The organism is Isoptericola haloaureus, assembly GCF_036689775.1.
Classification (GTDB): domain Bacteria; phylum Actinomycetota; class Actinomycetes; order Actinomycetales; family Cellulomonadaceae; genus Isoptericola; species Isoptericola haloaureus.
On the sequence record NZ_JBAGLP010000116.1, the window covers coordinates 283,074 to 397,417 of the forward strand.

At 74.3% G+C, this 114,344-nt stretch carries 104 protein-coding genes (2 of these 104 cut by a window edge); 30 read left to right on the top strand and 74 right to left on the bottom strand.

All coding sequences use genetic code 11. The features are described 5' to 3' along the window. The 7 genes in view from V5O49_RS06770 to V5O49_RS06800 are tightly spaced (at most 34 nt apart) and all read right to left on the bottom strand, a layout consistent with a single transcriptional unit that may run on beyond the window. A protein-coding gene (locus V5O49_RS06770) for an SseB family protein (protein WP_332901562.1) crosses the window boundary here: on the bottom strand, positions 1–481 show its 5' portion. The gene continues 257 nt to the left of window position 1, outside the view; the window shows 481 of its 738 coding nt (coding positions 1–481); it begins with the start codon at positions 479–481; its stop codon lies off the left edge, out of view. After that, positions 478–1,209 (bottom strand): bifunctional 1-(5-phosphoribosyl)-5-((5-phosphoribosylamino)methylideneamino)imidazole-4-carboxamide isomerase/phosphoribosylanthranilate isomerase PriA, encoded by a 732-nt coding sequence (gene priA, locus V5O49_RS06775; RefSeq protein WP_332901563.1) that lies wholly within the window; start codon positions 1,207–1,209, stop codon positions 478–480. The genes V5O49_RS06770 and priA overlap by 4 nt, the downstream gene beginning before the upstream one ends. A 34-nt stretch (positions 1,210–1,243) precedes the next feature. Next, the gene (gene hisH / locus V5O49_RS06780; RefSeq protein ID WP_332901564.1) at positions 1,244–1,978 is read right to left on the bottom strand and encodes an imidazole glycerol phosphate synthase subunit HisH; all 735 of its coding nucleotides are present in this window, start codon (positions 1,976–1,978) and stop codon (positions 1,244–1,246) included. After that, positions 1,978–2,514: a hypothetical protein gene (locus tag V5O49_RS06785; RefSeq protein WP_278237170.1), complete on the bottom strand. Its 537-nt coding sequence runs from the start codon at positions 2,512–2,514 to the stop codon at positions 1,978–1,980. The genes hisH and V5O49_RS06785 overlap by 1 nt, the downstream gene beginning before the upstream one ends. Further along, positions 2,515–3,117 (bottom strand): imidazoleglycerol-phosphate dehydratase HisB, encoded by a 603-nt coding sequence (hisB, locus tag V5O49_RS06790; RefSeq protein WP_332901565.1) that lies wholly within the window; start codon positions 3,115–3,117, stop codon positions 2,515–2,517. Next, entirely contained in the window at positions 3,114–4,247 is a 1,134-nt protein-coding gene (locus V5O49_RS06795; protein WP_332901566.1) for a histidinol-phosphate transaminase, read from the bottom strand. The genes hisB and V5O49_RS06795 overlap by 4 nt, the downstream gene beginning before the upstream one ends. Positions 4,248–4,266: 19 nt before the next feature. Beyond that, positions 4,267–4,713: a QcrA and Rieske domain-containing protein gene (locus V5O49_RS06800; RefSeq protein WP_278237167.1), complete on the bottom strand. Its 447-nt coding sequence runs from the start codon at positions 4,711–4,713 to the stop codon at positions 4,267–4,269. A 140-nt stretch (positions 4,714–4,853) separates the two neighbouring features. Between V5O49_RS06800 and V5O49_RS06805 the strand changes: the two genes are divergently transcribed. Both V5O49_RS06805 and V5O49_RS06810 read left to right on the top strand, forming a co-directional pair. Further along, positions 4,854–5,186, top strand: a complete 333-nt coding sequence (locus V5O49_RS06805) for a hypothetical protein (RefSeq protein WP_332901567.1) — start codon at positions 4,854–4,856, stop codon at positions 5,184–5,186. 292 nt (positions 5,187–5,478) lie between these two features. Next, a complete protein-coding gene (locus V5O49_RS06810; protein WP_332901776.1) occupies positions 5,479–7,713 on the top strand; it encodes a RecQ family ATP-dependent DNA helicase in 2,235 nt (744 codons plus the stop codon). Between the two features lie 13 nt (positions 7,714–7,726). Here V5O49_RS06810 and V5O49_RS06815 read toward each other — a convergent pair whose 3' ends face one another. Continuing rightward, a complete protein-coding gene (locus V5O49_RS06815; protein ID WP_332901568.1) occupies positions 7,727–11,026 on the bottom strand; it encodes a DEAD/DEAH box helicase in 3,300 nt (1,099 codons plus the stop codon). A 142-nt stretch (positions 11,027–11,168) separates the two neighbouring features. Next, a complete protein-coding gene (gene hisD, locus V5O49_RS06820) occupies positions 11,169–12,491 on the bottom strand; it encodes a histidinol dehydrogenase (protein WP_332901569.1) in 1,323 nt (440 codons plus the stop codon). A gap of 58 nt (positions 12,492–12,549) precedes the next feature. Here hisD and V5O49_RS06825 point away from each other — a divergent pair, with 58 nt between their 5' ends. After that, positions 12,550–12,777, top strand: coding sequence for an RNA-binding S4 domain-containing protein (locus V5O49_RS06825; protein ID WP_332901570.1), 228 nt, complete (start codon positions 12,550–12,552; stop codon positions 12,775–12,777). An 86-nt stretch (positions 12,778–12,863) separates the two neighbouring features. Here the strand turns inward: V5O49_RS06825 and V5O49_RS06830 are convergent, their stop codons facing one another. From V5O49_RS06830 to mraZ, 23 genes are all read right to left on the bottom strand, one after another. Beyond that, positions 12,864–13,271 (bottom strand): pyridoxamine 5'-phosphate oxidase family protein, encoded by a 408-nt coding sequence (locus V5O49_RS06830; protein WP_278237162.1) that lies wholly within the window; start codon positions 13,269–13,271, stop codon positions 12,864–12,866. Between the two features lie 9 nt (positions 13,272–13,280). Further along, positions 13,281–13,769 carry an NUDIX domain-containing protein gene (locus V5O49_RS06835; RefSeq protein ID WP_332901571.1) on the bottom strand — a complete coding sequence of 163 codons (489 nt, stop codon included), beginning with the start codon at positions 13,767–13,769 and terminating at the stop codon, positions 13,281–13,283. After that, entirely contained in the window at positions 13,766–17,335 is a 3,570-nt protein-coding gene (dnaE, locus tag V5O49_RS06840) for a DNA polymerase III subunit alpha (RefSeq protein ID WP_332901572.1), read from the bottom strand. Before dnaE ends, V5O49_RS06835 begins: the two co-directional genes overlap by 4 nt. A 64-nt stretch (positions 17,336–17,399) precedes the next feature. After that, positions 17,400–18,332 (bottom strand): RluA family pseudouridine synthase, encoded by a 933-nt coding sequence (locus V5O49_RS06845; RefSeq protein ID WP_332901573.1) that lies wholly within the window; start codon positions 18,330–18,332, stop codon positions 17,400–17,402. Further along, positions 18,332–18,961 carry a signal peptidase II gene (gene lspA / locus V5O49_RS06850; protein WP_332901574.1) on the bottom strand — a complete coding sequence of 210 codons (630 nt, stop codon included), beginning with the start codon at positions 18,959–18,961 and terminating at the stop codon, positions 18,332–18,334. Before lspA ends, V5O49_RS06845 begins: the two co-directional genes overlap by 1 nt. A 19-nt stretch (positions 18,962–18,980) precedes the next feature. Continuing rightward, positions 18,981–19,442 carry a TraR/DksA family transcriptional regulator gene (locus tag V5O49_RS06855; protein WP_332901575.1) on the bottom strand — a complete coding sequence of 154 codons (462 nt, stop codon included), beginning with the start codon at positions 19,440–19,442 and terminating at the stop codon, positions 18,981–18,983. Between the two features lie 129 nt (positions 19,443–19,571). Continuing rightward, positions 19,572–20,219 (bottom strand): DivIVA domain-containing protein, encoded by a 648-nt coding sequence (locus V5O49_RS06860; RefSeq protein ID WP_278237156.1) that lies wholly within the window; start codon positions 20,217–20,219, stop codon positions 19,572–19,574. A gap of 201 nt (positions 20,220–20,420) precedes the next feature. Next, positions 20,421–20,717: a YggT family protein gene (locus tag V5O49_RS06865; RefSeq protein WP_278237155.1), complete on the bottom strand. Its 297-nt coding sequence runs from the start codon at positions 20,715–20,717 to the stop codon at positions 20,421–20,423. A 71-nt stretch (positions 20,718–20,788) separates the two neighbouring features. After that, positions 20,789–21,265, bottom strand: a complete 477-nt coding sequence (locus V5O49_RS06870) for a cell division protein SepF (protein ID WP_332901576.1) — start codon at positions 21,263–21,265, stop codon at positions 20,789–20,791. Positions 21,266–21,346: 81 nt separating this feature from the next. Continuing rightward, positions 21,347–22,153: a peptidoglycan editing factor PgeF gene (gene pgeF / locus V5O49_RS06875; RefSeq protein ID WP_332901577.1), complete on the bottom strand. Its 807-nt coding sequence runs from the start codon at positions 22,151–22,153 to the stop codon at positions 21,347–21,349. Further along, positions 22,150–23,493 carry a cell division protein FtsZ gene (gene ftsZ / locus V5O49_RS06880; RefSeq protein ID WP_278237152.1) on the bottom strand — a complete coding sequence of 448 codons (1,344 nt, stop codon included), beginning with the start codon at positions 23,491–23,493 and terminating at the stop codon, positions 22,150–22,152. The genes pgeF and ftsZ overlap by 4 nt, the downstream gene beginning before the upstream one ends. Before the next feature lie 166 nt (positions 23,494–23,659). Further along, a complete protein-coding gene (locus V5O49_RS06885; protein ID WP_332901578.1) occupies positions 23,660–24,394 on the bottom strand; it encodes a cell division protein FtsQ/DivIB in 735 nt (244 codons plus the stop codon). 257 nt (positions 24,395–24,651) lie between these two features. Beyond that, positions 24,652–26,148 (bottom strand): UDP-N-acetylmuramate--L-alanine ligase, encoded by a 1,497-nt coding sequence (gene murC, locus V5O49_RS06890; protein ID WP_332901579.1) that lies wholly within the window; start codon positions 26,146–26,148, stop codon positions 24,652–24,654. Continuing rightward, on the bottom strand, positions 26,145–27,287 hold the full coding sequence (gene murG / locus V5O49_RS06895; RefSeq protein ID WP_332901580.1) for an undecaprenyldiphospho-muramoylpentapeptide beta-N-acetylglucosaminyltransferase: 1,143 nt from the start codon (positions 27,285–27,287) through the stop codon (positions 26,145–26,147). Before murG ends, murC begins: the two co-directional genes overlap by 4 nt. 11 nt (positions 27,288–27,298) lie before the next feature. Continuing rightward, positions 27,299–28,537: a putative lipid II flippase FtsW gene (gene ftsW / locus V5O49_RS06900; RefSeq protein WP_332901581.1), complete on the bottom strand. Its 1,239-nt coding sequence runs from the start codon at positions 28,535–28,537 to the stop codon at positions 27,299–27,301. A gap of 9 nt (positions 28,538–28,546) precedes the next feature. Then, entirely contained in the window at positions 28,547–29,977 is a 1,431-nt protein-coding gene (gene murD / locus V5O49_RS06905; protein WP_332901582.1) for a UDP-N-acetylmuramoyl-L-alanine--D-glutamate ligase, read from the bottom strand. Continuing rightward, on the bottom strand, positions 29,974–31,056 hold the full coding sequence (mraY, locus tag V5O49_RS06910; protein ID WP_278237146.1) for a phospho-N-acetylmuramoyl-pentapeptide-transferase: 1,083 nt from the start codon (positions 31,054–31,056) through the stop codon (positions 29,974–29,976). The genes murD and mraY overlap by 4 nt, the downstream gene beginning before the upstream one ends. Beyond that, the gene (locus V5O49_RS06915) at positions 31,053–32,462 is read right to left on the bottom strand and encodes a UDP-N-acetylmuramoyl-tripeptide--D-alanyl-D-alanine ligase (RefSeq protein WP_332901583.1); all 1,410 of its coding nucleotides are present in this window, start codon (positions 32,460–32,462) and stop codon (positions 31,053–31,055) included. Before V5O49_RS06915 ends, mraY begins: the two co-directional genes overlap by 4 nt. Continuing rightward, positions 32,459–34,057, bottom strand: a complete 1,599-nt coding sequence (locus tag V5O49_RS06920) for a UDP-N-acetylmuramoyl-L-alanyl-D-glutamate--2,6-diaminopimelate ligase (RefSeq protein ID WP_332901584.1) — start codon at positions 34,055–34,057, stop codon at positions 32,459–32,461. The genes V5O49_RS06915 and V5O49_RS06920 overlap by 4 nt, the downstream gene beginning before the upstream one ends. 28 nt (positions 34,058–34,085) lie before the next feature. Continuing rightward, positions 34,086–35,942: a peptidoglycan D,D-transpeptidase FtsI family protein gene (locus V5O49_RS06925; RefSeq protein WP_332901585.1), complete on the bottom strand. Its 1,857-nt coding sequence runs from the start codon at positions 35,940–35,942 to the stop codon at positions 34,086–34,088. 59 nt (positions 35,943–36,001) lie between these two features. Next, positions 36,002–36,433 (bottom strand): cell division protein FtsL, encoded by a 432-nt coding sequence (ftsL, locus tag V5O49_RS06930; RefSeq protein ID WP_332901586.1) that lies wholly within the window; start codon positions 36,431–36,433, stop codon positions 36,002–36,004. Further along, entirely contained in the window at positions 36,430–37,449 is a 1,020-nt protein-coding gene (rsmH, locus tag V5O49_RS06935) for a 16S rRNA (cytosine(1402)-N(4))-methyltransferase RsmH (RefSeq protein WP_332901777.1), read from the bottom strand. Before rsmH ends, ftsL begins: the two co-directional genes overlap by 4 nt. A 144-nt stretch (positions 37,450–37,593) precedes the next feature. Next, positions 37,594–38,067: a division/cell wall cluster transcriptional repressor MraZ gene (gene mraZ, locus V5O49_RS06940; protein WP_332901587.1), complete on the bottom strand. Its 474-nt coding sequence runs from the start codon at positions 38,065–38,067 to the stop codon at positions 37,594–37,596. Between the two features lie 297 nt (positions 38,068–38,364). Between mraZ and V5O49_RS06945 the strand changes: the two genes are divergently transcribed. From V5O49_RS06945 to V5O49_RS06955, 3 genes are read left to right on the top strand one after another with little or no spacing between them, the layout of a single operon-like run. Next, positions 38,365–39,396 (top strand): AAA family ATPase, encoded by a 1,032-nt coding sequence (locus tag V5O49_RS06945; RefSeq protein WP_405001154.1) that lies wholly within the window; start codon positions 38,365–38,367, stop codon positions 39,394–39,396. Between the two features lie 2 nt (positions 39,397–39,398). Next, positions 39,399–40,724: a DUF58 domain-containing protein gene (locus tag V5O49_RS06950; RefSeq protein ID WP_332901588.1), complete on the top strand. Its 1,326-nt coding sequence runs from the start codon at positions 39,399–39,401 to the stop codon at positions 40,722–40,724. Beyond that, the gene (locus V5O49_RS06955) at positions 40,721–42,985 is read left to right on the top strand and encodes a transglutaminase TgpA family protein (RefSeq protein ID WP_332901589.1); all 2,265 of its coding nucleotides are present in this window, start codon (positions 40,721–40,723) and stop codon (positions 42,983–42,985) included. Before V5O49_RS06950 ends, V5O49_RS06955 begins: the two co-directional genes overlap by 4 nt. 132 nt (positions 42,986–43,117) lie before the next feature. Here V5O49_RS06955 and V5O49_RS06960 read toward each other — a convergent pair whose 3' ends face one another. From V5O49_RS06960 to V5O49_RS06970, 3 genes are read right to left on the bottom strand one after another with little or no spacing between them, the layout of a single operon-like run. Beyond that, entirely contained in the window at positions 43,118–43,531 is a 414-nt protein-coding gene (locus V5O49_RS06960) for a DUF3040 domain-containing protein (RefSeq protein ID WP_278237138.1), read from the bottom strand. A 40-nt stretch (positions 43,532–43,571) separates the two neighbouring features. Beyond that, positions 43,572–44,834, bottom strand: coding sequence for a DNA polymerase IV (locus tag V5O49_RS06965; RefSeq protein WP_332901590.1), 1,263 nt, complete (start codon positions 44,832–44,834; stop codon positions 43,572–43,574). Continuing rightward, positions 44,831–45,268: an SAV_6107 family HEPN domain-containing protein gene (locus V5O49_RS06970; RefSeq protein WP_278237136.1), complete on the bottom strand. Its 438-nt coding sequence runs from the start codon at positions 45,266–45,268 to the stop codon at positions 44,831–44,833. The genes V5O49_RS06965 and V5O49_RS06970 overlap by 4 nt, the downstream gene beginning before the upstream one ends. Before the next feature lie 99 nt (positions 45,269–45,367). On the opposite strand from V5O49_RS06970, the gene V5O49_RS06975 reads away from it, so the two are divergent. Next, a complete protein-coding gene (locus V5O49_RS06975) occupies positions 45,368–46,273 on the top strand; it encodes a spermidine synthase (protein ID WP_332901591.1) in 906 nt (301 codons plus the stop codon). Positions 46,274–46,383: 110 nt separating this feature from the next. On the opposite strand, the gene V5O49_RS06980 is transcribed toward V5O49_RS06975, so the two are convergent. From V5O49_RS06980 to V5O49_RS07000, 5 genes are all read right to left on the bottom strand, one after another. Then, on the bottom strand, positions 46,384–46,587 hold the full coding sequence (locus V5O49_RS06980) for a cold-shock protein (RefSeq protein WP_278237134.1): 204 nt from the start codon (positions 46,585–46,587) through the stop codon (positions 46,384–46,386). Positions 46,588–46,803: 216 nt separating this feature from the next. Continuing rightward, positions 46,804–47,736 carry a PAC2 family protein gene (locus V5O49_RS06985; protein ID WP_332901592.1) on the bottom strand — a complete coding sequence of 311 codons (933 nt, stop codon included), beginning with the start codon at positions 47,734–47,736 and terminating at the stop codon, positions 46,804–46,806. Positions 47,737–47,826: 90 nt separating this feature from the next. Beyond that, positions 47,827–48,270, bottom strand: coding sequence for a response regulator (locus V5O49_RS06990; RefSeq protein WP_332901593.1), 444 nt, complete (start codon positions 48,268–48,270; stop codon positions 47,827–47,829). Positions 48,271–48,280: 10 nt separating this feature from the next. After that, positions 48,281–49,450 (bottom strand): sensor histidine kinase, encoded by a 1,170-nt coding sequence (locus V5O49_RS06995; RefSeq protein WP_332901594.1) that lies wholly within the window; start codon positions 49,448–49,450, stop codon positions 48,281–48,283. Continuing rightward, positions 49,447–50,763, bottom strand: coding sequence for a PP2C family protein-serine/threonine phosphatase (locus V5O49_RS07000; protein WP_332901595.1), 1,317 nt, complete (start codon positions 50,761–50,763; stop codon positions 49,447–49,449). Before V5O49_RS07000 ends, V5O49_RS06995 begins: the two co-directional genes overlap by 4 nt. A 143-nt stretch (positions 50,764–50,906) precedes the next feature. Here V5O49_RS07000 and V5O49_RS07005 point away from each other — a divergent pair, with 143 nt between their 5' ends. Further along, positions 50,907–53,168, top strand: coding sequence for a HelD family protein (locus V5O49_RS07005; RefSeq protein WP_332901596.1), 2,262 nt, complete (start codon positions 50,907–50,909; stop codon positions 53,166–53,168). A 43-nt stretch (positions 53,169–53,211) separates the two neighbouring features. Beyond that, entirely contained in the window at positions 53,212–54,450 is a 1,239-nt protein-coding gene (gene serA / locus V5O49_RS07010; protein WP_332901597.1) for a phosphoglycerate dehydrogenase, read from the top strand. A gap of 7 nt (positions 54,451–54,457) precedes the next feature. Here serA and nrdR read toward each other — a convergent pair whose 3' ends face one another. After that, a complete protein-coding gene (gene nrdR / locus V5O49_RS07015) occupies positions 54,458–54,943 on the bottom strand; it encodes a transcriptional regulator NrdR (RefSeq protein WP_332901598.1) in 486 nt (161 codons plus the stop codon). Positions 54,944–55,036: 93 nt separating this feature from the next. Then, entirely contained in the window at positions 55,037–55,378 is a 342-nt protein-coding gene (locus V5O49_RS07020; protein WP_332901599.1) for a LysM peptidoglycan-binding domain-containing protein, read from the bottom strand. Positions 55,379–55,612: 234 nt separating this feature from the next. Between V5O49_RS07020 and lexA the strand changes: the two genes are divergently transcribed. Continuing rightward, entirely contained in the window at positions 55,613–56,365 is a 753-nt protein-coding gene (gene lexA / locus V5O49_RS07025; protein WP_278237125.1) for a transcriptional repressor LexA, read from the top strand. A gap of 73 nt (positions 56,366–56,438) precedes the next feature. On the opposite strand, the gene V5O49_RS07030 is transcribed toward lexA, so the two are convergent. Genes V5O49_RS07030 through hflX form a run of 3 tightly spaced genes read right to left on the bottom strand, consistent with a single transcriptional unit; the run spans position 56,439 to position 61,028 of the window. Beyond that, positions 56,439–57,398 (bottom strand): L-lactate dehydrogenase, encoded by a 960-nt coding sequence (locus V5O49_RS07030; RefSeq protein WP_278237124.1) that lies wholly within the window; start codon positions 57,396–57,398, stop codon positions 56,439–56,441. Positions 57,399–57,408: 10 nt separating this feature from the next. Next, positions 57,409–59,445: an ATP-dependent DNA helicase gene (locus V5O49_RS07035; RefSeq protein ID WP_332901600.1), complete on the bottom strand. Its 2,037-nt coding sequence runs from the start codon at positions 59,443–59,445 to the stop codon at positions 57,409–57,411. 50 nt (positions 59,446–59,495) lie between these two features. Then, the gene (hflX, locus tag V5O49_RS07040) at positions 59,496–61,028 is read right to left on the bottom strand and encodes a GTPase HflX (RefSeq protein WP_332901601.1); all 1,533 of its coding nucleotides are present in this window, start codon (positions 61,026–61,028) and stop codon (positions 59,496–59,498) included. 82 nt (positions 61,029–61,110) lie between these two features. Between hflX and V5O49_RS07045 the strand changes: the two genes are divergently transcribed. Further along, positions 61,111–61,719, top strand: coding sequence for a class I SAM-dependent methyltransferase (locus tag V5O49_RS07045; protein WP_332901602.1), 609 nt, complete (start codon positions 61,111–61,113; stop codon positions 61,717–61,719). Between the two features lie 141 nt (positions 61,720–61,860). Here V5O49_RS07045 and dapF read toward each other — a convergent pair whose 3' ends face one another. Both dapF and miaA read right to left on the bottom strand, forming a co-directional pair. Continuing rightward, entirely contained in the window at positions 61,861–62,793 is a 933-nt protein-coding gene (gene dapF, locus V5O49_RS07050; RefSeq protein WP_332901603.1) for a diaminopimelate epimerase, read from the bottom strand. Further along, positions 62,790–63,773: a tRNA (adenosine(37)-N6)-dimethylallyltransferase MiaA gene (miaA, locus tag V5O49_RS07055; RefSeq protein WP_332901604.1), complete on the bottom strand. Its 984-nt coding sequence runs from the start codon at positions 63,771–63,773 to the stop codon at positions 62,790–62,792. Before miaA ends, dapF begins: the two co-directional genes overlap by 4 nt. A 50-nt stretch (positions 63,774–63,823) precedes the next feature. On the opposite strand from miaA, the gene V5O49_RS07060 reads away from it, so the two are divergent. Further along, on the top strand, positions 63,824–64,291 hold the full coding sequence (locus V5O49_RS07060) for a hypothetical protein (RefSeq protein ID WP_332901605.1): 468 nt from the start codon (positions 63,824–63,826) through the stop codon (positions 64,289–64,291). Position 64,292: 1 nt separating this feature from the next. Here V5O49_RS07060 and V5O49_RS07065 read toward each other — a convergent pair whose 3' ends face one another. Next, a complete protein-coding gene (locus tag V5O49_RS07065; RefSeq protein WP_332901606.1) occupies positions 64,293–64,889 on the bottom strand; it encodes a hypothetical protein in 597 nt (198 codons plus the stop codon). Positions 64,890–64,924: 35 nt separating this feature from the next. Here V5O49_RS07065 and V5O49_RS07070 point away from each other — a divergent pair, with 35 nt between their 5' ends. Then, on the top strand, positions 64,925–65,491 hold the full coding sequence (locus V5O49_RS07070) for a YbjN domain-containing protein (RefSeq protein ID WP_332901607.1): 567 nt from the start codon (positions 64,925–64,927) through the stop codon (positions 65,489–65,491). Then, positions 65,488–65,997 carry a type III secretion system chaperone family protein gene (locus tag V5O49_RS07075; protein WP_332901608.1) on the top strand — a complete coding sequence of 170 codons (510 nt, stop codon included), beginning with the start codon at positions 65,488–65,490 and terminating at the stop codon, positions 65,995–65,997. The genes V5O49_RS07070 and V5O49_RS07075 overlap by 4 nt, the downstream gene beginning before the upstream one ends. 54 nt (positions 65,998–66,051) lie before the next feature. Here V5O49_RS07075 and miaB read toward each other — a convergent pair whose 3' ends face one another. Continuing rightward, entirely contained in the window at positions 66,052–67,692 is a 1,641-nt protein-coding gene (miaB, locus tag V5O49_RS07080; protein ID WP_405001148.1) for a tRNA (N6-isopentenyl adenosine(37)-C2)-methylthiotransferase MiaB, read from the bottom strand. 147 nt (positions 67,693–67,839) lie between these two features. On the opposite strand from miaB, the gene V5O49_RS07085 reads away from it, so the two are divergent. From V5O49_RS07085 to V5O49_RS07100, 4 genes are all read left to right on the top strand, one after another. Continuing rightward, the gene (locus V5O49_RS07085; protein WP_332901609.1) at positions 67,840–68,640 is read left to right on the top strand and encodes an amino acid ABC transporter ATP-binding protein; all 801 of its coding nucleotides are present in this window, start codon (positions 67,840–67,842) and stop codon (positions 68,638–68,640) included. Positions 68,641–68,677: 37 nt separating this feature from the next. Further along, the gene (locus V5O49_RS07090; protein WP_332901610.1) at positions 68,678–69,568 is read left to right on the top strand and encodes a glutamate ABC transporter substrate-binding protein; all 891 of its coding nucleotides are present in this window, start codon (positions 68,678–68,680) and stop codon (positions 69,566–69,568) included. A gap of 129 nt (positions 69,569–69,697) precedes the next feature. Next, entirely contained in the window at positions 69,698–70,375 is a 678-nt protein-coding gene (locus tag V5O49_RS07095) for an amino acid ABC transporter permease (protein ID WP_278237113.1), read from the top strand. Beyond that, positions 70,372–71,319: an amino acid ABC transporter permease gene (locus V5O49_RS07100; RefSeq protein ID WP_332901611.1), complete on the top strand. Its 948-nt coding sequence runs from the start codon at positions 70,372–70,374 to the stop codon at positions 71,317–71,319. The genes V5O49_RS07095 and V5O49_RS07100 overlap by 4 nt, the downstream gene beginning before the upstream one ends. Position 71,320: 1 nt before the next feature. Here V5O49_RS07100 and V5O49_RS07105 read toward each other — a convergent pair whose 3' ends face one another. The 4 genes from V5O49_RS07105 to V5O49_RS07120 form a co-directional block, all read right to left on the bottom strand. Next, positions 71,321–72,271 (bottom strand): quinone oxidoreductase family protein, encoded by a 951-nt coding sequence (locus tag V5O49_RS07105; protein ID WP_332901612.1) that lies wholly within the window; start codon positions 72,269–72,271, stop codon positions 71,321–71,323. Between the two features lie 52 nt (positions 72,272–72,323). Continuing rightward, positions 72,324–72,821, bottom strand: a complete 498-nt coding sequence (locus V5O49_RS07110; protein ID WP_332901613.1) for a regulatory protein RecX — start codon at positions 72,819–72,821, stop codon at positions 72,324–72,326. A gap of 113 nt (positions 72,822–72,934) precedes the next feature. Beyond that, complete coding sequence (gene recA / locus V5O49_RS07115; RefSeq protein WP_332901614.1) at positions 72,935–74,083, bottom strand: recombinase RecA; 1,149 nt, start codon at positions 74,081–74,083, stop codon at positions 72,935–72,937. 232 nt (positions 74,084–74,315) lie between these two features. Further along, positions 74,316–74,549 carry a DUF3046 domain-containing protein gene (locus V5O49_RS07120; RefSeq protein ID WP_278237109.1) on the bottom strand — a complete coding sequence of 78 codons (234 nt, stop codon included), beginning with the start codon at positions 74,547–74,549 and terminating at the stop codon, positions 74,316–74,318. A 55-nt stretch (positions 74,550–74,604) separates the two neighbouring features. Here V5O49_RS07120 and V5O49_RS07125 point away from each other — a divergent pair, with 55 nt between their 5' ends. Both V5O49_RS07125 and V5O49_RS07130 read left to right on the top strand, forming a co-directional pair. Then, positions 74,605–79,293, top strand: coding sequence for an ATP-dependent helicase (locus V5O49_RS07125; protein ID WP_332901615.1), 4,689 nt, complete (start codon positions 74,605–74,607; stop codon positions 79,291–79,293). Further along, positions 79,293–80,093: a DNA-formamidopyrimidine glycosylase family protein gene (locus tag V5O49_RS07130; protein ID WP_332901616.1), complete on the top strand. Its 801-nt coding sequence runs from the start codon at positions 79,293–79,295 to the stop codon at positions 80,091–80,093. The genes V5O49_RS07125 and V5O49_RS07130 overlap by 1 nt, the downstream gene beginning before the upstream one ends. Here the strand turns inward: V5O49_RS07130 and V5O49_RS07135 are convergent. The 3 genes from V5O49_RS07135 to pgsA all read right to left on the bottom strand — a co-directional run bounded on the left by V5O49_RS07135 (position 80,077) and on the right by pgsA (position 81,718). Continuing rightward, positions 80,077–80,406: a helix-turn-helix domain-containing protein gene (locus V5O49_RS07135; protein WP_278237106.1), complete on the bottom strand. Its 330-nt coding sequence runs from the start codon at positions 80,404–80,406 to the stop codon at positions 80,077–80,079. The genes V5O49_RS07130 and V5O49_RS07135 overlap by 17 nt on opposite strands. Before the next feature lie 197 nt (positions 80,407–80,603). Then, the gene (locus V5O49_RS07140; protein ID WP_332901617.1) at positions 80,604–81,077 is read right to left on the bottom strand and encodes a CinA family protein; all 474 of its coding nucleotides are present in this window, start codon (positions 81,075–81,077) and stop codon (positions 80,604–80,606) included. Then, the gene (gene pgsA / locus V5O49_RS07145) at positions 81,074–81,718 is read right to left on the bottom strand and encodes a CDP-diacylglycerol--glycerol-3-phosphate 3-phosphatidyltransferase (RefSeq protein ID WP_332901618.1); all 645 of its coding nucleotides are present in this window, start codon (positions 81,716–81,718) and stop codon (positions 81,074–81,076) included. The genes V5O49_RS07140 and pgsA overlap by 4 nt, the downstream gene beginning before the upstream one ends. Positions 81,719–81,760: 42 nt before the next feature. On the opposite strand from pgsA, the gene V5O49_RS07150 reads away from it, so the two are divergent. After that, positions 81,761–83,026 carry a CapA family protein gene (locus V5O49_RS07150; protein ID WP_332901619.1) on the top strand — a complete coding sequence of 422 codons (1,266 nt, stop codon included), beginning with the start codon at positions 81,761–81,763 and terminating at the stop codon, positions 83,024–83,026. A gap of 30 nt (positions 83,027–83,056) precedes the next feature. Here V5O49_RS07150 and V5O49_RS07155 read toward each other — a convergent pair whose 3' ends face one another. From V5O49_RS07155 to dapA, 3 genes are all read right to left on the bottom strand, one after another. Then, the gene (locus V5O49_RS07155; protein ID WP_332901780.1) at positions 83,057–85,624 is read right to left on the bottom strand and encodes an FtsK/SpoIIIE family DNA translocase; all 2,568 of its coding nucleotides are present in this window, start codon (positions 85,622–85,624) and stop codon (positions 83,057–83,059) included. Between the two features lie 402 nt (positions 85,625–86,026). Next, entirely contained in the window at positions 86,027–87,712 is a 1,686-nt protein-coding gene (locus V5O49_RS07160) for a ribonuclease J (RefSeq protein ID WP_332901620.1), read from the bottom strand. A 21-nt stretch (positions 87,713–87,733) separates the two neighbouring features. Continuing rightward, entirely contained in the window at positions 87,734–88,657 is a 924-nt protein-coding gene (dapA, locus tag V5O49_RS07165; protein ID WP_332901621.1) for a 4-hydroxy-tetrahydrodipicolinate synthase, read from the bottom strand. A 154-nt stretch (positions 88,658–88,811) separates the two neighbouring features. Between dapA and V5O49_RS07170 the strand changes: the two genes are divergently transcribed. From V5O49_RS07170 to V5O49_RS07185, 4 genes are read left to right on the top strand one after another with little or no spacing between them, the layout of a single operon-like run. Continuing rightward, positions 88,812–90,281: an NAD-dependent succinate-semialdehyde dehydrogenase gene (locus V5O49_RS07170; RefSeq protein ID WP_332901622.1), complete on the top strand. Its 1,470-nt coding sequence runs from the start codon at positions 88,812–88,814 to the stop codon at positions 90,279–90,281. 31 nt (positions 90,282–90,312) lie between these two features. Then, entirely contained in the window at positions 90,313–91,014 is a 702-nt protein-coding gene (locus tag V5O49_RS07175; RefSeq protein ID WP_332901623.1) for an AzlC family ABC transporter permease, read from the top strand. After that, complete coding sequence (locus V5O49_RS07180; protein ID WP_278237098.1) at positions 91,011–91,331, top strand: AzlD domain-containing protein; 321 nt, start codon at positions 91,011–91,013, stop codon at positions 91,329–91,331. Before V5O49_RS07175 ends, V5O49_RS07180 begins: the two co-directional genes overlap by 4 nt. A gap of 21 nt (positions 91,332–91,352) precedes the next feature. After that, positions 91,353–91,859, top strand: a complete 507-nt coding sequence (locus tag V5O49_RS07185; protein ID WP_278237097.1) for a GNAT family N-acetyltransferase — start codon at positions 91,353–91,355, stop codon at positions 91,857–91,859. Positions 91,860–91,862: 3 nt separating this feature from the next. Here V5O49_RS07185 and V5O49_RS07190 read toward each other — a convergent pair whose 3' ends face one another. Further along, entirely contained in the window at positions 91,863–92,879 is a 1,017-nt protein-coding gene (locus V5O49_RS07190) for a DUF308 domain-containing protein (RefSeq protein ID WP_332901624.1), read from the bottom strand. 101 nt (positions 92,880–92,980) lie between these two features. After that, the gene (locus V5O49_RS07195; RefSeq protein ID WP_332901625.1) at positions 92,981–93,637 is read right to left on the bottom strand and encodes a TetR/AcrR family transcriptional regulator; all 657 of its coding nucleotides are present in this window, start codon (positions 93,635–93,637) and stop codon (positions 92,981–92,983) included. 126 nt (positions 93,638–93,763) lie between these two features. On the opposite strand from V5O49_RS07195, the gene V5O49_RS07200 reads away from it, so the two are divergent. The 4 genes from V5O49_RS07200 to V5O49_RS07215 all read left to right on the top strand — a co-directional run bounded on the left by V5O49_RS07200 (position 93,764) and on the right by V5O49_RS07215 (position 98,736). Next, on the top strand, positions 93,764–95,044 hold the full coding sequence (locus tag V5O49_RS07200; protein ID WP_332901626.1) for an MFS transporter: 1,281 nt from the start codon (positions 93,764–93,766) through the stop codon (positions 95,042–95,044). After that, positions 95,041–96,912, top strand: a complete 1,872-nt coding sequence (locus V5O49_RS07205) for a glycoside hydrolase family 3 protein (protein WP_332901627.1) — start codon at positions 95,041–95,043, stop codon at positions 96,910–96,912. Before V5O49_RS07200 ends, V5O49_RS07205 begins: the two co-directional genes overlap by 4 nt. Before the next feature lie 78 nt (positions 96,913–96,990). Continuing rightward, positions 96,991–98,157, top strand: coding sequence for an MFS transporter (locus tag V5O49_RS07210; RefSeq protein WP_332901628.1), 1,167 nt, complete (start codon positions 96,991–96,993; stop codon positions 98,155–98,157). 45 nt (positions 98,158–98,202) lie between these two features. Beyond that, positions 98,203–98,736, top strand: a complete 534-nt coding sequence (locus V5O49_RS07215) for a hypothetical protein (RefSeq protein WP_332901629.1) — start codon at positions 98,203–98,205, stop codon at positions 98,734–98,736. A gap of 4 nt (positions 98,737–98,740) precedes the next feature. Here V5O49_RS07215 and V5O49_RS07220 read toward each other — a convergent pair whose 3' ends face one another. The 12 genes from V5O49_RS07220 to rimP form a co-directional block, all read right to left on the bottom strand. Beyond that, the gene (locus V5O49_RS07220; RefSeq protein ID WP_332901630.1) at positions 98,741–99,223 is read right to left on the bottom strand and encodes a hypothetical protein; all 483 of its coding nucleotides are present in this window, start codon (positions 99,221–99,223) and stop codon (positions 98,741–98,743) included. Then, a complete protein-coding gene (gene dapB, locus V5O49_RS07225; protein ID WP_332901631.1) occupies positions 99,220–99,993 on the bottom strand; it encodes a 4-hydroxy-tetrahydrodipicolinate reductase in 774 nt (257 codons plus the stop codon). The genes V5O49_RS07220 and dapB overlap by 4 nt, the downstream gene beginning before the upstream one ends. Before the next feature lie 2 nt (positions 99,994–99,995). After that, a complete protein-coding gene (locus V5O49_RS07230) occupies positions 99,996–101,336 on the bottom strand; it encodes a M16 family metallopeptidase (protein ID WP_332901632.1) in 1,341 nt (446 codons plus the stop codon). A gap of 8 nt (positions 101,337–101,344) precedes the next feature. Further along, positions 101,345–103,597 (bottom strand): polyribonucleotide nucleotidyltransferase, encoded by a 2,253-nt coding sequence (locus V5O49_RS07235; RefSeq protein WP_278237087.1) that lies wholly within the window; start codon positions 103,595–103,597, stop codon positions 101,345–101,347. 210 nt (positions 103,598–103,807) lie between these two features. Beyond that, positions 103,808–104,077 carry a 30S ribosomal protein S15 gene (rpsO, locus tag V5O49_RS07240; protein ID WP_278237086.1) on the bottom strand — a complete coding sequence of 90 codons (270 nt, stop codon included), beginning with the start codon at positions 104,075–104,077 and terminating at the stop codon, positions 103,808–103,810. 91 nt (positions 104,078–104,168) lie between these two features. Then, a complete protein-coding gene (locus V5O49_RS07245) occupies positions 104,169–105,146 on the bottom strand; it encodes a bifunctional riboflavin kinase/FAD synthetase (RefSeq protein WP_278237085.1) in 978 nt (325 codons plus the stop codon). Between the two features lie 70 nt (positions 105,147–105,216). Continuing rightward, complete coding sequence (gene truB, locus V5O49_RS07250) at positions 105,217–106,176, bottom strand: tRNA pseudouridine(55) synthase TruB (protein WP_332901633.1); 960 nt, start codon at positions 106,174–106,176, stop codon at positions 105,217–105,219. A 37-nt stretch (positions 106,177–106,213) separates the two neighbouring features. Then, a complete protein-coding gene (rbfA, locus tag V5O49_RS07255; protein ID WP_332901634.1) occupies positions 106,214–106,651 on the bottom strand; it encodes a 30S ribosome-binding factor RbfA in 438 nt (145 codons plus the stop codon). Between the two features lie 89 nt (positions 106,652–106,740). Then, positions 106,741–109,581: a translation initiation factor IF-2 gene (infB, locus tag V5O49_RS07260; protein ID WP_332901635.1), complete on the bottom strand. Its 2,841-nt coding sequence runs from the start codon at positions 109,579–109,581 to the stop codon at positions 106,741–106,743. A 185-nt stretch (positions 109,582–109,766) separates the two neighbouring features. Further along, positions 109,767–110,000, bottom strand: coding sequence for a YlxR family protein (locus tag V5O49_RS07265; protein ID WP_278237081.1), 234 nt, complete (start codon positions 109,998–110,000; stop codon positions 109,767–109,769). 128 nt (positions 110,001–110,128) lie between these two features. After that, positions 110,129–111,169, bottom strand: coding sequence for a transcription termination factor NusA (gene nusA, locus V5O49_RS07270; RefSeq protein ID WP_278237080.1), 1,041 nt, complete (start codon positions 111,167–111,169; stop codon positions 110,129–110,131). 1 nt (position 111,170) lies between these two features. Further along, positions 111,171–111,695 carry a ribosome maturation factor RimP gene (gene rimP, locus V5O49_RS07275; RefSeq protein WP_278237079.1) on the bottom strand — a complete coding sequence of 175 codons (525 nt, stop codon included), beginning with the start codon at positions 111,693–111,695 and terminating at the stop codon, positions 111,171–111,173. Positions 111,696–111,851: 156 nt separating this feature from the next. Here rimP and V5O49_RS07280 point away from each other — a divergent pair, with 156 nt between their 5' ends. Further along, positions 111,852–113,087 (top strand): DUF4439 domain-containing protein, encoded by a 1,236-nt coding sequence (locus tag V5O49_RS07280; RefSeq protein WP_332901636.1) that lies wholly within the window; start codon positions 111,852–111,854, stop codon positions 113,085–113,087. Between the two features lie 6 nt (positions 113,088–113,093). Here V5O49_RS07280 and V5O49_RS07285 read toward each other — a convergent pair whose 3' ends face one another. After that, positions 113,094–114,344, bottom strand: partial view of a proline--tRNA ligase gene (locus tag V5O49_RS07285; RefSeq protein ID WP_332901637.1) — the 3' portion only. It continues 576 nt past the right edge of the window; only the last 1,251 of its 1,827 coding nucleotides appear in the window; its start codon lies off the right edge, out of view; the stop codon is at positions 113,094–113,096.

Genomic DNA, 114,344 nt, shown 5'->3' on the forward strand with positions numbered 1-114,344 from the left:
TCGGGACCAGCGCGGGACGCCACTCGACGCCCTGGGCGAGCGCCCAGACCGCCGGTCGCGGGATCTGGACGGTGACCGGACCGGCCGGGTCCAGCACCAGCAGGGACCACTTCTCGTTCACCGCCGACAGCGCCGCGCGCACCGCCTCGGCCGGGACCGGCCGGGCGTCGGGGCGCCAGGCCTGCATCGCCGCCACGGAGGAGAAGACCGGCAGGGCCCGGCGGCCGTCGGGCGACTCGAGCGCCACGACGCCGGCCGAGGCCTCCTTGTCCACCGTGAGCTCCTCGCCGTCGTGCTGCACGGTGGCCTCGGACTCGACCTCCGCGAGCACGGGGACGAGCACGCGGGTCTCGGCCAGCCGGGCCACGACGTCGCGCAGCGGGACCGTGCCGGCACGCCAGCCGTCGAGCCTGCGGACCAGCTCGGCGTCCGCGGAGCCGTCGTCGCCGGAGAACTGGCTCGTGGGCTGGATCGACCTCATGGCCGGCCCGCCACGTCGAGAGCCTGCGGCAGCGTGAAGGCACCGGCGTACAGCGCCTTGCCGACGACGGCACCCTCGACGCCGTCACCTGTCAGGGTGCGCAGCGCGGCGAGGTCGTCGAGGGAGGAGATCCCGCCCGAGGCGACCACCTTGGCCGGGGTGCGCGAGGCGACCTCGCGCAGCAGCTCGACGTTCGGACCGCGCAGCGTGCCGTCCTTGGTGACGTCGGTGACGACGTAGCGCGCGCAGCCGGCCGCGTCGAGGCGCTCGAGGACCTCCCACAGGTCACCGCCCTCGCGGGTCCAGCCCCGTGCGGCCAGCGTCGTGCCGCGCACGTCGAGGCCGACGGCCACGGCGTCACCGTGCTCGGCGATCACCCGCGCGGTCCACTCGGGGTCCTCCAGCGCGGCGGTGCCGATGTTGACCCGACGCGCACCGGTGCCGAGCGCCCGCTCGAGCGAGGCGTCGTCCCGGATGCCGCCGGACAGCTCGACCTGGACGTCGACCTCCCCCACGACGCGGGCCAGCAGGTCGGCGTTCGAGCCCCGCCCGAAGGCGGCGTCGAGGTCGACGAGGTGGATCCACTCGGCTCCGCCGTTCTGCCAGTCGAGCGCGGCGGACAACGGGTCGCCGTACGAGGTCTCGGAGCCGGCCTCGCCCTGGACGAGGCGGACGGCCTGGCCGTCGGCGACGTCGACGGCGGGCAGCAGCACGAGGCGTTCGGTCATGCGGGGGTTCTCCAGTCGTGGTGGGAGAGGGCGGTCAGAGCGAGCGCACCCAGTTCTCGAGCAGGGTCGCGCCGGCGTCGCCGGACTTCTCGGGGTGGAACTGCGTGGCGGACAGGGGTCCGTCCTCGACGGCGGCGACGAACCGCGCCGAGCCGTGGGAGGACCAGGTGACGCGCGGCGGGGTGAAGCGCGGGTCGGCGCCGTCGTCGTGGCCCTGGGTGAAGGACTGCGCCGCGTAGGAGTGGACGAAGTAGAAGCGCTCGTCCTCCACCCCGCGGAACAGGGTCGAGCCCGCGGCGGCCTCCACCCGCGACCACCCCATGTGGGGCACCACCGGGGCGTCCAGACGGTCGACGACGCCGCGCCACTCCCCCAGCCCCTCGGCCCGCACGCCGTGCTCGACCCCGGCGTCGAACATGACCTGCATGCCGACGCAGATGCCCAGCACCGGGCGTCCGCCCGCGAGCCGCCGGTCCACGACCTGGTCGCCGCGCACCTCGCGCAGCCCGGCCATGCACGCGGCGAAGGCGCCGACACCCGGGACGACGAGCCCGTCCGCCTCGCCCGCCGCGTGCCGGTCGGCCGTCAGCTCGACGTCCGCGCCGACGCGCTCCAGCGCGCGCACCGCGGAGCGCACGTTGCCGAACCCGTAGTCGAGCACGACGACGCTCGGGCGGTGGGTGCTGCGGGCGGCGGGGGCCGGGCGGACGTTCAGCTCGGCGGACGCCCCGTCGTCGGGCAGCAGCCCGGAGCTCTCGGAGGACGCCATCACTTCTTCTTCCGGACCTTGCGGGACACGGCGGAGAGCATGCGGACGGCCTTGAGCCGTCCGATGCCGTCGGAGGAGACCACGCCGGGCAGCTCGTCGAGGCTCAGGTGGCCGGTGAGCAGGTCCTCCAGCGCCTCCGGCGCACCGCCGAGCACGAGACCGGGCGGCAGCTCGCCGTCGTCGGCGCCGTCGGCGTACCGGTGGCAGGTCAGCTGCTCGCCGTCGCGCGTCACCAGCACGAGCGGCACGCCCTTGACGACCTGCGAGATGCGGGCCGCCGCCGTGCGCGGCGCGTCGCCGGTGCGGTCGCGCAGGACCGCCAGGGACCCCACGGGGGTGGGCACCGCGTCGACCTCGATCTGCGCCAGCACGCAGGCCGCCGCCAGCGCCTCGGCGTCGGCGACCTGGGTGATGAGCACCGCGATCTCGGGCTCGTCGGAGCCGGTCAGGCCGGACAGGTCGTCCGGGATCTCCAGGTCGTCCGGCAGCTCGGGCTCGGACCGGCCGGGCTGGTCGGGTTCGGGGTAGTCGGGCACCTACAGCGCTCCCTTGGTCGACGGGATGCCCTCGACCCGCGGGTCGAGGGCGACGGCGGCCCGCAGCGCGCGGGCCAGGGCCTTGAACTGGGCCTCGACGACGTGGTGCGGGTCCCGGCCGGCCAGGACGCGCACGTGGAGGCAGATGTCGGCGTGGTGGGCGATCGACTCGAGCACGTGCCGGGTCAGCGAACCCGTGAAGTGACCGCCGATGAGGTGGTACTCCTGCCCCGCCGGCTCGCCGGAGTGCACCAGGTAGGGGCGCCCGGAGACGTCGACCACGGCCTGGGCGAGCGCCTCGTCCAGCGGGACCAGGGCGTCGCCGAACCGGGCGATGCCCTTCTTGTCGCCCAGCGCCTGCTTGAGCGCCTCGCCCAGCACGATCGCGGTGTCCTCGACCGTGTGGTGCGCGTCGATCTCGGTGTCACCGGAGGCCCGCACGGTCAGGTCGATCAGCGAGTGCTTGCCCAGCGCGGTGAGCATGTGGTCGTAGAACGGCACCGTGGTGGAGACGTCGGTGCGCCCGGTCCCGTCGAGGTCCAGCTCGACGACGACGGTGGACTCGCTCGTGGCGCGCTCGATGCGCGCGGTGCGGCCTGTCATCCCTGCTCCTGTTCGGCGATCACGTCGGTCAGCGCGTCCTGGAACGCCTGGGTCTCTGAGCGGGTGCCGACCGAGACGCGCAACCAGCCGTCCGGGCCGGTCTCACGGATCAGCACGCCACGGTCCAGCAGGCCCTGCCAGACGGCGTGCCGGTCGGCGAAGGTCCCGAAGAGCACGAAGTTGGCGTCGCTCTCGGCCACCTGCACCGGACCCGCGGCGCTGCGCTGCCGACGCAACCATGCCACGAGGGCGTCACGCTCCGCACGCAGGTCCGCGACCTGAGCCAGCAGGGCGTCGCGGTGGGCGAGCGCGGCCCGCGCGGTCGCCTGGGTGACGGCCGACAGGTGGTACGGCAGCCGCACCACGCGCAGGGCGTCGACGAGCGCCGTCGACGCCGCGAGGTAGCCGAGCCGCAGGCCCGCCGCGGCGAACGCCTTGGACATCGTGCGGGTCACCGCCAGGTGCGGGTACGCCTCCAGCAGCTCCAGGGCCGACGGTGTGCCCGCGCGCCGGAACTCGGCGTACGCCTCGTCGACCACGACGACGGCGGGGACCCGTGCCGCGGCGTCCAGGACCGCCTCGAGGGTCTCGCGCGGCAGCGCGGTCCCCGTCGGGTTGTTGGGGCTGGCCAGCAGGATCACCGACGGCTGCTCGGCCTCGACCAGCGCGGCCGCGGCGTCCGGGTCGATGGTGAAGTCCTCGGCCCGGCGGCCCGTGACCCAGCGGGTGTGGGTGTCCCGGGCGTACTCCGGGTACATCGAGTAGGTCGGCGCGAAGGACAGCGCCGTGCGCCCGGGGCCGCCGAACGCCTGCAGCAGGTGCAGCATGACCTCGTTCGACCCGTTCGCCGCCCAGATCTGCTCCGGCGCCACGCGCACCCCCGACTCCACGGCCAGGTAGTCGGCGAGGTCCTGGCGCAGCGCGGGGAAGTCGCGGTCCGGGTAGCGGTTGAGCGACCGCGCGGCGTCGGCGACGCCGGCGGCGATGCTCGCCACGACCTGCTCCGAGGGCGGGTACGGGTTCTCGTTGACGTTCAGCAGCACGGGCACCTCGAGCTGCGGGGCGCCGTAGGGCACCTCGTCGGCGAGCTCGGGGCGCAGCGGCAGGACCGGTGCATCGGGGGTGGACACCGCACCAGTCTACGAACTGTCAGGCGACCACCACGTCGCCCCCGGACACCTCGACGGAGATCTCGCCCAGCGGCTCGGGCGCGGGCCCCGACTGCACGGCGGCGTCGGTGAGCGAGAACACCGAGCGGTGACAGGGGCACTCGAGCACGCCGTCGCCCGGCGTGACGGTGCAACCCTGGTGGGTGCACACGGCGCTGAAGACGTGCACCTCCCCCTCCGCCGGTTGCGTGACCAGCACCGGGACCCCCCCGACCTCGGCGCTCACCGCGCCGCCGACCGGCACGTCGGCCAGCGCCACGATCGCCTCCCCCGCACCGGTCGAGGCGACGTCGTCCACGGACTCCGCCGGGTCCGTGCCCTCGCTGCAGGCGACCAGGACACCGCCGACGGCCGCGGTGCCGGCGACGGCGCCCGCGCCGCGCAGCAGCTGGCGGCGCGAGCAGCAGGACGGGGTGGACGAGGTCATGGCGACTCCTGGGGTCGGGGTGACGAACCTCACGGTCCGGTGGCAGCATGACCATCATGGACGCACCCACCGGACCGGGGCCAGCGACGCGCGGCACTCCGAGCGCTCCCGTCGCCTGGGTGTGGCGTTCCCTCGCAGCCGTGAGCGTGGCCGTCTCCGCCGTGGTCCACCTCGTGCTGTGGAGCGACGGCTACCGGGACCTGGAGGTCGTCGGCCCGCTGTTCCTGCTCAACGCCGTCGGGGGCCTCGTGCTCGCCGTGCTGCTCGTCGTCTGGCGGCACTGGCTACCCCTGGTGGGCGGCATCGCGTTCGGCGCGCTCACGCTGCTGGCGTTCGTGGCCTCCGGCACCGTGGGCTTCTTCGACGTGTCCGGTCCGCTGATGTTCGGCCGCAACGAGACGATCGCGGCCGTCGCCGAGGTGCTCGCGGTGGTCGCCTCGACCCTGGCGCTGCTGCGCGAGCCGTCCCGCTGACCGCTGTGGACGGGCGCCTCGCGCTGTCGCCGTCGCCCCCTACGATCGCAGGGTGACCTCCTCCGACGACCCGTACGCCGGCCTCGAGCCGGTCTGGACCGACGCCGACGTGCCGCCGGACGACGACGTCCCGCCGCCCGAGGACGAGCTCGACCCTCCCGCGGACGCGCACCTGGCGCGCCCGGCCGCCGCCCCGGCACCCGCGGCGGCGGCCGCGGCGGCGGCCGCGGCCGGGGCACCGGGAACCGCCGCGGGCGACCGGGCCGAGGCCGCCCGGCGCGCGAAGCTCGCGATGCTGCGGGGCCTGATGGACACCGCCGGCAGCGGCGACGGATCGAGCACGCTGCGCGAGGAGGCCGCCACGGCCCTGCGCGCGCTGGTCGGACGCGACGACGCCGAGCTGCGCGAGGACCAGTGGAGCGCCATCGAGGCGCTCGTCGCCTTCCACCGCCGGGCGCTGGTCGTCCAGCGCACCGGCTGGGGCAAGTCGGCGGTCTACTTCGTCGCCACCCGGCTGCTGCGCGCCCGCGGCGCCGGGCCGACCGTCATCGTCTCGCCGCTGCTGGCGCTCATGCGCGACCAGATCGCCGCCGCCGAGCGGGCAGGCATCCACGCGGTGACGATCAACTCCTCGAACGTGACCGAGTGGGACGCGATCCACGCCCAGATCGCCGCGGGCGAGGTGGACGTGCTGCTGTGCTCCCCCGAGCGGCTCAACAACCCGGCGTTCCGCGACGAGGTGCTGCCGCGCCTGGCTGCGGACGCCGGCCTGGTCGTCGTCGACGAGGCGCACTGCATCTCCGACTGGGGGCACGACTTCCGGCCCGACTACCGGCGCATCCGCACGCTCCTGGCCGACCTGCCGCCGGGCATCCCCGTGCTGGCGACCACCGCGACCGCCAACGAGCGCGTCACGCGCGACGTGGCCGAGCAGATGGCCGCCCACGGCGAGGGGGTCACCGCCGCCGACGGCGCCCTGGCGACCAGCGACGACGTCCTCGTGCTCCGCGGTGGCCTGGACCGGGAGTCGCTGCACCTGGCGGTGCTGGAGCTCGGGGACCAGCCGACCCGCGTGGCCTGGCTCGTCGAGGCGCTGCAGGAGATCGACGGGTCCGGGATCGTGTACTGCCTGACGGTCTCGGCCGCGGAGGAGGTCGCCGCCCAGCTCCGTGCCGCGGGTCTGGCCGTGGCGGCGTACACGGGGCGCACCGACCCGACGCAGCGCGCCCAGCTCGAGGAGGACCTCAAGGCCAACGAGGTCAAGGCGCTGGTGGCGACGTCGGCGCTCGGCATGGGCTTCGACAAGCCGGACCTGGCCTTCGTGGTGCACGTCGGCGCCCCGTCGTCGCCGATCGCCTACTACCAGCAGGTCGGCCGCGCCGGTCGCGGTGTCGACGACGCCGTCGTGGTGCTGCTGCCCGGCCACGAGGACAGGGCCATCTGGGACTGGTTCGGTGCGCAGGCCTTCCCCGCCGAGGCGCAGGTCCGCGCGACGCTGTCCGCCCTGAGCGACGCCGGCGCGGCGATGTCGACCGCAGCGCTGGAGACCCACGTCGACCTCAAGCGGTCACGGCTGGAGACGATGCTCAAGGTGCTCGACGTGGACGGGGCCGTGCGCCGCGTCCAGGGCGGCTGGGTCGCCACCGGCGTCGAGTGGGTCTACGACGCCGGGCGCTACGCCCGCGTGGCCGAGACCCGCCGCACGGAGCAGCAGGCGATGCTCGACTTCATCGCCACGTCGGGCTGCCGCATGCGTTTCCTGCGCGAGCAGCTCGACGACCCGGAGCTGCCGGACGGCTGGACGTGCGGACGCTGCGACGGCTGCGGCGGGGTGACGCTGCCCCCGCCGCCCTCGGCCGACACGGTCGCCGAGGCACGGTCCGAGATGGACCGGCCCGGGGTGGCGGTCGAGCCCCGCAAGATGTGGCCGTCGGGCCTGGCCACGCTGGGGCTGGACCTGAAGGGCAAGATCGGCGACGCCGAACGCGCCGAGCCCGGACGGGCCGTGGCACGCTTCGACGGACTGGGCTGGTCGAACCCGGTTCGCGAGCTGTTCGCCCCCACCACCGCCGACGGCGAGACCCCGGTCCCGCTGCGCGGTGCCGCGGCGCGCGTGCTGGACGACTGGGACGCGCTGCGCGCCGAGGCCGCGGAGGAGGGTGCGGACCGGCCGCTGCTCGTCGAGGGCGTCGTCGCCGTGCGGTCGGTGACCCGACCGCAGCTGACCTACCACCTGGCCCACGGTCTGGCCGCGTACCTCGGCGTGCCGCTCATCGGCGCCGTCGGCCCCGCCCCGGGGGCCGAGGAACCCGGCCGGCACGACGTCAACTCCGCCATGCGCCTGGCGGGGGTGGCCCGCCGCCTCCGGCTCGAGCTGAGCGAGGCGGCCCTGGCGGGCCTGCCGGGGCGCCGCGTGCTCCTCGTCGACGACTGGACCGAGTCCGGGTGGACCCTGACGGTCGCGGCACGGCTGCTGCGCCAGGCGGGCGCGGAGGCGGTGCACCCGTTCGTGCTCGGCGTGCGCTGAGCGGCCGGCCCGCCTACTCCCCCAGCAGACCGCGCACGTCGTCGGCGTCGAGACCGCCGGCGAACCGGCCCGTCGCGTCGTCGACGACGGCGTCGAAGAGTGCCGCCTTGCGGGCCGCCAGGGCCATGACCTTCTCCTCGACGGTGTCGGCGGCGACCAGCCGGGTGACCTGCACCGGTCGCGTCTGGCCGATCCGGTGCGTGCGGTCGATCGCCTGCGCCTCCACCGCCGGGTTCCACCACGGGTCCAGCAGGTAGACGTGGTCGGCCTCGGTGAGGTTGAGCCCGAACCCGCCGGCCTTGAGGCTGATGAGGAACACGGGGGTCGCCCCGTCCGTGAAGCCGGCGATCGCCCCGGCCCGGTCGCGGGTGGCGCCGTCGAGGAACGCCGTCGGCAGCCCGGCCTCCTCGCAGCGCGCCTCGACCCGGCGCAGGAACGAGGGAAACTGGGAGAAGACCAGGGCCCGGTGCCCCTCGGCGGCCATCTCGACGAGCTGGTCGACCACGAGGTCGAGCTTGGCCGAGGTGACCCCGGTGTAGGCGTCGTCGACGAGGGCGGCGTCCAGAGCCAGCCGCCGCAGCGTCGTCAGCGAACGGAAGATCGCCGCCTTGTTGGCCTCGAAGTCGGTGAGCAGGCCGAGGAGGCGCTGCCGCTCGCGCTGCAGGTGGGTGTCGTAGACCTTGCGGTGGTCGGCCGTGAGCGGCACCCGCAGCACCTGCTCGGTCCGCGCCGGCAGCTCCGGGGCGACCTGCTCCTTGGTGCGCCGCAGCATGAGGGTGCGCAGCCGCCGCTGCAGCCGTGACAGCGCCCGGTTCCCGGCGGCGACGACCTGCGGGTCGTCGTCGCGGCTCGCCGCCTCGACCGGACGGACCACCTCGGCCCGGAACCGGTGCGAGGAGGGGTACAGCCCCGGGGCGACGACGGCGAGCATGGCCCACAGCTCGGTGAGGTTGTTCTCCAGCGGGGTGCCCGTGACGGCCAGCTTGAAGGGCGCGCGCAGGCGCCGTGCCGTCTGGTGGGCGCGGGTGCGGGGGTTCTTGGCGAACTGGGCCTCGTCGAGGACGAGACCCGCCCACGGCAGGTCCTGGAAGGCGGCGAAGTCCAGCCGGAACACGGCGTAGGAGACCACGACGACGTCGGCGCCGGCGCAGAGCTCTCCCAGCGGCCGGCCGCGCTTCGCCGTCGTGGTGGGCACCGTGACGACCCGCAGGTCGGGGGTGAACCGGCTCGCCTCGTCGACCCAGTTGCCGACGACGGAGGCGGGAGCGACCACGACGACGGGCCGCAGCGGCGCGTCCTCGGTCGCGGCCCGGGACCGGGCGCCCGCGACGAACGCGAGCACCTCGAGGGTCTTGCCCAGCCCCATGTCGTCGGCGAGGATCCCGCCCAGGCCGTGGCGGTGCAGGAAGGTCAGCCACTCGTACGCCTGGTGCTGGTAGGGACGCAGCTCGGCCCGCAGCCCCGGGGGTGGCGGGACCGGGGCGACGGTCCGCTCCCCGGCCGCGAGGGCGCGCAGGTCGGCCACCGCACGCCGCCACTCCTGCGAGACGTCGACGGTGTCGGCCAGGTCCTCCAGGTCGCCCCAGAGCTCGGCGTCGTACCGGCTGACGCGCAGGGTGCGCGAGCCGTCGTCGAGGGCGGAGGCCTCGTCGATGAGGTTCCGCAGGCGCCGCAGCGAGGTGTGGTTCAGGCGCAGCCACGCGCCGTCGGTGAGCAGCAGCCGCTGCTGGCCGCGGGCCAGGGCCGTGAACAGGCGGGTGAACGGGATCTCCTTGCCCGCGACGGTGACGGAGATGCCCAGGTCCAACCAGTCCGCGTCGCCGGACGGCGCCCCCTCGACGACGACCCGGGGCGGGGCGTCCAGGTGCCGGTAGTCGGGCAGGTCGGGCGCCTCGACGACGACGCCGGCGCCGGCGAGGGCGGGCAGCACCTCGCCGGCGAGGTCGAGGGCCTCCAGACCGGTGAAGGACTGCCCGTCGACGGGGTCGAAGCGCTCGAAGCCGGGCAGCGCCCGCACGGCCGCGACCGCCTTGGAGCGCAGCTCGTCCTCCGCCGCGGGGTCACGGGCCGGGTCGTGGGCGGCTCCCTCCCACGGCACCTCCCGTGCCTCGCCCGGCGACGGCCGGGGGTACCGCCACGACCACCGCAGCAGCGCCCGCTGCGGGGACGCGAACTCGGCGCGCGCCACCGGCACCGGGCGCGCGGGCTCGGGCAGCCGGACGCTGCCGTCCGAGACGACCGGCACGGCACGGCGCAGCCCGGGCAGGTGCTCGGCGAGGAGCTCGTCGACGTCGGCGGCCGGCACGTCGACGGGACCGCCGGCCACGAGCCGCCGCGCGCCGTCGGACAGCCGGCGGGGGCTGGGTCCCAGGCGCAGCACGGTGCCCCCGCGCCGTGCCTCGACCGTGAACAGGCCGGTCGTGCCCACGGTGCCCTGCCGGTCGGGAGCCTCGACGTCCGTGTCGTCCATGCTCACCACGGGATCGAGCCGGACACCGTCCCGGGTCTGCGCGGCCACGAGGCGCACCGACGCCGCCCCGGCGAGCAGCACCTCGTCGTGGCTCCCCTGAGCCACGAACGGGATCTGGAGCGCGGCCGCCTCGGCGAGGAGTGGCCAGAGCCCGCGCCCCGCCGTGGCCAACGGTCGCCAGACCTCGCGGCCCCGGGAGGACCCGTCGCTCGTCGCGGCGCCGAGGTCGGCGAACCAGCGCCGCACCGCCGGGGCGGGGGTGGCACGGACGTCGGCGAACGCGTACAGCCCGCGAGCCAGGGCGTCCCAGCTCGCCTCCGGGGCGGTCCGCCACCCGCCGTGGCGCGCCGGTACGACGGGTCGGACCGAGAGCTCCGGCGGCTCGTCGCCGAAGGCGCCGTCCACCCGGAAGCGCAGGCCGACGGGCAGGACCGTCCCGTCGCCCGTGCCGGACCCCGGATCGGGGGCCGTGACAGCGGCGAGACGGCCGCGCCACCCGGACGGCGCCGGCGGCCCGTCGGGGCCGTCGACGCCGTGCCGACCCACGTGCAGCAGCGCGGCGGCGACGTGCTTGCAGTCCGTACCGACCGGACAGCTGCACGTCGAGGACCCGAAGACGTACCGGCCGTCGACGTCGAGGCCGAAGCGCACCCGGCACCCGTACGGCCGCGCCTCGCTGCCCGCGACACGGGCGGACAGGACGCGCTCGTCCTCGTCCCAGCTCCAGGCGACGACCATGCCGCCCCGCTCGTACCCCTGCGCCCGTCGGAACGTCGCCGTCCCGACGAGGGCACCGATCTCCAGCGGATCGAGGCGGGGCGGGGCGGCGGGCATGGCGTCCATGCTGTCACGCTCCCCCGACAGCAGCGGTCGAGGCAGGCACGCGCTTGGCACACTATTCTTCCGGAGCGTGACGCCTCGCCCGGACCCGGCCCGGCGCCCGGCGCCCGGCCCAGCGCCCGGACGGGCGCCGGGCCGGCAGCGCTCAGAAGCGTCCGCGGACCGCCTCGCCGTGCGCGGGCAGGTCCTCGTCGTCGGCGACCGCGACGATCCGGTCGGCCACCTCCGCGAGGGCCTCGCGGCTGTACTCGACGACCTGGACGGACTTGAGGAAGGCGTGCACGCCCAGCCCGCTGGCGAAGTGCGCCGTGCCGCCCGTGGGCAGCACGTGGTTCGACCCGGCCAGGTAGTCCCCCAGCGACACCGGGGCGTAGGGCCCGACGAAGATCGCGCCGGCGGACCGCACCCGCTCGGCCCGTGCGGCGGCGTCGACCGTCTGGATCTCCAGGTGCTCGGCGCCGTAGGCGTCCACCACCGCGAGCCCCTGCTCGAGGTCGTCGACGAGCACCACGGCGGACTGCGGTCCCGACAGCGCGGTGGTCACCCGCTCGGTGTGCTTCGTGGCCTCGGTGAGGTCGACCAGCTTGGACTCCACCGCCCCGGCCAGCTCCGGCGACGGGGTGACCAGCACCGCGGCGGCCATCGGGTCGTGCTCGGCCTGGCTGATCAGGTCGAGCGCGACGTGACCGGCGTCGGCGGTGTCGTCCGCCAGCACGGCGATCTCCGTCGGCCCGGCCTCGGCGTCGATCCCCACCACGCCGCGCACGAGGCGCTTCGCCGCGGCGACGTAGACGTTGCCCGGACCGGTGACGACGTCCACGGGCTCGCACAGCTGCTCGCCGTCGACCGGGTCGGAGCCCACCGCGCCGTAGGCGAACATCGCGACCGCCTGGGCACCGCCGACGGCGTAGACCTCGTCCACGCCGAGCAGCTCGCAGGCGGCCAGGATCGTCGGGTGCGGCAGACCGCCGGCGTCCCGCTGCGGCGGGGAGGCGACGGCGAGGCCGGGCACGCCCGCCTCCTGGGCGGCGACGACGTTCATGATCACCGACGAGGGGTAGACCGCGAGACCGCCCGGCGCGTACAGGCCGACGCGCTGGACGGGGATCCAGCGCTGGCGCACCTCCGCGCCGTCGGCCAGCACCGTGGTGTGCTCGCGCGGCACCTGGTCGGCGTGCACCGCCCGCACCCGGCGCACGGACTCCTCCAGCCCGGCCCGGATCGCCGGGTCCAGCTCGGCCAGCGCGGTGCGCAGCGCCTCGGCCGGGACCCGCAGATGCTCCGGGCGCACCCCGTCGAAACGCTCGGCCAGGTCGCGCAGCGCGGCAGCACCGCGGGACCGGACGTCGGCGAGGACCGGGGCGACGGCGTCGGTCGCCTGCTCCACCCCGACCTCGGGGCGCGGGAGCACCCCGATCAGGTCACGGCGGGACAGGGAACGACCCCGAAGATCGATGCGTCGAATCACCCCACCAGTCTAGGTCCGACGGGACGCAGCACGTCCGGACGTCCCGGACAATGGGCGCATGGACACCCCGATCGAGGTCCCGATCCGTGACGACGTCATCCGGCTGGGACAGTTCCTCAAGCTGGCCGGCCTGGCCGAGTCGGGCACGCACGCCCGCGACCTGGTCGCGGAAGGCGACGTGAGCGTCGACGGCGAGGTGGAGACGCGCCGCGGCCGGCAGCTCACCCGGGGGACACGGGTCACCGTGGCCGGCCCGGAGGGGGACGAGACCGTCGTCGTGGCCTGACCCGCCCCGCTGTGGGCATGAAATCTGCCGCTCCACCGCGGGGTGGAGCTGCAGATTTCATGCCCACAGCGGATGGGGTGGTCAGGTCAGGACGCCATGTAGGCGGAGGACATGGTCCGGTCGACGTGCAGGTGCAGCACGATCCGGTCCGGGTCGTACTGGACCTGGCGGTACCGCTGGGCGTAGCGGCGGACGGCCTCGGCCACGGCGTCCGGGTCCTCGACGGCTTCCAGCGTGCCCTCCAGCGTCAGCCAGCGGCCGCCGTCGACCTGGCACAGCGCGGCCCGCGGCGGCTCGCCGTCGGGGCCGGGGCGCCGGGCGTTCCGCGCCTTGACCGATCCCCGCCGCGCCGTGATGCGGGCGATGCCGAGGTCGGGATCCCACGTGAAGGCGACCGGCACGACGTGCGGGGTCCCGTTCGCGCGCAGGGTCGTCAGGGTGGCCAGGTGCCGCTCGGTGACGAACACGAGCTGTTCGGGGTTGAGTCGCTTCACCCGCACACCCTACGGGCCGAACCCGAAGGTCATCACGGCCGGCAGGACGCCGTCGTGCAGGCCGCGCAGCACGGGCAGCTCGTGCGGGACGACCGGCTCGGGCAGCGCGACCAGGGGGAACCAGCGCAGGTCCGCCGTCCGGGCCGGCTCACGGACCTGCAGCTCGCCGGTCCAGCGGTCGGCCGCGAAGAAGAAGTCGACGCGCTGCTCGAGCGCGGGGCCGCCGGGGACGCCCCGGTGCTGCGCCGTCAGCGGCACCACGTCCTCCGGCGCCACGGTGACGCCGAGCTCCTCGGCCGCCTCACGCACCGCCGCGGCCACCGCGGACTCCCCCGGCTCGACGTGCCCGGCCGCCCCGGCCGCCCAGTACCCGTCCATGAACCCCGTGCCCTGGCGCAGCTGCAGGAGCACCTGACCCTCCCGGCGCAGCAGCAGGTACGCCGCCGGGACCACCCGGAACCGGTGGTCGGCGGTGCCGTCGTCCCCGGTGCCGGTCACGACAGGCAGCTCGGGCCGAGGAGCGCCTTGAGGTCGCCGAACAGGGCGGGCGACCTCTCGACCCGCAGCCCGTCACCGGCCTGCACCAGGGTCTTCTTGCCCGGCTCGGCGACGGCGACGTGCACGGCCGAGGACCCCGGGTGGGTCGAGAGCACCTCGCGCAGGCGCAGCATCACCGGTTCGACGCACCGGGTGTGCGGCACGGTGACGTGCACCGGGGCGTCCGCCACCGCCGAGGTGTCGGGCAGGGAGACCTCCTGCGCCTGCAGCTGCATCTGGTCGTCCCGGCGCCGGACGCGGCCACGGATCGTGACGACCTGGTCCTCGGCCAGCACCGTGGAGTAGGCCAGGTACGTCTCGCCGAAGAACATCACCTCGACGCCGCCCTCGAGGTCCTCGATCGTCACCGCGGCCCACGGGTTGCCGTTCTTGCTGATCTTGCGCTGCACCGACGTCAGCAGGCCGGCGACGGTGACCGAGGACCCGTCGGCCCGGGTCTCGTCGGCCATGAGCAGCGCGATCGAGGTGTCGGCGGCGCGCGCCAGGACGTGCTCCAGCCCGGACAGCGGGTGGTCCGACACGTACAGGCCGAGCATCTCCCGCTCGAAGGACAACCGCTGCTTCTTGTCCCAGTCGGGCAGGTCCGGCACGTCGACGGCGAACGACACGGCGTCGTCCGCGGCGCCGTCCGCACCGAAGTCGGCGAAGAGGTCGAACTGCCCCTCCGCCTCCTTGCGCTTGACCGAGATCACCGAGTCCACGGCCTGCTCGTGCACGACGAGCAGGGCCCGCCGCGGGTGGCCCAGGGAGTCGAAGGCTCCGGCCTTGATCAGCGACTCGATGGTGCGCTTGTTGCACACCACGGCGGGCACCTTGTCCAGGAAGTCGGTGAACGAGGTGAAGGCCCCGTGCTCCTCGCGGGCCGCGACGATCGCGTCCACCACGTTGGCGCCGACGTTGCGCACAGCCGTCAGGCCGAAGCGGATGTCCTCGCCGACGGCGGTGAACTTGGCCGCGGAGTCGTTGACGTCCGGTGGCAGCACCGTGATGCGCATGCGACGGCACTCGTTGAGGTAGAGCGCCATCTTGTCCTTGTCGTCCCGCACCGACTGCAGGAGACCCGCCATGTACTCGGTCGGGTAGTTCGCCTTGAGGAAGGCGGTCCAGTAGGCGACCAGGCCGTAGCCGGCCGAGTGCGCCTTGTTGAAGGCGTACCCGGCGAAGGGCACCAGCACGTCCCACACCGCCTGGATCGCGGCGTCCGAGTAGCCGCGCTCCTTGCAGCCGGCCTCGAAGTTCACGAACTCCTTGGCGAGCACCTCGGGCTTCTTCTTGCCCATGGCGCGGCGCAGCAGGTCGGCCTGGCCCAGCGAGTACCCGGCGAGCACCTGCGCGGCACGCTGGACCTGCTCCTGGTAGACGATGAGGCCGTAGGTCTCGTCGAGCACCTCGGACAACGGCTCCGCGAGCTCGGGGTGGATCGGCTCGATCTTCTGCATGCCGTTCTTGCGCAGCGCGTAGTTGACGTGCGAGTTCATGCCCATCGGACCGGGTCGGTACAGGGCGATGACGGCGGAGAGGTCGTCGAACTTGTCGGGCCGCATCTGGCGCAGCAGCGAGCGCATGGGCCCGCCGTCGAGCTGGAACACGCCGAGGGTCTCGCCGCGGGCGAGCAGGTCGTAGGACGCCTTGTCGTCCAGCGCCACCGTCTCGATCTGGACGGGGTCCTTGCCGTTGGCCTCGATGATCTCCAGGGCGTCCTCGAGGATCGTGAGGTTGCGCAGCCCGAGGAAGTCCATCTTGATCAGGCCGAGGCCCTCGCAGGTCGGGTAGTCGAACTGCGTGATGACCGCGCCGTCCTGCGGGCGCCGCATGATGGGGATGACGTCGATCAGCGGGTCGCTGGACATGATCACGCCGGCCGCGTGCACGCCCCACTGCCGCTTCAGCCCCTCGATGCCGCGCGCGGTCTCGACGACGCGCTGGGCCTCGGGGTCGGTGTCGTGCAGCTGGCGGAACTCGCCGGCCTCGGAGTACCGGTCGTGGTCCGGGTCGAAGATGCCGGACAGCGGGATGTCCTTGCCCATGACGGGCGGCGGCATCGCCTTGGTGAGCTTCTCCCCCATCGCGAACGGGAACCCGAGCACCCGCGAGGCGTCCTTGAGCGCCTGCTTGGCCTTGATGGACCCGTAGGTGGCGATCATGGCCACGCGGTCGTCGCCGTACTTGTCGGAGACGTAGCGGATGACCTCGGAGCGCCGGCGCTCGTCGAAGTCCACGTCGACGTCGGGCATGCTCACGCGCTCGGGGTTGAGGAAGCGCTCGAAGATCAGGCCGTGCTCGATCGGGTCGAGCTCCGTGATGCCCATGACGTAGGCGACCATCGACCCGGCGGCCGAGCCACGGCCCGGGCCGACGCGGATGCCCCGCTCCTTGGCCCAGTTGATGAAGTCGGCCACCACGAGGAAGTACCCGGGGAAGCCCATCTGGACGATGACCTCGGTCTCGTACTTCGCCTGGGCGCGCACGGCGTCCGGGATCCCCTGCGGGTACCGGGCGTGCATGCCCTTCTCGACCTCCTTGACGAACCAGGAGACCTCGTCCTCCCCGGCGGGCACCGGGAAGTTGGGCATGTAGTTCGCCCCGGTGTCGAAGGAGACCTCGCACCGTTCGGCGATGAGCAGGGTGTTGTCGATCGCCTCGGGCATCTCGGCGAAGAGCCGGCGCATCTCGGCGCCGGACTTGACGTAGAAGTTGTCGCCGCTGAACGCGAACCGGCTGCCGCCCTGGTCGTAGGTGGGCTCGTCCAGGGTCGAGCCCGAGTTGACCGCCAGCAGCACCTCGTGGGCGTGGGAGTCCTCGCGCTTGGTGTAGTGCAGGTCGTTGGTGGCCACCAGCGGGGCACCGATGTGCTGCGCGAGCTCGAGGAGCTGTTTCGAGGTCCGGGACTCGATCTCGATCCCGTGGTCCATCAGCTCCACGAAGTAGTTCTCGTGGCCGAAGATGTCCTGGTACTCGCCGGCGGCCCGGACCGCCTCGTCCCACTGGCCGAGCCGCAGCCGGGTCTGGATCTCCCCCGAGGGGCAGCCCGTGGTGGCCATCAGCCCGTCGGAGTACGTCTCCAGCAGCTCGCGGTCCATGCGGGGCCACTTGCCCATCTGGCCGTCCAGGGAGGCCAGCGAGGACGCCCGGAAGAGGTTGTGCATCCCGGTGTTGTTCCGCGACCACAGGGTCATGTGGGTGTAGGCACCGCCGGCGGAGACGTCGTCGCGCTTCTGGTGCTGCTCGCCCCACTGGACCTTCGTGCGGTCGTGACGGCTGGTGCCCGGCGTGACGTACGCCTCGACGCCGATGATCGGCTTGACGTCGTACTTCCGGGCCGTGCTCCAGAAGTCGAAGGCGCCGAACAGGTAGCCGTGGTCCGTGATCGCGATGGCCTTCTGGCCGAGCCGCGCCACCTCGGAGAAGAGGTCGTCCATCCGCGCGGCGCCGTCGAGCATGGAGTACTCGGTGTGCACGTGCAGATGGACGAAGTCGTCGGTCTTCGGGGTGGCGGCGTCCGGCATGCCCCGAGTCTAGGCGCGGCCCCCGACGTCCCCGTCCTGCCCCGCCGTGACGAGGTTCACCGGCTCACAGGTAGGCGTCGCGCAGCGTCTGCAGGGCGTGCGACAGGTCCTCGGGGTACTCGGACTCCACGACGACGTCCTTCCCCGTGACGGGGTGGGTGAACCCCAGGCGCATCGCGTGCAGCCACTGCCGCTGCAGCCCCGTGCGGGCGGCGAGCGTGGGGTCGGCCCCGTAGGTCAGGTCGCCGACGAGCGGGTGGCGCAGCGCGGCGAAGTGCACCCGGATCTGATGGGTGCGGCCCGTCTCCAGGTGCACCTCGACCAGGGACGCGGCCGGCAGCATCTCGAGCACCTCGTAGTGGGTCACCGAGGGCTTGCCGTCGGCGACCACGGCGAACTTGTAGTCGTGGTGCGGGTGCCGGCCGATCGGCGCGTCGATCGTGCCCGTCGTCGGCTCCGGGTGGCCCTGGGCGAGCGCGTGGTAGACCTTGTCGACCGTGCGCTCCTTGAAGGCGCGCTTGAGACCCGTGTAGGCGGCCTCGGACTTGGCCACCGCCATCAGGCCGGAGGTGCCGACGTCGAGGCGGTGCACGATCCCCTGGCGCTCGGCGGCGCCGGAGGTGGCGATGCGGTAGCCGGCGGCGGCCAGCGCGCCGACCACGGTCGGGCCGGTCCACCCCGGCGACGGGTGCGCAGCCACCCCGACCGGCTTGTCCACGACCACGACGTCGTCGTCGTCGTAGGCGATCGACATGCCCTCCACCGGCTCGGCGACGACCTCCACGGCCTCGGACGGGGCGTCCGGGACGTCCACCTCGAGCAGCGTGTCGGGCACCAGCCGGTCCGACTTGCCCACGGTGCGCCCGTCCGCGCGCACCGCGCCGGACGCGGCGAGCTCGGCCGCCTGGCTGCGGGAGAACCCGAGCATGCGGCCCAGGGCGACGTCCACCCGTTCGCCGGCCAGGCCGTCGGGCACCGGCAGCGTACGCAGCGCCATCAGTCCTCGCCCTCCGTCTCGTCGGAGGTCTGGCGCGTGCCGTCGAGCCCGACACCCCGGAAGGACAGCAGGATGATCAGCCCCGCGGCGACGACGATGGCGATGTCCGCGACGTTGCCGACGAAGAAGTCGGCGTAGGCGATCATGTCGACCACCTCGCCGCGGGCGAAGCCCGGCTGCCGGAAGATCCGGTCGACGAGGTTGCCCAGCGCCCCGCCCAGGAGCAGGCCCAGCGCGACGGCCCAGCCGAGCGACCCGATGCGACGCATCGCGCGCAGGATCACCACGACGACCACCACGACCACGATCGTCAGGACCCACGTGTAGCCGTTCGCCATGAACGACAGCGCGGCGCCCGGGTTGAACACCAGGGTCAGCCCCAGCAGGTCGCCGAGCAGCGCGATCCGTTCGCCCTCGGTCAGCGCGGCCAGCGCCCACCACTTCGTCAGCTGGTCGATGACCAGCACGACGGCGGCGAGGCTCAGCGCACCGACGCCGAGCCGACGGCGGCGGGCGGCCACCGCGGCGTCGTGCGTGGCGACGGCGTCGTCGGCGTCCTGGGGCGCGGAGGACGCGGTCTCGTGGGGAGGGTCGGGGACCGGGTCGGACCCGGCGGGCGTCGTGGACATCGCGCCAGAGTCTACGGCGCTACCGACGCTCCTCGCGTGCCTTCGCCTCGACCGACAGGGTGGCTCGCGGGAAGGCCTGCAGCCGCGCCTTGCCGATCGGCGCCCCGGTGACCTCGCAGGTGGCGTAGGCGCCGTTGCGGATGCGGTCCAGCGCGTGGGTCGTCTGGTCCAGCAGGTCGCGCAGGTTGTTCACGAGCGTGAGTTCCTGCTCGCGCTCCAGCGCGCTGGAACCGTAGTCGGCCTGGTCGTCACCGGCGCCGTCGCCGGAGTTGCGCAGGAGGTCGGACAGCTCGGCGTCGGCAGCGGCCAGCTCGGCGGTGAAGCGTTCCTTGTCCTCCAGGAGCAGCAGCGCGAGCTCGGAGACCTCCTGGAGCGTCCACGGCTCCTCGCCGTCACGCACGGGAAACTCCTTGACGTCACGCGCCAGGTTCGGGAACTCCTCGCGGATCGTCGCCCGCTGGGAGGTGGAGAGCTTGGACATTCGGCGCCCTTCCGTTCTTCGAGGTCACCGCAGAGTAAACGCACGGATCGACCCGCACAACAGCACGCGCCGACTGGGCGTGTCTGCTGGTGCGGGCCGATCCGTGCGCCGTGTGCTCCGGGTGGTGCGTCAGACGTCCTGCGAACGACCCGCCGCGGCGTTCTGACGCTGCGGCGGCAGGGCCGAGCCGCGGGCGTCCAGGTCGCCGAGCAGGTTCTGCAGGAAGCTCTTCAGGCGGGTGCGGTAGTCCCGCTCGAACAGGCGCAGCTCGTCGATCTTGCGCTCGAGCAGCGACCGCTCCTGCTCCAGCTGCGACAGCGTGCGGTGGCTGGTCTCCTCGGCCTCGCGGACGATGCGGGAGCCCTCGGCCTTCGCCTCGGCGATGAGCCGGTCGCCCTCCTCCTGGCCGGAGCGGACGTAGTCGTCGTGCAGCTTCTGGGCGAGCTGCAGCATGCCCGTGGCGGACTCGGGCTCGGCGCCCTGCTTGCCGGCGGCCGCCTCGGCCAGGGCCGGCGCAGGAGCAGGCGCGGCGGCCGGAGCCGGGGCCTCGGGCTTCTCGGCCGACTGCGCCGCGGCCTCGTTGCGGCTGAGCTCCGCGACCCGGCTCTCGGCCGCGGACAGCTTCGACCGCAGGTCGTCGTTCTCCTCCTGCACCGCCGTCAGAGTCCGGACGACCTCGTCCAGGAAGTCGTCGACCTCTTCGACGTCGTAGCCCTCGCGGAACTTCGTCGCCGAGAACTTCTTGTTGAGGATGTCCTCTGCCGTCAGCAGTGCCATCGTGTCACCTCGTTGCCGTAGCGCGATCCATGCACGGACCCGGAGCGTCCGTGGGTGCCCACGGTAGCCCACGGGCGCCGACGCGGCCCTCCGAGGACGCCGAGCACACGACGTCTTCACAGGTGGCGGGGCGGTCGGCACCCGCCCCCGGGTCACCGCTCCTCCCGTGCGGGCGAGGCGCCCGGCGGCGCCCCGGGCGGCTCAGAGGCTCGCGGCCAGACCGTTCGCGACCTGCATGAGGATCGACGTCGCCAGGAACAGGACGAGGAAGGCGAGGTCCAGGCGCACGCTGCCGAGGGTCAGCGGCGGGATGATCCGGCGCAGCGCGCGCAGCGGCGGGTCTGTGACGGTGTACACACCCTCGGCGATCACGAGGACGACGCCCCGCGGACGCCAGTCACGGGCGAAGAACTGCACCCAGTCGAAGACCAGCCGGACGATGAGGCACAGCAGGAACAGCAGCAGGACGAAGCCGACGAGGCTGAAGATCACGCTCACGAGGGCAACCTACCCGACGCACGACGCGCAGCCCGAGGGGCGTGCCCGGGCCGCGCGTCGTGGTGGTGGGTTCAGCTCTGGTTGTAGAAGGCTCCCGCACGGGCCTCGGTCGGCCGCGGGGCGACCTGCTCCTCGCCCGTGATCTCGACGTGCTCGGGCGAGAGCAGGAAGACCTTGTTCGTGACCCGCTCGATGGAGCCCCGCAGGCCGAAGATCAGTCCCGCCGAGAAGTCGACGAGCCGCTTGGCGTCGGAGTCGTCCATGTCCGACAGGTTCATGATGACCGGCGTCCCGCCGCGGAAGGCCTCGCCGATCAGCCGCGCGTCGTTGTACGACCGCGGGTGGATGGTGGTGATGCGACGCAGGTCGCCGCCGACGAGCGCGTCGGCCGGCACCCCGTCACGGTGCAGCGGCGTGACCTCGGCCTGGTAGTCGTCGTCACGCACCGGCTCCAGCTCCTCGTCGTAGTCGTCGAGGTACTCCCCGTCGGGGCGCTGGTCGTCGGCCAGCCCCAGGTACAGCATCGTCTTGCGAAGCGCTCCGCCCATCGCCCTGCTCCGTTTCGTCGGTACGTCAGTGACTTGACGGTATCCAGCACGACGCGCTAGGCGGATCGCGACACGCCGACGTCACGACAGGACGACGACACCCGCCTGGCGTCCCGCGACCTCGCCGGCGGCCGTGGCCCGACGGTGCGAGAACAGGTCCGCGTCGGTCATCGTGCAGCGATCGACCCGTGTGGTGACGACGCCCCGCGCGGCGAGCCGGGCCGTCACCCCGGCCGGCAGGTCCAGCCCGGCGGTGCCGCGCGCCGTGGTCGACCAGCTCTCGGGCACGACGGCGGTGACCTCGTCGCGCAGGTCCTCCGGCACCTCGTAGCACGCCCCGCACACCGCCGGCCCGACGGCGGCGCGCAGCCGGTCCACCTCGGCGCCGCGCGCCAGCAGGCGGTCGACGACCCGGTCCACGACGCCGGCGACGAGTCCCCGGCGTCCGGCGTGGGCGACGCCGACCACCCGGGCCACGGGGTCGGCGAGCAGCACCGGGACGCAGTCCGCGACGAGCACGCCGAGCCCCAGTCCCGGTTCCGCGGTGACCAGGCCGTCCGCGGTACCGGCGCTCATCGGGGGCGCACCGGACCACTCGGCACGCTCGGCCGGTCCGAGATCGAGGACGTCCGCGCCGTGCACCTGCGTGGCGAAGGCCACGGGGGCCCCGACCCACTCGGCCAGGAGGTCGCGGTTGCGCTGGACGCGCGCGCTGTCGTCACCCGTGGTGTCGGCCAGGTCGAGGGACGACCACGGCGCCGGCGAGACGCCGCCGTGCCGCGTGGTGAACCCCGCCACCACACCCTCGCCCAGGTCTGCCCGCAGCAGACCCGCGCCGAAGTCCTCGGGCAACATGGCCTCCTGGGCCCAGGGGACGGGTGAGGTCACTTGAGGAAGTCGGGGACGTCGAGGTCCTCGGCGGGCCGGGACTGGTCGACCATCCGGGGCACGTCCACCGGACGCTCGACCGTCACGCCCTCGCCGTTGCCCTCCTCGACGACACCGAGCTGCGCCGGGCGCGGGCTGCCGCCCACCGGCTCCAGGCTCGCCGGCACGTCGTCCGGGTCCGCCGGGATCGGCCGCGGACGGGCGTGCGCGGGCTCGGCGGCGGGCACCGGGGCGGTCGCCGGGGAGACGCCCTGACCACCGGCCGGCGACGCCGGGCTCGTCGCGGAGGCCGGGGCCGGACGCCCGGCCGCACCGTCGTCGACGGCCGGCCGGCCGGCCGCGGAGCTGCCGGTGACCTGCCCGAGCGCCCGGGAGTCCTCGCGCGGCTTGGGCAGTCCCCCGTCGAAGCCGGCGGCGATGACCGTGACCCGGACCTCGTCGCCGAGCGCGTCGTCGATGACCGTGCCGAAGATGATGTTCGCCTCGGGGTGGGCCGCCTCCTGCACCAGGCGTGCCGCCTCGTGCACCTCGAACAGGCCGAGGTCGCTGCCGCCCTGGATCGACAGCAGCACGCCGTGCGCGCCGTCGATGGAGGCCTCCAGCAGCGGCGAGGAGATCGCGAGCTCGGCGGCCTGGACGGCGCGGTCCTCCCCGCGGGCCGAGCCGATGCCCATGAGGGCGGACCCGGCCCCCTGCATCACGGACTTCACGTCGGCGAAGTCCAGGTTGATCAGGCCGGGGGTGGTGATGAGGTCGGTGATCCCCTGGACCCCGGAGTGCAGCACCTGGTCGGCGGAGTGGAACGCGGCGATCGCCGAGACGTTCCGGTCCGACATCGACAGCAGCCGGTCGTTCGGGATCACGATGAGGGTGTCGACCTCCTCGCGGAGCTGCTCGATCCCCTGCTCGGCCTGCACCGAGCGGCGACGCCCCTCGAAGGTGAACGGCCGGGTGACCACGCCCACGGTCAGCGCACCCAGCGACCGCGCGATGCGGGCCACGACCGGCGCGCCGCCGGTGCCGGTGCCGCCGCCCTCGCCCGCCGTGACGAAGACCATGTCCGCCCCGCGCAGGACGTCCTCGATCTCCTCGGCGTGGTCCTCGGCGGCCTTGCGGCCGACCTCGGGGTCCGCCCCCGCGCCGAGCCCGCGCGTCAGCTCGCGGCCGACGTCCAGCTTGACGTCGGCGTCCGACATCAGCAGGGCCTGCGCGTCGGTGTTGATGGCGATGAACTCGACACCCTTGAGGCCGACCTCGATCATGCGGTTCACGGCGTTCACGCCGCCACCGCCGATGCCGACCACCTTGATCACTGCCAGGTAGTTCTGCGGAGTTGCCACGTCGTTGCCTCTCGGGTCGTTCCGGTCCTGACTGCCACCGACCAAACCTTCAGGTTATAGTTGAAGGTGAGTGTTATGTCAGGTTGCTGCTTGCCACCGACGGTATTTCGCCGACACCCGCGCGGGCCGCACGTGCCTCGGCGTGTCGCGAGCGGTGTGACGGCTCTCAACGGGTCACGGGAAGCTCGGGCGAGGACACGTCGATGACGGCGACGTCGCCGCCGACCTGACGCAGGGTGCGCACGACCTCCACCTTCAGCGGCAGCCGCTCCGCACCGCCCCACCGGACGCTCAGTCCGTCGCGGAGCACGGTCTCGACGTCGTCCTGGGTGCGGGCGCTCACCGTCTCCACGCGGGCGGCCAGACCGGGCGGCAGCGCCGCGACCACGGCCAGCGCCGCCCGCAGCGCGCGGACGGACTCCTGCTCGAGCGGCACCGAGACCACCGGGAGCCCCTCCGGCACCGCGCCCCGACGGCCGAGGCGGACACCCTCGTCGTCGAGCAGCACGAAGTCACCGTCGTCCGGGACCGCGGCGACCGGTTCGCGCGCCACGACGGACACCTGCAGCCCGTGCGGCCACGACCGCTCCAGCGCGACGTCCTTGACACCGCGCAGCCCGCGGATCTCCTCCGCCATGCCCGAGGCGTCCAGCCGCGCCAGCGGCGTGCCGGCGGCCGCGACGGCGATCTCGTGGACCCGCTCGCCGTCGACGACGGACGAGTCGGCCCCCGTCACGGCCACCTCGTCGGCCTCGAGCGCCAAGAGGTCGGACCACCCGACCACCCAGCCGGCTCCCCCGGCGAGCAGGAGCACCAGCACGACCACGAGCACGGTGCGCCACGACCGGTGACGGCGCATCGCCGACCGCTCGGCCCGCCGTTCCGCCATGGTGGTCGACACCCGGGGGTCGGCCGCCGGCGACGGCGCCGGGCGCGGCGCCCGCGCGGGAGCCGACGGCCGGGCGCGCGCCGGGCTCGCGGCGGAGCGGGCGCTGTCGGAGGAGCGGGCGCTGCCGCTCGACCGCGCACCGTCGCCCGCACGAGCACGGGAGCCCGACCGCTGCGGGGCACGGCCCCGCGCCCCCGCCGACGGCGCGGACGTCCCCGCCGGGTCCGGCCGGGACCGCTCGGGCGCGCGGGGACGAGGAGGAGGACGCATCACCCCATGGTCGCGTCCGGCGCGGGCCCCGAGGGGTCCGCCACGCCGTGACGGGCCGCCAGGTCCGCGAGGACGACGGGGCCGAGCTCGGTGACGTCGCCGGCGCCGACGGTCAGGACGACGTCACCGGGACGGGCCAGCTCCGCCACGGCGTGGGCGGCCGCGAGCCGGTCCTCGACCGGGCGGACCCGCCCCCCGGAGACCGTCGCGCCGGCCCGGTCGGTGATGGTCCGCGCCGTCACCTGCGGGTCGACGTCCTCCCGCGCCCGGTACACCCCGGTCACCACGACCTCGTCGGCGAGCGCCAGGGCCGCGGCGAACCGGTCGGCGAAGATCCGCGTGCGCGAGTACAGGTGGGGCTGGAACAGCACGACCACCCGTCCGTCGCCGGCCACCGGGCGGGCCGCGCGCAGCAGCGCCTCGACCTCGGTCGGGTGGTGGTCGTAGCTGTCGAACACCCGCACGCCCGCGACCTCGCCGCGCGGCTCGAAGCGTCGACCCGTCCCCACGAACGTGCCGGCGCCCGCCACGGCGGCCGCCGGCTCCGCCCCGAGCAGCACGGCGGCGACGACCGCGGCGGTGGCGTTCAGGGCGTTGTGCGCCCCCGGCACGTCGAGGTCCAGCACGTGGTCCGTCGCACCCAGGGGCCCGCCGGACACGACCGCGCGGACGGTCCCGGCACCGACGACGACGTCCCGCACGCGGACGTCGGCACCCTCCGCGGTGCCGTAGGTGACCACCCGTCGGCCGCCCTCGCGGTGCGCGGCGGCCAGCCGGGCCGAGCCGGCGTCGTCCGCGCAGGCGACGAGCGCGCCGTCGGGGGTGATCCGCGCGGCGAAGTCCCCGAACGCCTGCTCGAACGCCTCGTGCGAGCCGTAGTGGTCGAGGTGGTCCGCCTCGACGTTGGTCACCACCGCCACCGTCGGGGCGTAGTTGAGGAACGACCCGTCGGACTCGTCGGCCTCGGCCACCAGCACGTCCGCGCTGCCGGCGTGGCCGCCCGGCACGGTCCGCTCCCCCGTGGCGTCCCGCCGTCGGACCGTGCCCCCGATCGCGAACGAGGCGTCCACCCCGACCGCGGCGAGCACGGTGGCCACCATGGCCGAGGTCGTGGTCTTGCCGTGCGCGCCGGCGACCGCCACGGTGCGCCGCCCCTGCATGAGGGCGGCGAGCGCCTGGGAGCGGTGCAGGACCCGCAGGCCCGCCGCGCGCGCGGCGGCCAGCTCGGGGTTGCTCTCCCGCACGGCGGTGGAGACGACGACGGTGTCGACCCGCGGGGTGCCGTCCGGCGCGACGACGTGGTCGGCGTCGTGCCCGACCCACACGGTCACGCCGTCGGCCCGCAGCGCGGACAGCGCGGGACTCTCGACGGCGTCCGACCCCTGGACCGGGGCCCCCTGGGCGGCGAGCAGACGGGCGACGACGGACACCCCGGCTCCGCCGACGCCGACGAGGTGGACGCGCCCGAGCGCCGCGACGGCGGACGGGGCGCTCATCGGGCTGCCCCGGCGGCCGCCTCGACCATGTCGGCGACCCGGGCCGCCGCGTCGCGGACCCCGACCGAGCCGGCGGCCTCGGCCATGGCGGCCAGCCGTGCCCGGTCCTGGAGCAGGGCGGGCACCTCGGCCGCGACCCGCTCCGGGGTGAACGCGGCGTCGTCGATCACGATGCCGCCGCCGGCCCCGACGACGTCGCGGGCGTTCAGCCGCTGCTCGCCGTTGCCGATCGGCAGCGGGACGTACACCGCGGGCAGCCCCAGCGCGGCGAGCTCGCAGACCGTCCCGGCACCGGACCGCGCGACGACGAGATCGCAGGCGGCCAGCGCGTGCTGCATGTCCGACAGGTACTCGCGCACGTGGTAGCGGGACACGTCGTGGTCGCCGGCTAGCGCCGCCACGGCCTCGCGCACCTCGGCGTCCTTGCCCCGGCCGGTCAGGTGCAGCACCTGGATCCCCGCGTCCAGGAGCGCGGCGGCGGCACCCGTCACCGCCCGGTTGACGTTCAGGGCCCCGGAGGACCCCCCGGTGACCAGCAGCGTCGGCAGGTCGGGGTCGAGGCCGAGCGCGGCGGCCCCGCGGGTCCGGGAACCGGCCGGGTCCGCCCGGCGCTCGTCCACCAGGGCGGCGACCGCCGGGCGCAGCGGCAGCCCGACGCAGGTGGCCCCGGCGATCGTCGTGTCGGCGAACGTGGTGCCCACGGCGGCCGCCCAGCGGGAACCGAGCCGGTTCGCCAGACCCGGGCGGGCGTTCTGCTCGTGGATCACCACCGGCACGCCGAGACGCCGCGCCGCCAGGTAGGCCGGGGTGGACACGTAGCCGCCGAAGCCGACCACGGCCCGGGCGTCGATCTCGGTGATGGCGTCCTGCGCCGACCGCACGGCCGCGCGCAGGCGGCCCGGCAGCAGCAGCAGGTCCGGGCTCGGACGGCGCGGCAGCGGGACCCGGGGGATCTCGTGGAGCGGGTAGCCGGCGGCGGGGACGAGGTCGGCCTCCAGGCCGGCCGCGGTGCCCAGCACCCGGAACGACGTCTCGGGATCACGGGCCCGCAGCTCGTCGGCCACGGCGAGCAGCGGGTTGACGTGGCCGGCGGTCCCTCCGCCGGCCAGCACGACAGAGCGCACGGAGGAAGTCTTCACACGCGCAGACCCTACCGGCCCCGGCGGCGCGCACCGCCCAGCACGGTGAGCGAGCGGCGCACGACGCTCGGGCGCGCCGCCAGCGCCTCCGCGGCACCCGGCTCGGAGCGCGCGAAGCTGATGACCATGCCCAGGGCCGCCATGGTCGTCACCAGGGCCGACCCGCCGGCGGACACCAGCGGCAGCGGGACACCGATGACCGGCAGCAGCCCCAGCACGACACCGATGTTGACGAACGCCTGGCCCACGATCCAGCACGCCACGGCGGCAGTGGTGATCTTGACGAACGGGTCCTCGTGCCGCCGCACGATCCGCGCCATGGCGACCCCGAGCACCACGAACAGCGACAGCACGAGCAGGGTGCCGAGGAGACCGAGCTCCTCGCCGATGATGGCGTAGATGAAGTCGTTGTGCGCCTCGGGCAGGTACCGCCACTTCTCGCGGCTGGCCCCGAGCCCGACGCCGAACAGCCCGCCGGTACCCAGGCCGTACATGCCGTGCAGGGACTGGTAGCACAGGCCCTCGGCGTCGGTGCACTCGCCGTAGGTCGCCAGGATGCGTCCCATGCGGTTGGAGTTGCCGAGCACGAAGAGCCCGACGATCGCCGTCACCGCGGCGGCACCGCCCAGCGCGAGCATGCGCCACGGCGCACCGGCGACCCACAGCGCTCCCGCCACGAGCCCGGCGATGACCAGCATCGTGCCCAGGTCGTTCCCGGCGATGACCAGTCCCAGGACGATCAGCGCCCCGGGCACGGCGGGCACGATCGCGTGCGCCCAGGACCCGAGCAGGTGCTGCTTGCGCCCGAGCACGACCCCGAGCCAGACGGCCAGGGCGAGCTTGCTCACCTCGGCCGGCTGCACCGTGACGCCGCCGAGGGAGATCCAGCCGACGTTGCCGCCCTGCGCGCGCGCCAGCGCCGGCACGAGCGTCAGCGACTGCAGGACGACGGCCACGGCGAGGGCCGGCCAGGCCAGCCGCTTGTACCACCGCACCGGCAGCCGGGCCGCGACCAGCAGCACGGGCAGGCCGATGAGGGCGAAGCGTGCCTGCGTCAGCCCGGCGGCGTAGGGGGACTCGCCGGCGGCGATCGAGGTGACGGCCGTGCTGGAGAACACCATGACCAGTCCGATGAGCAGCAGCAGCCCGGTCGCCCCGACGACGAGGTAGTAGCTCGTCACCGCGGAGTTCCACTGCCCCAGCCACGGCCGGTCGGTGCTGCGCGTGCGCGCCGCGGGCGTGACCGCCATCGTGCTCCCCTACGTCAGGTCCTGCACCGCGGAGGCGAACTCCTCCCCCCGCGCGGCGTAGGACGCGAACTGGTCCATGGACGCGCCGGCCGGGGCCAGCAGCACGGTGTCGCCCTCCCGGGCGGCCTGCCGCGCCGCGGACACCGCGCGACGCATCACGCTGCCAGTGTCGCCGGGATCGATCACGCGGACCGGCACCTCGGGCGCGTGTCGGGCCAGTGCGTCGGTGAACGGCTCCGGGTCGGTGCCGATGACGACGGCGGCCCGCAGCCGGTCGGCCCGGCTCGCCACCAGGTCGTCGAAGGTCGCCCCCTTGGCCAGACCGCCGGCGATCCACACGCCGGTGCCGGGAGCGCAGGCGGCCAGCGAGGCGGCCGCGGCGTGGGCGTTGGTCGCCTTGGAGTCGTCGACGTAGGTCACCCCGTCGAGCGTGCGCACGACGGCGGCGCGGTGCGCGTCCGCGGAGAAGCGGCGCAGACCGTCGCGCACGGCCCGGGCCTCGACCCCGTGGGCGCGGGCGAGGGCGGCGGCGGCCAGGGCGTTGGCCACGACGTGCGGGGGCGCACCCTGCGGACCGCCCAGGTGGGCCAGGTCGGCGAGCGTTCCCAGCTCCGCGGCCGTGCGGTGCCGGTCGGGGGCGTCGGCGGCCGTGTGGAAGGCGCGGTCGACCAGCACGTCCTCGACCACGCCGAGCTGGCCGGGGCCGGGCGCGCCGAGGGTGAAGCCGACCGCCCGGGCGCCCTCGGCCACGTCGGCCTCGCGCACGAGACGTTCGGTGCGCGGGTCCGCCACGTTGTACACGCACGCCACCTGCGCGCCGTGGTAGATCCGACCCTTGTCGGCGGCGTACGCCGCGGCCGACCCGTGCCAGTCCAGGTGGTCGTCGGCCACGTTGAGCACCGCGCCCGCCTCGACCGTCATCGTGAGGGTGTGGTGGAGCTGGAAGCTGGACAGCTCCACGGCCAGCACGTCCAGGTCGGGGTCCTGCGCCGCGGTCAGCACCGGGGTGCCGACGTTGCCGACCGTCGCGGTACGCAGCCCGGCGGCGGTCAGGATCGACGCCAGCATCTGCACGGTGGTGGTCTTGCCGTTGGTGCCGGTGACGGCGAGCCACGGAGCCCCGCTGCGCAGCCGCCAGGCCAGCTCGACCTCGCTCCACACGGGGACGCCGGCCTGCTGCGCCGCGGCCAGCAGCGGGGTCGTCGGTGCCCACCCCGGGGAGGCGACGACGAGGTCGGACCGTGCGACCAGGTCGGCGGCCACCGCCGGGTCGGCCGCGTCCGCGCCGGTCACGTCCGCGTCCGCGGCACGGCCGTCCACGGTGGTCACCGTGCCGGCCCGGCCGGCGAGCGCCTCGACGACGGCGCGACCCGTGACACCCAGCCCGGCGACGACGACCCGGGCGCCGGCCAGGTCGACGTCGCGCGCCCGAGGGCTCAACTGACGACCCACTCGGCGTAGAAGATGCCCATGCCGAGGGCGGAGAACAGTCCCGCGATGAGCCAGAACCGGATGACGATGGTGACCTCGCCCCACCCGGACAGCTCGAAGTGGTGGTGCAGCGGGGCCATCTTGAACACCCGCTTGCCGGTCAGCTTGAACGAGCCGATCTGGATGATGTCCGACAGCACGATGATGACGAACAGGCCGCCGATGACGGCCGCGAGGATCTCGGTGCGCGTCAGGATCGACAGCGCCGCGAGCGCGCCGCCGAGGGCGAGGGACCCGGTGTCGCCCATGAAGATCTTGGCGGGGCTGGCGTTCCACCACAGGAAGCCGAAGCAGGCGCCCATGACGGCGGCCGCGACGATCGCGAGGTCCTGCGGGTCGCGCACCTCGTAGCAGCCGGGTCCGGCGGCCGCGAGCCGCTGGCAGGACTGGTTCAGCTGCCAGATGCCCACCAGGATGTACGCGCCGAAGACGATGAGGGACGACCCGGTCGCGAGGCCGTCCAGGCCGTCGGTGAGGTTCACGGCGTTCGACCACGCGGTGATGAGGAAGTTCGCCCAGATCACGAACAGGATCAGCCCGATGGTCGTCCCCGCGAAGGCGAGGTCCAGGTCGGTGTCCCGCAGGAACGAGATCTTCGTCGAGGCGGGCGTGCGGGAGTTCGCGTTGGGGAACTGCAGCGCCAGCACCGCGAACGAGATGCCCACGAAACCCTGGCCGACGATCTTCGCCTTCGCGGTCAGCCCCAGGGACCGCTGCTTGCGGATCTTGGTGAAGTCGTCCAGGAAGCCGACGAGCCCCAGCCCCGTCATGAGGTACAGCGCGAGCAGCGCCGAGGCGCTCGGCGGGCGGCCGGCCCAGATCATCGACGCCGCGACGCCCAGCAGGGTGGCGGCGATGATGACGACCCCGCCCATGGTGGGCGTGCCGCGCTTGGTGAAGTGCGCCGTGGGACCGTCCTGGCGCACGAACTGGCCGTAGTTGCGGTGCACGAGGAACCGGATGAACAGCGGGGTGCCCAGCAGGGCGACCAGGAGGGAGACGCCGGCGGCGGCGAGGACGGCGATCATCCGGCGACCTCCACCAGCTCGTCGGCCAGGCTCCACAGGCCGGAGCCGTGCGAGGCCTTGACCAGGACGACGTCACCGTCGGTGAGGGTCTCGGCCAGCAGCGAGCGCGCCGTCGCCAGATCGGGCACGAACACCGACTCCTCTCCCCAGGACCCCTCCTGCTGGGCTCCCTCGTGGATGTGGTAAGCCCCCTCGCCCACCACGACCAGCAGCTTGACGTTGAGCCGCACGGCCAGGCGGCCGATGGCGTCGTGCTCGGTCCGCGCGACGTCCCCGAGCTCGAGCATCTCCCCCAGCACGGCGACCGACCGCCGCGAGCGACCGGCCATCACGGCCAGGGTACGCAGGGCGGCCCGCATCGAGTCGGGGTTGGCGTTGTACGAGTCGTCGACCACCGTCACGCCGTCCGCCCGCTCGGTGACCGCCATGCGGTGCGGGCTCTGCGGCGTCGCCGCCGACAGCCGCTCGGCCACGACCGCCAGGTCGACGCCGAGCCGCAGGGCCGCCGTCGCGGCCGCGAGCGCGTTGGTGACGTGGTGCGCGCCGACGAGCCGGAGCGCGACGTCGGCGGTCTCGCCGCCGGCGCGGAGCGTGAACCGCGCCCGGCCGCCGTCGACCGTGACGTCCTGGGCGCGCACGTCGGCCGAGGAGATCGTGCCGAAGCCGACCACCTCGGTGCCGGGCTCGGCACGGTCGGCCATCGCCGCGACACGGGTGTCGTCGACGTTGAGGGCCACGACGCCGCCCGGACGCACGCCGGAGACCATCTCGCCCTTGGTGCGCGCGATGGTCTCGACGTCCCCGAAGACCCCGAGGTGGGCCGTGCCGACCGCCAGGACGATGCCGACGTCCGGGGGCGCGATCCGGGTCAGGTCCGCGATGTTGCCGGGCCGGTCGGCGCCCATCTCCAGCACCAGCAGGCGGGTGTCCGCGGTCGCCCGCAGCACCGTCAGGGGCAGCCCGATCTCGTTGTTGAACGAGCCCAGGGGCACCACCACGGCGTCCTCGCCGAGCTCGGGCACGAGCAGCTGGCCCAGGAGGTCCTTCGTGGTCGTCTTGCCCACCGAGCCGGTGACGGCGGCGACGCGGACCTCGGCGGCCTCGCGCAGGCGGGCCAGCACGGCCCGGGCGAGCTCGCCGAGGGCCGTCTGGACGTCGTCGACGACGACGCACGGCACGCCGTCGACGGCGCGGGCGGCCAGCACCAGGGACGCGCCGTCCCGGACCGCGGAGGCGGCGAAGTCGTGCCCGTCGACGTGCTCGCCGGGCAGCGCGACGAACAACGCGCCGGGTGACACCTGCCGGGAGTCGACGACCACGGGACCGGTGACGACGGCGTCGTCCCCGGCGCCGTGCAGCGACCCGGCGGTCGCGGCGGCGACCTCGGCGGCGGTGAGCTCGATCATGCGGTGGGGGTCCTCTCTGCGCGGGCGTGCAGCGCGGCGCGCGCCTCGACGCGGTCGTCCAGCTCGAGGTCCACGCCGCGGACCTCCTGGAAGGTCTCGTGGCCGCGGCCGGCGACGAGCACCGTGTCCGTGCCGGCGGCCTCCAGCACGGCGCGCCGGACGGCCTCGCCGCGCGGGGCGACCTCCGTCACGGTCACGGTGCGGCCGGCGGCCGCCGCGCTCTCGCGGGCCGCCTCGGCGCCGGCGCGCACGGCGGCGCGGACCGCGGCGGCGTCCTCGTCGTGCGGGTCGTCGTCGGTGATGACCACGACGTCGGCACCCGCGACGGCGGCCGCACCCATCGCCGGGCGCTTGCCCGGGTCGCGGTCGCCGGTAGCGCCGAAGACGACGGCCAGGCGCCCGGTCGTCGTCGGGCGCAGCGCCGCGAGGGCCAGCTCGAGGGCGTCGGTGTTGTGCGCGAAGTCGACGACGACGCGGGGATGACCGTCGCCCCCGGGGCCGACGACCTCCATCCGGCCGGGTACCCGCGCGGACAGCCCGTCCCCCGCCTCGAGCGCGGCCACGACGTCCTGCGGGTCGACGCCGGAGGCGAGCACCATCACCACGGCCAGCGCGGCGTTGGCGACGTTGAAGTGTCCCGGCAGGGACGTGGACGTCCGCAGGGAGAGCCCGTCGGTCCGGGTCAGGGTGAAGGCCGAGCCGGTGCCGTGCGGGACCACCTCGGAGACGGTCCAGTCGGCCGCCGGGGAGTCCGGCGCGGGCGCCGTGGTCCGGACGGTCTCGACCGAGACGGTGGCCGCGGCGGCCATGCGCTCGCCCCAGGCGTCGTCGACCACGACGACCCCCCGGCGCGCCCGGGCGGGCGTGAAGAGCTCGGCCTTGGCGGCGAAGTACGTGGGCAGGTCCCCGTGGAAGTCGAGGTGGTCCTGGCTGAGGTTGGTGAAGCCGGCGACGTCGTAGACCACGCCGTCGACGCGGTGCATCGCGATGGCGTGCGAGGAGACCTCCATCGACAGCGAGTCGACGCCGTCCTCGCACATCGCGGCGAGCACCGCCTGCAGGTCGGAGGCCTCGGGGGTGGTCAGCCGGCTGGGCAGCACCCGGTCGCCGGACCGCGTCTCGACCGTGCCGACGAGACCGCCGCGGCGTCCCAGGGAGCGCAGCAGGTGGTCGAGCTGGTAGGTCGTGGTGGTCTTGCCGTTGGTGCCGGTGATGCCGAACGTGGTCAGCCGCTCGGCGGGGGCACCGTGCACCCACGCGGCGACGGGACCGAGCAGGGTGCGCGGGTCGTCGGTCACGAGCACGGGCACCGTCAGGTCGCGCAGCCGGTCGGCGCCCGCCGGGTCGGTCAGCACGGCGTGGGCGCCGCGGGACACGGCGTCGGCGGCGAAGGCCGCGCCGTGGGCGCGCGCGCCGGGCAGTGCCACGAAGAGGTCGCCGGCGGCCACGGCACGGTTGTCGCTGGCGACCGCGGTCACCTCCGCCGCGGCGTCCGGGCCGGGGACGGCGGTGGTCAGGTCGAACCGGGCCACGAGGTCGGCCACGCGTCGCGGGACGAGCACCGCGGGCCGGATGCGATCGGTCGGGGATGTCACGGGGAAGAACCTACCTGGTGCCGGCTCGTCACCAGGTCAGCGGGAACAGGTCGGCCGGCTCGTCGGACGGCGGGACGCCGTCGGCACGCAGCACGTAGCCCATCAGCTCGCTGAAGACCGGAGCGGCCACCACCCCGCCGTAGATCGAGGACCGGGGGCTCTTGAGGAACACCGACACCGTGTAGCGGGGGTCGTCGACGGGTGCCACGCCGATGAACGAGGCCACGTAGGTGGTGCCGCCGCCCTCGAACATCTGCGCGGTGCCGGTCTTGCCCGCCACCCGGTATCCCGGGACCTGGGCCGCCGTCCCCGTGCCGTCCTCGGCGGTGACGGCCTCCATCATGGTCAGCACGTCGTTCGCGGTCTGCGAGGACACCACGCGCGTGCCCTCGTCGCGTTCGGCGGGGACGAGCTCGCCGGTCGCGGTGCGGGTGCCGGCGACCAGGGTGGCCGGCATGCGCACGCCGTCGTTGGCGATGGTCGAGAACACCTGGGTGGCCTGCATGGCGCTGACCGCGACGCCCTGTCCGAACAGCACCGTGTAGGGCGTGCGGTTCTCGATCTCGTCGATGTTCTCGTCGGGCAGGATGCCCGCGCTCTCCCCCGGCAGCCCGAGCGCCGTCCGCTGGCCGAACCCGAACTTGCGCAGGTAGTCGTAGCGCACCGCGAACGGGATCTCCTCGCCCATCATCACGGTGCCGGCGTTGGAGGACTGGGCGAGGATGCCCGCGAGGGTCCAGCGCTCGACGGGGTGCGGGTGGGAGTCGCGGAACGTCTCGCCGTCGACCGTGTAGCGGTCCGGCACCTCGAACTCGTCCGTGGGTTCCCAGTAGCCGCCCTCGAGGGCGGCGGCCATCGAGATGACCTTGCCGGTCGACCCCGGCTCGAAGACGACGTTCACCGCCCGCGAGCCGTCGGCGACGTCGCCGGAGGTCCCGTTCGGGTCGACCTCGCCGGAGTCGGCCATCGACACGACGTCCCCGGTCCGCAGGTCCTGGACGACGGCGATCGCGTAGCTCGCCCCGGTGTCCGCGACCGCCTGGTCGAGCAGCTCCTCCGCCTTCCACTGCACGTCCGAGTCGAGGGTCAGCTGGACGTCCTCGCCGGGCTCGGCGGGGACGGACTCCAGCTCGGACACCGGGATCCGGGCGCCGTCCCGGCCGCGCTCGTAGGTCAGCGTGCCGTCGGTGCCGTCGAGCACGTCGTCGAAGGTGGCCTCGAGACCGCCCACGCCGACCTGCTCGCTGTTGACGTGCCCGAGCAGCGGGCCGGCCACGGTGCCGGCGGGATAGGTGCGCTCCGACGTCAGGTGGGAGAACACCGAGCCGTACAGGCCGAGGGCCGAGACGGCGCGCTGCACCTCCGGCACGACGTCGCGGGCCAGGACCACGTACCTGTCCTCGCCGTTCAGCCGGGCACCGAGGGTGGCCTCGCTCTCGCCCAGGACCGGGGCCAGCAGCTGGGCGATGCCCAGGGCGCCGTCCTGCACGGGGTCGCCGTCCGCGTCGCGGCGGCCGTTGCCGCGGAACCCCTGGATGTTCACCTGGTCGGCCACGATCCGGTAGCGGTCCACGGACGTCGCCAGCACGCGCCCCTCGGCGTCGAGGATGTCGCCGCGGTGGGCCTGGGTGACCTGGGTGGCGAGCCGGGCCTGCTGGGCCGTGGACGCCAGCGCGGGTCCCTGGACGACCTGGACGTCCACCAGCCGGCCCACGAACACCGTCACCACGAGGGCCGCCAGGGCGATCAGCCAGCGCTGCCGACGCTCGGGGTCGCCGGCCAGGCGTCCCGGCGCCCGGGGCGTCCGCCCGCGGCCGGCCGTCGCCGCACCGCGCGACGCGCCCGCCGCACCGGCCCGGGCTCCCCCGGGTCGTCTGGTCTGCACAGCACGATCCTGCGCCCCCGACGGCCGTCCGCCGCGGCGGCGCACCGGGCGTGTCGGGCTCACGGCTGCTCCGCGGGCTCCGTGGGTCCCGGCACGACGGCCCGGTCGGCGGCGGACAGCATGGTCATCTCCTCGGCGGGCACCATGCCGAGCCGCTCGGCCTGCTGCGGCAGCGAGGCCTCGGCGGCCCGCAGCTCGGACCGCACCTCCTGGACGTCCTGCGCGACCAGGCCCGCCTCGCGCTGCAGCCGGGACATCTCGTAGGACCCGCGCGCCATCGTGGTGTTGAGCAGCAGCGCCGCCAGCAGGGCCGCGACCAGCACCAGGGCGCACAGCAGCATGAAGGGGACCCCGGAGGTGGCCTGCAACGGCGCCCGGACGGCGTCGAAGCGACGGCCGGCTCCTCCCTCGACGGCGCGCAGGGGCGCGCGGCGCGGGGTGGGCTCGCCACGGGGCACCGGGTGGACGGTGGAGGCTCGCAGAGCACTCATCGTGACTCCTTCCAGGTCGGGCCGAGCAGGTGGGCGGGCGTGGGTCGCAGTCGGCGGGCGGCGCGCAGGCGGACCGAGGCCGACCGCGGGTTGCGCTCCCGCTCGGCCTCGTCGGCCTCCTCGGCGCCGCGGGTGAGGGCCTCGAGGTAGGGCCGGTGGGTCTCCGGCTCGACGGGGAGGTCGGGCGGCGCGCTGGACGTGGTGCCGCGGGCGATGGCCCGCTTGACGATGCGGTCCTCCAACGAGTGGTAGGACTCCACGACGATGCGGCCGTCGACCGCGAGCACCTCGATCGCGGCGGGGACGGCCCGCTCGAGCACCTCGAGCTCGCCGTTGACCTCGATCCGCAGCGCCTGGAACGTCCGCTTGGACGGGTTGCCCCCGGTGCGCCGCGCGGCCGCCGGGATGGCGGCGCGGACCGCGTCGGCGAGCTCGGCGGTCCGTGCCCACGGCTCGCGCTCCCGCCGTCGGACCACCGCGCGGGCGATCCGCGGGGCGAACCGCTCCTCGCCGTAGCGACGCAGGACGCGGGCGATGTCCGCCTCGTCGTAGGTGTTCAGCACGTCGGCGGCCGTGATGCCCCGCGAGGGGTCCATGCGCATGTCCAGCGGGGCGTCCTGGGCGTAGGAGAACCCGCGCTCCGGCTCGTCGAGCTGGAGCGAGGAGACGCCCAGGTCCATCAGGACGCCCTGGACCGCGCCGTCGGCGTGCTCGTCGACGACGTCGGCGATCTCGTCGTACACGGCGTGCACCGGGGTGAACCGGTCGCCGAAGCGGGCCAGCCGCCGCCCGGCGAGCTCGAGTGCCTGCGGGTCCCGGTCGATACCGAGCACCCGGGCGGTCGGGACCTGCTCGAGCACGGCCTCGGTGTGCCCGCCCATCCCGAGCGTGCAGTCCACCAGGACGCTGCCGGGCTCGGCCAGGGCCGGGGCGAGCAGGTCGACGCACCGCTGGAGGAGCACCGGCAGGTGGCGGTCGCTCGTCGGCCGTGCCGCGTCGTCCGGTCGTTCGTCCACCACGGGCCCCTCCTTCCTGTCGCGGCCCCGCCCGACCAGGTCTCCCTCCGCGTCGTTCTGGCGCCGGGGAAGTGCGCCAGACCCTCGCGGGGAGAGGCCTCGCCGTGCGGGGCCGCTGCTGTGCTGGTGTCGTCGTCGGTCGGTTCAGAACTGCAGGTCGGGGAAGATCTGCTCGGCCACGTCGGAGTAGTCCGCCTCCTGCGCGGACAGGTAGCTCTCCCACGCACCGGCGTCCCAGACCTCGACCCGGGTGCCGGCGCCGATGACGGCGACGTCCCGGCCGAGGCCCGCGTACTCGCGCAGGTTCGCGGGGATGACCACGCGACCCTGCTTGTCCGGCACCTCGTCGCTCGCCCCCGACAGGAACACGCGCAGGTAGTCGCGTGCCTGCCGGCTGGTGACCGGCGCCTGCCGGACCTGCTCGTACATGCGGGAGAACTCGTCCATCGGCAGCAGGAACACGCAGCGCTCCTGCCCTCGCGTCATGACGAGCCCGGCGGCGAGTCGGGAACGGAACTTCGCCGGCAGGATCAGCCGTCCCTTCTCGTCGAGCCTCGGGGTGTACGTCCCGAGCAGCAGCCCGGTACCCGGGAACTGGTCCCCCAGCGCTCCTGCCACGGTCCGCACCTCCCCTCGGGCTCCCGCTTCCTCCACGCTACTCCACTTTCCTCCACCGGGCGCGCCGATTCGGCCCTCTTTCCTCCACCTGGGCATCGGCGCCCCGCGTCGTCGCAGGTCAGAGCGTCGGGGGTGAAGTGGAGGGCCGAGGCGCCACCGAGGCCCTCTCGGCGGCTGCGCACCCCGCCGGACGCGTGACCCGGGTCACGGACCAGGCGTGGGACCGGATAGGCTGCGAGGCGTACCCGCAACACCACCGGAGGCCGCACCGTGCAGACCGACCACGTCACCGGCACCCTGTCGCAGACGCCGCCCGACGGCGGGCAGGAGGCCCTGCGGGCCGGGCTGGGCGAGCTGGTGGCCACCACGGCCCGCGTGCGCGACCAGGTGGAGAGCGTCGTCACCGGACGCCCCGACCTGGCCCGGCTGACGGTCGCGGTCCTGCTGGCCGGGGGGCACCTGCTGGTCGAGGACGTGCCCGGCGTGGGCAAGACCACGCTCGCCAAGGCGCTGGCACGCACGATCGACTCCCGCGTCGGCCGGGTGCAGTTCACCCCCGACCTGCTGCCGAGCGATCTCACCGGCGTCAACATCTACCGCTCGACCACCGGGGAGTTCGAGTTCCGGCCGGGTCCGGTGTTCAACAACGTCGTGATCGGCGACGAGATCAACCGCGCCTCGCCGAAGACGCAGTCGGCGCTGCTGGAGTGCATGGAGGAGGGCCAGGTCACCATCGACGGGTCCACCTACGCCCTGCCGCAGCCCTTCCTGGTGGTCGCCACGCAGAACCCGGTCGAGATGGAGGGCACGTACCCGCTGCCCGAGGCGCAGCGGGACCGGTTCATGGCCCGGTTGTCGGTGGGCTACCCCGACAACCAGGCCGAGATGCGCATGCTCGACGCCCAGACGTCGGCGGACCCCCTGGAGCACCTGGAGACGGTCACCCACGCCGACACGATGCTGCGCTTCGCGGGCTGGATCCGTGCCGTGCACGCGGCACCCGCCGTCAAGCAGTACATCCTGGACCTGGTGGGACGGACCCGGGAGCACCCCGGGCTGCGCCTCGGGGCCTCGCCGCGCGCGTCGCTGCAGCTGCTGAAGGTCGCCAAGGCGCACGCCGCCATGGCCGGCCGGATGCACGTGCTCCCGGACGACGTCCAGGCGCTGGCGATCCCCGTGCTGGCGCACCGCCTCGTGCTGTCGACCGAGTCCCGTCTCGGCGGCCTCGACGCCTCCGGCATCGTCGAGGAGGTCGTCCGGCAGACCCCGGTGCCGACCCGCGCGGACGTCCCCGTCGGCGGCGCCGCCGCCCACCACCAGCCCCGCTGACCATGGCGGTCGAGCAGGTCCTGGACGCGCTCCGGCGGCTCGTGCGGGTGCGCCCGACCGCACGGGGAGCCCTGCTGGTCTGCGCCGGCCTCGTCCTCGCCGTCGTCGGCGTCGTGCTCGACCTGCCGGACCTCGTCGGCCTCGGGGCCGCGGCCCTGCTCGTCGTGGCGGCCGCCTGGGTCTCGCTGGGACTGCAGCGCCTGGACGCCGGACGCGGCGCCCTCGACGTGGAGCGGCACCTGGCACCCCACCCCGTGGTCGCGGGGCAGCAGGCCACCACCCGTCTGGTCGTGCGCGCCCGCGCCCGCACCGGGGCAGCCTTCGAACGGCTCGCCCGGCTGCGGCTCTCCGAGCAGGCCGCGCACGAGCTGGCCGGGCCGCACGGCATCCGCGCGCAGGTGCGCGCGCACCCCGACCACGTGGCGGTGCAGTACGCGATCGCGCCGGTGCGACGCGGACGCTGGGCGCTCGGTCCGGTGCTGACCACGCGGACCGACGTCTTCGGCCTGGCCCGCACCACGCAACCGCTCGGGACCAGCACCGCGGTGTCGGTGTGGCCCCGGACCACCCGGGTGGCCGCGCGCAACGCCGCGCTGGGCGACGTCGACCGGGCCGCCGCCGGTGCACGCCTCGCCTCCTCCGACGACTCGGTGCTCCGCGAGTACGTGGCCGGCGACGACCCGCGCCGCGTCCACTGGGCCGGCTCGGCGCGCCAGGGACGCCTCATGGTGCGGGCCGACGAGAGCGCGGGGCTCCGCCCGGTGACGGTCCTGCTCGACAGCGGCCTGCTCGCACCGGCCGCGGAGGAGCGTCCCGGCGGCCGGGCGCCGACGCACGCCGCCGTCGCCGACGGCGAGTGGGCGGTCGAGCTGGCGGCGTCGATCGCCACCTCGTTCCTCGAGGCGGGCCACCCGACCCGCCTGGCCGCCACGGGCGGTGCGCACCACCCGCTCACGCACGTCACCGGCGTGCAGACCGGACGGGCCGTGGTGCTGGACGCCACCGTGGACCTCAGCGGGCTGCGGGGCACCGCGGCCGAACGCGCCCTCGAGCAGTCCGTGGCGGCCCTGCGCGCCGACCGGACGCAGTCCGAGATCACCGTCGCGGTCCTCGGCCCGACCGCGGGCGCGGCACGGCACGCGATCGCCTCCCTCGGGGCGGACGGGGTGTCCTGGGCGCTGCTCGTCGTCCCGCGGGCCGAGGGGATGCGCCACGACGTCGACCCGACGGCGGACGACCTGCGGGCCGCCGGCTGGCGGGTGACCACCTGCGCACCGGGCACACCGCCGGAACGGGTGTGGTCCGCCGTCACGGAGCGTGTCGCATGATCCCCCCGTACACCGGTCCGGTCGTGCGGCTCGTGGCCACCGGCCTCCTCGTCGCGCTGGCCGTCGCCGCGTCGATGACGGCGCTGACCGAGCTGGTGCTGCCCGGCCCGTGGGTGCGGACCGGCCTGCTCGGGATCGTGCTGGTCTCGGTCGCCACGACCGTGACCCGCGGGCTGATGGACGCACGGGCCCGCCGTCGCGGGACCACCGAGACCGGGTCCGGGTCGGCGCTGCCCACCCTCGCCGGGGCCGCGGTCGCCGGCTGGTTCGTCCTGTCGCGCTTCGGGGCGCCGACGTCGGACCCCGACCTGCTCGTCGGACCCGAGCACCTCGGCCGGGTGGTGGCGCGCCTGGGCGAGGCCGGTGAGATCATCCGCTCCCAGGTCGCGCCCGTGCCGGGCACGCTGCCCATCGCCCTGCTCACCGTCGGAGGGACGCTCGCGGTGCTGCTGCTGGCCGACGCCCTCGCCGGCGGGCTGCACTGGTACGCCGGGGTCGGGCTGCCGCTGCTGGCCCTGTGGGCCCCGCCCCTGGTGCTGGTCGGCGAGGTGCCCCGCACCGTCTTCGTCGTCGTGGTGGCGGCGCTGCTGCTCCTCCTGACGGTCTCGCCGCGCGGGGGCCCACGGCCACGCCGCCCCGAGCGCCCCCCGGCCCCCGTGCGCCGTGCCGAGGGGTTCCGCTCGGTGGTCACCACCGCGGTGGCCGTCGTGGTGGCCCTCGGCGCCGGGCTCGTGGCCAGCGCCTCGGACTCGCTGCCGGGGTACGCGGGCGCCTGGTACCAGGCGTTCACCACCTCCGGCGACGCCATCCAGCTCTCCGAGGACCTGGACGTGCTCGGGAGCCTCACCGAGCGGTCGGGCGAGGTGGTGCTGACCTACACGGGACCGTCCGAGGGCGTCGGCCCCTGGCGCACCTACACGACCTCCGCGTTCGACGGCCGCCGCTGGCAGCGGGGCGACGAGCGCACCGGCGAGCCGTTCGGCCCGGACGACCTGCTGTGGCCCGACGACGTCGACCAGGGCGACCTCGCCGGAGCGCGTGACGTGGCGGTCACGATCGGGTCGCTGCGCGACGACCAGCTCCCGGTGCCCGGCGAGCCGCGCCGGGTGGACGCCACCGGGACCTGGGGCTACGACGCGATCCGTGACGAGGTCGTCGGGGACCGGACGGACGAGGGCGAGACCTTCGCCGTCTCGGTCCGCCCCCGCGACCTGGACCCCGAGCGGCTGCGCGCCGCCGGCCCCGGCACGGCCGTAGACGCCTACCTGCTGGTGCCCGAGACGGAGCACTCCGCCGACGTCGCCGCGCTCGCCGCGGAGGTGGCGGGCGAGGCCCCCACCGCCTACGACCAGGCGGTCGCGCTGCAGCAGTGGCTGCGGGACCCGTCGTCCTTCACCTACTCGACCGAGCTCCCGCGGGGCGGGACGGGTGACCCCGTGTGGGACTTCCTGCAGCACCGCACGGGCTACTGCGTCCAGTTCGCCACCACGATGACGATGATGGCCCGCACGCTGGACATCCCCGCCCGCCTCGGCGTCGGGTTCCTGCCCGGCGACACCGTCGAGGAGTCCGAGGACTCCTCGACCTGGCAGGTCACCGGGCAGGACTCGCACGCCTGGCCCGAGCTCTACTTCGAGGGAGTCGGCTGGGTCCGGTTCGAGCCGACGCCGGCGATCCAGACGGGCGCGCCGCCCGAGCACACCACGCCGCGGGACGACGGCACCGCCGCCCAGGATCAGGCCGACCAGGTCCCGCCGGTGCCCGAGCAGGTACCGCCCGAGGAGCGCCAGGAGCAGCAGCCGGCGGCGTCCGCACCCCCGGTCGCGGTCTCGGGCGGCGCCGACTCCGGCGGTCCGGCCGTCTGGGTGTGGGCCGTCGTCGGGCTCGTCGTGCTCGGTGCCGCGGCCGCCGGCGTCGCCCTCGTGCGCCGTCGTCGCGACGACGGCCCGGTCGACGCCGAGAGGGCGTGGGAACGGGTCCTGGCGGCGCTCGCCCGCGACGGCGTGACGCTGCCTCCCCCGACCACGCCCCGGCAGGCGCCGGAGGCCATCGTCACCGCGGTCACCGCGGCGCACGGCCGCGAGCCGTCCCCCGAGGTGCGCGACGGGCTGCACCGCATCGCCGAGGCCGTCGAGCGCAGCCGGTACGCGGCACCGGACGGCTCCGAGCCCGACACCGACCTCGCGGAACTGGCCGAGGCCGTGACCGACGGACTGGCCGAGGCGCGACGTGCGCGGAGGGGCGTGACCTCGGGACGCTGACCGCGCAACGTCCGGCCGGGCCGAGCGACAGGGCCGGGCCGAGCGGTGAGATCGGAGGGGCCGGGGGGCGAGAACGCCCGACGAGGTGCGTCCGCCCTGCTTCAGGTCCGGGACGTCAGGGTCGAGCCGAGCTCAGCGACCTTCGTCGCGACGCTTGTTCCAGCGCTCCTCGAGGCGGTCGAGGAACCCGGCGCTCTTGGGCTTGGGCTTGGCGGTCCGGGTACCACCGGACGCCGCCGCCGAGGGCGTCACGTTGCCGTCGTCCTTGACGACGCCCTGGGGGCCCTTCTTGCGGGGCGCGGCGAAGACGAACGCGACACCGGCGAACATCAGCGCGAAGCCGACCACCCCGAGCCACGCCATCTGCGAGGCAGCACCGATCACGAGGAGCAGCAGGCCGAGGACGACGCCGACCCCGGCGAGCACGAAACGCAGCGGAGAACGCCGCCGCGACTGCTGAAGGGTGGTCGCGAGCCGGGGGTCGTCGCTCTCCAGCGCGCGCTCCATCTGCTCCAGAACGCGCTGCTCGTACTCCGACAGAGGCATCGGGCCCCCCGATCTCGCTGTGTGGTCGACTGACGTTCTTCTAGGATATGCCCGCTGAACCATGGATGGTAGTCGACGAGGGGGCGAACGACGTACCGAGCGCCACGGCGGACGTCCCGAAGCGCGCGCGGACCGCGTCGACGGCGAGCTCGGCCTCGCGACGGGCCCCGCTGCGGTCGTCCTCGGCGTCGAACAGGGTCGGCTGGCTCGAGAGCCCCGTCCGGGCTCGCAGGTTCTCCCCACGCACCCCGACGAGCCGCACGGCCAGCCCGCCCAGGTCGACACCGACGAGCAGCTCGCGGGCCACGGCGAACAGCTCCTGGGCCACGTCCGTCGGGGTCTCCACCGTCCGGGACCTGGTCACGGTGCGGAAGTCGCTGGTGCGCACCTTCAGCGTGACCGTGCGGGCGACGACCTCGTGGCGACGCAGCCGGGCGGCCACGCGGTCGGCCAGCTCGTGCAGCCGGTGCACGAGCTCCTCGCGGTCGGCCACGTCACGCTCGAAGGTCGACTCCGCGCCGATGCTCCGCTCCGCGCGGCCGGCCACCACCGGCCGCGGGTCCCGGCCCCAGGCGAGGTCGTGCAGGTGCTGCCCGGCCACGGGTCCGACGGCGGCTCGCAGGACGTCCACCTCGGTGTCGGCCAGCTGGGCGACCGTGGTGATCCCCCACCGCGCCAGCACCGCCTCGGTCTTGTCACCGACCCCGTTCAGGGCCCCCACGGGCAGGGCGCGCAGGAACGGCTCCGTCGCGTCCCGGGGAACGAGCAGCATGCCGTCGGGCTTGGCGTGCGTGGAGGCCAGCTTGGCGACGAGCTTGTTGCGCCCGATCCCGACCGAGCACGTCACCCCGTGCTCGGCGCGCACGCGCTCGCGCAGCGCCGCCCCGATCGCCGTCGGGGGCCCGAGCCGACGGCGAGCACCCGCCACGTCGAGGTAGGCCTCGTCGACGGAGACCTGCTCCACGACCGCGGTGATGTCACCGAGCATCTCCATGACCGACCGGGAGACGTCGCGGTAGGCATGGTGGTCCGGGCGGACCACCACCGCCTGGGGGCACTGCCGCAGGGCCTGCGTCATCGACATCGCGGACCGCACGCCGTAGGCCCTGGCCTCGTAGGTGGCGGCGAGCACGACGCCCCGGTCCCGACCGCCCACGATCACCGGCCGACCACGCAGCTCCGGCCGGCGTGCCAGCTCCACCGAGGCGAAGAAGGCGTCCATGTCCACGTGCAGGACCGTCGCGCCCTCCTCGTCCGTCCCCCAGTCCCGGCGGACGGCGGCGGAGCGCGGACCGCGGCTCATGACGCCGCCGTCGACGGCCCGTGCACGCCGGTGAGCGTGAACCCGGCCTGCGGGTCGAGCCGGAGCCCGACCTCGTCGCGGAAGTCCTCGGCGCAGGCCAGCAGCTCGTCGGCGCGACGAGCCGGCACCTCGTCCCCGTGGCCGGAGTCGACCACGGCGCGCAGCCGCGCCCCCGAGGCGAAGTAGACGCTCCACGCGGCCAGCTCGGGCTCGACCCCGCTCAGCAGCTCCCACACGGGCCGCGCACGACCCCGGCGCGGCGCGTCCCCGTGCCAGGCCACGACGGCGGCCGCAGCACGCAGCGCCGCGAGGTGGGCATGCACGAAACGGTCGCCGGCGTCGTGCGCCTCCACGGCGGCCGCGAGCTCGGCGTCGGCGCGGGCGAGCAGCTGCTGGACGCGCTCCGGCGCCGGGACTCCGTCACGTGCGGACATCACAGACCTCCTGACCCCGGGCGGGTTCGCCCCGCACCCTCATCGTCGAACACCTGTTCGACTCCTGTCAACAGCCCGGGTCGCGAGAGAATGTCGGCCATGGCCAGACGCTCCCGCCGCGCCCGTCGCGACCGATCCTCCCGCGAGGCACCGACACTCCCCCGGGAGGAGGTGCCGATCGACACCGGCACGGCGCGCGTGGAGGTCGACCCGGAGGACCCGCAGCGCCTGACCCTGCACGTCAACGGGGTGCCGAGCTCGTGCCTGGACCTGGCCGACCCCGGCTTCCTCGCCTTCGAGTACCTGCAGCAGATGGCCGCCGTCGTCGACGCGCTGCCCGCCGGACCGGTGCGGGCCGTCCATCTCGGAGCGGCCGGCTGCGCCCTGCCCCGGTACGTCGAGCACACGCGGCCCGGGTCGCGGCAGATCGGCGTGGACATCGACGCCGAGCTCCTGCGGCTGGTGCGCGACTGGTTCGACCTGCCCCGCTCCCCCGCCCTGCGTCTGCGCGCCGACGACGCCGGTCGCGCGCTGTCCGGCCTCGCGCCCGGCCTGGCCGACGTGGTGGTCCGCGACGTCTTCGACGGCGACACCACCCCGGAGCACCTGGTCGGCAGGGCGTTCGCGGAGGCGTGCGTCCGGGCGCTGCGACCGGGCGGGCTGCTGCTGGCCAACTGCGCCGACCGGCCGCCCCTGACGACGGCCCGGCGCGAGGTGGCGTCCGTCGCGGACGCGCTCGGGGACGACCCGATCGAACAGGGACGGCTCGCCCTGGTCGCCGAGCCGGCGATCCTCAAGGGGCGCCGGTACGGCAACGTGACGATCGTCGCCGTGACCTCGCCGGAGCAGGACGCCGCGCCGGACGGCGTGCCGGACGCACCGGGGTCGCTCGACGTGCGGGCCGCCGACCTCGGGCGGGCGCTGCGGTCGCTGGCCGTCCCCGCCCACGTCCTCGCCGGGGCGGAGCTGTCCCGGTTCGTCGCGGGGGCCGCGCCGCTGCCCTGAGCCCCGCTCACCCGGGCGAGCGTCCCGACCGGACGGGCGGCGAGCGGCGCCCGGGAACGACGCAGGCCGTCTCCCGACGCGGGAGACGGCCTGCGCTGGTGCGGTTCGCCTCAGAGAGGGACGACCTGCTCCGCCTGCGGGCCCTTCGGACCCTGGGTGATCTCGAACTCGACCCGCTGGGCCTCGTCCAGGGTGCGGTACCCCTGCGTCTGGATCGCCGAGTAGTGCACGAAGACGTCGGCACCGCCGCCGTCCTGGGCGATGAACCCGTAGCCCTTCTCAGCGTTGAACCACTTCACGGAACCCTGCGCCATGCTGATCCTTCGACCTTCCGTCCGGTGCACGGGCGCCCCGGACGGGCACCCGCCGCCGCACCGGACGCCGACGCCGGTTCGTGCGCTGCTACGCCGATGCGACGCCGGTCAGTGTGGCACGGATCACGTCGGTTTGCACGGAATCGTGCCCCATGACCGCCAGGTGTCACCCAGGCGAAACATCATGATTCATCGACCCGTGCCGCCGGCCCCGTGCTACTCGTCCCCGCGCTCGGCGAGGAACCGTTCGAACTCGGCGCCCAGCTCGTCGGCCGTGGGCAGCGCGGAGTCCTCCGCGAGCAGGTTCGTGCGCCCCACCGACCGGGCGAAGGCGTCGTACTGCTCCTCGAGCTGGTGCACGACCGTTGCGACCTCCTCGTTGTCGGCGACCAGCTCGGCCACCTCCACACGGGCCTGCCCGGCGGCCTCGTCGAGCCCGCCCGTGGCCAGGGCGAGCCCCGTCGCCTTCTCGAGCTGCTGCAGGGCCACCACGGCCGCCGGCACGTAGCGCGACTGCCCCAGGTAGTGCGGCACGTGCACCGCGAACCCCATGGCGTCGTGCTCGGTCTCCCCGAGCCGGTACTCGAGCAGGGCCTCCCAGGACCCCGGCACCTGGACCCGGCCGAAGTAGGAGGCGTGGTCGTCGACCAGGCCCTCGCGGGTCCCGTGCACCGTCAGGGTGAGCGGGCGTGTGTGCGGCACCGCCATCGGGATGCCGTGCAGGCCCACGGTCAGGGAGACGCCCAGCTCGTCGACGATCCCGCGCACCGCCGCCGCGGCGCGCTCCCACTGCAGGTCCGGCTCCACGCCGTGCAGCAGCAGGAAGCCCGTGCCCTCGTCGTCGACCAGGTGGTCGACGACGAGCTCCGGGGCGTCGTAGCCGGCCCACCGGTCCGCGTCGAACGTCATGGGAGGCCGCCGCGAGCGGTAGTCGACGAGCCGGTCGACGTCGAAGGTGACCAGCCGGGTCGTCGTGAACCGCTCCAGCAGGTGCTCCGCCGCCAGCTCACCGGCGGCGCCGGCGTCGACGAAGCCCCGCACCGCGTGCACGAGCACGGGCGCCGACGCGGGCCCGCCGTCCTCGGACGTCCCCAGGGTGCGCTCCACCGCGTCGTGATCCACCTCGTAGATGCTCTGCGGGTCCTGCACCGTTCCTCCTTCGCACCAGCTGCCGGGTGCGGTCGCACCCCTCGCGGGCCACAACCGACGGCGGCGGTCAGATCATCCCGGCCGGGTCGCTCAGCGCTGCGGCAGGCGCACGACCGAGACGAAGAACTCGTCGATCTGCTGCACGACGTCGATGAAGCGCTCGAAGTCGACCGGCTTCGTCACGTACGCGTTGGCGTGCAGGCTGTAGGAGCGCAGGACGTCCTCCTCCGCCTCCGACGTGGTCAGGACGACCACGGGGATGTGGCGCAGCGCCGCGTCCTGCTTGACCTCGGCCAGCACCTCGCGGCCGTCCATGCGCGGCAGGTTCAGATCCAGCAGGACCAGGTCGGGGGTGGGCGCCGCCTCGGCGTGCTCCCCCTCCTTGCGCAGGAACTGCAGCGCGCTGACGCCGTCGGACACCACCCAGAGGCGGTTGGCGACCTTGTGCTCGGCGAAGGCCTCCCGGGTCATGAGCACGTCACCCGGGTCGTCCTCGACCAGGAGGACCTCGATTCCGACCTGCTGCTCCGTCATGGACGACACCCTAGTCGGACGCCGGCAGGGTCCAGCGGATCGTCGTCCCCTCGGTGACGCCGGTGTCGATCCGCACCCGGCCGCCGTGGTGCTCCACGACCCTCTTGACGAGGGCCAGGCCGATGCCGGTGCCGCTGTACACCTCCTTGGGGTGCAGCCGCTGGAAGATCACGAACACCCGGTCGGCGTACTGCGGGTCGATGCCGATCCCGTTGTCCGCGCAGGTCAGCTCCCACTCGTCGCCCTCCGGTCCGGCGACCCGGCGGGCCGACAGGTGCACCCGGGGCGGCCGGTCCGGGTGGGAGAACTTCAGGGCGTTGCCCACGACGTTGCGCAGCAGCATGGTCAGCGGGCCCCGCTCGCCCTCCACCACCGGCAGCGGGTCGGTGGTCACCTCGGCCCCCTTGTCCGCGATGCGCTCGGACAGGTCGGCCAGGACGTGGTCCAGGGCGTCCGCCAGGTCCACCCGCTCGCGCTTCTCCCCCGACCGGCCGACCCGGGAGAAGCTCAGCAGGTCCTGGATGAGCCGCTGCATGCGGTGGGCGCCGTCCACGGCGAAGGCGATGTACTGGTCGGCGCGGTCGTCGAGCTGGTCGCCGTAGCGCTTCTGCAGCAGCTGGGTGAAGCTGGCCACCTTGCGCAGCGGCTCCTGCAGGTCGTGGGAGGCGACGTAGGCGAACTGCTCCAGGTCGCGGTTCGACCGTTCCAGCTCGGCGGCCTGCTGCCGCAGGCGCACGTGGGCGTCCTCGACCTCCTGGTGCGCCGCCCGGGCGTCCGCCACCTGGGCGACGAGCTCGCGCCGCATGTCCTCGACGTCGCGCGACAACGCCGCCACCTCGCCCGAGCCGACCAGGGGGATCTCGTGGTCGTGCTCTCCCGTGCTGGCGGCGCGCACCTCGGAGGCGAGGGTGGCCAGCGGCGTCGTGAGGCCCACGCGCACCTCCCGCCAGACCGCGAACGCCACCGCGACGCCGACACCGCCGAGAAGCAGCACGACCGCGAGGAGCACCTCGTTCCAGACCCTGGCGTCGTCGATGGCCTCGGCGTCCGCCCCCGCGGTCAGCAGCTGCAACGAGAACAGCGTGGCGACCACCGCGACCACGAGGCCGCCGACGAGAGCGACGGTCGCCCACCGCAGCAGCCGGCGTACGCGGTCCAGCACCGAGCTCGACGCGCTCATCGGGCCCACTCCACCGAGTCGGCCAGCGTCGAGGACCGCTCCCCCGGCACGTCGTCGGCACCGGTCCACCCGACGACCAGCATCGCGGCGTCGTCGACCAGCGGGCCGCCGTGCAGCCGCCGCACCCGGCGCAGGACGCGCTCGACGATCCCGACGATCCCGTCGGTGTCCAGCTCGTCCTGGACCAGGTCGGCCAGGCCGGCCAAGCCCACGCGCAGCGCCCCGCGCCGTCGTCCACCCGCCGCGGGACCGGGAGGATCCTCGGCGGCCAGCGACGCCTCCACGAGTCCGTCGGTGTAGGTCAGCACGGCGAAGGGCTCGCCGAGGGGGATCCGCTGCGTCGGCCACCCCCCGGGTACCGGGACGCCCAGCGCCCGGCCGCGCTCGACCGGACGCACGACGCTGCAGCGCACGCCGCCGACGGGCCCCGTGAGGAGCATGGGCGCCAGATGCCCGGCGAGACAGACGTCGACGGTGGACCGGTCGGCGGCGATCGTCACCTGGCACAGCGTCACGAAGATCTCCGGCCGCGCACGCTCGGTGCGCAGCACCGTCTCCAGCCCCGCGAAGATCTCCTCGGGCGGCGTCCCGGTGAGTACCAGCGTCCGCCACGCCGTGCGCAGGGTCGCCCCGAGCGCCGCCTCGTCCGGCCCGTGGCCCGCCACGTCGCCGATGACCGAGAGCACCCGGCCGTCCGCCGTCTCCACCGTGTCGAAGAAGTCGCCCCCCAGCAGCCCCTCCCCGCCGGGCAGGTAGCCCACCATGACCGAGACCGCGGGGTCCTCGACGAGCGGCCGGGGCAGCAGCGCCTTCTCGAGGCGCTCGGTCTCCGCCGCCCGCACCTCGCTGCGGTACAGCGCGCGCTCCTGGGCCACCGACCGGCGCCGCTGCAGGGCGTACCGCAACGACCGCCCGAGCAGGTCCGGTCCGACCTCGCCCTTGACGAGGTAGTCGTCGGCGCCGGCCGCGACCGCCTCGACGCCCCGGTCCACGCTGCCCAGTCCGGTCAGCACCACCAGGGCGGGCGGCGCGGCGTGCCGGGTGCCCGCCCGCCGCAGCCGTTGCACGGCGTCCAGACCGACGGCGTCCGGGAGCCCGAGGTCGACCACGAGACAGTCCACCGAGCCGGTGGCGACCTCGTCCTCGGCCTCGGAGACCGAGACGACACGGCGCAGCTCGACGTCGATCTCGGCGTCGGAGAGCAGCTCGTCGACCAGCACCGCGTCGCCGTCGTCGTCCTCGACCAGCAGGACGCACGGCAGCGACCCGTGCGCCGGCTCGGCGCCGTCGTGATCCCCGTCGCCGCTGCTCATGCGGGTGATCCTATGCGCCAGTGTGCTCCACGTCACCGGCCGCGGGCGGCGCGTCGTGGCACATCACCCCGACCGCACGCACGACAGGGCGCCCGGACGTGGAATGATGGTCGGCCGCACACCGAGCAGCACCGGGAGGACGCGTGGCGGGCAGGCACGACGAGCTGGCGCGCGAGCAGGTGGTCGTCGACCGCCTCTACGAGCGACTGGACGAGCTGCGCGCCACCGCGCGCGAGCGGCTCGCGGCGGTCCGACGCGAGGGGCCGTCGGGGTCGCCGCAGAACCGCAGCGAGCGCGACGCCTTCGCCACCATGTACGCGGACCGGGCGGCCCGCCTGGACGCCGTCGAGGACCGGCTCGCCTTCGGGCGGCTCGACCTCGAGACCGGCGAGGAGCGGTACATCGGCCGGATCGGCCTGACCGACGACGAGCACCGCACGCTGCTCACCGACTGGCGCGCGCCCGCCGCCCAGGCCTTCTACCGCGCCACCGCACGGCACCCGGACGGCGTGCGTCGACGTCGTCACGTCGTGACCACGGGGCGGACCGTCACCGGTCTGGAGGACGAGGTCCTGGACCTCGACGCCGTCGACGACGGGCTCGACGTCTCCACGCTGTCGGGCGAGGGCGCGCTGCTCGCGTCGCTGGCGCGGCGCCGGACCGGCCGGATGTCCGACATCGTGGCGACGATCCAGGGCGAGCAGGACCGCATCGTGCGCGACGAGCTCGGCGGGGCCGTGGTCGTGCAGGGCGGGCCCGGCACCGGCAAGACCGCCGTGGCCCTGCACCGCGCCGCCTACCTGCTGTACGCCCACCGCCGGCTCCTCGAGCGCTCCGGCGTGCTGCTCGTCGGTCCCAGCCGTGCGTTCCTGCGCTACATCGACCAGGTGCTGCCCTCCCTCGGCGAGACCGGCGTGGTGTCGACCACGATCGCCGAGCTGCTGCCCGGGCTGACCGCGGACGGCGTCGAGACGCCCGCCGCCGCGGAGATCAAGGGCCGGCTGCTCTGGCGCGCGGCGATCAAGCGGGCCGTGCGCGCCCGCGAGCGCGTCCCCGCGCAGGACGTGCCGGTACGCATCGACGGCGTCGAGCTGCACGTGCGCCGCCGGGACGTGCGCGACGCGATGGCGCGCGCCCGCCGCACGCACAAGCCGCACAACGAGGCGCGCGCGACCTTCGTGCGCGAGATGCTCGGCAAGCTGGTCGAGCAGTACCGCGAGCGCACCCAGCGCGAGGTGACCGAGCACGACCTCGCGGTGCTGACCGAGGACCTGCGCTCGGACCGGGACGTGCGGGTGGCGATCAACCTCGCGTGGTTCCCGATCACGCCCGAGCGGCTCGTGGCCGACCTGTGGGCCAAGCCGCACCGGCTGGCGGAGGCAGCACCGGAGCTGACGGAGGACGAGCGGGCCGCGCTGCGCCGCGACCGCGGCGCACGCTGGACCGAGTCGGACGTGCCGATCCTCGACGAGGCGGCCGAGCTGCTCGGCGAGGACGACACCGTCGCGCGGGCCGAGGCCCAGGCCGCCGAGGCACGCCGCGCGGCCGAGGTCGAGTACGCCCGCCAGATGCTGGAGAGCTCCGGCGCGGGCCAGGGCATGGTCGACGCCGAGACCCTGGCGGCGCGGTTCGCCGAGTCCGGACCCACCCTGACGACGGCGGAGCGCGCGGCGTCGGACCGGTCGTGGACCTACGGGCACGTCGTGGTCGACGAGGCGCAGGAGCTCAGCCCGATGGCGTGGCACACCCTGGTGCGCCGGGTGCCCACCCGCTCCCTGACGATCGTCGGGGACGTCGCGCAGACCTCGTCCGCGGCCGGGTCCCGCTCGTGGCAGAAGACCCTCGGGTCGGTCCTGCGCGACGGCTGGCGCCTGCACGAGCTGACGGTCTCCTACCGGACCCCGGCCGAGGTCGCCACGACCGCGCAGCGTGTCGCGGTCGAGGCCGGGCTGCCCGTGTCCCCGCTCACGGCCGCCCGCGACGTGGCCGACGCCCTCGTCGTCGCGCCCACCGACGACCTCGTCGCCGAGACCGCACGCCGCGTCGCCGCCGAGGCGCGCGAGCACGTCGACCCCGACGGCGCCGGACGGGTGGCCGTCATCGCCCCCGAGGACGCCGTGGCAGGACTGCGCGCACCGGTCGCCGCCGCGGTGGCCGACGCCCTCGGCGCCGACGAGGCCGCGCGGCTGGACCGGCAGCGCCCCGAGGACGCCCAGGTCCTCGTCGCCCCGCCGCGAGAGATCAAGGGGCTCGAGTTCGACGCGGTCGTGGTCGTCGAGCCGGCGGCCGTGGCCGCCGGCGCCGGCGGCTGGGGAGACCTCTACGTGGCCATGACGCGCCCCACCCAGCGTCTGGTCGTCGTGCACGCCGCGGACCTGCCGGCGGGGCTCGTGCACGAGGGGTGAGACACGTTTGGCCCCGACGCCCCGGGAGGCGCACCATAGGGTCGTGCTGCGCGCCCTCCTTCTCGAGAACATCCACCCTGACGCCGTCGCCATCCTGGAAGCGGCGGGCATCGAGGTCGAGACCCGACCCGGTGCCCTCGACGAGTCCGAGCTGATCGAGACTCTCGCGGACTTCCAGATCCTCGGCATCCGGTCCAAGACCCAGGTCACCCGCCGGGTGATCGAGGCCTCCCCCGGTCTGCTGGCGGTCGGGACGTTCTCGATCGGCACCAACCAGATCGACCTCGAGGCCGCCGCCGGCCACGGCGTCGCCGTGTTCAACGCCCCGTTCTCCAACACCCGCTCTGTCGTCGAGCTGGCCGTCTCGGAGATCATCGCCCTGACCCGCCGGCTGACGGTGCGCGACAAGGCGCTGCACGACGGTGTGTGGGACAAGACGGCCGACGGGTCGCACGAGGTCCGCGGCCGCACGCTGGGCATCATCGGCTACGGCAACATCGGCTCCCAGCTGTCGGTGCTGGCCGAGAACCTCGGCATGAACGTGGTCTTCTTCGACACCTCCGAGAAGCTGGCCCTCGGCAACGCCCGTCGGGTCGAGACCCTCGGCGAGCTGCTCGAGGTCTCCGACACCGTGACGATCCACGTCGACGGACGCGCCGGGAACGCCGGGCTGTTCGGGGACGACCTGTTCGCCCGCATGAAGCCGGGCGCGATCTTCCTCAACCTCTCGCGCGGTTTCGTCGTCGACGTCGAGGCGCTGCGCGAGCACATCCTCAGCGGCCACCTGTCCGGGGCCGCGGTCGACGTCTTCCCGACCGAGCCGAAGAAGCGCGGAGACCACTTCGAGTCGCCGCTGCGCGGCCTGGACAACGTGATCCTCACCCCGCACGTGGGCGGGTCGACCGAGGAGGCCCAGCAGAGCATCGGTCTGTTCGTGGCCAAGAAGCTGCGTGACTACCTGCTCACGGGATCGACCACGCTGTCCGTCAACCTGCCCAACCTGCAGCTCGAGCACACCGGTGTGGGCCGTATCGCCCTGCTGCACCGCAACGTGCCGGGTGTGCTGGCGGCCGTCAACCAGGTCTTCGCCGACCACGGCGCGAACATCGAGGCCCAGATGCTCGCCACGCACGGCGAGCTCGGCTACGTGGTCACCGACATCTCCGACGTGACCCACCGCGGCGCCTCGAGCAAGCTCATGGCGATGGACACCACGGTGCGCCTGCGGATCCGGGACGCGTTCGACCGGCCGGAGTTCCCTCCGGGTCCGGCCGCGCACTGAGGCGCGCTCACCCCTCCGCACGCTGCGCGGCGGACGACTCGCGTTCGAGTCGCTCCGCCCGCAGCGAGGTGATCGCCGCCTCGAAGTCCTCCAGGGAGTCGAAGTCCTGGTAGACCGAGGCGAACCGCAGGTACGCCACCTCGTCCAGCTCCCGCAGCGGTCCGAGGATCGCCAGACCGATCTCGTAGGCGTCGATCTCGGCGCTGCCGCTGGAGCGCAACGTCTCCTCGACCCGCTGTGCGAGCAGCGCGAGGTCGTCGCCGCTGACGGGCCGGCCCTGGCAGGCCTTGCGGACCCCGGAGACGACCTTCTCGCGGCTGAACGGCTCGGTGGCGCCGGAGCGCTTGACGACCGACAGGCTCGCGGTCTCGATCGTCGTGAACCGACGCTGGCACTCGGGGCACTGACGGCGTCGGCGGATCGACGCACCGTCGTCCGAGGTCCGCGAGTCGACGACGCGCGAGTCGGCGTGCCGGCAGAAAGGGCAGTGCATCCGAGGTCTCCTGCGGTCGGTGCCGGGCCCCTGCCCGGCTGCCCGACGAAAGTATGCGCAGGCCCGCCTCCGGTGCAACACAGCCCGCGCCGGCTACGACCTCGGCAGCACCAGCACCTGCCCCACCCGCAGGGACGACTCCGTCATACCGTTCAGGTCGCGAAGCTCGGCGACGACGTCGCGCACGTCCTGGCCGGGGTCGGTCAGGGGCGCCGCGAAGTCCCAGAGCGTCTCCCCGGGCGCGACCGTGTGCAGGCGGACCTCCAGGGGCTCACCGGGCGAGCCCGCCACCGCCTGCCCCCCGGCGAAGGCGAGCGGCAGGCTGACCGCCAGCGCCAGCACGGCCAGCACGACCCGTCCGCGGGCCGTCAGCCGCAGCCCGGTCAGCCCCCACCTGTCCTGCACGCTGATCGGGTGTGCCGTCATCGTGGTCATGACGCCTGTCCCTCCGGCTCGAGTTCGTTCGTACAGACGTTCGTGGAACACATGTTCGTCGAACACGTGTTTTATTAGTACCACGACACGGCGACACGAGTCGAGAGATGTCGAACAGATGTTTGATGTCGCAGGTGATCTGGCCTAGGCTGACCGCAGCGGGATGGCAGGAATGTCGGGTTCACCCCGGCGGACCCGTCCCCGCACCCAGACACGGCACGACGGGAGCGACGCATGACGACGCGACAGCACAACGACGGGACGGGCACCGGCGACGGCCTGGCGTCGGTCTCGGAGCTCGCCCCCGGACCGGACCGGCTCACGGCACGCCAGCGCGGCGTGCTCACCACGATCCGCGAGTCGGTCGAGTCACGGGGCTACCCGCCCACCATGCGCGAGATCGGCGAGGCCGTCGGCCTGGCGAGCCCCTCGTCCGTCAAGCACCAGCTGACCGTGCTCGAGCGCAAGGGCTACCTGCGCCGCGACCCGAACCGGCCGCGCGCGATGGAGGTCGTCGACCCGGACACCGGTCGGACCGCCAGCACCACAGCGCCCCCCGCGCCGCCCGTGCCCGCCGCGCCGACGCCGGACGGCGAGGGCGAGGAGACGCCGGCACCGTCCTACGTCCCCCTCGTCGGACGGATCGCCGCCGGTGGGCCGATCCTGGCCGAGCAGGTCGTCGAGGACGTCTTCCCGCTGCCGCGCCAGCTCGTGGGCGACGGGGAGCTGTTCCTGCTCAAGGTCGCCGGCGACTCCATGGTGGACGCCGCGATCTGCGACGGGGACTGGGTCGTGGTCCGACGCCAGAACGTCGCGGAGCAGGGCGAGATCGTGGCCGCCATGATCGACGGCGAGGCGACGGTCAAGACCTTCAAGCAGGCGGACGGGCACACCTGGCTCCTGCCGCAGAACCCCGCCTACTCCCCCATCGCCGGCGACGAGGCGCAGGTCCTGGGTCGCGTGGTGGCGGTGCTCCGCAGCCTCTGACGGCGTGCCGTCCGGTCGGTCGACCGGGCGCCTGGCGGTCCGGTGCGGTGGTCCGCGCCGGACCCGGGGCGGGTCAGAGCCCGAAGCGGTGCAGCACGGCACGCACGCTCTCGGCCGAGGCGCGCAGACCGGCCGCCTCCTCGTCGGAGACCGGCGTGTCGATCACGGTGGTCGCACCGCGCGAGTCGACCAGGGTGGGCATCGACAGGCAGACGCCGTCGATCCCGTGGAACCCGTCCACCCGGGTCGAGACCGGCATCACCCGGTGCTCGTTCTTCAGCACCGCCTCGACGATGCGCGTCGCCGCGAGGCCGACCGCGTAGTTGGTGGCCCCCTTGCCGGCGATGACCTTGTACGCCGACTCCACGACGTCGCGGGCGATGGCCGCCCGCGCCGCGTCGTCCAGCGGCGGCCGGCCCGGCAGGTGCTCCCACTCCAGCAGCGGGACGCCCGCGATGCGCGCCGAGCTCCACAGCGCGATCTCCGAGTCGCCGTGCTCCCCCGCGACGTAGGCGTGCACGTTGGCCGTCGCCACGCCGCAGTGCTCGGCCAGCGCGGCGCGCAGCCGCGAGGAGTCCAGGACGGTGCCCGACCCGAAGACCCGCTCCGGCGGCAGGCCGGAGATCTGCTGGGCCGCATAGGTGACGACGTCGACCGGGTTGGTGACCATCAGGTAGATCGCGTCCGGGGCCACCTCGACCAGACCGGGCAGGATCTTGCGCGTGAGGCCGATGGTGGCCTCGGCGAGGTCCAGGCGGGACTGCCCCGGCTGCTGCTTCGCCCCGGCGGTCACGACGACCACGTCGGCGCCGCGGCACACCTCGACGTCGTCCGAGCCGATCACCTCGGCCTCCGGGACGAACATGCCGCCGTGCTGCAGGTCGAGCACCTCGGCGTCGACCTTGGACTTGTTGACGTCCATCAGCGCGACGGTCCGCGCGGTACCGCGCGCCAGCGCGGCGTAGGCGAGGGTGGCGCCGACGGATCCGGCGCCGACCACGGCGAGCTTGGTCGTGCTGCGGGGTGCGTTCACGCAGGACAGACTATGTGTCGAGCCGCCGCAGTGCACCGCGGACCAGATCCTGGTCGGTGGTCCGCCAGAAGTCGGGCAGGGACCGGGTGAGGAAGGATCCGTACCGTGCCGTGACCAGGCGGGGGTCCAGGACCGCCACGACGCCCCTGTCCTCCTGGGAGCGGATGAGCCGCCCGGCTCCCTGCGCCAGCAGCAGCGCGGCGTGCGTCGCGGCGACCTGCATGAACCCGTTGCCGCCGGACTGCTCGACCGCGCGAGCTCGGGCCGCCTTGACGGGGTCGTCGGGGCGCGGGAACGGTACCCGGTCGATGAGGACCAGCCGGCAGGCGTCCCCCGGCACGTCCACCCCCTGCCACAGGGACAGCGTGCCGAACAGGCACGTCGCCGGATCGGCCGCGAACTGTGCCACCAGGCTCGGCAGCTGGTCGTCGCCCTGGCACAGCACCGGGACGTCCAGCCGCTCGCGCATCGCCTCGGCCGCGGCCGTCGCGGCGCGGCGGGAGGAGAACAGCCCCAGCGTGCGCCCGCCGGCCGCCTCGACCAGTCCGGCGATCTCGTCGAGCTGCGCCTCGGTGGTGGGTTCGCGCCCGGGCGCGGGCAGGTGCTTGGCCACGTAGCAGATGCCCTGGCGGCGGTAGTCGAACGGGCTGCCGACGTCGATCCCGCGCCAGTCGCCGTCGTCGTCGCCGGTGGAGGCGGCGAGCCCGAGGGACCGTGCCAGCGGGTCGAAGCTGCCGCCCAGCGTCAGCGTGGCCGAGGTCAGGACACCGGTGCGCTCGGTCAGCAGCTGAGAGCTGATCAGCCCCGCGACGGCCAGCGGCGCGGCGTGCAGCCGGGCGACCCCGTCGCCCCAGGGCGCGTCGGCGGGCGGGCGGGAGCACCACAGGACGTCGTCGCTCGTGTCCTCGGCCGCCATGCGTTCGGCCACGTCGAAGAGCTGCTGGATCGCCGACTGCGCCATACGGATACCGGCGTCGGGCTCGGCACCGGGCTCCGGCCGCAGCTCGGCGAGCAGGCCGCGGGCTGCGTCCCGCACCGCCGACACGGCGGTGTGCAACGACTCCGGCAGCCCCTGGGGGTACCGCTCGGCCGGGACCGTGGCGAGCACCTGCGCCAGGCCCTGGGCGGCGGCGTCGAGGTCGTCCGTGGTCCGGCCGCCGTGCCGGCGGGCGAGCCGGGCCGCGTGCTCGACCGTGCCGGCCGACAGGTCGACCGTCGCGGCGGAGGTGATGCGGTCGGCGAGCTCGTGGGCCTCGTCGACCACCAGCACGTCGTGCTCCGGCAGGACGTGCTGGTTCCCGGACGCGGCGATCCCCAGCATGGCGTGGTTGGTGACCACGACGTCGGCCTCGCGGGCGGTGGCGCGCGCCTGCTCGGCGAAGCACTCGTCGAAGACCGGGCACCGCTGACCGAGGCACTCCAGGGAGGTGACCGACACCTGCCGCCAGGCACGGTCCGGGACGCCGGGGACCAGGTCGTCCCGGTCCCCGGTGTCGGTCTCCTCGGCCCAGGCGTGCAGCCGACGCACCTGGTCGGCCAGCCGGTCCGACGCCGCGTCCCCGCCGCGCGGGGTGGCCGGGTGCTGCTCGGCGGCTGCCCCCTCGCCCGGGCCGGGGTCGGGCGGCAGGTCGAACAGCGTGGCGTCGTCCGTCGGGTAGCCGCCGGTGATCTTGTGCCGGCACAGGTAGTTGTGCCACCCCTTGAGCAGGGCGACCCGCGGCGGCCTCGGCAGGGCCGGCGCCACCGCGTCGGCCACCAGGGGCAGGTCCCGGGTGATGACCTGGCGCTGCAGGGCGAGCGTGGCGGTCGACACCACGACCCGCTCCTCCTGCGTCACCGCGTGGCGCACGGCGGGCACGAGATAGCCCAGGGACTTGCCGGTGCCGGTGCCGGCCTGCACGAGCAGGTGCCGCCCGTCGTCGATGGCCCGCGCGACCTCCGAGGCCATCTCCCGCTGGCCCTCGCGCGGGCTGCCGCCGAGGGCCCCGACCGCGCGGTCGAGCAGCGTCGAGACGTCGGGTGCGGCGGCGGGGTCGGACGAGGTCACCGTGCGATCCTACGGGCGACCGACGACCCCGCCGGACGGGTCCACAGCGCTCAGACGGCCGCGGCGTCCAGCTCGGCCGCGAGCGCCGCGTCGACCCGTCCGCGCAGGCGCGTGCCCTCGGCGAGGTACTCCTCGTCGGCGAGCTCGCCGTGCTCGTGGACCCGGTGCACGAGGTCGCCGCGCGAGTACGGCACGACCAGGTCGATCTCCACGGCCGGGCGCGGCAGCGCGTCGGCGATCAGCGCCTTGAGCTCGGCGATCCCCTCGCCGGAGTGCGCCGAGACGACGGCGGTGCGCCGTTCGCGGCGCTGGATCCGTCCCACGGTGACGGGGTCGGCGAGGTCGGCCTTGTTCAGCACGACGATCTCGGGGACGTCCTCCACCCCGGGGATGTCGGACAGCACCTCGCGGACGGCGTCGATCTGCCCCTCGGGGTCGGGGTGGGAGGCGTCGACGACGTGCAGCAGCAGCGCCGCGTCGCCCGCCTCCTCGAGGGTGGAGCGGAACGCCTCGACGAGCTGGTGCGGCAGGTGCCGCACGAACCCGACGGTGTCGGCGAGCGTGTACAGGCGGCCGTCCTCGGTGCGGGCGCGCCGCACCGTGGGGTCGAGGGTCGCGAACAGGGCGTTCTCGACCAGCACCCCGGCGTCGGTGAGGACGTTGAGCAGCGAGGACTTCCCGGCGTTCGTGTACCCGGCGATCGCGACGTTCGGCACCGCGTGACGACGACGCTCGAGACGTTTGGTCTCCCGGGCCGGCGCCATCGCGGCGATCTCGCGTCGCAGCTTGGCCATGCGGTTGCGGATCCGGCGGCGGTCGAGCTCGATCTTCGTCTCGCCGGGACCGCGCGAGCCCATGCCGGCGCTTGCGCCGCCGACCTGGCCACCGGCCTGCCGGGACATCGACTCGCCCCAGCCGCGCAGGCGCGGCAGCAGGTACTCGAGCTGGGCGAGCTCGACCTGCGCCTTGCCCTCCCGCGACTTGGCGTGCTGGGCGAAGATGTCCAGGATCAGTGCGGTGCGGTCGACGACCTTCACCTTGACGACGTCCTCCAGCGCGCGACGCTGGGACGGGGCGAGCTCGGAGTCGACGACGACGGTGTCGGCACCGCTGGCGGCGACCATGTCGGCGAGCTCGGCCGCCTTGCCGGAACCCAGATAGGTGCCCGGGTCGGGGTTGGCGCGCTTCTGGAGCAGGCCGTCGAGCACCTGGGAGCCGGCGGTCTCGGCGAGCGCGGCGAGCTCGCGCAGCGAGATCTCGGCGTCGCGGGAGGCGACCTCGCCCCCGGAGTGCAGGCCGACGAGGACGACCTTCTCCAGCCGGAGCTGGCGGTACTCGACCTCGGTGACGTCGTCGAGCTCGGTGGACAGCCCCGAGACGCGACGCAGCGCCGAGCGCTCGGCCAGGTCGAGCTGGTCGCCGTCGTACGCGGAGTGCACGGTCCCGCCCTCGGCCCGCGCCGTCCCTGCTCTCGCGAGGACGCGTGCGACCACGTCGTGGGCGATCGACTGCGCGTCCCGGGGCTCCTCGGTCGCCTCGGCGCCCGTCGCGGTCTGCTCGGGGTCGGTGGGGGTGTGGGTCAAGTCGGTCCTCTCGATGGGTTCTCCGTCGTCAACAAGGATCCCACGCGGTTTCGTCCCGACGAAGCCCATTACGCTTCCTGCTGTGAGCGACCACTACTTCACGGCCCGACCGGCCTCCGACGACGAGCGTTGCACCCTCGACGTGCGGCTCGCCGGACGCGAGGCGACCGTCGAGGTCGCCGCCGGCATCTTCTCCCCCGGCGGGGTCGACAAGGGCACCCGGATCCTGCTCGACGAGGTGCCCGCCCCGCCGGCGGGCGACCTGCTGGACCTCGGGTGCGGCTGGGGCCCGATCACGCTCACGGCGGCGCTGGAGAACCCGGCGACGACGGTCTGGGCCGTCGACGTCAACGAGCGCGCGCTGGACCTGGTGCGCCGCAACGCCGACCGGCTCGGGGTCGCCGACCGCGTCCGCGCGATGACGCCGGACGAGGTGCCCGACGACGTCACGTTCGCCGCGCTCTGGTCGAACCCGCCGATCCGCGTGGGCAAGCAGGTGCTGCACGACATGCTGCGGCGCTGGCTGCCGCGGCTGACGGCGCCGTGCCCGCCCGACGGCGGCGCGTGGCTGGTGGTGCAGAAGAACCTTGGCGCCGACTCCCTGGCCCGATGGATCGAGGCCGAGCTCGGGCAACCCACGCGGCGCGCGGCCTCGTCGAAGGGCTTCCGCATCCTGCACGTGACGCGCTGAGGGCGCGCCGGGCGGCCGGGCACGTCCCGTGAGGGGACGAGCGTCCCGGTTCTGCGGCGGATCAGCAGACGAATCTCGCGCGTCCGGGACGCTCGACCGACGGACGCGGGACCTGACCGGCGACCGCGGTGGCGTCCGGCACTACAGGTCGATCTCGCCGCTGAAGACGAGCTCGGCGGGACCGGCGAGCTCCACGTGCCCGCCGTGCAGCAGCCGGACGCGGACCTCGCCGCCGGGCACCTCGACGAACCAGGTCGACGGCACCCCGTGGGGGTCGTCCACGCCGTGCGCCGCCCAGGTGCGCACCGCGAGCGCCGCCGCGCACGCGCCGGTGCCGCACGACCGCGTCTCACCGACGCCGCGCTCGTGCACCCGCATGCGGATCCGCCCGACGGGCCGCCCCTCGGGACCGGCCTCCTCCCCGAGCGGGACGACGAGCTCGACGTTGGTGCCGTGCGGCGGGACGGGTTCGACGGCAGGGGCCCGGGTGAGGTCCAGCGCGTCGAGCTCGGCGACGTCGGACAGCGCCACCACCGTGTGCGGGTTGCCCAGGTCGAGGCTCAGCGCCGGACGCGGGGCGTCCCAGCCCGCCGTGAGCACCATGGCGTCGGCTCCGGCCGCGGCCGCGCCGTCGCCCCCGGTGAGGGACCACGGCCCCATGTCGACGGCGTACCAGCCGTTCTGCTCGCGACGGACCCGCTTGACGCCCCCGCGGGTGCCCAGCGCCAGCTCGGCGCCGTCGGACAGGTCGGCGAGCCCCAGGCTCTCGGCGAACGCGGTGAAGACCCGCACGCCGTTGCCGCACATCTCGGCCGGGCTGCCGTCACCGTTGCGGTAGTCCATGAACCAGATCGCCTCCGGCGCGGCCGCGAGCACGTCGTCGGCCACCTGCTCGCCCGCCTGGGCGACCGCGGCCGTCGGCGCCAGGCGGATGACGCCGTCGGCGCCGATGCCGCTGCGCCGGTCGGCCAGACGCCGCACCTGCTCGGCCGTGAGGTCCATGTCGCCGCGGGTGTCGGCGACGAGCACGAAGTCGTTCTGCGTGCCGTGCCCCTTGGTGAAACGTACGGTCATGAGCCCAGACTACGGCGCACGGGTCGGTCCTCCGGCGCCGGGAGGGTCTCCGCGTCGGCGGCCCGGACCACGGCGAGGGCGTCGGCCAGCAGGGTCGGCGAACCGGCGTCGAGCCACTGCACGCGCGGGTCGCGGCCGAACCATCCCATCTGCTTGCGCGCGAGCCGCCGGGTGTCGGTCACCACGGCCTCGCGCGCGGCGTCCTCGGTGAGGTCGCCCGCGAACCAGCGCAGCAGCTCGGCGTACCCCACGGCGCGCGCCGCCGTCGTGCCGAGGCCGGCACCGGTCCCGCCCTGCGCGGGCGAGGCCAACGACCGCACCTCGTCGACGAGCCCGGCGGACCACATGCGGTCCACCCGCCCCGCGACCCGGGCGTCGAGCGTGGGTCGGTCGCAGTCGAGACCGATCTGGACGGCGGGACGGACGTACTCCTGGCGGGGCAGGTTGGCGGTGAACGGCTGCCCGGTGATCTCGATCACCTCCAGCGCACGTACGAGGCGCCGGGTGTTCTCCGGGCCGATGGACGCGGCGGCATCGGGGTCGCGGCGCACCAGCTCGGCGTGCAGCGCGCGGCGCCCCTCGGTCTCGGCGCGCCCCTCGAGGCGGGCGCGCACCTGCGGGTCGGTGCCCGGGAAGTTCATCTCGTCCAGCAGTGCGCGCACGTAGAGCCCGGAGCCGCCGACGACGACGGCGCGGGCGCCGCGGGCCGCGATCGCGTCGAGGTCCGCGCGGGCCGCCGCCTGGTAGTGCGCCACGGAGGCGTCCTGGGTGGGGTCCAGCACGTCGAGCTGATGGTGGACGATCCCCCGGCGCTCGGTCGGCGGCACCTTGGCGGTGCCGACGTCCATGCCGCGGTAGAGCTGGAAGGCGTCGGCGTTGACGATCTCGGCCGGCGCCCGCGGTCCGGACAGCGCCTCGGCGAGGTCCAGGGCGAGGTCCGACTTCCCGGTGGCGGTGGGTCCCACGACGGCGACGATCACGGACCTACGGTACGTCGTGGGTCGCCGTACCCCCCGGCTAGGCTCTGCGGGTGCTGCTGCTGTCCGTGCTCGCCGTGAGCCTGCTGTCCGGTCTCGTCCCGGTGGTCAGCATCGAGGTGTACCTCGGGGGCGTCGCGGCGGTGACGGACGCGGCGTCGGACCCGGTCCGGGTGGCGCTGATCGCTCTCGTGGCCGGGATCGGCCAGACCGTGTCCAAGGTGGTGTGGTACCTCGGCGCGGCCCGGTCGATGGAGACGCGGTGGGTGCGCGAGAAGCTGGCCGTCAAGCGACGCCGCGAGACCTTCGACCGGTGGCAGGACCGCATCCAGGGCCGGCCCTGGCTCAGCGCCGCGGTGCTTCTCGCGTCGGCCTCGGCGGGCTTCCCGCCGCTGATGATCATGGCCGTCGTGGCCGGCTCGCTGCGGGTGCCCATGGCCGTCTACGTCCCGACCCTCCTGGTCGGCCGCACGACGCGGTTCTGGCTGCTGCTCGCCGGCGTCGGCTGGTTCGCCGGGTGAGTCAGTCGGCCCAGGTCACGACGTCGTAGGCACCCGGCAGGTGGTCCCCGGACGCGGCGACGGTCCGGGTGGTCGCCGACCAGCCGCCGCGGTCCGCGAGCCCGGCCAGGACGCCGGCGACCGCCGCCGTGCAGGCCGTGGGTCCGGCCGCCGGGTCGGCGGGGGAACCGCCGGCCACGACGAGCGCGTCGACGCCGGCGAGCTCGCGCAGGCCGACGCGCACGGCCCCGGGATCGTCGTCGGCGACCTCGACGACGTGCGCCCCGGCCGCGGCGTCCTGACCCAGCGCGTCGGCCAGGACGAGCAGCGCCACCGAGGCCGGGACGTGTGCCGCCGGGAGCGTGACGCCCGTGGGGGGACCAGGCAGCCAGCGGTCGTGGACGCCGGCCGCGGCGAGGGTGGCCCGCCGGGCGCCGGCGGCGGTGCGCGGACCGGGCGCGAGCACCCCCCAGCGCTGCGGGACGGCTCCGTGCGGGGTCCGGACGGCGGCCAGGGCGTCCGCGACGGCGGCACGCAGGTCGCCCAGGGGCCGTGCCGTCCCGGCGGCACCGGGGACCAGGAGCGGGGTCGCGGGCAGGACGACGGCACGAGCGGGCACGCTGCCAACCTACCGGGACGTGTAGCGTGGGTCGTGTGAGGTTCTTCGGGTCGCGCCGGATCGCCAGATCGTCAGCCGCATCGCGTGAGGAGCCCCTCGACGCGGACCTGTTGCGCAGCGACGTCGAGAACGTGCTGCTGGCCGGGCCCGTCGGGCAGCTCGCCGGGGCGACCCCCCGCCCCGTGACGCGAGAACGGGTCAGTGCCTGGCTGGACTCCTCGGGGTTCACCTACGCCGTCGACAACGACGGCGACCCGGGCGGCATCTGGCACGGACGGCAGTTCTCCTTCCTCGTGCTGGGCGACGAGGGCGAGGTCCTGCAGGTGCGCGGCCAGTGGCACCGCCAGGCCACCATCGAACGGCTCGGGGAGATCCTCGACGTGTGCAACGCCTGGAACGCCGAGCGCATCTGGCCGACGACGTACGCGCGGGTGCGCGACGACGGCGCGGTCGTGATCTGCGCCGAGGTCACCACGAGCCTCGAGCACGGCGCCACCGACGACCAGCTCGGCCAGCTCCTGGAGTGCGGGCTGTCGACCGGGGTGATGTTCTTCGAGCACCTGGACTCGGTGTTCCCGGACCCGCTGCAGGTGGCACCGTGACCGGGCCGCTGCGACGAGCCGCGACGGCGGTGCTGCAGGTGGCGCGCCGTCGGCGCGCCGACGACACCGAGTCCCCCGCCGCACGCCCCACCCCGGTGACGGCCCGGCGCATCGGCGCCGACCTCGCGCGGCGCGGCTACCGGTTCCGCACCGACGACGACGGCGACCTCACCGGGACGTGGGACGGCCACCGGTTCTGGTTCCTGCTGATGGGCGACGCCGGGGAGATCCTCCAGGTCCGCGGACGCTGGTCGGGCACCGTGCCCGAGTCGGCGCGGCCGGCCGTGCTGCAGGCGTGCAACGACTGGAACCGCGAGCGCATCTGGCCGAAGGTCTACACGCGCCCCGAGCAGGGCGGCCTCGCCCTGTACGGCGAGGTGTCCGTCGACCTGGAGCACGGCGCGACCGAAGACCAGCTCGCCGAGACGCTCTCGTGCGGGCTGGTGACGACGTCCCAGTTCTTCTCGGGGCTCGGAGCCCTGGTCGGACCGGAGGCCGAGGACTGACCCCCGGCCGCCGGTCCGGACCCCGGCCGGGAGTCCGGTCCCGGCCGGGGCACGTCAGCGACGCAGCGTCGGCATCCCCAGGGTGACCGGCGCGCCGGGCTCGCCACCGCCGCCGTGGGAGTGGTCGTCGTGGCCGCCGCCGAGGCGGGCGGACTCCCGCTGCACCCAGGCGTCGCCGGACCGCGTGCGCCGCACCGTGTAGGTGCCGCCGTCGAGCGCGGAGTCGGCGATCAGGTGGTGCGGCGCCGCCCGCGTGACCTCGACGGTCACCATGTCCCCCGGGCGCGGGAGCGCAGGGTCCAGGTCGGCGACGTCGACGAGCCGCGGGTCGTCGAGGGAGGCCGGCTGGTCGGCCAGGCCGCCCTCGGGCAGCACGCCGGCCGGCACCGCGAGGTGGACCAGGCGGTTGTCCGGGGCCCGGCCCGACAGCCGGTGGGTGGCACCGTCCTTCTTCCCCGAGCCCTCCGAGACGAGCACCTCGAGGGTCCGGCCGGTCTGTCGCGCGGACTCCTCGGCGCTGATCCGCTCCTGCAGCGCCAGCAGCCGGTCGAAGCGCTCCTGGACGACCTCCTTGGGCAGCTGGTCGTCCATCTCCGCCGCCGGCGTCCCGGGGCGCGGGGAGTACTGGAACATGAAGGCCGAGCTGAATCGCGACTCCTCGACGACGCGCAGCGTCTCGGCGAAGTCCTCCTCGGTCTCCCCGGGGAAGCCGACGATGATGTCGGTGGTGATCGCGGCGTCGGGCATCGCGGCGCGCACGCGGTCCAGGATCCCGAGGAACTTGGTCGACCGGTAGCTGCGGCGCATGGCGCGCAGGACGCGGTCCGAGCCCGACTGCAGCGGCATGTGCAGCTGCGGCATGACGTTCGGGGTCTCCGCCATCGCCTCGATGACGTCGTCGGTGAACGCGGCCGGGTGGGGCGAGGTGAAGCGCACGCGCTCCAGTCCCTCGATGTTCCCGCAGGCGCGCAGCAGCTTGGCGAACGCCCCCCGGTCGCCGAACTCGACGCCGTAGCTGTTGACGTTCTGACCCAGCAGCGTGACCTCGACGGCTCCGGCGTCCACCAGGGCCTGCACCTCCGCGAGGACCTCCCCCGGCCGGCGGTCGCGCTCCTTGCCCCGCAGGTGCGGGACGATGCAGAAGGTGCAGGTGTTGTTGCAGCCCACGGAGATGGAGACCCAGCCGGCGTACACCGACTCGCGGCGGGTCGGCAGCGTGGAGGGGAAGACCTGCAGGGACTCGGCGATCTCGACCTGCGCGGCCGCGTTGTGCCGTGCCCGCTCGAGGAGCACCGGCAGCGCGTCCAGGTTGTGGGTGCCGAAGACGACGTCGACCCAGGGCGCCTTGTCGACGATCTCGCCGCGGTCCTTCTGCGCCAGGCAGCCGCCGACGGCGATCTGCATGCCCGGCCGCTCCGCCTTGAGCCCGGCGAGCTGGCCGAGGTTGCCGTAGAGGCGGGTGGCGGCGTTCTCGCGCACCGCGCAGGTGTTGATGACCACCACGTCGGCGTTGCTGGCCGCCTCGTCGGCGGCCGACGCCCGCGTGTAGCCGGCCTGCTCGAGCATCCCGGCCATGTGCTCGGAGTCGTGGACGTTCATCTGGCACCCCAGGGTGCGGACCGTGTACGTGCGGCCTGCCCCGTCGGAGGGCGGGGGTGTGACGGTCTCGCGGGGTGACGGCATGGTGGTGGACATCGCCTTCTAGGGTACGGTCCCGCGCGCGACGAATCCGACGTCGCAAGCATGCTGATTCTTCACGTTCCGGACAGTCGTTACCGATTCGTTGCCGACTCGGCGCGTCTTCGCATCCCATGGAAACAATCGGCTGGTTAGGTTCATGACATGGATCACAGCGGAACGACTCCGGCGGACGACCAGCACCCGCCGGCGGACGACTCGCACCTGGGCGCCCCGCTCGTCGAGCTCGAGGCGGTCGACAAGTACTTCGGGGACCTGCACGTGCTGCAGGACATCAACCTGACGGTGCGACGCGGCGAGGTGCTCGTCGTCATCGGCCCGTCGGGCTCCGGCAAGTCGACGCTGTGCCGTGCCATCAACCGGCTGGAGACGATCGACAGCGGCGACATCTCCATCGACGGGCAGCCGATGCCGGCCGAGGGCCGCCAGCTCGCCCGGCTGCGCGCCGACGTCGGCATGGTCTTCCAGGCGTTCAACCTCTTCGCCCACAAAACGGTGCTGGACAACGTCACGCTCGGCCCGCGCAAGGTCCGCGGGCTGAGCAAGGCCGACGCCGAGGCCGAGGCCCTGCGGCTCCTCGACCGGGTCGGGGTCAAGAACCAGGCGGCGAAGTTCCCCGCCCAGCTCTCCGGCGGGCAGCAGCAGCGCGTGGCGATCGCCCGCTCGCTGGCCATGCACCCCAAGGTGATGCTCTTCGACGAGCCGACGTCGGCCCTCGACCCCGAGATGATCAACGAGGTGCTCGACGTGATGGAGCAGCTCGCCAAGGAGGGCATGACGATGATCGTCGTCACGCACGAGATGGGGTTCGCGCGCAAGGCGGCCGACCGGGTGGTGTTCATGGCCGACGGCCAGATCGTCGAGGAGGCCACCCCCGAGGAGTTCTTCCACCACCCGCGCAGCGACCGCGCCAAGGACTTCCTGTCGAAGATCCTCACCCACTGATCTTCCGCACCGGCACCACCCGACGAAAGGACGAACCATGCGACGCACACGCACCACCGGGGTGATCGCCCTGGCCGCCACGGCCGCGCTCGCGCTGGCCGCCTGTTCCTCCGACGACGGCGGAGGAGACACCGACGCCGACGCCGGCAGCGAGACGACCGACACCATGGAGGAGGAGGAAGGAGCCGGCGGCGAGGGCCTCACCATCGGCATCAAGTTCGACCAGCCCGGCCTCGGCTTCATGGACGGCGACACGCCCTCCGGGTTCGACGTCGACGTCGCCAAGTACGTCGCGAGCGAGCTCGGCTACTCCGAGGACCAGATCGAGTGGGTCGAGGCCCCGTCCGCCCAGCGCGAGACGCTGCTCTCGACCGGCCAGGTCGACATGATCTTCGCCACCTACTCGATCACCGACGAGCGCCGCGAGCAGGTCTCCTACGCCGGCCCGTACTTCGTGGCCGGCCAGGACCTCCTCGTCGCGGCCGACAACACCGACATCACCGGCCCGGACGCCCTGGACGGCAAGAACCTGTGCTCGGTCACCGGTTCGACGTCCGCCCAGCGCATCAAGGACGAGTACTCCGAGGGCGTCAACCTCCTCGAGCAGCCCGGATACGCCGAGTGCGTCACCGCGCTCACCTCGGGGCAGGTCGACGCCGTGACCACCGACGACATCATCCTCGCCGGCCTGGGCGCCCAGCCCGCCAACGCCGGCCAGGTGAAGGTCGTGGGCAACACGTTCTCCGAGGAGCGCTACGGCGTCGGCATCCCGCAGGAGTCCGAGCAGTGCGAGGACATCAACGCGGCGCTGACGCAGATGATCGACGACGGCTCGTGGCAGGAGTACATCGACGCCGCCACCGAGGGCACCGGCTACACGCCGAACTCCGACCTGAACCCGCCGGAGTTCGACCCCTGCGACATGTGATCCCCGGATGAGTCTGGGTCGGGCCCGCCGCACCGCGCGGCGGGCCCGACCCGGTCCCTCGATCCGATACCCGGGCCGTCGGCCCGGTGCCCGTCACCGCCGTGACCGAGCCGAAGGAGCGTCCGCCGCGTGGAGGAGTATCTCGACATCGTCCGCCAGTACGACGTGCTGGGGGCGTTCTGGGTCAACATCCAGCTCGCCTTCTGGGCGGCGCTGCTCTCCCTGGCCCTGGGGTCGGTGCTGGCGCTGTTCCGCATCTCCCCCATCGGGAGCCTGCAGTGGGCCGGGTCCGCGTACGTGACGATCCTGCGGAACACCCCGCTGACGATCATCATGGTGTTCATGGTCCTCGGGGCCTGGGGCCAGCTCGAGCTGACCCTGGCGACCGACTTCGACCTCAACTTCTTCTGGCTTGCGGTCGTGGGGCTGTCGATCTACCACGCGGCCTTCGTGTGCGAGGCGATCCGCTCCGGGGTCAACACGGTGCCGGTCGGGCAGGCCGAGGCGGCACGCTCCATCGGCCTGTCGTTCCTGCCCTCGGCCCGGCTGGTCATCCTGCCGCAGGCCTTCCGCGGCGCGATCGCCCCGCTCGGCAACGTCCTCATCGCCCTCATCAAGAACACCACGGTCGCGGCGGCCGCCTCGGTGGCGACCGAGACCTCCTCGGTGATGCGGACGATGATCGAGTTCCGGCCCGACTACATCTACGCGATCTTCTTCACCTTCGCGATCGGCTACGTGATCCTCGTGACCCCCGTCGGACTGCTGTCCACCTCGTTCTCGCGTCGACTGGCGGTGGCCCGATGAGCGCCCAGACCGTCCTCTTCGACGCGCCCGGTCCCCGTGCCAAGCGCAGGATCCTGCTGGGCAACGTCGTCGGTGCCGTCGTCGTCGCCGGCATCGCGGCTCTCGTGCTCGCCCGTCTGGCCGACAAGGGCCAGCTCGACGCGGACCTGTGGCTCGCCGCCGTCGACGGCGACGCCTGGGCCTACTACTACTGGCCGGGGTTCCTGGCCACCATGCGCGCGGCCGCCGTCGCGATCGTCGGCGCCTTCGCCTTCGGCCTGCTCTTCGGCGTGGGCCGGCTCTCCGCGCTGCTCCCGGTCCGGGTGGTGTGCGGGGCCGTCGTGGAGTTCTTCCGCGCCGTGCCGGTGCTGCTCATGATGGTGTTCTTCTGGCTGCTGCTCGCCAACGCCGGTGTCGACGACTCGGACTTCTGGGGGGTCGTCATCGGTCTGATCCTCTACAACGGGTCCGTCGTGGCCGAGCTGGTGCGGTCCGGTGTCCACGGCCTGCCCTCGGGTCAGCGCGAGGCCGCGCTGTCGACGGGACTGACGCGGGGCCAGTCGCTGCGGTCCGTCGAGGTCCCCCAGGCCCTCATCGCCATGCTGCCCGCGCTGCTCTCCCAGCTCGTGGTCGTGCTCAAGGACTCCGCGCTCGGCGCGATCATCACCTACCGCGAGCTCCTGCAGGAGGCCCGGCGCCTCGGCTCCGGCGAGGGCAACATCCTGCAGACCCTGGCCGTCGCCGCCGTGCTGTTCATCCTCATCAACTGGAGCCTGACCAAGCTGGCGGAGCGGCTGGGCAACTCCTTGCGGCGCACCTCGGGGCGGACCGGGACGATGGCGGCCGGTCTGGACGCCGGTGTCGGGGTGGGCGCGACGGCCCAGGCCGCCGAGCGCCCGCACGGGGTCGACGAGGGACCCGACGCCGGTCCCGGGGACCCCGGCCGACCGGGACGGTGGACCTGACTCAGGAGACGTCGACGACGACGCTGCCCACCTTGCGGCCGGACTCGACGTACCGGTGCGCCGCCGTGATGTCCTCCAGCGCGTAGTGCCGATCGACGACCGGGACGAGACGTTCAGCCGTGACCAGCTCGTGCAGCACGCGGCGCGTGGGTCCGTCCGGGACAGGCGCCGGAAAGCGCACGCGGGCCCACGGCGCCAGCGCGAGCAGGAGGTTGACGCCGCCGGGACCGAGCTCCGACGAGGCGTACACGCCGTGCGGACGCAGCAGACGTCGGCACCGGGCGAACGAGCTCTTGCCCACGGCGTCCATGACGACGTCGAAGCGGGCGGCGTCGCGGGTGAAGTCCACCTCGTCGCGCGCGATGACCCGGTCGGCGCCCAGGCTGCGCACGAGATCCGCGTGCGCGGCGTCGCAGACCGCCGTCACCGTCGCACCGCAGGACGCCGCCAGCTGGACGGCAGCCGCACCGATCGCCCCGGTCGCGCCGTGCACGAGCACGTCCGTGTCCGGGCCGATCTGGAGCCGCTCGCAGAACGCCCAGGCGTAGTGCGGGCCCTCGGTCACCGTGGCCGCCTCCGCGAAGGAGAGGTGGTCGGGGATCGTCTCGACCCAACCGTCGCTGCGGACCGTCATCAGCTCGGCGTGCGCCCCGAAGGGACCTTCGACGTAGCCGTAGACGCGATCCCCGACACCGCGGTCGTGCACGCCGTCCCCGACGGCTTCCACCGTGCCCGCGTACTCGCACCCCAGCACCCGTGCCCGCGGGCGCCGCGGCCCGTACATCGCCCGGGCGAACCAGGGACGGCCCGCACGGTACGCGGTGTCGGTGCGGTTCACGGTCGTCGCCCGGACCCGGACGAGGATCTCACCGGGGCCCGGCGCCGGGTCGGGCACCTCCTCGACACGCACGACCTCGGGCGGCCCGTACCGATCGTGCACGGCAGCGCGCATGGCTCCCCGCTCCTTCGTGTCGACGAGAGCCGCGAGTGCTCCCCGACGCAGGCTAGTCGTCGAACGACACCATGTCGTCCAGGTCGTCACTCTCGCCCTCGGCGGCCAGGGCCTCCTTGACCGCGGCGAAGGCCACCGACGGGTTGTGCCCCTTCCGGCTCAGCGCCCCCACGGCACGCCGGACGCGCTTGTCCCGGTCCAGACCCTGCGTCCGCGCGACGTGCCTGCGGGCCAGCTCGGCCGCGGCGGCGCGCTCGTCGTCGCCGTCGATCTGCTCGAGGGCGGTGGCCGCCGTCTCGGTGTCGACGCCCCGGCGGTGCAGCTCGGCGGAGATCGCCCGCCGGGCCTGCCCACGCTCCGCGTGCCGGGTCCGCACGATCATCTCGGCGTACGCGGCGTCGTCGACGAGGTGGACGTCCTCGAGGCGGTCGAGCACCTGCTCCGCCAGATCCTCCGGGTACCCCTTGCGCGCGAGGGACCGTGCCAGCTCGGCCCGGCTCTTCGGCGCAGCGGTGAGCGTGCGCAGGACGGCCTCCCGCGTCAGCTCCATGGCCTCGTCGCGGGAGAGCTCACCGGCCTCGAGCCGCTCGACGACGGTCGGGCGACGGCGACGGGTCCGCCCGTCGCCGTCGCCCGACCGTCCGCGTCCGGTCTCCGCGCTGCTCAGAAGGGCGCCTTCTTCTTCGCGGCCGTGCGGCCGGCGCTCTTGCTCGCCGCGGGCGCCTTCGCCGGCGCCTTCTCGTCGGCCGCGTCGGCCGCGCCGGCCGTTGGGGTCTCGCCCGCGGGGGCGTCACCGTCGGCCGGGGCATCCACCTGCGGGCCGACGCCGAGCTTCTCCTTGATCTTCTTCTCCAGCTCGTTCGCCAGGTCCGGGTTGTCCCGCAGGAACGAGCGGGCGTTCTCCTTGCCCTGACCGAGCTGGTCCCCGCCGTAGGTGAACCACGACCCGGACTTGCGCACGAACCCGTGCTCGACGCCCATGTCGATCAGACCGCCCTCGCGGGAGATCCCGACCCCGTAGAGGATGTCGAACTCGGCCTGCTTGAACGGGGGCGCCATCTTGTTCTTGACGACCTTGACGCGGGTGCGGTTGCCGACGGAGTCGGTGCCCTCCTTGAGGGTCTCGATGCGGCGGATGTCCATACGCACCGAGGCGTAGAACTTCAGCGCCTTACCACCCGTGGTCGTCTCGGGAGAGCCGAAGAACACGCCGATCTTCTCGCGGAGCTGGTTGATGAAGATCGCCGTGGTGCCCGACGAGCTCAGCGCACCGGCGATCTTGCGCAGCGCCTGCGACATCAGGCGGGCCTGCAGACCGACGTGGCTGTCACCCATCTCGCCCTCGATCTCCGCCTTGGGCACCAGGGCGGCGACGGAGTCGATGACGATGATGTCGAGCGCGCCCGAGCGGATCAGCATGTCCGCGATCTCCAGGGCCTGCTCACCGGTGTCGGGCTGGGAGACGAGCAGCGCGTCGGTGTCCACGCCGAGCTTCTTGGCGTACTCGGGGTCCAGGGCGTGCTCGGCGTCGACGAAGGCGGCGATGCCACCGTTCTTCTGGGCGTTGGCGACCGCGTGCAGGGCGACGGTCGTCTTGCCGGAGGACTCGGGGCCGTAGACCTCGATCACGCGGCCACGGGGCAGGCCGCCGATGCCGAGGGCCACGTCGAGGGCGATGGAGCCGGTGGGGATGACGTCCACCGGGGCGCGCCCCTCCTGGCCGAGCCGCATGACCGAGCCCTTGCCGAAGCTGCGGTCGATCTGGGCGAGCGCGGCCTCGAGGGCCTTCTCACGGTCTTCCGGTGCTGGCATGTCGGTCACCTTCGTGTTCTGCGCGCGGCCGCGCGTCTTCGGTCTGCTGCTCATGTCGACGACGACGCTACGCGTCGCCACCGACACGACCCCGGCCGGGCCCGTCGACCTGTGGACGACGAGCCCGCGAGGCCGTCCTGTGGACACACTCTAACCGAACATCTGTTCGACGCGAGAGGCTCGACGCTCGGCGTGTCGGCCTCGCCGCGGGCGGCCGTCAGCGCGGCGGCCGTCAGCGCGGCGGCGGGGCCTGTCGGTGTTCGTCGGTCCCCCACCGCTCGCGGTCCGGGACGTCCAGGGCGTCGCACAGGGCGTGCCACACGTCGCGGGGGTCCGTCCCGGCGTCGAGCGCCTCGGCGGGCGTCCGGTCGCCGAGGCGGGGCAGCACCTGCTCGCGCACGAGGGTGCGCCCGTAGGCCCGGCCGAACACCTCGTCGACGAGCTGGGTGAAGTCGGAGTAGAGCACGCGCCCAGCCTGCCACGGCCGCCCCGATGTCGGTGCCCGGGTGCACCATGGGCTGGTGGCCACCGACCCGCTCGCCCGCTTCGCCCCCGCGACCCGGGCCTGGTTCCGCGACGCGTTCGCGGGCCCGACGACGGCGCAGGTGGGCGCCTGGGAGGCCGTCGAGGCGGACCGGCACGCGCTCGTGGTCGCGCCCACGGGCTCGGGCAAGACGCTGGCCGCGTTCCTCTGGGCGATCGACCGCCTGACGTCCGCGCCACCGCCGGCGGAGCCCGCGCACCGCTGCCGGGTGCTGTACGTCTCCCCGCTCAAGGCGCTGGCGGCCGACGTCCAGCGCAACCTGCGCGCTCCCCTGACCGGGATCCGCCGGGCCGCCGACCGGCTCGCGGTCGGTGCCCACGACGTGCACGTGGGGATGCGCACCGGCGACACGCCTCCCGCCGAGCGCCGCGCCTTCGCCACCCGTCCCCCGGACGTCCTCGTCACGACGCCCGAGTCGCTGTTCCTGGTGCTGACCTCGGCGGCCCGCGCCGGCCTGGCCGGCGTCGAGACGGTGATCGTCGACGAGATCCACGCGCTGGCGGGCACGAAGCGTGGCGCGCACCTGGCCATCAGCCTCGAACGGCTCGACGCCCTGCTGCCCCGCCCCGCCCAGCGCATCGGCCTGTCGGCCACCGTGCGTCCGGCCGAGGAGGTCGCCGGGTTCCTCGGCGGGAGCCGTCCGACGACGGAGGGCGGCCGCGAGGTCGTCGTCGTCCAGCCGCCGTCCGAGAAGCGCTGGGACCTGGACGTCGCCGTCCCCGTCCCCGACCTGACCGACCTCGGCGGCGACGAGGAGCCCGACCTGTCCGGGGCCGCGAGCGGTCCGCAGCGGCAGGCCTCGATCTGGCCGCACGTGACCGACCGGGTCGTCGACCTCGTCAGCGACCACCGCTCGACCCTGGTGTTCACCAACTCCCGGCGCGGGGCGGAGCGGCTCACCGCCCGTGTCAACGAGACCTGGGCGGAGCGCGAGGTGACGGCCGCGCCCGACGCCGGGGCGGAGCAGGCGGCCGCGACACCCGGCCAGTCGGGCACGGCGGCGGCACTGGAGCCCGGGGCCCCGGTCCTCGCCCGCGCCCACCACGGCTCGATGAGCCGGACCGAGCGCACGCGGACCGAGTCCGACCTCAAGGCGGGGCTGCTGCCCGCCGTTGTCGCGACGTCGTCCCTGGAGCTCGGCATCGACATGGGGGCGGTGGACCTCGTCGTGCAGGTCGGCGCCCCGCCGTCGGTGGCCAGCGGCCTGCAGCGCATCGGTCGGGCCGGGCACCAGGTCGGGGCCGTCTCGCGCGGCGTGGTCCTGCCCACGCACCGGGGCGACCTCGTCCCGGCGACGGTGGTCACCCAGCGCATGCGCTCCGGCGACATCGAACCCCTGCGGGTCGTGTCCACGCCGTTGGACGTGCTCGCCCAGCAGGTCGTGGCCGCGCTCGCCGTCGACGACTGGGACGCCGACGAGCTGCTCGGCACGTTCCGTCGGGCCGCGCCCTTCGCCGCCCTCGGCGACGCGACGTGGCACGCGGTGCTCGACATGCTGGCCGGGCGCTACCCCAGCGAGGAGTTCGCCGAGCTGCGGCCGCGGATCGTGTGGGACCGTGCCTCGGGGCGGCTCACGGCCCGTCCCGGTGCCCTGCGGCTGGCCGCCACCAGCGGCGGGACCATCCCCGACCGCGGCCTCTACGGCGTCTACCTGGCCGGCGACGACGGCGGGCGCGGCGGCAAGCGCGTCGGCGAGCTCGACGAGGAGATGGTCTACGAGTCCCGCGCCGGGGACACCTTCACCCTCGGGTCCTCGACCTGGCGGGTCGAGGAGATCACCCCGGACCGCGTGCTGGTCACCCCGGCGCCGGGCCTGCCCGGCCGCCTGCCGTTCTGGCGGGGCGACTCCCCCGGCCGACCCGTGGCACTCGGACGGGCCGTCGGCGCGTTCCTGCGGGAGGCCGACGAGCACCTCGCCGACGACGCCGAGAAGGGCCGCGCCCACCTGCGCGAGGCGGGGCTGGACGCGTGGGCCGCCGACAACCTCGCCGGCTACCTCACCGAGCAGCGCGCCGCGACCGGCCGCGTCCCCGACGACCGCACCGTCGTCGTCGAGCGCTTCCGCGACGAGCTCGGCGACTGGCGGGTCGTGGTCCACTCCCCGCTGGGCGCCCGCGTCCACGAGCCCTGGGCGCTGGTGGTCGGCGCGCGGCTGCGGGAGCGCCTGGGCACCGACGTCGCCGCCATGGCCGCCGACGACGGGATCGTGCTGCGCCTGCCCGGCGACTCGCCGTGGGACCTCGAGGCCGCGACGGCACGGCCCGAGGTCACCACGGCCGACCTCCTCGTCGAGCCGGACGAGGTCGACGCGGCCGTCCGTGCCGAGCTCGGTTCCTCGGTGCTGTTCGCGTCCCGGTTCCGCGAGGCGGCGGCCCGCGCCCTGCTGCTGCCCCGCCGTCGTCCCGACCGCCGCGCCCCGCTGTGGCAGCAGCGCCAGCGGGCCGCCCAGCTGCTGCAGGTCGCCTCGGCCTACCCGGACTTCCCGATCATGCTCGAGGCCGCCCGCGAGTGCCTGCAGGACGACTTCGACGTCGCCGCCATGCGCGCGCTGATGACCGACCTGGCCGCGGGAGACGTCCGGCTCGTCGAGATCTCCACCGAGGGACCCTCGCCGTTCGCCCGGTCGCTGCTGTTCGGGTACACCGCCCAGTTCCTGTACGACGGCGACGCGCCGCTCGCCGAGCGCCGGGCCGCCGCGCTGTCGCTGGACCCGACGCTGCTGGCCGAGCTGCTCGGCGAGCAGGGCGCGACCGACCTCTCCGACCTGCTGGACCCCCAGGTGGTCGAGCGGACCGAGGCCGAGCTGCAGGGGCTCGCCCCCGACCGCCGTGCGACCGACGCCGAGGCGGTCTGGGACCTGCTGCGCCGCACCGGACCGCACGGGCTCGAGGAGGTGCGCCGCCGGGTGGCCGACGACGTCACCGGCGCGGTCCCCGACTGGCTCGCCGCGCTGGAACGTGACCGCCGGGCCATCCGGGTCCGCGTCGCCGGCACCGAGCAGTGGGCGGTCGCCGAGGACGCCGGCCGATTGCGCGACGCGCTCGGGGTGGCACCGCCCGCGGGCCTGCCGGACGCCGTCATGGCGCCCGCCGCCGACCCGCTGACTGACCTGCTGCGCCGCCACGCCCGCACGCACGGGCCGTTCACGGCGGCCGGGGCCGCGCACCGGTTCGGGCTCGGCGTCGCCGTGGTGACCGCGGTGCTGTCCCGGCTGGAGCGGGACGGCCGGCTGACCCGCGGCGCCCTGCGGCCCGAGGTGATCGGCGGCACCGGCGACGAGTTCTGCGACCCGCAGGTTCTGCGGACCCTGCGGCGGCGTTCCCTGGCCGCGCTGCGCGCCGAGGTCGAACCCGTGGAGCCGGAGGCGCTGGGCGTGTTCCTGCCCCGCTGGCAGGGCACCACCGGACCGCGGCTGCGGGGCACCGACGGTCTGCTCCGGGCCGTCGAGCAGCTCGCGGGTGCCGCGGTGCCCGCCTCGGCGCTGGAGACGCTGGTGCTCCCCGCCCGGGTCGCCGACTACTCCCCCGCCCTGCTGGACGAGCTGACCACCACCGGCGAGGTCGTCTGGGCCGGCCACGCCGCGCTGCCCGGCACGGACGGCACCGTGAGCCTGCACCTGGCCGAGGACGCCCCGCTGACGCTGGCGCAGCCGGCACCCCTGGGTCCCGAGGGGACGCTGGACACCGACCTGCACCGGGTGCTGCTCGATCTGCTCACGTCGTCGGGCGGCTACTTCCTGCCCCGCCTCGTCGAGCTCGCGGACGCCCCGACCGAGGACGTGCTCGAGACGCTGTGGGACCTCGTGTGGGGCGGGCACGTCACCAACGACGGGCTGGCCGTGCTGCGGGCGCGGCTCGGCACGGGCGGCGGCGCGCACCGGGCACCCCGGCAGCCGGGGCGCGCCCGCCCCGTGCGGCGGTCCCGCTTCGCCGTGGCGCGCGCCACCGTGCCGCCGGCGGGAGCCGGCCGCTGGTCCGCGCTGCCGACCCGCGAGGAGGACGCGACGGTGCGCACGCACGCCCTGGCCCAGGTGCTGCTGGACCGGCACGGCGTCCTGACGCGTGCCGTCGCGCCGTCCGAGCACGTGGCCGGGCAGTTCCGGGAGGTCTACCGGGTGCTCACCGGGCTCGAGGAGCGCGGGGCGGTCCGGCGCGGATACTTCGTCGAACGGCTGGGCGGCGCGCAGTTCGCCCTGCCCGGTGCGGTCGACCGGCTGCGCGTGGACGCCGGGGACCGCGACCGGGTCCGCGACGACCCCGACGCCGCACCGCCCGGTCTGCTGCTCGCCGCGACCGACCCCGCCAACCCGTACGGGGCTGCGCTGCCGTGGCCGGGCACCACCCCCGGGCCGGGTGACGCCCCCGGCGGCCACCGGCCCGGCCGCAAGGCGGGGGCCGTGGTGGTGCTGACGAACGGCGAGCCGGCGCTCTACGTCGAACGGGGCGGCCGCACGCTGCTGACGTTCACCACGGAGCCGGCCGCCCTCGAGGTCGCGGCGGCGACGCTGGCCGACCGTGCGCGCCAGGGGCGGCTGGGCCGGCTCGTGGTGCAGCGGATCGACGGCGTGGCGTCCCTGGAGGCCGTCCGGACACCGTCCGCGGCCGCCGGGGCGCTGCTGGGGGCAGGTTTCTCGGTCACCCCCCGCGGCCTGCGGGTGGCGGTCTGATGCCCGAGGGAGACGTGCTGCGGCTGACGGCCGAACGCCTCGACCAGGCGCTGCGGGGCGGGCCGCTGGTGCGCGCCGAGCTGCGCTGGCCGAACGTCGGCGGGGCCGAGCTGACGGGCCGGACGGTCACGGGCTGCGTCTCGTACGGCAAGCACCTGCTGACCCGCTTCGACGACGACCGCACCCTGCACACCCACCTGCGGATGGAGGGCGCGTGGCGGGTGGTGCCGACCGACGGCCGCGCCTCGGCCGCGGGCCATCCGCAGGTGCGCGCCGTGCTGTCGACCGCCCGCTGGACCGCCGTGGGGTGGCGGCTCGGCATGCTGGACCTGCTGCGGACCCGGGACGAGCCGCGCCTGCTCGCTCACCTGGGACCGGACGTGCTCGCCGCCGACTTCGGCACCCACGGACTGCCCGAGGCCCTCGACCGGTGGCAGGCCCAGGGGGCCCGCCCGCTGTGCGACGTCCTGCTGGACCAGGCGATCGTGGCCGGGCTCGGGACGATCTGGATGGCGGAGTCGCTCTTCGCGCGTCGCCTGCACCCGTGGGCCCCGGCCGACTCCCTGTCCGAGGACGAGGTGCGCGGCCTGCTCGTCACGGCGCGCCGGCTCGTGGGGGGAAGCGTCGAGATCGGCCGCCGCCAGGGCCTGGGCGAGGTGCCGCGGTCCGTGCACGGGCGACTGGGCAAACCCTGCCGACGGTGCCGGACGCCGATCGCCGTCGGGCAGGCGAACGAGCCGCCGTACGAGCGGCCGGTGTTCTGGTGCCCCACGTGCCAGGCGGTCAGCCGACCGGCGTGAGGTCCTCGCGCTCTACGGCGCCGCGGGAGAGCATCCCGGCGAGCACGTCCGTGGGGATCGTGTCCGGGACGAGCAGTCCTTCGGCGACCGCGATCCGGTCGCTCACCTCGCGCAGCACGAGGGACAGCGGGATGTCGAGGGCCTCGCAGATGGAGGCCAGCAGCTCGGAGGAGGCCTCCTTCTGCCCGCGCTCGACCTCGCTGAGGTAGCCGAGCGAGACCCGTGCGGCCGAGGACACCTCTCGCAGGGTGCGCCCCTGACGCTGCCGCGCGTCGCGCAGCACGTCACCGATCTCCTGTCGCAGGACGACCATGTCGCGCCCCCTCTCTTCCTCCGACACCCCGGGACGGGGCGTGGGATGACTACCGTACCCCGACGGGCGCGTGCTGCGTCGTCCGGGACGGGCATCGATACCGGTTCGTGGCCTGTTGGCGATCACACCTGCCCAACGCCCGGCACCCCCCGGTGTGTTCCCACCACGGCACGGCGTCCGGGATCCGCACCCTTCCTTCACGCGGCGGCGTCACCCAGCACCGCTGCGCAGAGGTCCAGGGCCGCCGCGACCGCGCCCGCACGGACCGCGGCGCGGTCGCCGTCCAGGTCGCACCGGCGCACCTCGGTGGCCGTCGGCGTGGCCACGGCGACGAAGACGAGCCCGGGGGCCCGGCCGTCCTGGGGGTCCGGCCCGGCGACCCCGGTCGTGGCGAGCCCGACGTCCGCCCCCGTCGCGGAGCGCACGCCCGTGGCCATCGCACCGGCGACGTCGGGGTCCACGGCCCCCCGGGCGGCCAGCAGGTCCGCGTCGACCCCCAGCAACGACGCCTTCAGGTCCGTCGCGTAGGCGACGACACCGCCGCGCAGGACGGCTGAGGAGCCCGGCACGGTGGCGAGCTCGGCCGCGACCATGCCCGCGGTCAGCGACTCGGCGACGCCGAGCGTCCATCCCCGCGCGGCCGCCGCCGCCAGGACCTCGCGGGCCGTCATCCCTCGGTCCGGGGTGCTCCCGACGTACCGCCGGCCGGCCCCTCGGGAGCGGCGTCCGTGCCTTCCTGCCGGGCTCGGCGACGCAGGCGCAGCCCCTGGACGGCGTAGTCGACGCCGGTCACCACGGTCACGACGATGGCCGCCCCCATGACGACCCACGCGACGACCACCACGGCGCCCGGCAGCTGCGCCAGCGGCAGCAGGAACAGCGAGATCGCGACGACCTGCAGCACCGTCTTGATCTTGCCGCCGCGCGAGGCCGGCATCACCGCGTACTTCAGGACGGCCATGCGCATCAGCGTGATCCCCAGCTCGCGCGCCAGGATGATCGTCGGGACCCACCAGGGCAGCTCGCCGAGCGGCCACCACAGCAGGACGAGCGCGGTCCCCACCAGGGCCTTGTCGGCGATCGGGTCCAGGAGCTTGCCCAGGTCCGTCACGAGCCCGCGCGACCGCGCCAGGTGGCCGTCGACCTTGTCGCTGAGCGCGGCCAGCAGGAAGATGCCCGTCGCCACCAGGCGCCAGAGCATCGACTCGCCGCCGTCGACCAGCAGGGCCGCTGCGAAGACGGGGACGAGAGCGATGCGGATCATCGTGACGATGTTCGCGATGTTCCAGGGCGAAGGTGCGGCGTCCGGCATGCCATCAGCCTACTGGGACCGGCGGCGCGCTAACCTCGCGGCGTGGCCGACGACGCCCCACGCAGGGTCGCCCGGCGGGTCCTCGTGGTCGCCGCCGTCGCGGCGACGACGGCCTGCGGGCTGGTCGCACCGTCGGAGCCCGCCCCGGCGCCGACGACCACGGTGGCGCCGTCCACCGCGCGCGCCAAGATCGCTCCCCCGGACCCCGTCCTGCCGGCGGTCTTCACGGTGCTCGCCGCCGGCGACCTGCTCCCGCACGGGCCGGTGGTGCGCTCCGCCCGCGGGGGCGACCGGTTCGGCCGGCTGCTGGCCGGCCTGGACCCGTGGGTGGCCGGCGCCGACCTCGCCCTGTGCCATCTCGAGGCGCCCGTCACGCCGCGGGGCACCGCACCGAGCGGCTACCCCGTCTTCGGTGCTCCGCGACAGCTGGTCCCGGCCCTGGCCGCGCAGGGGTGGGACGGCTGCTCCACGGCGTCGAACCACGCCCTCGACCGGGGGTACACCGGCGTCGTGACCACCCTGGACGCGCTCGACGACGCCGGGATGGGCCACGCAGGCACGGCCCGGTCACGCCGCGAGCAGAGGTCGGCCCAGCACTACCGCCTCCAGCGGTCCGACCGGGACCTGGTCGTGGCGCACCTGTCGGCCACCTCCGGCCTCAACGGCTTCCCGGTGCCGGCCGAGGCGCCGTGGGCGGTCGACCTCGTCGACGCGGAGGCGCTCGTCACCGCAGCGCGCACCGCCCGGCGGGACGACGGTGCCGACATCGTGCTCGTCAGCCTGCACGCCGGCACCGAGTACACCGAGCGGCTCACCGCCCAGCAGGAGGACGTCACCGCCGCCCTGGCCGCCTCGCGTGCGGTCGACCTCGTCATCGGCCACCACGCGCATGTGCCCCAGCGGATCGAGCGGCTCGACGGCGGGCCGCACCGGGCCGGCATGTGGGTCGCCTACGGGCTGGGCAACCTGCTGTCGAACCAGAGCGCGTCCTGCTGCGACCCCCGGACCAGCAGCGGCGTGCTGCTGACCGCCACCGTCACCGAGGAACGACCGGCCGAACCGGCACGCGTGACCGACGTCCGCTGGACGGCCACGACCGTGGACATCCCGGCGGGGCACCGCGTGCACGCGCTCGGACGTCCGCTCGACGCCGGCGCCACGACGCTGGACCGCCGCGAGCTGCGCACCCGCCACGACCGGGTCGCCGACGCGGTCGGTCCGCAGGCCCGCGAGCGTCGGCGCCCGCCGGAGCCGACCGGCGGGGCCCCCGCCGTCCTGCCCCGGGACCCCGCCGTCCGGGACCGCTGAACCCGCCCCCGGGCCCGGCGGACGAGGAGCTCAGCGGACGGGGTGCTCGGCGTCCGTGTCGGCGCCGTCGTGGTAGTCGGTCGCCGTGGGCGGCCGGTGACCGTCGGTGCCGTCGGCGTACCGGTCCCCCGAGGCCGCGGTCTCGGCGTCCTGGTCGTAGGCGGACGGCGTCTCGCCGCGGATCAGGGCGAGCGCGGACGACAGGGACTCGGGCTGGACCAGCACGTCGCGAGCCTTCGACCCCTCGGAGGGGCCGACGATCTCGCGCGACTCGAGCAGGTCCATCAGCCGGCCGGCCTTGGCGAACCCGACGCGCAGCTTGCGCTGCAGCATCGACGTCGAGCCGAACTGCGTCGACACCACGAGCTCTGCCGCCTGCAGCAGCACGTCGAGGTCGTCGCCGATGTCCTCGTCGATCTGCTTCTTGGCGGCCGCCGGGGCGGTGACGTCCTCGCGGTAGATCGGCTTGAGCTGCGACTTCACGTGCTCGGTGACGGCGTGCACCTCCGACTCGCTGACCCACGCCCCCTGGACGCGCATCGGCTTGGAGGCGCCCATCGGCAGGAACAGCGCGTCACCCTGACCGATGAGCTTCTCGGCGCCCGGCTGGTCGAGCACGACGCGGGAGTCGGCCAGGGACGACGTCGCGAACGCCAGCCGCGAGGGCACGTTCGCCTTGATCAGACCGGTCACGACGTCCACCGACGGACGCTGCGTGGCCAGCACGAGGTGGATGCCCGCGGCCCGCGCGAGCTGGGTGATGCGCTGGATCGCGGCCTCGACGTCCCGCGGCGCGACCATCATCAGGTCGGCGAGCTCGTCCACGACGACCAGCAGGTACGGGTAGGCGGCGACCTTGCGCTCCGAGCCCGGGGGCGGCGTCACCTTGCCGGCCCGCACCGCGGCGTTGAAGTCGTCGATGTGCTTGTACCCGAACGTCGCCAGGTCGTCGTACCGGGCGTCCATCTCGCGCACGACCCAGTCCAGCGCCTCGGCCGCCTTCTTCGGGCTCGTGATGATCGGCGTGATCAGGTGCGGGATGCCCTCGTACAGCGTGAGCTCGACCCGCTTGGGGTCGACGAGGATCAGTCGCACCTGCTCGGGGGTGGCGCGCATGAGGATCGAGGTGATCATCGAGTTGATGAAGCTCGACTTGCCGGCACCGGTCGCGCCGGCGACGAGGATGTGCGGCATCTTGGCCAGGTTCGCCACGACGAAACCGCCCTCGACGTCCTTGCCGACACCCATGACCATCGGGTGCTCGGTGCGGCGGGCCGCCGACGAGCGCAGCACGTCCCCGAGCACGACCGTCTCCCGGTCGGTGTTCGGGATCTCGATGCCGATCGCGGACTTGCCGGGGATCGGCGACAGGATCCGCACGTCGGCGCTGGCGACCGCGTAGGCGATGTTGTTGCTCAGCCCCGTGATGCGCTCGACCTTGGTCTTGGGGCCGACCTCCACCTCGTACCGGGTGACCGTGGGCCCCCGGGTGAAGTTGGTGACCTGGGCGTCCACGCCGAACTGCTCGAAGGTCTGCTCGAGGGCGGCCACCACGCGGTCGTTGGCCGCCGAGCGGCTCTTGTGCGGCGCGCCCTGGACCAGCGCGTCCTCCGACGGCAGCAGGTAGACCGTGTCGCCGGAGAGCATCGGCTGCTCCGCCCGCCCCTGGGGAGCGGGCAACGGCTCCGGCGCGGACGGCCCCGCCGGCGCCGCCGGGGCGCTGTCGGCCGGGGCGGGCGACGCCGTCGCCCCCGTGGCGATCACCTGCGTCGCTCCCGGGTCGTCGGCACCGGCCGGCGCCGACGGGCCGGCCGGGTCGAGGGTGGCCGCCTTGTCGAAGGCCTGGTCGCCGGCGTACTCGTCGAGGTCGCCGGAGGCCGCCTTCGCGGCGCGCTCGGCGCGGGTGGAGCGCACCCGCTTGGTGCGCTTCTTGCGTGCGGGCTTCTCGTCGGTGCCGTCGTGCGAGGAGACGCCGTCGGCCAGCTCGAGCCGGCCGTCGTCCCCGGCGGAGCCGTGGTTGCCCGTGAGGCGGTCGTACAGCCCCCGCACCCGTTCGGGGATGCGGTGCACCGGGGTCGCGGTGACGACGAGGAGCCCGAAGAAGCCGAGCAGCAGGAACAGCGGCACGGCCACCCACGCCGTGACGCCGATGACGACGGGCGTCGCCGCGAGGTAACCGATGATGCCGCCGGCGTCCTGCACCTGGTCGAACCCGTCCCGCGGGGACGGGGTGTCCTCGGCGATGGCCACCAGCGAGCAGACGGAGACCACGAGCAGGCTCACCCCGATGGCCACGCGGGAGTTCGCGTGGCCCCGCTCGGGGTGGCGCATGATCCGCACGCCGATCCAGATGAGCAGGACGGGGATCGCGACGCCCGCCAGCCCGACCGTCCCGGCGACGACCGCGTGGACCCACGTGCCGAAGGCCCCGGGGATGCCCCACCACTCGCGGGCCGCCACGACGAGGGCGATCGCGATGAGGAAGAAGGCGACGCCGTCTCGGCGGTGCTCGGGTTCCAGGTCTCTCGCTCCCTTGGTGATCGTGCGGGTCAGGGCACCCAGGCCGTGCGCGACGCCCAGGTAGGCGCCGCGCACCATCTTCACGGGCCACGGTGGCCCGGTCCGCCGACGGTTCCGGGCGGAGCCGGACGAGCGCCCGCCGCGCGCCCCGGAGGACCGGCCCGTGGAGGACCGGCCCGTGGAGGAGCGCGACGACGAGCGCGCGGACGGGCTGCGTGACGGCGCGGACACGGAGGCGCTGCGCCCCGTACGGGCCGTCGACCGCGAGGTCCCGGAAGTCTTCCGGGCAGGGATCCGGGTCGCCATGATGGTCACCACGGTACCCGCGACCCTGGTCACGACGCCGCACGTCGGCGTCGCGTGTCCGCTCGCTCAGACCCCGGTCCCCCGGTCAGCCTGCGCCTGCGCTCGCACGCTCGCTCCGGCTCAGGCTTCGGTCCCCCGGTCAGCCTGCGCCTGCGCTCGCACGCTCGCTCCGGCTCAGGCTTCGACGACGACGGGGACGATCATCGGGCGGCGGCGCAGACGCCGGTTCACCCAACGGCCGATGACGCGCCGCATGATCTGCTGGAGCTGGTAGGTGTCGGTGGCGCCGCCGGCGATCGCGTCCTCGAGGGCCTGGACCACGTCCGGCTGGATCTCGGAGAACACGGCGTCGTCCTCGGCCATGCCGCGCGCCAGGAGCTGCGGCCCGGCGAGCACCTTGCCCGTGGCGGTGTCGACCACGGCGAAGACGGACACGAAGCCCTCCTCGCCGAGCGTGCGACGGTCCTTCAGCTCGCTCTCGGTCACCTCGCCGACCGAGGAGCCGTCCACGAACACGTAGCCGCACGGGACCGCGCCCACCACGGAGGCCTTGCCGTCCACGAGGTCGACGACGACGCCGTCCTCGGCGAGCACGACGCGGTCGGCGGGGACCCCGGTCTTGACCGCGAGCGCCGCGTTGGCCACGAGGTGGCGCACCTCGCCGTGCACCGGCATGACGTTCTTGGGCCGCAGGATGTTGTAGCAGTACAGCAGCTCGCCGGCGCTGGCGTGCCCGGAGACGTGCACCTTGGCGTTGCCGGAGTGCACCACGCGCGCGCCGAGCCGGGTCAGGCCGTTGATGACGCGGAACACGGAGTTCTCGTTGCCCGGGATGAGCGACGAGGCGAGGATCACGGTGTCGCCGTGGCCGACGTTGACCTTGTGGTCGCCGTTCGCCATGCGGCTCAGCGCCGCCATGGGCTCGCCCTGCGACCCGGTGCTCATGTAGACGACCTGGTCGTCGGGCAGGTTGGTGGCCTGCTTGAGCTCGATGAGCACACCGGGCGGGACGTCGAGGTAGCCGAGCTCGGCGGCGATCCCCATGTTGCGCACCATCGAGCGGCCGACGAAGGCGACCTTGCGCCCGTGGGCGTGCGCGGCGTTGAGGACCTGCTGGACGCGGTGCACGTGGGAGGAGAACGAGGCGACGACGATGCGCTTCTCCGCCTGGGCGAAGACGTTGTCCAGCACCGGTCCGATCTCCGCCTCGTTGGTGACGAAGCCGGGGACCTCCGCGTTGGTGGAGTCGACCATGAACAGGTCGACCCCCTTCTCGCCGAGCCGGGCGAAGGCCCGCAGGTCGGTGACGCGACCGTCCAGGGGCAGCTGGTCCATCTTGAAGTCGCCGGTGTGCAGCACGGTACCGGCGGCCGTGGTGACGGCCACGGCGAGCGCGTCCGGGATGGAGTGGTTGACGGCCACGAACTCGCAGCCGAACTCCCCGAGCTGCACGGAGTCGCCCTCGGCCACCACGTGGGTGACCGGCTTGATGCGGTGCTCCTTGAGCTTGGCCTCGATGAACGCCAGCGTCAGCTGCGAGCCGTAGATCGGGATGTCGCGGCGCAGGCGCAGCAGGTACGGCACGGCACCGATGTGGTCCTCGTGGCCGTGGGTGAGCACGATCGCCTCGACGTCGTCCATGCGGTCGGCGATGTACTCGAAGTCGGGCAGGATGAGGTCGACGCCGGGCTGGTGGTCCTCCGGGAAGAGGACGCCGCAGTCGATGATGAGCAGCCGTCCGCGGTGCTCGAGGACGGCCATGTTGCGGCCGACCTCTCCCAGCCCGCCGAGGGCGACGATCCGCAGACCGTCGGCCGGCAGCTCGGGGGGCAGGGGAAGTTCGGGGTGAGGGTGACTCACGGGGCCTCCTGGCCTGTGTCGTTACTGGGGTGTGGTGGCGGGTTCCATGACCCCGCCGGCGATGAGGGCGGCGCGCACCGCGGCGACGTCGTCGTCCGTGGCGGCGACGTTCGGCAGGCGCAGCTCGCGGTTGTCGTGGACGCCGAGCAGCTCCAGGGCGGCCTTGACCATGACGGCCTGCGCGCCGGCGCCGTTCATGGCGGCCAGCACGGGCATCGTCGTGTTGAAGACCTCCAGCGCGCCGACGTGGTCGCCGGCGTCGAAGCGCCGCACGACCTCGGCGAACCGGTCGCCGACGAGGTGCGCGGAGACCGAGACGATCCCCGCCGCGCCGTGGGCGAGGAAGGGCAGCAGGAGCCCGTCGTCGCCGGAGTACCAGGCCAGGCCGGTCAGCCGCTGCAGCGCGGGCACCGAGCCCACGTCCCCGGTGGCGTCCTTGGTGGCCACCACGCGGGGGTGGGCGGAGATCCGCTCGTACGTCGCGGGTGCGATGCGGACCCCGGCCCGGCCGGGGATGTCGTAGAGCATGACCGGCAGGTCGGTGGAGTCCGCCACCGTCGCGAAGTGCTGGTACAGCCCCTCCTGGGTGGGGCGGGAGTAGTACGGCGAGACGACGAGGAGTCCGTCGGCGCCGGCCTCGGCCGCCTGCTCGGCCATGCGCACGGCGTGCGCCGTGTCGTTCGAACCGGCACCGGACAGGATGGTCGCCCGGTCACCGACCGCCTCGACGACGGCGCGCACCAGGTCGGCCTTCTCCGGGGCGTGCGTCACGGGCGCCTCGCCCGTGGTGCCCGACAGCACGAGGCCGTCGTTGCCTGCGTCCACGAGCCGCGTCGCGAGCTGCGCAGCGGCGTCGAGATCGATCGCGCCCGACCCCGACATGGGCGTGACCATTGCGGTGAGCACGGCGCCGAAAGGGCGCGCAGGGGTACCGGGCAGCGTCATGGGAACACCGTACCTGTCGAGGGGTCGCGGCGGCGGCGCTGTCCAGCGGCTGTCGCACGGCGTGTCGTCGGCGCGACGGCGCGGCCCCGGGCCGAGGGCCCGGGCGGCCGCACGCGCTGCTGCGGTGCCGCGACACGCGTCACATACTGGCCGTATGACTGCGACGACGCCGACCACCTCTCCCGTCCGTGACGTCCCGACCGAGGTGCTCGTCGACGGCCGCTGGCGTGCGGCCACCGGCGGCGGCACGTTCGAGGTCGTCGACCCGGCGACCGAGGAGACCCTGTGCTCGGTGGCGGACGCCGGTCCCGAGGACGGCGAGGCGGCCCTGGCCGCGGCGCACGCGGCCGCCCCGGAGTGGGCGCGGGTCGCCCCCCGCGAGCGCGCCGAGCTGCTGCGGGCCGCCTTCGAGACCGTCACCGCCCGCACCGAGCAGCTGGCCGCCCTCATCACCGCCGAGTGCGGCAAGACCCTCGCCGAGTCGCGCGCCGAGGTCGCCTACGGCGCCGAGTTCCTCCGCTGGTTCGCCGAGGAGGCGGTGCGCGCGCCCGGCCTGCTGCGCCGCGCACCGGCCGGCGCGAACCAGCAGCTCGTCCACCGGCGGCCGGTGGGGCCGGCGCTGCTCATCACCCCGTGGAACTTCCCCATCGCGATGGCGACGCGCAAGATCGGTCCCGCCCTGGCCGCCGGGTGCCCGGTCGTGATCAAGCCGGCCCAGCTCACCCCGCTGACCACCCTCGCCGTGGCCGAGATCCTGCGTGACGAGCTGGAGCGCCGCGGGCTGCCCGCCGGCGTCGTCAACGTCGTCCCCACCTCCTCGGCCGGGGACGTCACGGGCCCGCTGCTGGCGGACGACCGGTTGCGCAAGCTGTCGTTCACCGGGTCCACGGGTGTCGGGCGGCGGCTGCTGGCCCAGGCGGCCGACCAGGTGCTGTCCTGCTCGATGGAGCTGGGCGGCAACGCGCCGTTCGTCGTCTTCGGCGACGCCGACCTCGAGGCCGCCGTGGACGGTGCGGCCGTGGCCAAGCTGCGCAACGGCGGCCAGTCGTGCGTGGCGGCCAACCGCTTCCTGGTGCACGAGTCGCTGGCCACCGAGTTCGCCGACCGCCTCGGTGCGCGCTTCGCCGACCTGACCGTGGGGCCCGGCGCCGAGGGCAACGACGTCGGGCCGCTCATCGGTGCCGACGCGGTGGACTCCGTGCACGCGCTGGTCGCCGACGCCGTGGACCACGGCGCCCGCGTGGTCACCGGGGGGCAGCGCCCCGCCGGTCCCGGCTACTTCTACCCGCCCACGGTGCTCGCCGACGTCGCCCGGGACGCGCGCTGCGTGCACGAGGAGATCTTCGGGCCCGTGGCCCCCGTGGTCGCGTTCGCCGACGACGACGAGGGCATCGCCCTGGCCAACGACACGCCCTACGGGCTGGCGGCCTACGCCTACACCCGCGACCTGGACCTGGCGATGCGCGCGGCGCACGAGCTGGACGCGGGCATGATCGGGGTGAACCGGGGCATGGTCAGCGACGCGAGCGCGCCGTTCGGCGGCACCAAGCAGTCCGGGCTGGGCCGCGAGGGCGGCGAGGCCGGTCTCGAGGAGTACCTCGAGACCGTGTACGTGGCGATGTGACCGGCCGCGGGTCCCGTGGTTCGATGACCCGGTGTCCCGCCCCCGCTCCCCCGCGGTCTCGGCCGCCGTCCGCCAGGGCGTCAGCGTCTCCGTGGCCACCGGGCTCTACGGCGTCTCGTTCGGCGCGCTGGCGGTGGTCGCGGGTCTGACCGTGGCCCAGACCGCCGCGCTGAGCCTGCTGCTCTTCTCGGGCGGCTCGCAGTTCGCCCTCGTCGGGGTCGTGGCCGCCGGCGGCTCCCCGCTGGCCGCCGTGGCGACGTCGAGCCTGCTCGGCGTGCGCAACACCCTCTACGGCGCGGTGGTCTCCCCGCTGCTCGACGTGCGCGGGTGGCGCCGCTGGGCGGCCGCGCAGGTCACGATCGACGAGTCGACCGCGGTCGCGGTGGCGCAGCGCGACCCGCAGGCCGTACGGGTCGGGTTCTGGGCCACCGGGCTGGGCGTCTTCGTGCTGTGGAACGTCTGCAGCCTGCTCGGGGCCCTGGCCGGCGACGCGCTCGGGGACCCGCGGGCCTGGGGTCTGGACGCGGCCGCCGGGGCCGCCTTCCTCGCGCTCGTCTGGCCGCGCCTGGCCTCCCGCGACGCCCGCCTGGTGGCCGCTCTCGCCGTCGTCGTCTCCGCCGCCCTGGTCCCGGTGACCCCCGCGGGCATCCCCGTCCTGGGGGCGGCCGCCGCGGCGATCGCGGCCGGGCTCCTGTCCCCCGCACCCCGTGCCCGGCGTGGAGGTGCGCGATGACCCCGACCGTGCTGTGGGCGACCGTGCTGGTGGCCTCCGTGGCGAGCTTCGCCCTGAAGCTCGCGGGCCACCTCGTCCCGCAGCACTGGCTGGCCACCGACCGGGTGCAGCGCACCTCGGGGCTGGTCACGGTAGCGCTGCTCGTGGCCCTCGTGGTGGTGCAGACCTTCGCCACCGGCCCTGCTCTCACGGTGGACGCGCGCGTGCCGGCGCTGGCCGCCGCGGCGGCAGCGCTCGCGCTGCGCGCACCCTTCGTCGTGGTCATCGTGGTCGCCGCCGCCGTGGCCGCGGGCCTGCGCGCGCTCGGCTGGGGCTGAGCGGCCCACTAGGGTGGCCCGATGGCACTGTTCCAGGAGACCGCCGACGTCTCCGTGCGCCCCGCCGTCCCCGGCGACGAGGAGGCCGTCACCCGCATCCAGGTCGAGGCCTGGCGCACCACGCACGCCGACGTGCTCGGGGGCGCCGTCGACGCCCTGGACACCACGGCGATGACCGACCGGTGGGCCGACGCTATCTCCCGGCCGCCGGGTCCCGGCTTCGCCGTGCTCGTCGCCCTGGACGGACCGACGGTCGTCGGCTTCGCCGCCGTCGCCCCGGGCCAGGTGATGTCCCTGGAGGTGGCGCCCCACGCCCGGCGCGGCGGTCACGGCTCACGGCTGCTGGCCGCGGCCGTGGACCGGCTGCGGACCGACGGCGAGTCCGAGGTCGTCACCTGGGTGCTCGACGGCGACGACGGCCGTGAACGGTTCCTGTCCTCCTCGGGCCTCGGTCCCGACGGCACGGAGCGCGCCCTGGCCACCGGGGTCCGCGACGTCGTCGAGCGGCGCTGGTCCGCCACGATCTGAGCCTCAGGGGCGGCGGCGCCACCGGCCGGTGGTCCCTCCGGGCGACCCCGCGCCCGGGTCCTCGCCGTCCGCGGGCGTGCCCGTCGCGGGGCTGCCCTCGCCGGACGGTCCGTCCGGGCCGGACGGGGCGTCGGGCGCGGGCGGGGTGCCGCCCTCGGAGGGCGTACCCGTCCCCTCGGCGGCGGGAGCACCGGTCCCGCCGTCCGGTGCCGCGGTCGGCGAGGCCGCCTCGTCCCGGGGCGTCGACGGCGTCCCGGGAGCGCCACCGGCCGACGTCGCGCCGACCTCCTGGCCGCCGGGCGCGGGACGCGGGCCGGCGGCACGGGCGGGCGCGGCCTGCGGGTTGGCGGCGCCGAGCACGGAGCCACCGGTGACCACGACACCCACGCGTTCGGCCTGCTCGCGCAGGCCCTGCAGCTCGCGCGACACCGAGCGGACGGCGAACCCGGAGACGATGTTCAGCGATCCGGCCACGAAGGCGAACAGCGCGAAGACGATCGTCACCAGCCGCAGGACGTCGAAGGAGTCCAGCGGCCGCGTCACGAGCAGGAGGCCGAAGAGGGCGGCCGTGATGCCGAACGCGACCATCCACGGCCAGCCGAGGTCCCGGTTCCTCGACAGCGCCGCACCGCCGATGATCGCCACGATGCCCAGCACGATCGTCCAGACCGCGAGCACGTAGTACAACGGCGTCGGCGACAGCTCGGGCCACAGGGCGACGGCGGCGCCGAAGCCGAGGTTGACCCCGGCCTGGGCGAGCCACCAGGCCGAGCCGACCTGCCGGCGGTGCACCAGCCACTGGACCAGGACCAGCACGCCGTCGAAGGCGAGGAAGATCCCGATGAGCAGGCGCAGGATCTCCAGCTCCTCGAGCGGCTCGATCATGAGCAGCAGACCGAGCACGATGTAGGAGATCCCCCGGAGCACGGGGAGCCACCACACCCGGCGGAACGGGTTGCGTGCGGCACCGGGTGCCTCGGCGGTGGCCTCGTCCTGGGTCGTTCCGTCGTCGCGTGCCATGCGAGCCCTTCGTCGATGCCTGCTGACCTGCGGCCATGCTAGGCGCCCGCGTGCCGGCCCGCCCGGGAGGCGCAGGAGGAACGAGCCGGGGCCGCCGCCCGTCAGTCCGCCGCGCGGGCATCCTCGGGCACGAGGACCAGGTCGAGGTAGGCCCGCAGGGCACCGGCCATGTCCGGCCGCTGCGCCCGCGGGAGGTCGCGGGCGAGCAGCCACTGCAGCTGCATCCCGTCCATGATGGCGACGATCGACCGGGCGGAGGCCTCCAGGTCGAGGCCGGGGCGCAGGCCGCCGGCGTCCCGCCGGGTCTCCAGCTCCTCGAGCATCCGCGCGACGGTGGCGGCGTACCGCTGCTCGAAGTAGGCGTGCGCCGGGTGGTCCGGGGACGTCGCCTCGGCGGCGACGGAGGTGTAGAGGTCGACGATCGCCGGGCGCAGCGCGTTGCGCTCCACGAGGTGGATCATCGCGGCGAAGAAGTCGGTGCCCTGGTCCAGCTCCGCCTCGAGGTCCGCCTCGTCGACCTCGTCCCGGTGCTCCAGCAGCGCCTCCAGCACCGCCGCCTTGGTCGGGAAGTGGTGCAGCAGCCCGGGGTGGGAGATCCCCGCGGCCGCGGCGATGTCGCGCAGGGAGGTGCCGTGGAAGCCGGCCTCGCCGAACAGCGAGATCGCGGCCTGCAGGATCTGCTCGCGCTTCCGGCGACCGCGCGCGTAGCCACCGGCCCGCGAGCCGCTGGCCTGGGGTGTCGTACCCGTGGTCGTCATCGCACTCCTTCGTCCGTCACGGTCACCATCATGCCAGGGTTGCGCAGAACCCGACCAATCGGTAACCATAGGTCCCGACCAGTTGGTAAGTAATGGGTTCCGACCCCGACGACGAGGATGTCCACCATGACCGCCACCCCCACCCCGGCCGACGGCCGGGCACTGTCCCAGGACCCCGGTCCGGCGACGACGCCGCGCGGCTACGGATCCGGCCTGACGCTCGCCGCGTTCGGCGTGTACTTCGCGCTGTTCACGCCGGTGATGGTCGCCATGGCGTTCAAGATCCAGCACATCGACCCCGAGGGCGCCGTCGGCAGCCTCGGGCTCGTGCTCGGCGTCGGCGCCGCGTTCGCCCTCGTCGCGAACCCGCTGGCCGGCCGACTGTCGGACCGCTCCACGGCGCGCTTCGGCAAGCGGCGGCCGTTCATCGTCGGCGGCTCTCTCGTCGGGACCCTCGCCATGGCGGTGATCGGCGTGACCGAGTCGGTGCCGATGGTCCTGGTCGCGTGGTGCCTGGCGCAGGCCGCCTACAACGGGGCACTGGCCGCGATCATCGCGACCCTGCACGACCAGGTCGCCCCCGCCCGCCGCGGACGCTACTCCGCGCTCATCGGCATCGGCACGCCGCTGGCCATCCTCGGCGCCTCGGTGCTCGCCAACCTCGTCGCCGCCGACCTGTGGCGGTTCCTGCTGCCCGGCCTGGTCGCCACCGTGGCGAGCATCGTGTTCGCCGTCGTGCTCGACGACGTCGTGCGCACCGTCCCGCCCGTGGAGCCCTTCCGCGTCAAGGAGTTCTTCGGCTCCTTCGTCTTCGACCCCCGCACCCACCGGGACTTCGGCTGGACCTGGCTGACGAAGTTCTTCGTCATGTTCGGCTACGCCGGCATCGCGACCTACATCCCCTACTACCTCACCGACACCTTCGGCCTGGCCGAGGCCGAGGCGACCGAGGTCATCCTCGCGGCCAACATGGCCTCCACCGTGGCCATGCTCGTCTCGAGCCCCCTGGGCGGCTGGCTGTCGGACAAGCTCGGCAAGCGCCGCCCCTTCGTCACTGCCGCCGGTCTGGTGATGGTGCTCGGTCTCCTGCTCCTCGCGCTGGCCCCGTCGGTGGCGATGGTCGTGGTCGCCCAGGGCGTCGTCGGCTTCGGCGCGGGCTCGTTCCTCTCGGTGGACCAGGCCCTGGCCACCCAGGTGCTGCCGAACGCGGAGGACGCCGCCAAGGACCTCGGGGTGCTCAACATCGCCAACGCCCTGCCCCAGTCGCTCGCCCCGGCGATGGCCCCCAGCATCATCGCCGTCGGCACGGCCGTCGGCATCGGCGGCTACACCGCCTGGTTCCTCTTCGGAGCGTTCGTCGCCTTCTTCGGCGCCGTGCTCGTCTACCGCATCAAGGGCGTGCGTTGAGGACCGCGAACGACGACGCCGTGGGGACCGGGGCCGTCCCGGCGGACGCCCCGTACCGGGACCGGACCCGCCCCGTCGGCGAGCGCGTCTCCGACCTGCTGGGTCGGATGACGGTGGCCGAGAAGGCCGGCCAGCTCTTCCACACGATGATCGAGACCGGCCCCGGCGGCACCCTCGCCGAGGAGCCCTCGCCCATGGGCGTGCCCGCCACCAGCGACATGCTCCTGGGTCGGCACATGACGCACTTCAACGTGCTCGCCTCGCCGGCGACCGCCGAGGAGTTCGCCCGCTGGCACAACCGGCTCCAGGAGCTCGCCGCCTCGACGCGGCTGGGCATCCCGGTGACGGTGTCCAGCGACCCGCGCCACGCGTTCACCGACAACCCCGGCACGGCGCTGCTGGCCGGCCCGTTCTCGCAGTGGCCCGAGACGCCGGGCCTGGCGGCCGTCGGCGACCCCGGGCTCGTGGAGGAGCAGGCCGACGCCGTGCGGCGCGAGTACCTGGCCGTGGGGATCCGCACCGCGCTGCACCCGCAGGTGGACCTCGCCACGGAACCCCGCTGGTCGCGGGCCGCGGGGACCTTCGGCGAGGACCCCGCGGCCGCCGGACGGCTCGGCGCCGCCGCCGTCCACGGGCTGCAGGGCACCGGTGCGGTCGCACGCCGCGCCGGGCTGCCCGGCACCTTCGGCCCGTCCTCCGTGTCGACCATGACCAAGCACTTCCCCGGTGGCGGCCCGCAGGCCGACGGCGAGGACCCCCACTTCGCCTACGGGCGCGAGCAGGTCTACCCGGGCGGCGCCTTCGCCACGCACCTCGCACCGTTCACCGAGCTCATCGCCGCCGGCACCCGCCAGATGATGCCCTACTACGGCATGCCGGTGGGCCTCGAGGTCGACGGCGAGGCGGTCGAACCCGTCGGCTTCGCCTTCAACCGGCAGGTCCTCACCGGGCTGCTGCGCGAGCGTCTCGGGTTCGACGGCATCGTCTGCACGGACTGGGGCCTGGTCAACGACGCCGAGATCCTCGGCACCGAGTACCCCGCCCGCGCGTGGGGCGTCGAGGACCTCACCCCGCTCGAGCGGGTCGAGAGGATCCTCGCCGCCGGAGCCGACCAGCTCGGCGGCGAGGCCTGCCCCGAGCTCGTCGTCGAGCTCGTCCGCACCGGCCGGGTCCCCGAGGAGCGGCTGGACGTCTCCGTCGCCCGCCTGCTGCGCGAGAAGTTCGTCCTCGGGCTGTTCGACGACGCCCGGTACGTGGACGTCGACGCCGCGAGCGCCGTCGTCGGGCATCCCGAGCTCGTCGCGGCGGGACGCCGGGCCCAGTCCCGGTCGGTGACGGTCCTGTCCGCCGCCCGGAGCGGTCCGGCGGCCCTGCCGGCCGCTCGCGGCCTGCGCGTCTGGCTCGAGGGGGCCGACGACGTCACCGACGTCTCCCCCGGCCTGGTGACCCTCGTCGACTCGCCGGAGGAGGCCGACGTGGCGCTGCTGCGCCTCAAGGCTCCCTACGAGGCACGCGGGGACGGCTTCGAGGCGTTCTTCCACGCGGGGTCCCTGGACTTCCCCGCCGAGACGATCTCCCGCGTCGCCACGGTCGCCTCCCGGGTCCCGACCGTCGTGGACGTCTACCTCGACCGCCCGGCGATCCTCGCCCCCGTGCTCGACGCCCTGGGCAGGACAGGGTCTCTCGTGGCGAACTACGGGGCCTCCACCGGCGCGCTGCTCGACGCCCTGACCGGCGTCGTGCGGCCCGAGGGCAGGCTGCCGTTCGACCTGCCCCGCTCGATGTCCGCCGTCGAGGCCTCCCGGGAGGACGTGCCGTTCGACACCGCGGACCCGCTGTTCCGCTGCGGTCACGGCCTGTCGGTCTGAGCCGCGTACCGCCCCGCGGCCGCCCCCGGGCGGTCGCGGGTCGGTCGCGGGTCGGTGCACCGGTGACAGGATGAACCGGTGGAACACCGCACCGTCCGCGACGCCCTGGCGGGGATCACGTTCCTGGCCGTCGCGAACTTCGTCGCCATCACCACCGAGGTGCTCCCGGTCGGGCTGCTGCCGCAGCTCGCGGACGGCCTCGGGGTGCCGGAGTCGACCGCCGGGCTGCTCGTGTCCGTGTACGCGTTCGTCGTGGCGGCGTGCGCGGTCCCGCTGACGCTGCTCACCCGGCGCCTGGCCCGCAAGCCGCTGCTGCTCACCACGGTGGTCGTCTACGCCGTCGCGAACGTGCTGGCCGCCGTCGCGCCGACGTTCGGCGTCGTCGTCGCGGCCCGGACCCTCGGCGGGCTCGGGCACGCGCTGTTCTTCTCGGTCTCGATCGCCTACGCGGCGCGGCTGGTCTCGCCGCTGTACACCGGCCGCGCGGTGACGCTGGTGACCACCGGCGGCACCTTCGGGTTCGTGCTCGGCGTGCCGCTGTCGACGTCGCTCGGCGCGGCCGTCGGGTGGCGGTGGTCCTTCGCGGTGCTCGCCGGCGTGTGCGCGCTGACCGCGCTCCTCGTCGCCCGGCTCCTGCCCCCGGTCGGGGTCGAGCAGGTCGCGCCGGGCGGCTCGCCGCACCGCGGGCGGTCGCGCCTCGGGATCGTCGTGGGGACCAACACGCTGCTGTTCGTGGGCCAGTACACGGTGTACACCTTCGTCTCCCTGCTGCTGCTCGCGACCGGCCTGACCGAGGCCGCGGTCGGCCCGGCCCTGCTCGTCTTCGGCGCGCTGGGCATCGTGGGCCTCTGGGCGGCAGCGCGCTACCTGGACCGCCGCCCGCGCGCCCTGACGCTCGCCACCGTCGGGGTGATGGTGCTCGCCCTGGTCGTCCTCGGGCTGGCACTGCCGCAGCGGCTCCCCGTGCTGGTCGCCGCGGCGGTGTGGCTCGCCGCGTTCGGGGCCGTGCCCGCCGCGTTCCAGACCCTGGCGCTGCGGGCCCGCGGCGCGAGCGCGGACGTCGCGGGTGCGTTCGTCAACGCCACCTCGAACCTCGGCATCGGTCTCGGGGCGGCCGTCGGGGCCGTCGTCGTCGCCGGCCCGGGACTCCCCGCCCTCGCGTGGACCGGGGCGGCGGCCATGGCCGCCGCCGGCGTCGTGGTGCTGGTCGCCCGGCGAGCGTTCCCGCGCGACCCCGCACGGTAACTCCCGCGTGACCACGTCGTAGCACGTCGCTGGCAGGCTGGTTCCATGTCCGACGTCGGAGAAGGGTCCGCACGAGCCAGCACCAGGCACCGTCGTCTGGCGAGCCCGACGGAACCGATGCTCACCGACTACTTCGCCGCGCCGTCCGACGCGCTGGCCGCGACGGTGCTGCACGTCGACACCGGACCGAGCACCCCCACGCGAGGGTCCGGCGAGCCGCTCTTCGACACGGTGGCGCTGCCGTCGATCGACCCCTTCGTCGCGCTGGCCGTGCTGGCGGAGGTGACCTTCGGCCTCCCCTACGGCGAGGTGACGGCCGATCCCCGGCACGGTCAGGTCGTCGGCGGCGAGGACGAGGGGCCGTTCGTCGTGACGGTGGCCACCGAGCTCGCGGACCACCTGGCGGCCGCCTCCCCGCAGCAGCTCGCCGAGGCCGCCCGCGAGTGGGCGCGGCGCGTCGAGCACACAGGCGACGCCGCGGCGCTGGCCCGCTCCCTCGAGGATCTGGGCGAGCTCGCCTGGCGGGCCGCCGACGTCCGCCACGAGCTGTACTGCTGGACCCGGTGGCCGTCCGGCTGAGATGTCAGCCCGTGAAGAGCGAGGAGGCCTTGCGCAGGGCGGCCCGGGCCCGACGGCGGTCGCGGGCGGCGTCGTAGGCGAAGGCCAGGTGGTACCAGGCCCGCCAGCTCTCCGGCTCGGCCTCGACGGCGGCCTGCGCCTCGGTGAAGGCGGCGTCGGCGGCGTCGCGGTCGATCCGTCCTCCCGGGGACCGGGGCAGGTCGTCCACGGGGAGCTCCCCGGCGTCGGCGAGGACGTCGGCCATCCGCTGGACGCGGGCCGCGAGCCAGAACTCGCGCGCGATGAGCCCCACGACGAGCAGCGGGACGACCAGCGCGGCGGCACCGATGGCGACGAGCACGGGCTCGCCGCTGGCCACCATCGCCACGCCGCGCCCGGCGATCGCCCAGACGTAGATCGCCAGCAGGAACGTCACCGCCAGCGCGCCGACCAGTCCCCGCGGCGGACGCCTCCGGGCGGGCGGCGAGGAGCCGTCCTCGGTGGTCACGACAGGTCCAGCACGTGCTCGAGCCCGACCGTCAGACCCGGGCGCGACCCGACCTCGCGCACCGCCAGCAGCACGCCCGGCATGAACGAGGCCCGGTCGAACGAGTCCTGGCGGATCGTCAGCTGCTCCCCGGCGTTGCCGAACAGGATCTCCTCGTGGGCCACCAGGCCGCGCAGCCGGACCGCGTGCACCCGCACGCCGTCGACGTCGGCACCCCGCGCCTCCCAGCCGTCCTGGGTCGCGTCGGGCGAGGCCCCGAGGCCGGCGTCCGCGCGCGCCGCGGCGATCGCGGCCGCCGTGTGCCGGGCCGTGCCCGACGGGGCGTCGACCTTGTTCGGGTGGTGCAGCTCGACGACCTCGGCGGACTCGAAGTACCGGGCCGCCTTGGCCGCGAACGTCATGGCCAGCACGGCGGACAGGCCGAAGTTCGGCGCGATGAGCACACCCGGCCCGTCGCCCTCCTGCCCGGCGGCGAGCCGTTCGAGGTGCTCCGTGACCCGGCCGCGCGAGTCGTCGTCCCAGCCGGTGGTCCCGACCACGACATGGGCACCGGCGTCGAGCGCCGCGTGCACGTTGGCCTCGGTGACCGCCGGGACGGTGAAGTCCACGGCCACCTGGGCGCCGGAGTCGCGCACCGCCGCCGCGACGTCGTCACCGGCGTCGACGCGGGCCACGAGCTCGAGGCCCTCGGCGGCCTCCACCGCGGCGCACGTCTGGCTGCCCATCCGTCCGGCCGCACCGATGACGGCCACCCTGGTCGCGCTGCTCATGCTCACTGCTCTCCCTGTTCTGCGAAAGGTCCCACCCGCACGACCGACCGCGGACGCCCGGCCAGGTCGGCGGCCAGCTCCCGGACGTCCTCGCGGGTGACGGCCCGGATGCGCTGCAGCGACTCGTCGACGGTCATCAGCTCGCCGAGGACGAGCTCCGACCTGCCCAGCCTGCTCATCCGCGACCCGGTGTCCTCCAGGCCCAGCACGAGCCCGCCGGAGAGCTGGCCCACCGAGCGCTCGAGCTCGGCGGAGGTGATGCCGTCCTGCGCGAGCCGGTCGAGCTCGACGCCGAGCATCGCCACGACCTCGTCGGTACGGCCCGGGGCGCACCCGGCGTAGAGCCCGAAGGTCCCCAGGCCGCCGTGCCCCTGGGCGAAGGAGTAGGTCGCGTACGCCAGACCCCGCTTCTCGCGGATCTCCTGGAACAGCCGCGACGACATGCTGCCGCCCAGCACCGCGTTGAGCACCGTCATGGTGAAGCGGCGCTCGTCGGTCGCGCTGAGCCCGGTGGTGCCCAGGATCACGTTCGCCTGCTCGGTGGGGCGCCGCACCGTGACCTCGGCGCCCTCGGCCGGCACGCCGTCGGACTCCGGAGCGCCGGAGCGGCGCTCCCGCGGGCCCGCGGTGCCGGAAAGGTCCCAGCCGCCGGCGGACAGCGCCTCGCCGACCTGACCGACGAGCCGGTCGTGGTCCACCCCGCCCGCCGCGGCGACGACGAGGGTCTCGGGACGGTAGTGCCACTGGTAGTGCTCCCAGACGGCGTCGCGCGGCACGCCGCGGATCGCCTCGGGGGTGCCTCCGATGGGACGGCCGAGAGGGTGGCTGCCGAGCACGGTGGCGGCGAACCGCTCGTGCACGAGGTCGCCCGGGTCGTCCTCGGCCATCGCGAGCTCCTCGAGGATGACTCCCCGCTCCGTCTCGAGCTCGTCCGGGTCCAGCCGGGCCGAGGTCATCATGTCGCTGACGACGTCGACCGCCATCGGGACGTCGGCGTCGAGCACCCGGGCGTAGTAGCACGTGTGCTCCTTGCCGGTCGCCGCGTTGGCCTCGCCCCCGACGGCGTCGAACGCCTCGGCGATGTCCAGGGCCGTGCGTCGTGCCGTGCCCTTGAACAGCAGGTGCTCCAGGAAGTGGGTCGACCCGTGGTGCCCGTCCGTCTCGTCGCGGGACCCGACGCCGACCCAGGCGCCGACGGTGGCCGAGCGCAGCCCCGGCATGTGCTCGGTGAGCACACGCACACCGCCGGGCAGGACGGTGCGACGGATCGTCGCACCGTCCTGCCCGGCGGTCAGCTCCGCACCCGGCTGATCCGCTCCGACGAGCGGCAGGTGCTGGCTCATACGGGCGATCAGGCCTCGCTCGCCTCGGTGGCCGGCGCCTCGTCGGCGTCGGCCGCCTTGTCGTCCTCCTCGGTGATCGCGACCAGCGACAGCTTGCCGCGGGAGTCGATCTCACCGATCTCGACCTGGATCTTCTGGCCGATGGAGAGCACGTCGTCGACGTTCTCCACGCGCTTGCCGCCGACCAGCTTGCGCAGCTGGCTGATGTGCAGCAGGCCGTCCTTGCCCGGCGCGAGCGAGATGAACGCGCCGAAGGAGGTCGTCTTGACCACGGTGCCGACGAAGCGCTCGCCGACCTCCGGCACGTGCGGGTTGGCGATCGCGTTGATCGACGCGCGCGCCGCCTCCGCGCTCGGACCGTCCGTGGCGCCGATGTAGACCGTGCCGTCGTCCTCGATGGAGATGTCGGCGCCGGTCTCCTCCTGGATCTGGTTGATCATCTTGCCCTTGGGCCCGATGACCTCGCCGATCTTGTCCACGGGGACCTTGACCGCGATGACCCGCGGCGCGTACGGCGACATCTCGTCCGGGGTGTCGATGGCCTCGGCGATGACGTCGAGGATCGTCAGGCGGGCGTCGTGCGCCTGGCCCAGCGCGGCGGCCAGCACCGAGGCGGGGATGCCGTCGAGCTTGGTGTCGAGCTGGATGGCGGTGACGAACTCGCGGGTGCCGGCGACCTTGAAGTCCATGTCACCGAAGGCGTCCTCGGCACCGAGGATGTCCGTCATGGCCGCGTAGCGGGTCTCCCCGTCGACCGTGTCGGACACCAGGCCCATCGCGATGCCCGCGACGGGGGCCTTGAGCGGCACGCCGGCGTTGAGCATGGACAGCGTCGAGGCGCAGACCGAGCCCATCGAGGTCGACCCGTTGGACCCGAGGGCCTCGGAGACCTGGCGGATCGCGTAGGGGAACTCCTCGCGGCTCGGCAGCACCGGCACCAGGGCGCGCTCGGCGAGCGCACCGTGGCCGATCTCGCGACGCTTCGGCGAGCCGACCCGGCCGGTCTCACCGGTCGAGTACGGCGGGAAGTTGTAGTTGTGCATGTAGCGCTTGCGCGTGACCGGCCCGAGGGAGTCGATCTGCTGCTCCATGCGCAGCATGTTCAGCGTGGTGACACCCAGGATCTGGGTCTCGCCGCGCTCGAACAGCGCCGAGCCGTGCACGCGGGGCAGCACCTCGACCTCGGCCGACAGGGTGCGGATGTCCGCGAGACCGCGGCCGTCGATGCGCACGCCCTCGGTGAGCACGCGCTGACGCACGAGCTGCTTCTGCAGGCTGCGGTAGGCGGCCGACAGCTCCTTCTCGCGGCCCTCGAACTGCTCGCCGAGCTGCTCGAGGACGCCGGCCTTGATCTCGTCGAGACGGCTCTCGCGCTGCTGCTTGTCGGCGATCGCCAGCGCCTCGGTGGCCGGGGCCGACGCCGCGGACTCGACGGCGGCGTAGGCGTCGTCGGCGTAGTCCGGGAAGAGCGGGAACTCGGCGACGTCCTTGGCCGACTGCGAGGCCAGGGAGAGCTGGGCGTCGCACAGGGCGGCGATGAACGGCTTGGCCGCGTCGATGCCCTCGGCCACGACCTGCTCGGTCGGGGCGGTGGCGCCCTCGTTCTTGACGAGGTTCCACGCGTCGTCGGTCGCCTCGGCCTCGATCATCGCGATGGCGACGTCCTCGGAGCCGTCGGCGGCGGTGACCTTGCGGCCCGCGACGACCATCTCGAAGACGGCGCGCTCCTTGTCCGAGTACTTCGGGAACGCGACCCACTGGTCGTCGATGAGCGCGATGCGCACGGCACCGGCCGGGCCGGAGAACGGCAAGCCGGAGATCTGGGTGGACGCGGAGGCCGCGTTCATCGCCAGGACGTCGTAGGCGTCGTCCGGGTGCTGGGCCATGACCGTGATGACGATCTGGACCTCGTTGCGCAGGCCCTTGACGAACAGCGGGCGCAGCGGGCGGTCGGTGAGGCGGCAGGTCAGGATCGCCTCGGTCGACGGGCGGCCCTCACGGCGGAAGAACGAGCCGGGGATGCGGCCCGCGGCGTACATCCGCTCCTCGACGTCCACCGTCAGCGGGAAGAAGTCGAACTGGTCCTTGGGGTGCTTGCCGACCGCGGTGGTCGACAGCAGCATGGTCTCGCCGTCGAGGTAGGCGGAGACGGCGCCGGCGGCCTGCCGGGCCAGTCGGCCGGTCTCGAAGCGGACGGTACGGGTGCCGAAGCGGCCGTTGTCGATGACGGCCTCGGCGAACTGGATCTCGGGACCCTCCACGGGTGCCCTCCTTGCTCTCGAAGGCGCCGCCCGCCCGAGCGACGGTCTTCGATCGAGGCCCCCGGAGCACGCCGGTGCGGACCGGCGGATCGGGAGGCCACTACCGAGGACCGGACGACGGCCCGGCGGCGCGGTGTGCTGTGTGACTACAAGGACATCACACCAGATCAGCCCGGTCCCTGCGAGAGGGACCGGGCTGAGGGCGGGACGTCAGCGACGCAGACCGAGGCGCTCGATGAGCGCGCGGTAGCGCTGGATGTCGACCTTCTGCAGGTAGCTCAGCAGACGGCGACGCTGACCGACCAGGAGGAGCAGGCCACGACGGGAGTGGTGGTCCTGCTTGTGCTCCTTGAGGTGCTCGGTCAGATCGGTGATCCGCCGGGTCAGCAGAGCGATCTGCACCTCCGGCGAGCCGGTGTCGCCCTCGTGAGTCGCGTACTCGGTGATGATGGACTGCTTCGTGGCAGCGTCGAGCGGCATGGCTCTCCTTCTGGTGTCGTTGCGCGGTGCTCCGGGACTTCTTCACCGGGCGCTCTGGATCCGCGGCCGTTCTACGGCAGCGACCATCGTATCAGGAGAGCAGGGCGGCCCGGGCGCGCACGACGTCGTCGGTCATCTGGGTCACCAGGGCGTCGATGCCGTCGAACCGGACGGTGGGACGCAGGTGCTGGACCATCTCGAGCACGACCTCCTCGCCGTACAGGTCGAGGTCGGTCCGGTCCAGGACGTACGCCTCGACGCGGCGCTCGACACCGTCGAACGTCGGGTTGGTGCCGATGGAGATCGCCGCCGGCAGCACGACGTCGGGGTGGTCGGGCTCGCGGTCGGCCAGACCCGGCCGGCGCAGCCATCCGGCGTAGACGCCGTCGGCGGGCACCATGCCGTCGATGCCGCCCAGGTTCGCCGTGGGGAACCCGAGCTCGCGGCCGCGGGCGTCCCCGTGCACGACGACGCCGCGCACCCGGTGGGGCCGGCCCAGGACGTCGGCGGCCTGGGCCACGTCGCCCTCGGCGATCAGGGCGCGGGCGGCCGAGCTGGACCAGCGGTCCCCGGCGCCGTCGTCCTGCGGCGCGCACTCGCCGACGTCGTCGACGGCCACGACCTCGAAGCCGTGGCGCCCGCCCAGGTCGACCATGGTGGCCAACGTCCCGGCGTTGGCCCGGCCGAAACGCACGTCGTGGCCCACGACGACGCTGCGCGCGCCGAGCGCCCCGGTGAGGTAGCGGGTGACGAACTCCTCGGGGCTCTGCTCCGCGAACTCGAGGGAGTAGCGGACCACGAGCACCGCGTCCAGACCCGTCCGCGCCAGCAGCTCGAGGCGGTCGGCGAGGCCCGTGATCAGCTCCGGGGCCGACTCCGGGCGGTGCACCAGCGCCGGGTGCGGGTCGAAGGTCACGGCGACGGCGGCGCGGGAGTCCGCCCGGGCGAGCCGGACGAGACGTCCCAGGACGGCCTGGTGGCCGCGATGGACGCCGTCGAAGTTGCCGATCGTCACCACCGACGGGCCGAAGTCGTCGGGGACCTCGGCGAGGTCCGTGAACACCTGCACGCCGATCGCGCTCCTCGTCAGCAGACTTCTCGGCGCCCGGGGCGACGCCGACGGATCAGGATAGTCCGGCTCAGGCCGGGGCGAGCACCAGCACCGGCTTCGCCAGGCGCTCGCCGCGCCGGGTGGTGTCCTCGAGCAGGGCGACCAGGGTGCCGTCCGGGCCCAGGCCGGCCACGGTCCCGCGCATCCCGGTCGGCGTCACCCACTGCCCGTAGCCCAGGGCGCGGGTCTCGGCCTCGGTCAGCTCACGCACCGGGAAGGTGCTGCGCGCCGCGTCGCCGAGCGGCAGCGTGGCGAGCACGCCGTCCGCGTCGACCTGCGCCTCGAGCTCGTCGAGGGTGGCGGCCCGGTCGAGGGTGTAGCCGCCCACGCGCGTCCGCCGCAGCGCCGTCAGGTGCCCGCCCACGCCGAGCGCCGCCCCGAGGTCCCGCGCCAGGGCGCGCACGTACGTGCCGGAGGAGACGACCACGACGACGTCGAGGTCGAGGACCGCGGTCCCGTCGTCCGACGTCGCGGGCCGGGTGGAGGTCACCTCGAAGGTGCTCACGGTCACCGGGCGGGCGGCGAGCTCCACGTCCTCGCCGGCCCGGGCCCGCGCGTAGGCGCGACGGCCGTCCACCTTGATCGCGCTGACGGTGGTGGGCACCTGCTGGATGTCCCCGGTGAGCCGACCGATCTCACGGTCCAGCGCCGCCGGGTCCACACCGTCGCCCACGCCGGGGGCGTCGACGACCTCTCCCTCGGCGTCGTCCGTGGTGGTCGCGACCCCGAGGCGGATCGTCGCGGTGTAGGCCTTGTCGGCCCCCACGACGTAGGTGAGCAGCTTGGTGGCCCGCCCGACGCCGATCACGAGCACGCCCGTGGCCATCGGGTCCAGCGTGCCGGCGTGGCCGACCTTGCGGGTGCCCGCCAGCCGGCGGCACCGCCCGACGACGTCGTGGCTGGTCCAGCCGGTCGGCTTGTCGACGACCAGCAGACCGTCGGGCGCCGTCGGGCGCCGCGCGGGACGGCCGGAGCTCTTCTCGGCCACGGCTCCTCCCCTCTCCCCCACAGTGTCGGGGTGGTGGTCACTCGTCGTCGGCGTGCTCGTCGCTCGTGCGGTACGGGTCCGCGTCGCCCGCCGGGGACTTGCCCTCGCGCAGCGCCGCCAGCTCGGCGTCGCGCAGGCGGGCCTGCGACAGCGCCGCGTCGAGGTGCGCCGCGGTCTCCGGCACCGAGTCCAGGTGGAACTCGATGGTCGGCGTGAGCCGCACGCCCGTCTGCTTGCCGACCTCGGAACGGATCATCCCCTTGGCGCTCTCCAGCGCGGCGGCGGTCCCGGTCCGCTCCTCGTCGCTGCCGAAGACCGTGTAGAACACCGACGCCTGCTGCAGGTCGCCGGTGACACGCACGTCCGTGACCGTGACGAACCCGAGGCGGGGGTCCTTGATCCGCGTGTCGAGCATCTGCGCGACGATCTCCTTGATGCGGTCCGCCAACCGGCGCGCCCGCGGGTTCTCGCTCATCCGTCCTCCTTGTCACGACGTCGACGGCGCCCCGCCCCCCTCCGCGCGTGGCGGGGTGGAACGGGGCGCCGTCGTCCGTCTCGACCTTCTCAGTCGCGCGGGATCTCGCGCATCTCGAAGGTCTCGATGATGTCGCCCTCGACGATGTCGTTGTACGACCCGAGACCGATACCGCACTCGAAGCCCTCGCGGACCTCGGTGACGTCGTCCTTCTCGCGTCGCAGCGACTCGACCGTGAGCTCGTCGCCCACCACGCGGCCGTCGCGCAGCACGCGGGCCTTGGTGTTGCGACGGATCGTGCCCGACCGGACGATCGAACCGGCGATGTTGCCGAACTTCGAGGACCGGAAGACCTGGCGGATCTCGGCGCTGCCGAGCTTCGCCTCCTCGTACTCCGGCTTGAGCATGCCCTTGAGGGCCGCCTCGATGTCGTCGATCGCCTGGTAGATGACCGAGTAGAACTTGACCTCGACGCCCTCGCGCTCGGCGAGGTCCTCGACACGCTCGCCGAAGCGGACGTTGAAGCCGAGGATCACGGCGTTGTCGACCGTGGCCAGGTTGACGTCGTTCTGCGTGATCGCACCGACACCGCGGTGGATGACGCGCAGGTCGACCTCGTCGCCCACGTCGATCTTGAGCAGGGCGTCCTCCAGCGCCTCGACGGCACCGGAGACGTCGCCCTTGAGGACCAGGTTGAGGGTCTCGACCTTGCCCTGCTCGAGCGCCTTGGTGAAGTCCTCCAGGCTGATGCGCTTGCGGCGCTTGGCCAGGAGGGCGGCACGCTCGGCGGCCTCGCGCTTCTCGGCGATCTGCCGGGCGGTGCGCTCGTCGGGCGCCGCGAGGAAGGTGTCCCCCGCGCTCGGCACCGACGCCAGCCCCAGGACCTGGACCGGACGCGCCGGACCCGCCTCGGTGACCGACTCGCCGTGCTCGTCGAACATGGCCCGCACCCGGCCGTGCGCCGTGCCCGCCACGATGGCGTCCCCGACGTGCAGGGTGCCGGACTGCACCAGGACGGTGGCCACGGAGCCGCGGCCCTTGTCCAGGTGCGCCTCGATCGCCACACCACGGGCGTCCTTGGTCGGGTTCGCCCGCAGGTCGAGGGCCGCGTCCGCCGTCAGCAGCACGGCCTCGAGCAGGTCGTCGATGCCCTTGCGCTGCAGCGCCGAGACGTCGACGAACATCGTGTCGCCGCCGTACTCCTCGGCCACCAGGTTGTACTCGGTGAGCTGCTGGCGGATCTTGGCGGGGTTGGCCCCCTCCTTGTCCACCTTGTTCACCGCGACCACGACGGGCACGTCGGCCGCCTGGGCGTGGTTCAGCGCCTCGATCGTCTGCGGCATCACGCCGTCGTCCGCGGCCACCACGAGGATCGCGATGTCCGTCGCCTTGGCACCACGGGCACGCATGGCCGTGAAGGCCTCGTGACCCGGGGTGTCGATGAACGTGACCGCACGGTCCATGTCCTCGTGCTCGGTGTGCACCTGGTACGCACCGATGTGCTGGGTGATCCCGCCGGCCTCGCCCGCGACGACGTCCGTGGACCGGATGGCGTCCAGGAGCTTCGTCTTGCCGTGGTCGACGTGACCCATGACGGTCACGACCGGCGGCCGGGCGACGAGGTCCTCGTCGGTCTCCTCGGCCTCCTCGGCCTGCAGGTCGATGGCGAAGGACTCGAGCAGCTCGCGGTCCTCCTCCTCGGCCGAGACCATCTCGATCTTGTAGCCGAGCTCGGACCCGAGCGTGACGAAGGTCTCCTCGTCCAGCGACTGGGTCGCGGTCGCCATCTCGCCGAGGTGCAGCAGCACCGTGACGAGCGCGGCGGGGTTCGCGTCGATCTTGTCCGCGAAGTCGTTCAGCGACGAGCCGTGGCGCAGGCGCACCAGGGTGTTGCCGTTGCCCCGAGGGACCGACACGCCACCCGGCGTGGGGGCCTGCATCTGCTCGAACTCTTGACGCTTCGCCCGCTTCGACTTGCGGCCCCGGACCGGCTTGCCGCCGGCGCGACCGAACGCACCCTGGGTGCTGCCGCGGCCGGCGCCACCACGACCGCGGAAGCCGCCGCCGCCACCGGGGCGGAAACCGCCCCGACCGCCGCCGGGACCCCCGGGACCGCCCGCACCACCGGGACCGCCCGGACCGCCGCCGCGGCCACGGCCGCCACGACCGCCGCCGCCGGGACGCTCGCCCGGACGCGGCATGCTCGTCTTGCCGGGCATCATGCCCGGGTTGGGGCGCGGGGCGCCCGGACGCGGGGCCGCCGGACGCGGAGCGCCCGGACGGGGACCGCCGGAGCGCTCGCCCTGCTTGCCCTCACCGCGTGCGGGACGCTGCTGCATGCCCTGCTGGGAGGAGTACGGGTTGTTGCCCGGACGCGGACCACCGCCCGAACGCTGCATGCCCTGCTGGGAGGAGTACGGGTTGTTGCCCGGACGCGGGCCACCGCGTCCGCCGGAGCGCTGGCCGCCCGGCTTGGGGGCACCACCCGGCTTGGGCGCGCCACCCGGCTTCGGGGCCGTGCCCGGCGTGGGCGCACCCGGCGTGGGGGCGCCGGACGTCGGGGCCTGCTCACCGGCCGTCTTCGGGGCGGCCGGCGGGGCCGTCTCGGCGCTCGGGGCCGTGGCGGCACCGGGCTTGGGCGCCGCCGCGGGCGTCGGGGCACCCGGCTTCGGGGCCTTCTCGCCTCCCGGCTTCGGCGCACCCGGCTTGGGCGCGGCCGACTTCTTGGGCGCCGGCTTGGCGGGCTTGTCGCCCTTCGACGCGCCGCCGTCGGACGACGCGAACTTGCCGCGCATCATGCGCTCGACCGGTGCCTCGAGCGTCGAGGACGCCGACCGGACGAATTCACCTGAGGCCTTCAGCTCGGCCAGCAGGGTCTTGCTCTCCACCCCGAGCTGCTTAGCCAGCTCGTGGACGCGGATCTTCGCCACATCTCTCCTGTCTCGGCCCCACCGAGACAGGCAGGACCGTCGCTAGTACTGAGTACTCATCGCTGGGGACTCATCGGGTGCCCATCGGCTTCTGACCCGCTTCCTTGTCGACGTACGCGTGGTGCGGCCGGGCGGTGACGCCCGGTCGCGACGTGGGCGGCACCCGTGGTGCCGCCCCGGTTCTCTCAACGGTCCTGGTGCTCCAGATATGCCCGGACCGGGTCCAGGTCCACCGGCCCGTCCGCACGCAGTGCGCGCGGGACGGCCCGTCGCCGGACGGCACGTTCCCAGCAGGCGAGGTCCTCGTGGAGCCAGGCACCCCGCCCCGGCAGGCACCCGCGGACGTCCACGACGACACGCTGGGCGTCGTCCGACGTCGCGAGGACCAGCCGCAGGAGCTGCGACCGCAGGTCACGCATCCGACATCCGACACACGTCCGCACCGGACCCGCCGCGGAGGGAGGGACGGTCGGCGAGCACGCCGGAAGAGGGTCGCGCGACCCGATCTGCTCCAGTCTAACGCGACTGCTCATGGGCCTCGACCAGCTCAGGCGCCCTCGACCCGGTCACCGTCGGCCACCGCCCCGGGTGTGCCCTCGTCGGACCGGATGTCGATCCGCCACCCCGTGAGCTTGGCCGCAAGCCGAGCATTCTGCCCTTCCTTGCCGATCGCGAGGGAGAGCTGGTAGTCGGGCACGACGGCGCGCGCGGCCTTGGCCTCGGCGTCCACGACGGTGACCGAGCTCACACGCGCCGGCGACAGGGCGCTCGCCACGAACCGGGCCGGGTCGTCGCTGTGGTCGACGATGTCGATCTTCTCCCCGTGCAGCTCGGCCATCACGGCGCGCACGCGGGACCCCATCGGTCCGATGCAGGCACCCTTGGCGTTCAGGCCGGGCACCCGCGAGCGCACCGCGACCTTCGAGCGGTGCCCGGCCTCGCGGGCGACGGCGGTGATCTCGACCGAGCCGTCCGCGATCTCGGGGACCTCCAGCTCGAACAGCTTGCGTACCAGGCCCGGGTGGGTCCGGCTGAGCGTGACCTTGGCGCCCTTCATGCCGCGGGCGACCTCCACCACGTAGCCGCGCAGGCGCTCACCGTGGACGTACTTCTCTCCCGGCACCTGCTCGTGGTGCGGGAGCACCGCCTCGGTCTCGCCGACGTCGACCAGCACCGTGCGCGGGTCGTGACCCTGCTGGATCACCCCCGCGAGGATCTCGCCCTCCTTGCCGCGGAAGGTGCCCAGCACCTGGTCGTCCTCGGCGTCCCGCAGCCGCTGCACGATCACCTGGCGGGCCGTGGCGGTGGCGATGCGCCCGAAGTTCTCCGGCGTGTCGTCGATCTCCGGGCCCAGCTCCACCGTGCCCCGCCCCTCCGGGTCCTCCGGGTCGGGCGTGCGGATCTGCTCGCGCGCCCACACGGTGACGTGACCGGACGTGCGGTCCAGCTCGACCCGCGCGTGGTGGTAGGCGTCCGGGGTGCGGTGGTAGGCGGACAGCAGCGCGTCCTCGATCGCCCCGACCAGCAGGTCCAGGCTGATCTCCCGCTCGCGCTCCAGCATCCGCAGCGCGCTCATGTCGATGTCCACGTCAGCTCTCCTCGCCCTGGCGGGAGGTCCCCGCCTCGTCGTCCTCGCGCCGGTCCAGCTCCACCTCGACACGGCCACGCCGCACCTGCCCGAGCCCGACGCGTCGCTCGTCGTCCAGGACGAGCACGGCGTCGTCGCCGCCGCCGTCCACGTCCGTCAGCCGCCCGGTGACCACCTGGCCGTCATCGAGCGTCAGACGCACCAGGCGCGTCCGCGCCCGACGATAGTGCCGCAGCTCCGTCAGCGGCCGCGAGACACCCGGGGTGGAGACCTCCAGCGTGTACTGGCCGCGCACCGCGTCCGCGTCGTCCAGGGCCGCGGACAGCGACCGCGAGGCCTCGGCGAGGGTGTCGGAGTCGAGGCTGCCCACCGCGTCCTCGGGCAGGTCGATCGTCAGGCGGACCACCGAGCGGCTTCCCGCCCGGGTCACCCGGACGTCCTCGAGGGACAGGCCGACGTCGTCGACCACCGGAGCGACCACCGCTCGGACGCGACCGTCCGCGGTCCGGTCCTCTCCTGCTGCCATCGCTGCCTCCCGTGGGTCTCCCGCGCCGGGACCTCCCGCGGCGGTGTGTCGTTGTGCGTCGACCAGCGTAACGAACGACCCGCGCACCGGGCGCCGAACGAACCACCCTGGCAGGTGGAGGAACGTCACACCAGGACGTGGCAAGATCAGGGCACGATGACGCTGCAGCCTGCCCCCGACCCGACCCGCCGCCGGAGCCGGGGTGTGGTCGGCGGCCTGCTCGTGGTGCTCCTGCTCGCCGGCTGCGGGCTCCGGCTGGAGACTCCTCCGCCCGCCGAGCCGGAGCCCGACACGCTCGAGATCGTGCGTCGCACCGCCGTCACGGACGCCCTGTTCGTCGCCGAGCAGGCCGACGCCGCGATCGAGGAGCTGGGCGACCGGCGCCGGCGGCTGGTCGCCGAGCTCGAGCGGGTCGCGGCCGACTCCCGCGAGCAGGCGGACCAGCTCGGCGGCGTGTACGACTCCGGGCTGCAGGAGCCCGCCGACCCGCCGAGCGGGTCGCCGCAGAGCACGCCGGCCGACGAGCCGGTGCTGGCCCGGGACGTCGTCGACGCACTGACGAACGCCTCGGGACGCAACCGGACGGCGGCCGGCACCACGGCCGACGGCTCCCTGGCGAGGCTGCTGGCCTCGGTGGGCGCGGCGCAGGCCGTCTCGGCCGCCCGCGTGGGCGGGTTCACCGACGACGGCGCCCCCGCGCCGGTCGTGCCGCGACTGCCTGGACCCGACGAGGTGGCGGCCGCCGCCCCGTCGGGCGCGTCGCCGGCCGGCGACGACGCCGGGCAGGCGGCCGACCGGTCGGGGTCGGCCGCGCTCACCGCTCCCTCCGGCGCCGAGGAGCCCCCGGCCACCGAGGAGCCCGGCGAGGACGGGGTCTCGAGCACGTCGCCGGACTCCGACGAGCCCCCCGTGGTGCCGGTCGGCCTGACGGCGGCCGACCTGCGCACCCTCGTGGCCTCGGAGCACGGGGCGGGCTACGCCCTGCGGCTGCGTGCCGCGCTCCGGCCCGAGGACGAGCGCGCCCGCCTCGCCGACCGTGCCGACGTGCACACCGCCCGGGCCCAGGACTGGGCCGTCGTGGCCGGCACGGACGGGACGGCCCAGGACCCGCGCCAGGTGGCCTACGCGGTCCCCCGCGGCCCCGGCGACCGGGCGCTGGTCCGCGCGGTCGAGGACGACCTGGCCACGACCTACGCGACGCTGGTCGGCTCGACCGCGGCGGGCACCCGCGCCGTCCTGGTCGACCTGCTCGTCGAGACCGCCATCACGCTCGACGCGTGGGGCGCCGACCCCGTGCCGTTCCCCGGGCTGCCGGAGCAGGCGACGCAGGAGACCACCGACGGCGAGGACGCCGCGGACGACCAGGGCGAGCAGTCCGACCAGGACGGCTGAGCCGGCTCAGGCCAGCAGCTCGCCGACCCGACGCGTGACCTCCGCCACGGCGTCGTCCACGGCGACCTGCTCCGCCGGCCCGACGCGGGGACGGACCTCCACCACGCCGTCGGACAGGCCTCGGCCCACGACGACCACGAGCGGCACGCCGAAGAGCTCCGCGTCGGCGAACTTCACCCCGGGCGAGACCTTCGGGCGGTCGTCGTAGACCACCTCGACGCCCTCGGCCGCGAGCTGCGAGGCCAGGGCGTCGGCGGCCTCGAAGACCTCGGCCCCCTTGCCGGTGGCGACCACGTGGACGTGCGCCGGGGCGACCTGCGCCGGCCACGCGAGCCCGCGCTCGTCGTGGTTCGCCTCCGCCAGGGCGGCCAGCACGCGGCTCACGCCGATGCCGTAGGACCCCATGGTCACCACGGACTGCTTGCCGTTCGGGTCGAGCACCTTCAGGTCGAGGGCCTCGGCGTACTTGCGGCCCAGCTGGAAGATGTGACCGATCTCGATGCCACGCGCGAGCTCGAGCGGCCCCGAACCGTCGGGCGCGGGGTCGCCGGCACGGACCTCCGCGGCCTCGACGGTGCCGTCCGCGGTGAAGTCACGGCCCGCCACCAGGTCGAACACGTGCTTGCCGGTCTCGTCGGCGCCGGTGATCCAGCGGGTCCCCGTGACCACCCGGGGGTCGAGAAGATACCGGATCGCCGAGCGGGCCTCGCCGGTCTCGACGTCGGTCACCTGCTTGCCCTGCGGTCCCAGCACGCCCGGCCCGATGTAGCCCTTGACGAGCTCGGCGTGGGCCGCGAAGTCCGCCTCCGTGGCGGGCTCCACCTCGGCCGGGGCCATGGACGCCTCCAGCCGCTTGACGTCCACCTCGCGGTCGCCGGGCACGCCGACGACGACGAGCTCGCGCCGCCCGTCGGGGTGCGTCGCGGCGAGCACGACGTTCTTCAGCGTGTCCGCGGCGGTCCACGCCCGGTCCGGACGCGGGTGACGGGCGTTGGCCACGTCCACCAGCGTCTCGATCGTCGGGGTGTCCGGGGTGTCCTCGACGTGGGCCGCGGGGGCGTCGTCGTACGGCACCGGCTCGGGCACCGGCGTGGTGACGGCCTCCACGTTGGCCGCGTAGCCGCCGGCCGAGCGCACGAAGGTGTCCTCGCCGATCGGCGACGGGGAGAGGAACTCCTCCGAGCGCGAACCGCCCATGGCGCCCGAGGTCGCCGCGACGACGACGTAGTCGAGCCCGAGCCGTTCGAAGATCCGCTG

Coding starts and splice junctions, on each gene's coding strand:
- priA (WP_332901563.1), bottom strand. CDS start 1,209: ATGACCGAACGCCTCGTGCTGCTGCCCGCCGTCGACGTCGCCGACGGC.
- hisH (WP_332901564.1), bottom strand. CDS start 1,978: ATGGCGTCCTCCGAGAGCTCCGGGCTGCTGCCCGACGACGGGGCGTCC.
- hisB (WP_332901565.1), bottom strand. CDS start 3,117: ATGACAGGCCGCACCGCGCGCATCGAGCGCGCCACGAGCGAGTCCACC.
- V5O49_RS06800 (WP_278237167.1), bottom strand. CDS start 4,713: ATGACCTCGTCCACCCCGTCCTGCTGCTCGCGCCGCCAGCTGCTGCGC.
- V5O49_RS06810 (WP_332901776.1), top strand. CDS start 5,479: ATGCTGCGGGGCCTGATGGACACCGCCGGCAGCGGCGACGGATCGAGC.
- V5O49_RS06815 (WP_332901568.1), bottom strand. CDS start 11,026: ATGGACGCCATGCCCGCCGCCCCGCCCCGCCTCGATCCGCTGGAGATC.
- V5O49_RS06825 (WP_332901570.1), top strand. CDS start 12,550: ATGGACACCCCGATCGAGGTCCCGATCCGTGACGACGTCATCCGGCTG.
- dnaE (WP_332901572.1), bottom strand. CDS start 17,335: ATGCCGGACGCCGCCACCCCGAAGACCGACGACTTCGTCCATCTGCAC.
- V5O49_RS06845 (WP_332901573.1), bottom strand. CDS start 18,332: ATGGCGCTGCGTACGCTGCCGGTGCCCGACGGCCTGGCCGGCGAACGG.
- lspA (WP_332901574.1), bottom strand. CDS start 18,961: ATGTCCACGACGCCCGCCGGGTCCGACCCGGTCCCCGACCCTCCCCAC.
- V5O49_RS06855 (WP_332901575.1), bottom strand. CDS start 19,442: ATGTCCAAGCTCTCCACCTCCCAGCGGGCGACGATCCGCGAGGAGTTC.
- V5O49_RS06860 (WP_278237156.1), bottom strand. CDS start 20,219: ATGGCACTGCTGACGGCAGAGGACATCCTCAACAAGAAGTTCTCGGCG.
- V5O49_RS06870 (WP_332901576.1), bottom strand. CDS start 21,265: ATGGGCGGAGCGCTTCGCAAGACGATGCTGTACCTGGGGCTGGCCGAC.
- murC (WP_332901579.1), bottom strand. CDS start 26,148: ATGAGCGCCCCGTCCGCCGTCGCGGCGCTCGGGCGCGTCCACCTCGTC.
- ftsW (WP_332901581.1), bottom strand. CDS start 28,537: ATGGCGGTCACGCCCGCGGCGCGCACGCGCAGCACCGACCGGCCGTGG.
- mraY (WP_278237146.1), bottom strand. CDS start 31,056: ATGATCGCCGTCCTCGCCGCCGCCGGCGTCTCCCTCCTGGTCGCCCTG.
- V5O49_RS06915 (WP_332901583.1), bottom strand. CDS start 32,462: ATGATCGAGCTCACCGCCGCCGAGGTCGCCGCCGCGACCGCCGGGTCG.
- ftsL (WP_332901586.1), bottom strand. CDS start 36,433: ATGAGTGCTCTGCGAGCCTCCACCGTCCACCCGGTGCCCCGTGGCGAG.
- V5O49_RS06950 (WP_332901588.1), top strand. CDS start 39,399: ATGGCGGTCGAGCAGGTCCTGGACGCGCTCCGGCGGCTCGTGCGGGTG.
- V5O49_RS06955 (WP_332901589.1), top strand. CDS start 40,721: ATGATCCCCCCGTACACCGGTCCGGTCGTGCGGCTCGTGGCCACCGGC.
- V5O49_RS06960 (WP_278237138.1), bottom strand. CDS start 43,531: ATGCCTCTGTCGGAGTACGAGCAGCGCGTTCTGGAGCAGATGGAGCGC.
- V5O49_RS06965 (WP_332901590.1), bottom strand. CDS start 44,834: ATGAGCCGCGGTCCGCGCTCCGCCGCCGTCCGCCGGGACTGGGGGACG.
- V5O49_RS06970 (WP_278237136.1), bottom strand. CDS start 45,268: ATGTCCGCACGTGACGGAGTCCCGGCGCCGGAGCGCGTCCAGCAGCTG.
- V5O49_RS06975 (WP_332901591.1), top strand. CDS start 45,368: ATGGCCAGACGCTCCCGCCGCGCCCGTCGCGACCGATCCTCCCGCGAG.
- V5O49_RS06980 (WP_278237134.1), bottom strand. CDS start 46,587: ATGGCGCAGGGTTCCGTGAAGTGGTTCAACGCTGAGAAGGGCTACGGG.
- V5O49_RS06990 (WP_332901593.1), bottom strand. CDS start 48,270: ATGACGGAGCAGCAGGTCGGAATCGAGGTCCTCCTGGTCGAGGACGAC.
- V5O49_RS06995 (WP_332901594.1), bottom strand. CDS start 49,450: ATGAGCGCGTCGAGCTCGGTGCTGGACCGCGTACGCCGGCTGCTGCGG.
- V5O49_RS07000 (WP_332901595.1), bottom strand. CDS start 50,763: ATGAGCAGCGGCGACGGGGATCACGACGGCGCCGAGCCGGCGCACGGG.
- nrdR (WP_332901598.1), bottom strand. CDS start 54,943: ATGCACTGCCCTTTCTGCCGGCACGCCGACTCGCGCGTCGTCGACTCG.
- V5O49_RS07020 (WP_332901599.1), bottom strand. CDS start 55,378: ATGACCACGATGACGGCACACCCGATCAGCGTGCAGGACAGGTGGGGG.
- lexA (WP_278237125.1), top strand. CDS start 55,613: ATGACGACGCGACAGCACAACGACGGGACGGGCACCGGCGACGGCCTG.
- dapF (WP_332901603.1), bottom strand. CDS start 62,793: ATGACCGTACGTTTCACCAAGGGGCACGGCACGCAGAACGACTTCGTG.
- miaB (WP_405001148.1), bottom strand. CDS start 67,692: ATGTCCACCACCATGCCGTCACCCCGCGAGACCGTCACACCCCCGCCC.
- V5O49_RS07085 (WP_332901609.1), top strand. CDS start 67,840: ATGGATCACAGCGGAACGACTCCGGCGGACGACCAGCACCCGCCGGCG.
- V5O49_RS07090 (WP_332901610.1), top strand. CDS start 68,678: ATGCGACGCACACGCACCACCGGGGTGATCGCCCTGGCCGCCACGGCC.
- V5O49_RS07100 (WP_332901611.1), top strand. CDS start 70,372: ATGAGCGCCCAGACCGTCCTCTTCGACGCGCCCGGTCCCCGTGCCAAG.
- V5O49_RS07105 (WP_332901612.1), bottom strand. CDS start 72,271: ATGCGCGCTGCCGTGCACGATCGGTACGGGCCGCCCGAGGTCGTGCGT.
- V5O49_RS07110 (WP_332901613.1), bottom strand. CDS start 72,821: ATGGAGCTGACGCGGGAGGCCGTCCTGCGCACGCTCACCGCTGCGCCG.
- recA (WP_332901614.1), bottom strand. CDS start 74,083: ATGCCAGCACCGGAAGACCGTGAGAAGGCCCTCGAGGCCGCGCTCGCC.
- V5O49_RS07130 (WP_332901616.1), top strand. CDS start 79,293: ATGCCCGAGGGAGACGTGCTGCGGCTGACGGCCGAACGCCTCGACCAG.
- V5O49_RS07135 (WP_278237106.1), bottom strand. CDS start 80,406: ATGGTCGTCCTGCGACAGGAGATCGGTGACGTGCTGCGCGACGCGCGG.
- V5O49_RS07140 (WP_332901617.1), bottom strand. CDS start 81,077: ATGACGGCCCGCGAGGTCCTGGCGGCGGCGGCCGCGCGGGGATGGACG.
- pgsA (WP_332901618.1), bottom strand. CDS start 81,718: ATGCCGGACGCCGCACCTTCGCCCTGGAACATCGCGAACATCGTCACG.
- V5O49_RS07155 (WP_332901780.1), bottom strand. CDS start 85,624: ATGGTGCGCGGCGCCTACCTGGGCGTCGCGCACGGCCTGGGTGCCCTG.
- dapA (WP_332901621.1), bottom strand. CDS start 88,657: ATGACGCTGCCCGGTACCCCTGCGCGCCCTTTCGGCGCCGTGCTCACC.
- V5O49_RS07170 (WP_332901622.1), top strand. CDS start 88,812: ATGACTGCGACGACGCCGACCACCTCTCCCGTCCGTGACGTCCCGACC.
- V5O49_RS07180 (WP_278237098.1), top strand. CDS start 91,011: ATGACCCCGACCGTGCTGTGGGCGACCGTGCTGGTGGCCTCCGTGGCG.
- V5O49_RS07185 (WP_278237097.1), top strand. CDS start 91,353: ATGGCACTGTTCCAGGAGACCGCCGACGTCTCCGTGCGCCCCGCCGTC.
- V5O49_RS07190 (WP_332901624.1), bottom strand. CDS start 92,879: ATGGCACGCGACGACGGAACGACCCAGGACGAGGCCACCGCCGAGGCA.
- V5O49_RS07195 (WP_332901625.1), bottom strand. CDS start 93,637: ATGACGACCACGGGTACGACACCCCAGGCCAGCGGCTCGCGGGCCGGT.
- V5O49_RS07200 (WP_332901626.1), top strand. CDS start 93,764: ATGACCGCCACCCCCACCCCGGCCGACGGCCGGGCACTGTCCCAGGAC.
- V5O49_RS07215 (WP_332901629.1), top strand. CDS start 98,203: ATGTCCGACGTCGGAGAAGGGTCCGCACGAGCCAGCACCAGGCACCGT.
- dapB (WP_332901631.1), bottom strand. CDS start 99,993: ATGAGCAGCGCGACCAGGGTGGCCGTCATCGGTGCGGCCGGACGGATG.
- V5O49_RS07230 (WP_332901632.1), bottom strand. CDS start 101,336: ATGAGCCAGCACCTGCCGCTCGTCGGAGCGGATCAGCCGGGTGCGGAG.
- rpsO (WP_278237086.1), bottom strand. CDS start 104,077: ATGCCGCTCGACGCTGCCACGAAGCAGTCCATCATCACCGAGTACGCG.
- rbfA (WP_332901634.1), bottom strand. CDS start 106,651: ATGAGCGAGAACCCGCGGGCGCGCCGGTTGGCGGACCGCATCAAGGAG.
- V5O49_RS07265 (WP_278237081.1), bottom strand. CDS start 110,000: ATGCGTGACCTGCGGTCGCAGCTCCTGCGGCTGGTCCTCGCGACGTCG.
- rimP (WP_278237079.1), bottom strand. CDS start 111,695: ATGGCAGCAGGAGAGGACCGGACCGCGGACGGTCGCGTCCGAGCGGTG.
- V5O49_RS07280 (WP_332901636.1), top strand. CDS start 111,852: ATGACGCTGCAGCCTGCCCCCGACCCGACCCGCCGCCGGAGCCGGGGT.